General features: G+C 46.4%; 98 protein-coding genes and 1 pseudogene (1 of these 99 running past the window's edge). 59 read left to right on the plus strand and 40 right to left on the minus strand.

What is annotated here, in order from left to right:
- The 7 genes from C3V36_06200 to nagB form a co-directional block, all read left to right on the plus strand.
- Nucleotides 1-1,059, plus strand: the 3' portion of a protein-coding gene (locus tag C3V36_06200; protein AVM68862.1) for a haloacid dehalogenase. The gene continues 75 nt to the left of window position 1, outside the view; the window shows 1,059 of its 1,134 coding nt (coding positions 76-1,134); its start codon lies off the left edge, out of view; the stop codon is at nt 1,057-1,059.
- 206 nt (nt 1,060-1,265) lie between these two features.
- On the plus strand, nt 1,266-2,156 hold the full coding sequence (locus tag C3V36_06205) for a hypothetical protein (protein AVM68863.1): 891 nt from the start codon (nt 1,266-1,268) through the stop codon (nt 2,154-2,156).
- Between the two features lie 86 nt (nt 2,157-2,242).
- Nucleotides 2,243-2,650, plus strand: coding sequence for a DtxR family transcriptional regulator (locus C3V36_06210; protein ID AVM68864.1), 408 nt, complete (start codon nt 2,243-2,245; stop codon nt 2,648-2,650).
- A gap of 104 nt (nt 2,651-2,754) precedes the next feature.
- The gene (locus tag C3V36_06215; GenBank protein AVM68865.1) at nt 2,755-4,308 is read left to right on the plus strand and encodes a heme ABC transporter ATP-binding protein; all 1,554 of its coding nucleotides are present in this window, start codon (nt 2,755-2,757) and stop codon (nt 4,306-4,308) included.
- 347 nt (nt 4,309-4,655) lie between these two features.
- The gene (locus C3V36_06220; GenBank protein ID AVM68866.1) at nt 4,656-4,865 is read left to right on the plus strand and encodes a heavy metal transport/detoxification protein; all 210 of its coding nucleotides are present in this window, start codon (nt 4,656-4,658) and stop codon (nt 4,863-4,865) included.
- A gap of 98 nt (nt 4,866-4,963) precedes the next feature.
- Nucleotides 4,964-6,106 (plus strand): N-acetylglucosamine-6-phosphate deacetylase, encoded by a 1,143-nt coding sequence (nagA, locus tag C3V36_06225; GenBank protein AVM68867.1) that lies wholly within the window; start codon nt 4,964-4,966, stop codon nt 6,104-6,106.
- Nucleotides 6,107-6,116: 10 nt separating this feature from the next.
- The gene (nagB, locus tag C3V36_06230) at nt 6,117-6,860 is read left to right on the plus strand and encodes a glucosamine-6-phosphate deaminase (GenBank protein AVM70461.1); all 744 of its coding nucleotides are present in this window, start codon (nt 6,117-6,119) and stop codon (nt 6,858-6,860) included.
- A gap of 860 nt (nt 6,861-7,720) precedes the next feature.
- Here the strand turns inward: nagB and C3V36_06235 are convergent.
- From C3V36_06235 to C3V36_06270, 8 genes are all read right to left on the minus strand, one after another.
- Nucleotides 7,721-9,055, minus strand: a complete 1,335-nt coding sequence (locus tag C3V36_06235; protein ID AVM68868.1) for a glucosylceramidase — start codon at nt 9,053-9,055, stop codon at nt 7,721-7,723.
- Nucleotides 9,056-9,073: 18 nt separating this feature from the next.
- The gene (locus C3V36_06240; protein AVM68869.1) at nt 9,074-10,426 is read right to left on the minus strand and encodes a glycosyl hydrolase; all 1,353 of its coding nucleotides are present in this window, start codon (nt 10,424-10,426) and stop codon (nt 9,074-9,076) included.
- Between the two features lie 9 nt (nt 10,427-10,435).
- Complete coding sequence (locus C3V36_06245) at nt 10,436-11,263, minus strand: sugar ABC transporter permease (protein ID AVM68870.1); 828 nt, start codon at nt 11,261-11,263, stop codon at nt 10,436-10,438.
- Nucleotides 11,260-12,096 carry a sugar ABC transporter permease gene (locus C3V36_06250; protein ID AVM68871.1) on the minus strand — a complete coding sequence of 279 codons (837 nt, stop codon included), beginning with the start codon at nt 12,094-12,096 and terminating at the stop codon, nt 11,260-11,262. The genes C3V36_06245 and C3V36_06250 overlap by 4 nt, the downstream gene beginning before the upstream one ends.
- 171 nt (nt 12,097-12,267) lie before the next feature.
- Nucleotides 12,268-13,605: a sugar ABC transporter substrate-binding protein gene (locus C3V36_06255; protein ID AVM68872.1), complete on the minus strand. Its 1,338-nt coding sequence runs from the start codon at nt 13,603-13,605 to the stop codon at nt 12,268-12,270.
- Between the two features lie 12 nt (nt 13,606-13,617).
- The gene (locus tag C3V36_06260) at nt 13,618-14,598 is read right to left on the minus strand and encodes a LacI family transcriptional regulator (GenBank protein AVM68873.1); all 981 of its coding nucleotides are present in this window, start codon (nt 14,596-14,598) and stop codon (nt 13,618-13,620) included.
- Between the two features lie 236 nt (nt 14,599-14,834).
- The gene (locus tag C3V36_06265) at nt 14,835-16,025 is read right to left on the minus strand and encodes a hypothetical protein (protein ID AVM68874.1); all 1,191 of its coding nucleotides are present in this window, start codon (nt 16,023-16,025) and stop codon (nt 14,835-14,837) included.
- 78 nt (nt 16,026-16,103) lie between these two features.
- Complete coding sequence (locus C3V36_06270; GenBank protein ID AVM68875.1) at nt 16,104-17,576, minus strand: bifunctional metallophosphatase/5'-nucleotidase; 1,473 nt, start codon at nt 17,574-17,576, stop codon at nt 16,104-16,106.
- Between the two features lie 501 nt (nt 17,577-18,077).
- Between C3V36_06270 and C3V36_06275 the strand changes: the two genes are divergently transcribed.
- The 16 genes from C3V36_06275 to C3V36_06350 all read left to right on the plus strand — a co-directional run bounded on the left by C3V36_06275 (nt 18,078) and on the right by C3V36_06350 (nt 38,167).
- A complete protein-coding gene (locus C3V36_06275) occupies nt 18,078-18,458 on the plus strand; it encodes a GntR family transcriptional regulator (GenBank protein AVM68876.1) in 381 nt (126 codons plus the stop codon).
- Nucleotides 18,455-21,046, plus strand: coding sequence for a hypothetical protein (locus tag C3V36_06280; GenBank protein ID AVM68877.1), 2,592 nt, complete (start codon nt 18,455-18,457; stop codon nt 21,044-21,046). The genes C3V36_06275 and C3V36_06280 overlap by 4 nt, the downstream gene beginning before the upstream one ends.
- Nucleotides 21,047-21,196: 150 nt before the next feature.
- Entirely contained in the window at nt 21,197-21,868 is a 672-nt protein-coding gene (locus tag C3V36_06285) for a CPBP family intramembrane metalloprotease (protein AVM68878.1), read from the plus strand.
- Nucleotides 21,869-22,252: 384 nt separating this feature from the next.
- Nucleotides 22,253-24,103 (plus strand): hypothetical protein, encoded by a 1,851-nt coding sequence (locus C3V36_06290; GenBank protein AVM68879.1) that lies wholly within the window; start codon nt 22,253-22,255, stop codon nt 24,101-24,103.
- 641 nt (nt 24,104-24,744) lie between these two features.
- A complete protein-coding gene (locus tag C3V36_06295; GenBank protein ID AVM68880.1) occupies nt 24,745-25,956 on the plus strand; it encodes an aspartate kinase in 1,212 nt (403 codons plus the stop codon).
- Nucleotide 25,957: 1 nt separating this feature from the next.
- Nucleotides 25,958-26,800, plus strand: a complete 843-nt coding sequence (locus C3V36_06300) for an undecaprenyl-diphosphate phosphatase (GenBank protein ID AVM68881.1) — start codon at nt 25,958-25,960, stop codon at nt 26,798-26,800.
- A gap of 662 nt (nt 26,801-27,462) precedes the next feature.
- Complete coding sequence (locus C3V36_06305; GenBank protein AVM70462.1) at nt 27,463-30,126, plus strand: cell division protein FtsK; 2,664 nt, start codon at nt 27,463-27,465, stop codon at nt 30,124-30,126.
- Between the two features lie 221 nt (nt 30,127-30,347).
- Entirely contained in the window at nt 30,348-31,208 is an 861-nt protein-coding gene (locus tag C3V36_06310) for a hypothetical protein (GenBank protein AVM68882.1), read from the plus strand.
- A gap of 36 nt (nt 31,209-31,244) precedes the next feature.
- Entirely contained in the window at nt 31,245-32,912 is a 1,668-nt protein-coding gene (locus C3V36_06315) for a formate--tetrahydrofolate ligase (GenBank protein ID AVM68883.1), read from the plus strand.
- 249 nt (nt 32,913-33,161) lie between these two features.
- Nucleotides 33,162-34,022, plus strand: a complete 861-nt coding sequence (locus C3V36_06320; GenBank protein ID AVM68884.1) for a bifunctional methylenetetrahydrofolate dehydrogenase/methenyltetrahydrofolate cyclohydrolase FolD — start codon at nt 33,162-33,164, stop codon at nt 34,020-34,022.
- Between the two features lie 257 nt (nt 34,023-34,279).
- A complete protein-coding gene (gene rimO / locus C3V36_06325) occupies nt 34,280-35,608 on the plus strand; it encodes a 30S ribosomal protein S12 methylthiotransferase RimO (GenBank protein AVM70463.1) in 1,329 nt (442 codons plus the stop codon).
- Nucleotides 35,592-36,131: a CDP-diacylglycerol--glycerol-3-phosphate 3-phosphatidyltransferase gene (pgsA, locus tag C3V36_06330; GenBank protein ID AVM68885.1), complete on the plus strand. Its 540-nt coding sequence runs from the start codon at nt 35,592-35,594 to the stop codon at nt 36,129-36,131. Before rimO ends, pgsA begins: the two co-directional genes overlap by 17 nt.
- A 132-nt stretch (nt 36,132-36,263) precedes the next feature.
- Nucleotides 36,264-36,614, plus strand: a complete 351-nt coding sequence (locus C3V36_06335) for a hypothetical protein (GenBank protein ID AVM68886.1) — start codon at nt 36,264-36,266, stop codon at nt 36,612-36,614.
- Nucleotides 36,484-36,750: a hypothetical protein gene (locus C3V36_06340; GenBank protein AVM68887.1), complete on the plus strand. Its 267-nt coding sequence runs from the start codon at nt 36,484-36,486 to the stop codon at nt 36,748-36,750. The genes C3V36_06335 and C3V36_06340 overlap by 131 nt, the downstream gene beginning before the upstream one ends.
- A gap of 683 nt (nt 36,751-37,433) precedes the next feature.
- Nucleotides 37,434-37,760 (plus strand): nucleotide pyrophosphohydrolase, encoded by a 327-nt coding sequence (locus C3V36_06345; GenBank protein AVM68888.1) that lies wholly within the window; start codon nt 37,434-37,436, stop codon nt 37,758-37,760.
- A gap of 227 nt (nt 37,761-37,987) precedes the next feature.
- Nucleotides 37,988-38,167, plus strand: a complete 180-nt coding sequence (locus tag C3V36_06350; GenBank protein ID AVM68889.1) for a hypothetical protein — start codon at nt 37,988-37,990, stop codon at nt 38,165-38,167.
- On the opposite strand, the gene C3V36_06355 is transcribed toward C3V36_06350, so the two are convergent.
- Entirely contained in the window at nt 38,136-38,387 is a 252-nt protein-coding gene (locus tag C3V36_06355; protein ID AVM68890.1) for a type II toxin-antitoxin system RelE/ParE family toxin, read from the minus strand. The two genes, C3V36_06350 and C3V36_06355, sit on opposite strands and share 32 nt — an antisense overlap.
- 400 nt (nt 38,388-38,787) lie before the next feature.
- On the opposite strand from C3V36_06355, the gene C3V36_06360 reads away from it, so the two are divergent.
- The 6 genes from C3V36_06360 to C3V36_06385 all read left to right on the plus strand — a co-directional run bounded on the left by C3V36_06360 (nt 38,788) and on the right by C3V36_06385 (nt 47,167).
- Entirely contained in the window at nt 38,788-41,502 is a 2,715-nt protein-coding gene (locus C3V36_06360; GenBank protein ID AVM68891.1) for a glycosyl transferase, read from the plus strand.
- A 254-nt stretch (nt 41,503-41,756) separates the two neighbouring features.
- Complete coding sequence (locus tag C3V36_06365; protein AVM70464.1) at nt 41,757-43,853, plus strand: glutamine synthetase type III; 2,097 nt, start codon at nt 41,757-41,759, stop codon at nt 43,851-43,853.
- A gap of 38 nt (nt 43,854-43,891) precedes the next feature.
- Complete coding sequence (locus C3V36_06370) at nt 43,892-44,842, plus strand: hypothetical protein (GenBank protein ID AVM68892.1); 951 nt, start codon at nt 43,892-43,894, stop codon at nt 44,840-44,842.
- An 11-nt stretch (nt 44,843-44,853) separates the two neighbouring features.
- Nucleotides 44,854-45,501 (plus strand): YigZ family protein, encoded by a 648-nt coding sequence (locus C3V36_06375; protein ID AVM68893.1) that lies wholly within the window; start codon nt 44,854-44,856, stop codon nt 45,499-45,501.
- A 153-nt stretch (nt 45,502-45,654) separates the two neighbouring features.
- Nucleotides 45,655-45,849 carry a hypothetical protein gene (locus tag C3V36_06380; GenBank protein ID AVM68894.1) on the plus strand — a complete coding sequence of 65 codons (195 nt, stop codon included), beginning with the start codon at nt 45,655-45,657 and terminating at the stop codon, nt 45,847-45,849.
- Nucleotides 45,842-47,167 carry a hypothetical protein gene (locus tag C3V36_06385; protein ID AVM68895.1) on the plus strand — a complete coding sequence of 442 codons (1,326 nt, stop codon included), beginning with the start codon at nt 45,842-45,844 and terminating at the stop codon, nt 47,165-47,167. Before C3V36_06380 ends, C3V36_06385 begins: the two co-directional genes overlap by 8 nt.
- A 333-nt stretch (nt 47,168-47,500) precedes the next feature.
- Here C3V36_06385 and lysA read toward each other — a convergent pair whose 3' ends face one another.
- Nucleotides 47,501-48,778 (minus strand): diaminopimelate decarboxylase, encoded by a 1,278-nt coding sequence (gene lysA, locus C3V36_06390; protein ID AVM68896.1) that lies wholly within the window; start codon nt 48,776-48,778, stop codon nt 47,501-47,503.
- A 643-nt stretch (nt 48,779-49,421) separates the two neighbouring features.
- On the opposite strand from lysA, the gene C3V36_06395 reads away from it, so the two are divergent.
- Entirely contained in the window at nt 49,422-49,811 is a 390-nt protein-coding gene (locus tag C3V36_06395; protein ID AVM70465.1) for a DUF454 domain-containing protein, read from the plus strand.
- Between the two features lies 1 nt (nt 49,812).
- Here the strand turns inward: C3V36_06395 and C3V36_06400 are convergent, their stop codons facing one another.
- The 8 genes from C3V36_06400 to C3V36_06435 form a co-directional block, all read right to left on the minus strand.
- Nucleotides 49,813-52,494 carry a hypothetical protein gene (locus C3V36_06400; protein AVM68897.1) on the minus strand — a complete coding sequence of 894 codons (2,682 nt, stop codon included), beginning with the start codon at nt 52,492-52,494 and terminating at the stop codon, nt 49,813-49,815.
- Nucleotides 52,495-52,518: 24 nt separating this feature from the next.
- Nucleotides 52,519-53,019, minus strand: coding sequence for a PTS mannose/fructose/sorbose transporter subunit IIB (locus C3V36_06405; protein ID AVM68898.1), 501 nt, complete (start codon nt 53,017-53,019; stop codon nt 52,519-52,521).
- 23 nt (nt 53,020-53,042) lie between these two features.
- The gene (pfkB, locus tag C3V36_06410) at nt 53,043-53,945 is read right to left on the minus strand and encodes a 1-phosphofructokinase (protein AVM68899.1); all 903 of its coding nucleotides are present in this window, start codon (nt 53,943-53,945) and stop codon (nt 53,043-53,045) included.
- A 20-nt stretch (nt 53,946-53,965) separates the two neighbouring features.
- Entirely contained in the window at nt 53,966-54,376 is a 411-nt protein-coding gene (locus tag C3V36_06415) for a PTS sorbitol transporter subunit IIB (protein AVM68900.1), read from the minus strand.
- Nucleotides 54,377-54,463: 87 nt separating this feature from the next.
- Nucleotides 54,464-55,264 (minus strand): PTS fructose transporter subunit IID, encoded by an 801-nt coding sequence (locus tag C3V36_06420; protein ID AVM68901.1) that lies wholly within the window; start codon nt 55,262-55,264, stop codon nt 54,464-54,466.
- A complete protein-coding gene (locus C3V36_06425) occupies nt 55,257-56,027 on the minus strand; it encodes a PTS sugar transporter subunit IIC (protein ID AVM68902.1) in 771 nt (256 codons plus the stop codon). The genes C3V36_06420 and C3V36_06425 overlap by 8 nt, the downstream gene beginning before the upstream one ends.
- 26 nt (nt 56,028-56,053) lie before the next feature.
- Complete coding sequence (locus tag C3V36_06430) at nt 56,054-56,524, minus strand: PTS mannose/fructose/sorbose transporter subunit IIB (GenBank protein ID AVM68903.1); 471 nt, start codon at nt 56,522-56,524, stop codon at nt 56,054-56,056.
- Between the two features lie 35 nt (nt 56,525-56,559).
- On the minus strand, nt 56,560-57,483 hold the full coding sequence (locus C3V36_06435) for a hypothetical protein (GenBank protein AVM68904.1): 924 nt from the start codon (nt 57,481-57,483) through the stop codon (nt 56,560-56,562).
- A 749-nt stretch (nt 57,484-58,232) separates the two neighbouring features.
- On the opposite strand from C3V36_06435, the gene C3V36_06440 reads away from it, so the two are divergent.
- The 16 genes and pseudogenes from C3V36_06440 to C3V36_06515 all read left to right on the plus strand — a co-directional run bounded on the left by C3V36_06440 (nt 58,233) and on the right by C3V36_06515 (nt 75,102).
- Nucleotides 58,233-60,275 (plus strand): hypothetical protein, encoded by a 2,043-nt coding sequence (locus C3V36_06440; GenBank protein ID AVM68905.1) that lies wholly within the window; start codon nt 58,233-58,235, stop codon nt 60,273-60,275.
- Entirely contained in the window at nt 60,268-60,549 is a 282-nt protein-coding gene (locus C3V36_06445) for a PTS lactose transporter subunit IIB (GenBank protein AVM68906.1), read from the plus strand. The genes C3V36_06440 and C3V36_06445 overlap by 8 nt, the downstream gene beginning before the upstream one ends.
- A gap of 3 nt (nt 60,550-60,552) precedes the next feature.
- Nucleotides 60,553-61,830, plus strand: coding sequence for an SgaT protein (locus C3V36_06450; GenBank protein AVM68907.1), 1,278 nt, complete (start codon nt 60,553-60,555; stop codon nt 61,828-61,830).
- Between the two features lie 12 nt (nt 61,831-61,842).
- Entirely contained in the window at nt 61,843-62,544 is a 702-nt protein-coding gene (locus C3V36_06455) for a hypothetical protein (protein ID AVM68908.1), read from the plus strand.
- Nucleotides 62,517-62,840, plus strand: coding sequence for a hypothetical protein (locus C3V36_06460; GenBank protein ID AVM68909.1), 324 nt, complete (start codon nt 62,517-62,519; stop codon nt 62,838-62,840). Before C3V36_06455 ends, C3V36_06460 begins: the two co-directional genes overlap by 28 nt.
- Nucleotide 62,841: 1 nt before the next feature.
- Nucleotides 62,842-63,393, plus strand: a complete 552-nt coding sequence (locus C3V36_06465) for an FUSC family protein (GenBank protein AVM68910.1) — start codon at nt 62,842-62,844, stop codon at nt 63,391-63,393.
- Between the two features lie 131 nt (nt 63,394-63,524).
- Nucleotides 63,525-67,128: pseudogene (locus C3V36_06470) on the plus strand (DNA polymerase III subunit alpha).
- A gap of 92 nt (nt 67,129-67,220) precedes the next feature.
- On the plus strand, nt 67,221-67,490 hold the full coding sequence (locus tag C3V36_06475) for a hypothetical protein (protein AVM68911.1): 270 nt from the start codon (nt 67,221-67,223) through the stop codon (nt 67,488-67,490).
- Nucleotides 67,491-67,494: 4 nt separating this feature from the next.
- A complete protein-coding gene (locus tag C3V36_06480; GenBank protein ID AVM68912.1) occupies nt 67,495-68,397 on the plus strand; it encodes a protein kinase in 903 nt (300 codons plus the stop codon).
- Nucleotides 68,398-68,420: 23 nt separating this feature from the next.
- Nucleotides 68,421-68,930, plus strand: coding sequence for a hypothetical protein (locus tag C3V36_06485; GenBank protein AVM68913.1), 510 nt, complete (start codon nt 68,421-68,423; stop codon nt 68,928-68,930).
- Between the two features lie 247 nt (nt 68,931-69,177).
- Nucleotides 69,178-70,155 (plus strand): 6-phosphofructokinase, encoded by a 978-nt coding sequence (gene pfkA, locus C3V36_06490; protein ID AVM70466.1) that lies wholly within the window; start codon nt 69,178-69,180, stop codon nt 70,153-70,155.
- Nucleotides 70,156-70,173: 18 nt separating this feature from the next.
- Nucleotides 70,174-71,115 (plus strand): hypothetical protein, encoded by a 942-nt coding sequence (locus C3V36_06495; protein ID AVM68914.1) that lies wholly within the window; start codon nt 70,174-70,176, stop codon nt 71,113-71,115.
- 149 nt (nt 71,116-71,264) lie between these two features.
- On the plus strand, nt 71,265-71,879 hold the full coding sequence (locus tag C3V36_06500; protein ID AVM68915.1) for a hypothetical protein: 615 nt from the start codon (nt 71,265-71,267) through the stop codon (nt 71,877-71,879).
- Nucleotides 71,880-71,904: 25 nt separating this feature from the next.
- Nucleotides 71,905-73,275: a Trk family potassium uptake protein gene (locus tag C3V36_06505; GenBank protein ID AVM68916.1), complete on the plus strand. Its 1,371-nt coding sequence runs from the start codon at nt 71,905-71,907 to the stop codon at nt 73,273-73,275.
- Nucleotides 73,276-73,460: 185 nt separating this feature from the next.
- Nucleotides 73,461-74,135, plus strand: a complete 675-nt coding sequence (locus C3V36_06510; GenBank protein ID AVM70467.1) for a potassium transporter Trk — start codon at nt 73,461-73,463, stop codon at nt 74,133-74,135.
- A 193-nt stretch (nt 74,136-74,328) separates the two neighbouring features.
- Entirely contained in the window at nt 74,329-75,102 is a 774-nt protein-coding gene (locus C3V36_06515) for a 23S rRNA (guanosine(2251)-2'-O)-methyltransferase RlmB (GenBank protein ID AVM68917.1), read from the plus strand.
- Between the two features lie 139 nt (nt 75,103-75,241).
- On the opposite strand, the gene C3V36_06520 is transcribed toward C3V36_06515, so the two are convergent.
- A complete protein-coding gene (locus C3V36_06520; protein AVM68918.1) occupies nt 75,242-76,147 on the minus strand; it encodes a hypothetical protein in 906 nt (301 codons plus the stop codon).
- A gap of 188 nt (nt 76,148-76,335) precedes the next feature.
- On the opposite strand from C3V36_06520, the gene C3V36_06525 reads away from it, so the two are divergent.
- On the plus strand, nt 76,336-77,358 hold the full coding sequence (locus tag C3V36_06525; GenBank protein AVM68919.1) for a hypothetical protein: 1,023 nt from the start codon (nt 76,336-76,338) through the stop codon (nt 77,356-77,358).
- Between the two features lie 186 nt (nt 77,359-77,544).
- Here C3V36_06525 and C3V36_06530 read toward each other — a convergent pair whose 3' ends face one another.
- On the minus strand, nt 77,545-79,749 hold the full coding sequence (locus C3V36_06530) for an alpha-galactosidase (protein ID AVM68920.1): 2,205 nt from the start codon (nt 79,747-79,749) through the stop codon (nt 77,545-77,547).
- A gap of 398 nt (nt 79,750-80,147) precedes the next feature.
- Between C3V36_06530 and C3V36_06535 the strand changes: the two genes are divergently transcribed.
- Nucleotides 80,148-81,125 carry a hypothetical protein gene (locus tag C3V36_06535; protein AVM68921.1) on the plus strand — a complete coding sequence of 326 codons (978 nt, stop codon included), beginning with the start codon at nt 80,148-80,150 and terminating at the stop codon, nt 81,123-81,125.
- Between the two features lie 174 nt (nt 81,126-81,299).
- On the opposite strand, the gene C3V36_06540 is transcribed toward C3V36_06535, so the two are convergent.
- From C3V36_06540 to C3V36_06625, 18 genes are all read right to left on the minus strand, one after another.
- Nucleotides 81,300-82,517 (minus strand): site-specific integrase, encoded by a 1,218-nt coding sequence (locus C3V36_06540; protein ID AVM68922.1) that lies wholly within the window; start codon nt 82,515-82,517, stop codon nt 81,300-81,302.
- Between the two features lie 82 nt (nt 82,518-82,599).
- Nucleotides 82,600-82,803 carry a helix-turn-helix domain-containing protein gene (locus tag C3V36_06545; protein AVM68923.1) on the minus strand — a complete coding sequence of 68 codons (204 nt, stop codon included), beginning with the start codon at nt 82,801-82,803 and terminating at the stop codon, nt 82,600-82,602.
- A 454-nt stretch (nt 82,804-83,257) separates the two neighbouring features.
- A complete protein-coding gene (locus C3V36_06550; GenBank protein AVM68924.1) occupies nt 83,258-83,488 on the minus strand; it encodes a helix-turn-helix domain-containing protein in 231 nt (76 codons plus the stop codon).
- Complete coding sequence (locus tag C3V36_06555) at nt 83,485-83,907, minus strand: sigma-70 family RNA polymerase sigma factor (GenBank protein AVM68925.1); 423 nt, start codon at nt 83,905-83,907, stop codon at nt 83,485-83,487. The genes C3V36_06550 and C3V36_06555 overlap by 4 nt, the downstream gene beginning before the upstream one ends.
- 338 nt (nt 83,908-84,245) lie before the next feature.
- Entirely contained in the window at nt 84,246-84,434 is a 189-nt protein-coding gene (locus tag C3V36_06560) for a conjugal transfer protein (protein ID AVM70468.1), read from the minus strand.
- Nucleotides 84,435-84,439: 5 nt separating this feature from the next.
- Nucleotides 84,440-85,474, minus strand: a complete 1,035-nt coding sequence (locus tag C3V36_06565; protein AVM68926.1) for an alpha/beta hydrolase — start codon at nt 85,472-85,474, stop codon at nt 84,440-84,442.
- A 34-nt stretch (nt 85,475-85,508) separates the two neighbouring features.
- Nucleotides 85,509-86,147, minus strand: coding sequence for a TetR/AcrR family transcriptional regulator (locus tag C3V36_06570; protein ID AVM68927.1), 639 nt, complete (start codon nt 86,145-86,147; stop codon nt 85,509-85,511).
- Nucleotides 86,148-86,266: 119 nt separating this feature from the next.
- The gene (locus tag C3V36_06575; GenBank protein AVM68928.1) at nt 86,267-87,178 is read right to left on the minus strand and encodes a conjugal transfer protein; all 912 of its coding nucleotides are present in this window, start codon (nt 87,176-87,178) and stop codon (nt 86,267-86,269) included.
- A gap of 14 nt (nt 87,179-87,192) precedes the next feature.
- Nucleotides 87,193-88,194, minus strand: coding sequence for a peptidase P60 (locus C3V36_06580; GenBank protein ID AVM68929.1), 1,002 nt, complete (start codon nt 88,192-88,194; stop codon nt 87,193-87,195).
- Nucleotides 88,191-90,266 carry a hypothetical protein gene (locus C3V36_06585; GenBank protein ID AVM68930.1) on the minus strand — a complete coding sequence of 692 codons (2,076 nt, stop codon included), beginning with the start codon at nt 90,264-90,266 and terminating at the stop codon, nt 88,191-88,193. Before C3V36_06585 ends, C3V36_06580 begins: the two co-directional genes overlap by 4 nt.
- A 2-nt stretch (nt 90,267-90,268) precedes the next feature.
- Nucleotides 90,269-92,716: an ATP/GTP-binding protein gene (locus C3V36_06590; GenBank protein AVM68931.1), complete on the minus strand. Its 2,448-nt coding sequence runs from the start codon at nt 92,714-92,716 to the stop codon at nt 90,269-90,271.
- Entirely contained in the window at nt 92,700-93,092 is a 393-nt protein-coding gene (locus C3V36_06595) for a conjugal transfer protein (GenBank protein AVM68932.1), read from the minus strand. Before C3V36_06595 ends, C3V36_06590 begins: the two co-directional genes overlap by 17 nt.
- An 84-nt stretch (nt 93,093-93,176) precedes the next feature.
- Complete coding sequence (locus C3V36_06600) at nt 93,177-93,674, minus strand: antirestriction protein ArdA (GenBank protein ID AVM68933.1); 498 nt, start codon at nt 93,672-93,674, stop codon at nt 93,177-93,179.
- Between the two features lie 15 nt (nt 93,675-93,689).
- On the minus strand, nt 93,690-93,911 hold the full coding sequence (locus C3V36_06605) for a hypothetical protein (GenBank protein ID AVM68934.1): 222 nt from the start codon (nt 93,909-93,911) through the stop codon (nt 93,690-93,692).
- 38 nt (nt 93,912-93,949) lie between these two features.
- Nucleotides 93,950-95,137, minus strand: a complete 1,188-nt coding sequence (locus C3V36_06610; GenBank protein ID AVM68935.1) for an XRE family transcriptional regulator — start codon at nt 95,135-95,137, stop codon at nt 93,950-93,952.
- A 204-nt stretch (nt 95,138-95,341) separates the two neighbouring features.
- Nucleotides 95,342-96,718 (minus strand): DNA translocase FtsK, encoded by a 1,377-nt coding sequence (locus C3V36_06615; GenBank protein ID AVM68936.1) that lies wholly within the window; start codon nt 96,716-96,718, stop codon nt 95,342-95,344.
- Nucleotides 96,719-96,753: 35 nt separating this feature from the next.
- Nucleotides 96,754-97,134 carry a DUF961 domain-containing protein gene (locus tag C3V36_06620; GenBank protein AVM68937.1) on the minus strand — a complete coding sequence of 127 codons (381 nt, stop codon included), beginning with the start codon at nt 97,132-97,134 and terminating at the stop codon, nt 96,754-96,756.
- A 16-nt stretch (nt 97,135-97,150) separates the two neighbouring features.
- Nucleotides 97,151-97,465 (minus strand): DUF961 domain-containing protein, encoded by a 315-nt coding sequence (locus tag C3V36_06625; protein AVM70469.1) that lies wholly within the window; start codon nt 97,463-97,465, stop codon nt 97,151-97,153.
- Between the two features lie 323 nt (nt 97,466-97,788).
- Here C3V36_06625 and C3V36_06630 point away from each other — a divergent pair, with 323 nt between their 5' ends.
- The 7 genes from C3V36_06630 to groL all read left to right on the plus strand — a co-directional run bounded on the left by C3V36_06630 (nt 97,789) and on the right by groL (nt 106,827).
- The gene (locus C3V36_06630; GenBank protein ID AVM68938.1) at nt 97,789-98,904 is read left to right on the plus strand and encodes a hypothetical protein; all 1,116 of its coding nucleotides are present in this window, start codon (nt 97,789-97,791) and stop codon (nt 98,902-98,904) included.
- 483 nt (nt 98,905-99,387) lie between these two features.
- A complete protein-coding gene (locus C3V36_06635; protein ID AVM68939.1) occupies nt 99,388-101,478 on the plus strand; it encodes a methyl-accepting chemotaxis protein in 2,091 nt (696 codons plus the stop codon).
- Nucleotides 101,479-101,746: 268 nt separating this feature from the next.
- Nucleotides 101,747-103,381: a glutamine--tRNA ligase gene (locus tag C3V36_06640; protein AVM68940.1), complete on the plus strand. Its 1,635-nt coding sequence runs from the start codon at nt 101,747-101,749 to the stop codon at nt 103,379-103,381.
- A gap of 339 nt (nt 103,382-103,720) precedes the next feature.
- Nucleotides 103,721-104,488, plus strand: coding sequence for a hypothetical protein (locus C3V36_06645; protein AVM68941.1), 768 nt, complete (start codon nt 103,721-103,723; stop codon nt 104,486-104,488).
- A 30-nt stretch (nt 104,489-104,518) separates the two neighbouring features.
- Nucleotides 104,519-104,701, plus strand: a complete 183-nt coding sequence (locus C3V36_06650) for a hypothetical protein (GenBank protein AVM68942.1) — start codon at nt 104,519-104,521, stop codon at nt 104,699-104,701.
- 68 nt (nt 104,702-104,769) lie between these two features.
- Nucleotides 104,770-105,057, plus strand: coding sequence for a co-chaperone GroES (locus C3V36_06655; protein ID AVM68943.1), 288 nt, complete (start codon nt 104,770-104,772; stop codon nt 105,055-105,057).
- Between the two features lie 141 nt (nt 105,058-105,198).
- On the plus strand, nt 105,199-106,827 hold the full coding sequence (groL, locus tag C3V36_06660; GenBank protein ID AVM68944.1) for a chaperonin GroEL: 1,629 nt from the start codon (nt 105,199-105,201) through the stop codon (nt 106,825-106,827).
- Between the two features lie 96 nt (nt 106,828-106,923).
- Here groL and cadA read toward each other — a convergent pair whose 3' ends face one another.
- Nucleotides 106,924-108,825, minus strand: a complete 1,902-nt coding sequence (gene cadA, locus C3V36_06665) for a cadmium-translocating P-type ATPase (GenBank protein ID AVM68945.1) — start codon at nt 108,823-108,825, stop codon at nt 106,924-106,926.
- Between the two features lie 19 nt (nt 108,826-108,844).
- Nucleotides 108,845-109,066, minus strand: coding sequence for a hypothetical protein (locus tag C3V36_06670; protein ID AVM68946.1), 222 nt, complete (start codon nt 109,064-109,066; stop codon nt 108,845-108,847).
- A gap of 418 nt (nt 109,067-109,484) precedes the next feature.
- Here C3V36_06670 and C3V36_06675 point away from each other — a divergent pair, with 418 nt between their 5' ends.
- From C3V36_06675 to C3V36_06690, 4 genes are all read left to right on the plus strand, one after another.
- On the plus strand, nt 109,485-109,853 hold the full coding sequence (locus C3V36_06675) for an ArsR family transcriptional regulator (GenBank protein ID AVM68947.1): 369 nt from the start codon (nt 109,485-109,487) through the stop codon (nt 109,851-109,853).
- Between the two features lie 16 nt (nt 109,854-109,869).
- Entirely contained in the window at nt 109,870-110,967 is a 1,098-nt protein-coding gene (locus C3V36_06680) for a hypothetical protein (GenBank protein AVM68948.1), read from the plus strand.
- A gap of 397 nt (nt 110,968-111,364) precedes the next feature.
- Nucleotides 111,365-113,833 (plus strand): glycogen phosphorylase, encoded by a 2,469-nt coding sequence (locus C3V36_06685; GenBank protein AVM68949.1) that lies wholly within the window; start codon nt 111,365-111,367, stop codon nt 113,831-113,833.
- 85 nt (nt 113,834-113,918) lie between these two features.
- Entirely contained in the window at nt 113,919-114,905 is a 987-nt protein-coding gene (locus C3V36_06690) for a rod shape-determining protein (GenBank protein ID AVM68950.1), read from the plus strand.
- Nucleotides 114,906-115,343: the final 438 nt, after the last annotated feature.

Raw genomic sequence — 115,343 nt, forward strand, 5'->3', positions numbered from 1 at the left:
GGATATATACAATCGATAGATTACGAGGTGGCGGATTTTTGGAAAGAGTCAAATGAGTTGGCTTCAGGTAATGATATGGATCAAAATCTTGCCTATATGTATATGATGGCAAGTAAGTCGAGAGGAAAGGTATTATTCACAAGGGATACGTTACATAAAGACGGAAGTAAGGTAAAGCTCTTTCCGGGAGTTGATACATGGTTTGACAGAATTAATAAATATGGTGAAAGCAAAAGTGTAGAGGTTGAGCATTATATTATTTCCTCTGGTTTAAAAGAGATGATTGAGGGGACGGAAGTAGCGGATAAGTTTAAAAAGATATATGCCAGTTCATTTTATTTTGACAAGGACGGCGTAGCGGTTTGGCCGGCCCAGGTTGTAAACTATACAAATAAAACACAGTTTTTATTCAGAATTGAAAAGGGTGTTCTTGATGTAAATGACCAAGGCGTTAATTCTTATTTTGAACAGAGCCAATACAGAGTTCCATTTAGAAATATGGTATATATAGGTGATAGCGATACGGATATCCCCTGTATGAAGTTGGTTAATATAAATGGCGGACATTCAATAGGAGTATATAATTCTGAAACAAAGGACAAGTCAAAGGTTTTCAGAATGCTTGAGGAGAACAGAATAAAATATTTTGTGCCGGCAGATTATACGGAGGGGTCAAAACTTGAAAATTTAGTGAAACATATAATAGATAAAACAATTTCCAACGAAGTGTTGGAAGAGGTTCATTTTGAATGTATTGCTGAAAAAGCTGAAGAAACCAAAGGTCGGAGCGAAGAGGAACTTAGGAAAGAGGAATTGATAAATAAGCTTGAGGATAGCACAAGTTTTGCGAATACACATAGTATAATTGAACAACTTGCTAAAATTAACGTTTGGTCAGAAAGCCAAAAAAGTAAATTAATTAAAATTGCACTTAAAAATAACCAGGTAAAATTTATATTGAATGATAAAGATGTGAAAGATTTTTATAATTCAATATGTGAGGGAATCTCTAATGAAGATATCGATAAGATAAGATATATTTTTACTCATAACTGTTAAGAGTAAGGAGAAATACTCATGGATATCTCAAAAAAGATTGGAAAATATTTAGAGAAAAGCTGCCAGATTGGCAGGAAATTATATATGATAATTTGGCTGATTTTAGTGATGAGTTTAAACAGGAAGTAAAAAGAATACTTGAATTAAAGAAAGGTTTCGATTGTTAAGAGGGCAAGATAAAAGAGCTGAGAAAGGGGGGAACGGATATGCCGGAGCCATTTTTTGTGCAGGGAGCATTTCGAATTCATAAGACAGCAGAGCAGCCTAAAATTCGCTATCAAAAAGAGCGAAGCCGTTCCAAGGGAGAGCAGGGCGAGGAAGAAAAAAGTTCTTTTCAAAAGCTGATGCAGCAGGATCGGCCGCGGCCGGGGGCGCCGGCTTTAACAGCCGAGAAAATTTGGGAAAGGATTTTGCCGAAGTGCCGGCGTTTCCTTATTGATTATGAGGAAATTGTGGGGCTGCGCTGGCGCAATTATCCGATCGATCTTTTTTTTCAAAGCGGGGTCAAAGCGCAGGACTTAAAGGAGCCGGCGTATTTGGCGCTGGAAGATGCGGAGGAGAGCGCGCCTGTCTGGCAGGCGATGTTGCGTCGCTGCCTAGGCAATGTGGTTTTGATTCATCCCCAAGAGTGGGAGAAAATGAATGCAGATTTGGAATACGCTGTCATGCTGGCGGCGGAAACGCGCTCCATTTTAGCCAGACAGTATGCGGAAAACGAAGCTTATCCGAATCATGTCTGTATCAGCTGCGTGGTTGGAATTGACGAAGTGGGGCTGGTGGTGCGTCTGTTTTCCACCGGCGAGAATTATAAACGGGAGATGATGCCGGCGGAAAAATTGAGAAGGCTTCGGGCGGCCAGAGCCAGACGCACCGATCAGGAACTGAAGCAGGCTTTTTTAGAAAAGTTAAGACAGCAGAAGCAGGCACTGGAAAAGTACCGGTATGATACGGCGATGGCGCAGCGGCTGAAAGTAACGTCCGCTCTTTTTGACAAAAGGGAAGTCAAGCCGGCGGCTAAGACGTCCGGCCAAAACTTGGATTTTCAGGAAAATGAGGCGGCAATTTCTCTGATGGAACTGCTGACCGGCGGGTTATAGGGAGCTGGATTGGCTTTTGAGTTTTCCTATGAAGAAAAAATGAGGGCTGCGGAGAAGGCAGGGGTAAGGTAAAATAAGGAGGTTATATGGTAATTCATGAGGCGTCTGAAAATTATTTGGAAGCAATCTTAATGCTGCGGGAAAAGCAGGAGCAGGTTCGTTCCGTTGATGTCTGTAATCTTTTGGGTTTTGCGAAATCGACCATCAGCGTTGCCATGAAAAAATTGAAAGAAAACGGATATGTGCGGATTGACCAAAGCGGTTATATTACTTTGACTGAAATCGGCGAAGCCATCGCCGCTAAGATTTATGAAAGACATGTGCTGATTGCCAAGCTGTTTGTCCTTTTGGGGGTGGATGAGGAAACGGCGCTGACGGATGCCTGCCGGATTGAGCATGACATCAGCGAGGAAAGCTTTCAGGCTTTAAAGGGGCTGTATTTCGATTTAGCCAAGCAGGAAAAAGAGGAAAAAGCCGCCGAAAAAGCAAATTAAAAGCGAGTTTTCCCATATTTGCCGTTTTTAGGCAGGCACCTGCCGAGCAGACCCGAAGCATTTGGCAGGGAAAAAGTTGAATTAGAGAGGAATAACGGAAGTTAATGAGTATTTTAACAGTAAGTAACTTAAACCACAGCTATGGCGGCCGGGAAATTTTGCAGAATGTCAATTTTCGGCTGCTGAAAGGCGAGCATGTCGGTTTGGTCGGGCCGAACGGCGAAGGCAAATCTTCTTTTATGAACATCGTAACCGGGCGGCTTACGCCGGATGAGGGCAAAATTGAGTGGGCTAGGCGCGTCCGGATTGGTTATTTGGATCAGCATGCCAGCCTGTCACCGGATCAGACGGTGCGGGAAGTGCTGCGGGATGCCTTTGCCTATTTATATGAAATGGAAGCGGAAGTGACGGCCCTTTACGGCCGAATGGGAGAGGCGGCCGAGGACGAACTGCCGGAACTGTTAGAGGACGCGGCCGAACTGCAAAGCATTTTGGAGCATAATGATTTTTATATGATTGATGCCAAGGTCGAGGAAACGGCCGGCGGCATGGGGCTAAAGGCGCTGGGGCTTGACACTTTGGTCAGTGAGCTCAGCGGTGGACAGCGGTCAAAGGTGCTTCTAGCCAAGCTTTTGCTGCAAAAGCCGGATATTTTGCTGCTGGACGAGCCGACCAATTATTTAGATGAAGAAAATATTGAATGGCTCCGCCGCTATTTACAGAATTATGAAAATGCGTTTTTGCTGATTTCCCATGATATTCCGTTTCTGAACTCGGTAATCAATTTGATTTACCACATTGAAAATAAGGAAATGAACCGCTATGTTGGGGATTACAGCGAGTTTGAAAGAATGCGGGACATCAAAAAGAGCCAAATCGAAGCAGCCTACAAAAAGCAGCAGCAGGAAATTGCCGATTTAGAGGACTTTGTTGCCCGCAATAAGGCGCGGGTAGCAACCCGAAATATGGCGATGAGCCGGCAGAAAAAGTTGGATAAAATGGAGCGGATTGAACTGGTGCGGGAAAAACCGAAGCCGGAGTTTTATTTTAAGACCGCTCCGGCCACCAGCAAGCTGATTTTTGAAACGGAAGGACTGGTTATCGGCTATGATACGCCTTTGACCAGGCCGTTAAAGCTGCGAATGGAAAGGGGCGACCGAATTGCCGTCACCGGGCCGAACGGTCTGGGCAAATCCACCCTGCTGAAAACGATTTTGGGGGAGCTGTCTCCCCTTGGCGGTGCCGTGCGGCATGGCGAAAACTTAAAGATCGGCTATTTTCAGCAGGAAGAAAGCGCCGGCAATATGCGAACCGCTTTTGCGGAGCTGTGGGAGGAGTTTCCGGCCTGGCAGCAATATGAAATTCGGGCGGCGCTGGCCAAATGCGGTTTAACGACCGACCATATCGAGTCAAAGATTATGGTCTTAAGCGGCGGCGAACAGGCCAAGGTGCGGCTGTGCAAGATATTGAACAAGGAAACCAATATTTTGGTATTGGACGAGCCGACCAATCACTTGGATGCGGATGCCAAGGAAGAGTTAAAGCGGGCGCTGCGGGAATATAAGGGCGGAATCTTTTTGGTTTCGCACGAAAAGGAGTTTTATCAGGAGATCGCAACCGAAGTTTGGAATATGGAAGACTTTGCTGCGGCCCGATAGTAGTAAACTACTCAACTTTCCCCTGATCGAAGCGCTGCGCACTTCTGCCCGGGCGGGCAGCCTGCCATAGTCTTTTTGGGCTCTATCCCGCTCAGAGAGCGGGTGCATGGACCCACTCTCGCGATTTTCTTCGCAAATCGCATTCCGTTCCTGCCCATGCGACGAGCCTAAAAAAGACTGTTCTGACGAACATGGGAAAGTTGAGTAAACTATAAACTAATATACCAGTTCAGGCGTTAAGCAAGTAGATAGTTATGTCTGCTGTGCCGATTGAGAGCAAGCTCTCCCCGGCATAGCGAACATCACTACCGGCTTGCCTGAGCTGGTTAGCAAGAAAGGAGCTAATCATGACGAAAGAATTAAAGATCAAAGGAATGTCCTGCCAGCACTGCGTGATGCATGCGAAAAACGCCTTGCAGGAGGTAGCCGGAGTAACGGCGGTTCAGGTTGACTTGGATAAGGCCAACGCCATTGTGGAAATGGACGGACAGGTCAGTGAGCAGGCCTTAAAGGATGCGATTGCCGAAGTGGGTTATGAGGTAACGGAGATCCTTTAAATGGCAAGCCCTGCTTTTGCGGTGGCAGAGAAAATGGGAAGATAGGGCTTTTACGGAGGCATCTGGGGTAAGACGAATTATCAGAAAGGGAAGAAGAAATGAAAGCAGTCATTAACGGAAAAGTTTATCTTGACTCGCATTTTGCGGAAGATAAGGTCATTCTTTTTGAGGAAACGATTCAGCAAATTATCGACCGGGCGGACTGGGACGGCAAGGCGGATCAGATTATTGATGCGGGCGGTGCATATGTCACGCCGGGCTTTGTCGATGTCCATATTCACGGCTTTAACGGCGCGGACGTAATGGACGGGAAAACAGAATCGCTGAGCGTCATGGCCAAGGGGCTGACGGCCAACGGCGTGACTTCTTTTTTGGCGACGACCATGACCATGGGCGTGCCGCTGATTCGCAGTGCTTTGGCGGCGGTCAGAAAATATACTGAGGACGCCGCTTTGTCCCGGCAGGGAGCGGAGATTGTGGGCGTGCATTTGGAAGGGCCATTTATCAACCCTAAGAAAAAAGGCGCGCAGCGGGGCGAGGACATTATTCCGGCGGATATTCGGGTAATTGAGGGTTATGAGGATTTGGTCAAGGTCATTACCATTGCGCCGGAAATGCCGGATAATATGGCTTTTATTGAAAAATACGCCGATCGGTTCTGCTTTTCGATCGGTCATACCGATGCCGATTATGATACTGCCAAAACAGCCGTGCAAAAGGGCGCGAAAGGGATGACGCATTTATTTAACGCTATGACTCCGCTCCAGCACCGTGCACCCGGCGTGGTGACGGCAGGGCTGACGGAAGACATTTATACGGAACTGATTGCCGATACGATTCATGTTCATAAGGGAATTTTTGAACTGATTTATAAGCAAAAGGGCGTAAGCCGCCTGATTTTGATTACCGATGCCATGCGCGGTGCGGGGATGGCCGAGGGCAATTATGATTTGGGCGGACAAGAGGTTATTATTAAGGACGGGCGCTGCCTTTTGATTGATGGTACTTTGGCCGGCAGCGTGCTGAAGCTGAATGATGCAGTTCGCAATTTCAGTGAAAGTACGACCATCGGTTTAGAAAAAGTGATTCCGCTGGCGACGTTGACACCGGCCACTTATATCGGTGTGCAGGATCGCAAGGGGAGTTTGGAAGTCGGGAAAGACGCCGATATCGTGCTGCTAGATGATAAAATCAAAGTATTAAAGACAATTGCCAGAGGAGAAGTGAAGTATGAAGCTTAATTATAGGGGAATGACAGTCTATGTGGAAAAAGATTACGCGGCCATGAGCCGAGCAGCGGCCGGACTTGTGCTGCAAACGGTGAAAGCCAAACCGGCGGCCGTTTTGGGCTTAGCCACCGGCAGCACGCCAATCGGCATGTATCAGGAGCTGGTCAAGGCTTATCAGCGGGGCGAGGTTGATTTTGCCCAGACCGTCAGCTATAACTTGGACGAATATTATCCGATCAACCATGATAATGACCAAAGCTATCATTATTTCATGCGGGAAAACTTGTTCCGGCATATCAATATCCGACCGGAAAACACCCATGTGCCGAGCGGCGAAGCAAAAGATGTCGAGAAATCAGCGGCTGAGTATGACGACCGGCTCTATGAGCTGGGCGGCGTCGATTTGCAGGTGCTGGGTATCGGCAACAATGGGCATATTGGCTTTAATGAACCGGCGGATGTCTTTGCCAAGGGAACGGGTCTGGTTGACCTGACCGCCAGCACGATCGAGGCTAATTCCCGGTTTTTCGCTTCGATTGATGATGTACCGAAAAAAGCGGTGTCAATGGGGATTGCTACTATCATGCAGGCGAAGCAAATTATGCTCTTAGCCAGCGGACAGGGTAAGGCCGGAATTATTGCGCAGACGATTCTGGGTGAAATTACGCCGCAGGTGCCGGCATCGGCCTTGCAGCTTCACCGCAATGTTACCTTCTTTTTAGATGAGGCCGCGGCGGCGGAACTTTTGGCCGGGCTGGGGAAATAGGTTTACAGGGATAACAGTTCAGACAAGCCGCTGATAATTCACTGTAAGGGAATTATCAGTATGTCCCGCAAATGGATAGTTATGCTTGATATACTTTTGGAGAGCAAGCTCTCCGGCATATCAAGCATAAACATAGTCTTGTTCCTAAATTTCAACAGTTCAGACAAGCAGCACGGATAATTCGCTTGCAGCGAATTATCCGTGTATTTGCTCACGCAAATAGGCATTTAAGCTTAATATGCCTTTGGCGAGCAAGCTCTCCCGGCATATCAAGCATAACTTTTTGCTGTAATATCAGTTCAGACAAGCCATTCGCAATTCACCTGCGGCGAATTGCTCATGTTTGCGTCCCGCAAATGGATAGTTATATAGGATACTGCCAGTGAAAGCAAGCTTTCCCGAGCAGTATCCTATATAACTATCCGCTTGTCTGAACTTATCCACAACATATGGTTGGGGGGCGAAATAGAAAGAAAATACAGAAAACAAGAAAAAGAGAAGAAAGCTTTAAAATTAAAGGTTTTCTTCTCTTCTTTTGTAGACTGAATTTAGAAAAATCAGTTTGTGGATAAATGGGGAGTTATCCACAGTTTACACATCAGAGTTCAGGCAACCCGGTTGTAATGCTTCGAAATGTCGAAGAATTACAAGTGCTGCGTTAAACAAATAGATATTTCTGATTGATATTTCCGGTTAAAACAAGTTTTCCGGTCGTATCAGTCAGAAATATCTGCGGCCTGAACTATAGAGAAAATTAAGAAACAGAGTTTAAAATTTTTATATTTTTCTGAAAAAGCAATATAAAAAATGAATAGCGGTTGTCTTACCCAAAACAAAGTTATGTTTGCCAAAAGATGAAGCTACGCTAATGCAACTGTCGTTATAGATTCGGCCAAAATAGAAACGGAAAGAAGCTGGCCGTTGATGCGGATGGTTAGAGGAAGAGCTTCTTTGCTTTGATTTTGGATCACAATAACGATGCTTTGGTCGGGGTTTTGAAAAGCAACTTGTTCTAACACATCCGTGTAAACTGTTGAGGCAATTCGCCGGGCAAAAGGCTGAATAAAGCGGCTAAAATGCGAAATATAATGAAAGGAGAGCTGATAAGATAAGCGTTGCTCCTGAACATGACAAATTACAGGGGCATGGCAGTAGTTACCGACATAATTTGGTCCACCGTGTTCGTCAAGACAAATATTCCAATCTAAAAACATATTCATTCCGGCTGCAAGGTTCCCAATCATGTCATGACCGTAGAGCTGAGCATGTTTTAACTGATTGGCATCAAAACGGCTGTATTCAATGCAACTTTCTGAAGATATCAGCTTAATGCCGGGAAAATGTTCCCGAACCAAGCGCAAAGCATCAAAATGGTCGCCGCTGTACCAGTGGAAGGCGGCGCCGGTCACAATTGGCAGCGCTTGCTCGGTTAAGACAGCTTCTGCCCGATCAAAAAGCCGTTCTTTATTGTGATCCCAAATATAAATCTCAATATGTTCCAAATGATTTTTAATCAGGCAGGGATATAGGTAGTCCAGAAGAAAAAGTCTTTCTTCTTCGGCACTGAATAAACAACTGTCCCAAGTTTGGACGGCATTTGGCTCGTTTTGGATAGTAAGAGCCTGTACTTGAATTTCCTGCTCCTGATAGGACTGAATATAACGGCACAAGTAATGAGCCCAAGCGGCATAATATTCTTTTTTTAAGTGTCCACCGCCTATGCGGCTGTGGTTAGTTTTCATAAATGCCGGTGGTGACCAAGGCGTTAAAATAACCGGCAATGGTTTTCCGGCGGAACGATAGGCCTCTTTAATCCAGCGGATATTTCGCCGGAGATCATGTTCCAGAGAAAAGTGCCGGAAATCATGGTCGAGGGGATCATTGACAGCAGCGTATTGTTCGGTAGAAAAATCGCAGCTGTCAATATGAGTCCGGATGCTCTGGTAACCAATTCCATCTGGGCCAAAGTAAGCATCCATCACCTCCCGAGCTAGTTGCTTTGGCATTTTTTCCAGAGTGGCGGCAACGGCATCGGTGATGGCTCCGCCAAAGGAGTCAATACTCTGGTACTGGATATGGGGGTAGAGGTTAAGCAGATTTCGTTCTTGACCGGTATCGGGCTGAACGGGGATATGCTTACTATTGAGAAAAACAGCCGTATTGTTGAATAAAGTACTAATTTGCGTTGCTTTCATAGGATTACCTGCTTTGCTTTAATAGGGTAAAAGGATACTGTTTATGGATTGAGGTTCCAAGTCAAATACATAGGATTCTGTTCCGTGCTGGAACTTTACCGAAAATATCTTAGAAAAGGGATTATATAACTCTAAAATTAAGCTTTTATCAGGGTTTTCAAAGACCAAAGCGTTTCCGGAGAAATTCCCGTTAATACCCAGCCGGATAGCGCCCCGCTGGATATAAGCGGAAAAATGTTTCATAACATAGTAGTCTGGATTGAAAATCACTTTTTTTGTCGAGGGTTCAATGGTAATCATAGCATTTTGGGGGTCGCCCCAAGTACTGACACCTCCCGGTTTAAGCACAAGGTTCCAGTAAAGGTAGCTTTCTGCTCCGTTGCCGATATAATGCTTGAGCATAGTCCAAACATAACGGGCATATTCCCAAGTATTGTCACCGAATCCGCATTCATTCTCGGACTGCATCAGCCGGATTTGAGGATACCAGCTTTCAAAGGTGCGTTGGATGGCAATTTTTCCTCCCCATTGGTAACTAACACCGGAAATATAAGAAAGGGCTTTGGGATCGGACAGAACGGTATGTGCAAAAAAGTCATAATCTTCAGTTGCCCATTTATCAAAGATTAACCGATTAAAATCACAGCCGGGAGCATTAATCGTCCCCAACCAAAGCTCAACCTCCGGGCAGGAACTTCTTAAAGCAGGGCCCAGATAATCCCGAATAAAATCTCGCAGTTCTTCGCCGGTCCACATACAGGAAGGAAACTTTTGGTTAGCGACGGGTTCATTTTGAACATGAAGCTGAGTAACAAAGATATGATTTTGAGCATAGCATTTTAAAAACTGAATTAAATAGTCGGCATAGGAAGTTAAAATTTCCGGTTGCCAGATTAATTTACCCCAATTATATACAGGTGGATACTTCATCCAAGTGGGAGGGCTCCAAGGAGAGGCCATCAGCTTTAGATCAGGATTTTGAGTCAGTGCCGATTGAATATAAGGGATTAATGCCTGTTGGTCTTGTTTAATTGAAAAATGGCTTAAATCATAATCATTTGGAGTTTCGTCCAGACTATACCAATTAAAAGAATAGTCATTGGCACCGATTGGCAGACGGCAAATATTGAGCTTAGCGCCGTTGCCGTCGGGGGCAAAAAGTTCGGAAAATAATGCTTTCTTTGAGCTTTCGGATAAATAACTGAGAGCCTGCCAGCCCAGTTCGTTAAAACATGCGCCGAAACCATACATTTTTTGGTAGGTTTGGCTGGTGACGGATAATTCGGCATCACAGCGGCCAGTAGTACATCCCGGTTGCTTCGTGCCCCAGTGAGTGGATGAATTTGACCATTTCCAGATGATTTCTTTCATAAATGCTCCTTATTTGTCAGAACCAACGGTCAGTCCATTGATGATATAATTAGAAAAGAAACAGAACAAAACAATAACAGGAAAAATACTAATAGCAATTGCCAGATACATTGCTCCGTAATTGCTGAGATAAAGGCCCTTGATCATAGCAATCATGACCGGAAGAGGGTAAAGAGCTTTATTAGTCATAATAATCAAAGGGCCGATATAGTTGTTCCAGCAGGAAACAAAATTAAAAATACACATGGCGGCAACACCTGGGGTAATGCAGGGCAAGACAATATGATTAAAAATGTAAAACTCAGAGCAGCCTTCCATTCGAGCAGATTCCAGCAGGGAATCGGGAATGCTTTGTTCAATGATTCCCCGCAGAAAAAAGACCGTGACGGCACTGGCCATACCCGGTAAGATAAACGGCAGATAAGAGTTTAAAAGACCAAGTGTTAAGTTCAGCTGATAAAAACCAATGACAGTTACTTGAACAGGAATCATCATTGAAATCAGGACAATCGCAAATAAAAAACGTTTGCCGGAAAAACGGTATTTAGCAAAGGCCAGAGCGGTTAAAGACCCAAAGTAAGCGGTAAATAAGGTATAGGGGACGGTAATAAGAATACTGTTGGCAAAACCCTGCCAAATATTGACAAGGGACTGCATGGTTCGGTAATTTTCAAGTGAAAAAACTCCGGGTAAAAGATTTAACTTTGTGACAATATCAAAACTAGAATGGGTGGCGTTGATCATTACCAGATAAAAAGGAATTGCGGAAATTAGCAGCAGGATCAGTAAAAGACTATAAATGAAAATTGTGGAAAAAGAAAATACTTTTTGTCTCATGGTTTAAGCGTTCCTCGCTTTCGCATAACTTGAAAAGAAAAGAAACTAAGCAGAGCAATAATGATAAATAAACCGACGGAAATGACCGCGGCGTAACCATAGTTATGATTTTTAAAGCCTTGGTTATATAAGTACATCGAAGTAGTCAGTACTGCTTTGCGCGGGTCACCGCTGCCGTTGGAGAGGGTTGCGGGTACGTCAAACAACTGCATGCCGCCGATAACGGAGGTAACTGTCAAATACAAAAGTGTTGGCTGAATCAAAGGGAGAGTAATATAAAAATAAGTTTGCAGACGACTGGAACCATCAACCATAGCGGCATCATAGATACGGGGATCAATGGTCGTGATGCCGGCCATAACGAGGATAGTGGTGTAGCCGAACCACATCCACCACTGGATATAAGAAACCAAACCGGAGGTAAAAAGCTCACTGCGAAAAAAAGGGAAGGGTGCTCCGGGTATTTTCAGGGAAACTAAAATATAGTTTACAACGGATTTATTGCCGTCAAACAAGAGATTGAATAAAAGTCCGACCGAAGCGGCGGTAATTAAATTAGGCAAATAAAAAGCGGCTCGGAAAAAGCGCATACCCTTTACTTTATAAAAAGTAAAAATTGCCGAAAGAATTAAAGCGGTCAGCATTTGCGGAATAAAATTAAAAATCCAAATTCGAAAAGAGTTCCAAAGGGAAAGATAGAAAATTTCGTCACCAATCAAGCGCTCAAAATTTTTCCAGCCAAGTTGCCGGGCTGGTGATAAACCGTCCCATTTGTAAAAACTTAAAATAAATGTATATAAAATCGGATACAGGCTGAAAACAAGAAAAACCAGAAAAAAGGCGCAATAAAGAAATAAGCATTTCGATTAATCTTTCGTTGATAACTTATTTTTTTTGTCTTTTTCATGTTATACCTCTGGAATGAAAATGATAGGTTTGCCAGTTGCTTGATTTTAGAAACAAGAAACTGGCAAACACTAGCTATTGCAAGGGATAAAACCAAGCTATTGGATGATTACATCAGGGTAGGCATTGGCAACATCCTTTTTAAACTGAGAAATCGCCTCTTCTTTACTCAAGACTCCGGTAGCATAGTCTTTTGTTGCCGACAAAAAAGCATTATTAATTGTTCCGTCATAGCCGGTCATCAAATCGGCGGGTAGTTTTTGCATTTGTTCGTTATAAAAAGCAAAGGGATTTTGTCCGCCTAAAACTTCCTCGCCGTCACCGGCAGCCAGAGCGCTGTCAGCCGATTTAGAGGAAATATATTCTCCGGATTTGGCACCATAAGCTTGAAGAACGTCGCTGTCCAAGCAGCAATATTTTAAAAATGCCCAAGCCAAATCTTTATTCGGGCTGTCTTTATAGATTCCAAGCCAAGTACCTCCTTTTACATAGGGAACCGGACCTTGGCACATTGCCCATTTTCCTTTGGTAGTATCGGCTCCTGGTTTTATGACGAATTGATATCCCCAAGAGGGCAGAACATAGCAGAAAGTATCGGTGCTTTCTACAGCGGCAATCCATTCCGGCGACCAAGGATCAACGCCCAAATCATACCCTTTTTTAGTGATTGTTTTAGCCATATCCATAAAATTCAGCATGGATTCATCGAGCACCAGCTTGTTATCTTTGATCCAAGGCTGTTTGCGGTTGGAAAACTGCATATTCATGATATCTTGCCAACTGGCAAACATTTTGATGTTCTTTTCTTTCAATTTAGCAGCAATTTCCAGCATGGCTGCGTTACTGGATAACATAGCTCCTACTTTTTCCGGATCATCCGTTCCCAAAACTTCTTCAGCCATATCTCGGCGATACATAATTGAGCCGGGGCTGGCTTGCCAGCTGAGAGCTCGCAGGGTATTACCGCTGTCGGTACCGACGCTGATGATATAATCCCATACGTCGGCGGTTTCGGCCTGATAAGGCGCTGCGCGAAGATTATCCCAAAAACCGGATTCTACCAAGTACTTAACATAATCAGATTCCCCTGTAAAAATATCAGGTGCTCCTTGGCCGTTGGCCAAGGTAGGAGTTAATTTAGCAATAAAGTCAGAGTTAGGAACGACAGTAATATTTACAGTGATGTTGGGATAGATTTTATTGAATCCTTCCACGAAACGATTTAATTCCTCACCGGATGACCAAACTTCTAAGTTACCGGATAAAGCGGCAGAGTTTTCTTCGGCAGTCGGAGAAACGGCAGGATTATTGTCAGGTGCCGTTTTTTCGGTGTTCTTTGAGTCTGGGGCGGCGGGCGGAGTATTAGTGGTGGTACAGGAAGTCAAAGAGAAGCCAATAATCAGTGCCAGAACGCTTGCCAATAATTTTTCACTCATTGTTTTACCTCCTTAGATTTGCTTTTTGATAAACTGAACCGAATTACCCAAAAGCAATTTGGGCGGAACGGTTTTTTTGATGATTTTTGTTCGGCCGTTAAGCCGCTCAAGCAGAGATTCCGCCAGCATCATACCAAGATTGTAAATTGGTTGATGAATAGTGGTTAACTGCGGCTTAGCCAACATTTGATGACCCAAACCGTCATAGCCGACTAAGGAAAAGTCTTTCGGAATGGAATAGCCCAACATCTTTAATTTAGAAGCAACACCGATAGCAATGGTATCAGTTGCACAGAAAACAGCGGAAATATCCCGATTTTGAATCAATTCGGCAGCGATGCTTTCTCCGCCTTCAACACTGTTGACGGTGTAAAAAACCAAACTTGGATCATAAGCTAGGCCGGACTGCTGTAAAGCTTGTTTATAACCATCCAAACGGTCGGCAGTATAATCCTTATTCTCTAAAACATTAATCATAGCAATTTTTTTATGCCCCTGGTCAATTAAATGCTGGGTTCCGGACTGCCCTCCGGCGATATTATCAACGTCGATGCAATCAATATCCGGCAGAGACGTGTGGCCGAAAAGGACAACCGGACGGCAGCGCTCTTGGGCGTATTGCGCAAATTCTTTAATTTCATTTTTTAGCAGACCTGTGACGATGTATCCGTCACAGAGATGCTCTTTTTTTCTATTCCGCAAAATTAAAAACGAATAATAATGTTCACTTAATACTTTGCTTACACCGGCAATTAGGTGCATAACAAAAGGATTAGACAAGTCAATGCTTTCTGGAATGAAAACGTCAATAATTCCGGAACGGCTGGCAGCTAAGTTTTTGGCGGCTAAATGAGGAGAATAGCGTAACTGAGCCATGGCTGTTTCAATGCGCAGCCGGGTTTTTTCTTTGACAAGATTCGGATTATTGATCACTCTTGATACGGTAATAGGAGAAACTCCGGCTAAATCGGCAACCGCCTTTAAAGTTGACACTGAATCACTTCCTTTCCCAAAATGATAGCGCTATCATTTCTTTCTAAAAATAAAATAACACGTTTCAACCCGGAATTCAATAGCAAATAGGATTTTTCATCTAATTTTAGAAAAAATTACCAAGAATGCATTTAAAATTTCAGAACAAATTACAATAAGTTAATTTTCAATCAAAAACCGCGGTCACCAGTTAGGCATGACCGCGGTTTTTTGGAATGATATAAGTTTAGATTCTGTTATCTCTGCATTGCTCCGCCGCAGGAGGGGCAGACCAGAGAACCGGTGGAATTAACGGCGCCGCAGAAAGGACAAGCGGCTGCCATTCCGGCTTGTTGATAGCCCATTCCGGCTTGCTGATAGCCCATACCGGGCTGCACCATGCCGGGCTGAACCATACCGGGCTGAACCATACCGGGCTGAACCATACCGGGCTGGACCATACCGGGCTGGACCATGCCGGGCTGGACCATACCGGGCTGGACCATACCGGGTTGAACCATACCGGGCTGAACCATGCCGGGTTGAACCATACCGGGTTGAACCATACCGGGCTGAACCATACCGGGCTGGACCATACCGGGCTGAACCATACCGGGCTGGACCATACCGGTCTGATAAGCCATGCCGGGTTGAACCATGCCGGCCTGATAAGCCATACCGGGCTGAACCATACCCGCTTGCATGCCCATTTGTCCCATCGCCGGATTGCCGCCGCGAATTTGTTCGCACAACTGCATGACCTGTGCGGCTTGCTGATAAGTCTGCATCAGGTTATAGTCAGAGGTATTGACATCAATTCTAATCTCATCAATATAGGGGTGATTTACCTTAAAATAAAGGTTTAATCCGCTAATCGGTTTTAACTGGCCGGTATTGCTGTCATAGGCGTTGGACTCCCGCCGGACATACATCTGCAGCTGCGGCGATAAATTAAGAGCATTGGCGTTAAGGGTCTGTTGAGCGATTTGCCGGGCACGGGCTTGATTAACCTGTCCGGTCCGGTTGTCAACAGCGTCTTTGCTGTCAGGTACACCATCGCCGTCGGAATCACGGGAACTGACAAATTCATAGTCTTCCGTGATATAAAAATCAACCAGTTGGTCAAAGTTGAAAACTTCCGGGTTCTGTTCCCGATAATCTGCGCCGTAGGCAAAGTAAAACCAGCGATGATTGGCATCCACTACCAATTCGGAATTGGGGCCGGCGCCGGCAGTTCTTTGAAATTGAGCAAACTTTTGCCGGTTTTGTTCCCGGGCAGCTAAGTGTTGTTTCACGTCGTCAATGGTACGTCTTCCCCAATTAGAAGAGAAGGAACTTAATTTTTTGCGGCAGGCCGAGCAAAGAAAGCCATCGGACAGCTTTAACCTGGTTAATAAATTTACACTGTTGTTACATAGCTCGCAGTATTTTTTTTCAAATAATCCCATAATTCTCTCCTCCTAAAATAATTGCTTATTACCTCAGCTGGTGCAGGAAAATCCGTGTCAAAGCTGATTAGAAACGATTTAATCCAAAATAGTTACCCGGCCTTCAACATCCTGACGGATCGCTTTGTGAGAGCTTAAATATTCCTCCAGGATATCCAGACAGGAAGTGGAAATTACCTTGGGGATAGCAAAAGTTTTGATATGATCAAAACTGACGCCAAAAAAGCTTTCCAAATTGCAATAATGATAATTTTGCAGACCAACCGTGAAAATGTCATCATTAGCCATTTCCTTGCCCTGATAAGTCAGGCTGACTATTTCCTTGCGGGAACGGGAATAGGTGAGCTTTAATTCATGCGATAACTGATAAAACTCAGTCTTGTCCAAAAAAGCATCGTCGCGCAGCATATAAAGCATCATTTGGCGGAAGGTTCGGCCGTCCACTTTCAGCATATAAACACCGTCGTCATAGGGGAAAATCTCGGCTAAACCGCCGTATTCAACAATCGGACCTAACTTTGTGCCGCGGATGCTGCCGGAACCGAGCAGCATAATGTCTACGCCCAGGCTGTTTTTAAAAATATCGGCAAACAGATTTCCCAGCGCCGTTTCGGTATTGCGCTGCGGATGCGTTAAAGGACGGCTGAAACGGGTGACAATGCGGGCGTATTTCTGGTCGGTTACATCCTTGTATTTGCGAATCAGGTGTTCCATCTGTTCGTCTACCGGACAGTGCCGGTTGTCAATCGGAATGCACTGCCACTGGTAGCTTTCAATGCTGTTGGTATCGGTGTTGACAATGATGTCAAACCGCCCGATTTGGTCGGTACCGACCCCGGCCTGGGCAATCGGGATACCGGCAACAGTATAGGGCTGATCCATTAAGGTATGGGAGTGGCCGCCGATAATCAAATCAACGCCCCATTCCGGCCGCAGTAGTGCAGCCAGCTCCTTATCGGCCTCAAAGCCGATATGAGTTAAGAGAACGGTAAAATCAATGTCGATTCGATTATAGGTGTTGCAGATTCGGCCGACTTCCTGTGCCGCTTCTTCAATTCCGATAAAGGAGCCGATCAGGTGATCCTGTTTGGCCTGTGCTAAAACGGCGTTAGTGATGATGCCGATAAAAAGGATTTTCATGCCGTCGATTTCCATGATGTAATAAGGCGAAAACAGGCGGGCATGATTGGTTTTGATAAACAGATTGGCGTTGATAATCGGAAACTGGGCACATTTTTCAATAAAAAGCAAATGCGGGATGCCGTAATCCAGTTCATGGTTGCCGATGGTAACAATGTCGGGTGCTAAGGCGTTCATAATTTCAATGGTAGAAATTCCTTTGTATTCGGAGTCAATGATTGAGCCGCGGAACATATCCCCGGCAATGGCATAGATTACATTTTGCTCCGATTGCCGGACTTGATTGATATAGCCGGACAGCATAGAAACACCGCCAACCAGTTTGTCATCAACCTGTTCGGCTAAAAAATCACCATGCAAATCATTGGAATGAAGCAGTGTTAATTTTTTTAAATGCGGTGCGGAGCTCATGCGATTACCTCCCCGGCGGGAAAGCAGCAAGAACGAGAAGAATATTTGGATACCAAAATAGAATGATTTAAAATCATAGCGTACTCTCCTTATTTGAATTTTTTATAGTTCCCTATCCTTTATCGGTTGAAATTTTTTATCTCTTTTACACAGCTTGTCTAAGCGGTAACGGTTTTTGACAACAGAGCCAAAAGCTGTATATTCAACTGTAAATATTATAGCATATTTTTATATAAAATGCGAGAGTTTTATAAAAAAAATTAGCAAAGTACCGACTAGCTCATTGCTGTCCAGGCAAGTTGTTCGTGGAATTGTAAAAGTATGCTTGACTTTGTATTATTTGTATTATATAATGTAATACAAATAATACAAAGCGGCAGCGGAATATGTCCTGATTGCGAAACAAAAAATAAAAGCGGCAGACCAAAGAGCTAATGAAGGCAGGCGGAATAAAGTAGCCGAAGCAGCCGAAACACCAGAGCAGCCAGAAAGGAGAATGGGATGATTGCTTTAAACTTAAACAGTGAAATTCCGATTTATACCCAGCTGCGCAATCAAATCGTGGAAGCCCTTGCCCGGGGCGAGGTGGCACCGGGCGAGCCGCTGCCGACGGTACGACAGCTGGCGGAGGATTTGGGCATTAACCCGATGACAGTTAATAAGGCCTATGGCGAACTAAAGCACCAGGGGTATCTGGAAACAAACTTAAAAAAAGGAACGCTGGTTAAGCAGCGGGAAGCGGCAGATCCTGATTTTTTGAAAAAAATAGAGCCGCAGCTGCGCCTTTTGATTGCAGAAACTGTTTTGCATGGCGTACCGCGGGCTGATTTTATGGCGGCGGCAGAGCGGATTTATTCACAGTTTTCGGAGGTGGCATTATGATTATTGCATTTATTTGTTTGATTTTTTGCATACTGACCAGTGTGGGCGTGTTCCATTATACTTATGCTATGGCGGCGGATAGAAACCGCCAGGGGATGCGGCTGCTGGTGACGATACCGGCCGAGGTTGACAAGGACGGGGATGTGCAGCAGATCATTCAGATGTATCGACGGGACTTAAAAAGCCTGACTTTAAAGCTGCTGCTGGTCGGGGGGCTCCTCAGCGCCGGTTTCCTTTGGCCGAGACCGTCAGATTATGTTATATTATTTATGCTGCTGGCCTATGCCTCCTTTTTAGCGCCGATGGCTTTATACGCAAGTCTGCTGCAGCGCTGCCGGCAAAAGCTGCTGCGGCTAAAGGCCGAACGGGGCTGGAGCTGTCCGGCGGCGACAGAGCCGGTAGTTTACGCGGATTTGATGACCAGCCGACTGAAAAACAAAAAAACGCCGTCGAATATCCTGTTTGCTTTGCCGGCGTTGGGGAGTGCTGCAATTTTTTGGGCTTTTCCGCAGGCAAGGCAGGGCAATATGCTGCTGGTTCTCTTGGGTGTTAATTTGCTGATTCATGGGCTATGCTTCGGGATTCATTATTTTATCGCGCACGCGCCGGCCAAGGTGTACACTGCCGACAGCCGCGTTAATTTGGCGCTCAATCAGGAATATCGCCGCTGGTGGTCGGTCGCGTATTTGCTGCTGTCATTTTTGCAGACGGTACAGATGTTTTTGCTTGTCATTTTTCATTTTCGCTTTATCGAAGAACCGAGCCGGTTGGGCACGGACTTTTTGGTGATTTGCATGGTCATGGCTCTGGTGCCGGTACTGGTGGTTTTGGCGGCACATCGCCGGATTCAGGCGCAGGAAAAGGAACTGCTCAGTCAGGTCAGCTTACCGGCGGCCGATGAGGATAATTATTATGAGTTTTGCGGCATATACGGCTTTTATTACAGCAATCCTCATAATCCGGCATTGATGGTGGAAAAACCCTTCGGCATCGGCAGTACGCTCAATATTGGTCTGGCCAAAGGACGACGAATTTTTACATTAACGAAAATTTTGTTTACTGCGCTATTGGCCGGGATTTTTCTGATTGTGGTGTTTGAGGACTTTATTCCGCCGGTGATGCAGGTGAGTGCGGGCAAGGTCAGCGTTGCCCGAACGCTCTATCCAGTTGAATTGACGGCCCAGCAGATAGAAAATATCCGGCTGATAGAGGACAAATTTGCCGGTAATAGGCTGTATAAGAATGTCGGCAGCGCTACCAGCCGCTATTTGCGGGGTAATTTTCTGCAAAAAGGAAGTCCGGTGCGGCTGTATCTATTTCCAAACAGCAGTCCGTATTTATGCTTTCAACTAAAAGATGCAGACAGCCGGCAGTTGTACTTTAACTACCAAGATCCGGATCAGACGCGGGCGCTGTGGCAAAAGCTGAAGGCTAACTTACCGGCGGCGCTCTTTACTGATGGACAGATGGTCGAAAATGCTACCGACTTAACCGATAACGAAAAAAATAACAATCCGGAAGCGGCGCCAAACGCAGTCGGGGAGCAGACAACGGAAAACCCGGCCTCAGAAGCCGAAAATTCGACAGAGTCAAACGATAACCAGCCGAAAGCGGAAAATACATCAGCTAACGCCGAGCGAGCAGCGGAATTGGCGGCCAAACGTCAAGCAGTGACCGAGGCGGAGCTTGATTATTCCATTCCGGCGGGGCAGGGGAGTTTACATGCGGTTTTGAATCTGCCGGAGGGTGCGGCTCCGGTGCCGGCCCTGCTTTTTATCGGCGGCTCCGGCCCTGCGACCAAGGAAGGCATTGCCAATATTTATTTGGATACGGCGATGCATTTACTGGAGCATGGCATTGCCTGCGTCCGCTATGATAAGCGGGGGATTGCCCGATCTGCTTCGGTCGTTGATGCCGTCAAAGACGAGGATAAAATGGTGATTGAGGATTTTGTCGGCGATGCGGCAGCTTTGCTTCAAAAAATGAAAGCCGATCAGCGTTTTTCCAAAGTTTATGTGCTGGGGCATTCCGAAGGGGCGCTGGTGGGAACGCTGGCTTTGCAAAAGGCGGCGGCGGACGGGCTGATTTGTTTGGCCGGAGCCGGCCGCAACATTGCTGAAGTCACCCTGGAGCAGATTACGGCCAATCCGAATAATCCAGCGGAACTGGTGGAAAACAGCCGCCGGATTATAGCGGAATTAAAGGCGGGGCGCACAGTCAGCGAAGTACCGCTGCTTTTGAACTCATTGTTCCGGCCGTCCGTTCAGCCATATTTGATTAGCTGGATGCGGTATGAGCCGGCCGAAGAGATAGCCAAGCTCAAAGAAGCCCCGATTTTGATCGTGCAGGGCGGTAATGATATGCAGGTGCAGGTGATTGACGCCGAAAATCTGCACCGGGCGGTGCCGGAAAGCCGTTTGGCGGTGCTGCCGGAAATGACGCATATGCTCAAAAACAGTGCGGTTTCTAAAGATGAAGTGTATCGGAACATGGTTCTTTCGCGGAAATATTTGGCGGTTTACCAAGACGACAGCCTGCCGATCGCACCGGAACTGATTGAGGAAATTACCGGATTTATTGGGGAGTAGCAGGAGTTATAGAATTAAGGAGAACACTTAACCACTATTGAGTGCAAGGTGTTTTGCTTAATTCTTTTTTATTATGGAAAGAATTAGCAATTTATGATATACTAAAAAACTGAAAATTCCGGTTAGAGTTTTATTGGGAGGACCGATTAGATGAATAATGAAATATCTATTGGAAAAGGCATTCTATGGGTGCTTGTTTGGGTCGGGTTTATGATTATTTATACGGCTCTTGATGTTTTGATATGGAGAAAGATTGCCCCTAAATATAGCGGGGTTTTAAACTTAATGACTGTTGTTTTATGTGCAGCGATATTTCTTAATCTGTTAATGACAAGAACAAATTTCAAGCTTCATTTATTTTCAAATATCTCTCTTCAAGGAATTATATTAGCGTTAGGGTGTTCTGTATTATTTTATTTTCTTTTAGATAAGGGATTAGATCCCATATTTGAAGATTTATTTCCATCAAGTAAAGAAAATTATCAACAAGTCATTGGCTTAATAAAGGGCTCGCCGATTGTCAGTTTTCTCGATTTTTGCATACTCGGACCTATTATTGAGGAAGTTTTAATGAGAGGATTCTTGCTTGACGGTTTATCCACAAATCACGGAAAAATTATTGCCTTACTAATATCTGCTGCATTTTTTTCAATACTCCATTTTAATATCGCTCAAATAGTACCTTCATTTATATGCGGCATAATTTTAGGGTTACTTTATTATCATACCGATTCCATATTTTCTTGTATCCTTGCGCATATAGGATATAATACGATTTCGTATATGGTGATAATGTTGCCGATTATAAATCATCATAAATAGCTTAATTTTAGTGCAATCGAACTATTAAGATACTCAACTTTCCCCTGTCGAAAGGCTCCGCCTTTCTGCCTGTGCGGGCGGTCTACCCTGTCGAAGCACTGCGTGCTTCTGCCCGGGCGGGCAACCTGCCTAAAAAAGACTGTTCTGGCAAACATGGGAAAGTTGAGTTAAGATATAAATGTTTTGTTTATAATTTTATTCAAAAGGGGACGAAATTGAAAAATATGCTTTGTGCCAAATCTTGACACAGGGTTATTTTTGGTATAATATCATTTTTGATGGGGATTGCCGGAAGAAAAAAATCAGGATGGCTTTACCCCAAAACAGAAAATCCGGGTTTCCGGTGGTAAAATACAGAAAACAAGAGAGACAGATGTTGCTTAAATGAGCGAAAAGGAGGTAGAGTGTATGAAAAAAAGGTTAAGTATAATTTTCGGATTATGCATTATCTGGTTGGCCGCAACGACGGTGCAAGCCGCAACCATTCCTGATTCCGTTAAAAATCAGAAAATGTCGGGTCAGATTTTGCAGGATCTGAATATTATCAAAGGTACGGAAAGTGGACTGGAAGAAGACAAGCCTTTAAACAGAGAGCAGGCGATTGTGATATTGATCAGACTGCTCGGGCTGGAAAAGGAGGCGCAGGCCTTTGAAGCCTACGGCCAATTCAGCGATGTTCCGAAAACACATTGGGCTGCCAAATATGTGGATTTTGCCTATCAAAAAGGATTGACCAATGGCATTGGTAATAATCTGTTTGGGGTGGGCCAACCGGTCAATCGCAAGATTATGGCGACTTATATGCTTAGGGCGTTGGACTATACGGCCGATTGGAGCAAGGAAGATATTATGGCCAAAGCCAGAACTCAGGGCATTACTCTGGATACGGGCGATGGTCAGGAGGGAATTATCCGGGGGCAAGCCTTTATTTATATGATGAACGCGGTTGCCATCCCCAAAAATGGGAGTACCGCTATGATTTTGGGAACGGAAGATTTAAAGACCTACCAGGACAAGGTCAGTCAAACTCAGTTTGAAAATTGGAATAATCCTGCTCCCAAGCCTAATCCCACTCCCGATCAGCCAAAACCGATCGCGGTCAGCAGTACGTTCAAACCGGTTCAGCTGCCGCCGGCTTTAAAACCGATCGCGGCTCAAACATACCTTTATGATGAGCTGAATGTTCAGTTTAATACTTTGGTTGCGTTTCCGAGTAAAAGTAATTTTGAGTTTACGGTGGACGGCAGGAGAATTGAAGACGCCAACTATAATATTTCGCCGGGCGGCAATAGTATTCGTTTTAAGTTCTCCAATCAAAATTTACATGGGAAAACCATTATCTGTAAAATAAAAGGACTAAAGGCGTCCGACGGCAGATCGGCAATTTCCGATGCAACGATTAAAGCCGAATTTAAAGACTTTACCCCGATTAAATTTGTGCAGGCGGAAGTGTTAAATAATAAGAGCTTTAAAGGAACTTTGAGTGTTAATGTCATGCCGCCGGATGGTCACAGAAAAGGCACGGAAGGACATGAGGTTTACAGCGACGGCAGGCTGATGCAGGACAAGGTGGATTATGATTTAAGCTGGGGCGGCAAGGAATTTAAAGTCACCTTTAAGAACCCCGACGTTTATCCGACCAGACAAGCCAGCTTAAAGATTTGGGGTTATATGACTTCGCCCTATCATAAGTTTATGGATGATCCGGATACGATAGAGCTTGATTTCAGCGCATTTGAAAAGAAGGAGATCCCGCTGCCCGAGGTGAAAGAACCGGAACCGGCCGAGATCGTGGTTGAAAACCCGCCGATTGATAAAGAAGTGGTGTGGAAGGGTGTTCAGGTGGTAGAGCAGCCGAAAAATGAGCCGGAACCGGTTCAGCCGGTGCAAAGCTATGAAGAAATCAGGAGAGGCGTTAGGATTAAAGCGCAGCCGATTGTGGTGATCGGTCAATCCTACAGCGACAAGAGCATTTGGCTTACGACGGATGGTAAAGTAGGATCGGTCGAGGGGCTGAGATTGGTTGATTATAAAGGAAATGAAATTCCCGTCACTTATAAACCGTTTGAAGGCGGGGAAGGCGAATACAAGTATTATGGCTTTGAGGTTATTCCGACAAGTGGAAGAATGATGGATTTTGGCGGATTTGAAGTCTTTGTAGAAAGACTGTATGAATCTACCAATCAGGTTTATACCGGACCTTTCTCCATTTATATTTATCAGATTATTAATTAAAATTCAGCTTTCCCATGTTCGTCAGAACAGTCTTTTTTAGGCTCGTTGCATGGGCAGGAACGGAATGCGATTTGCGAAGCAAATTGCGAGAGTGAGTCCATGCAGACCGCCCGCCCGGGCAGAAACGCAAAGCGTTTCGATCAGGGCACCCGCTCTCTGAGCGGGATAGAGCCAAAAAAGACTATGGCAGAATGCCCGCCCGGGCAGAAGTGCGCAGCACTTCGATCAGGGGAAAGTTGAGTTAGAAACTAAACGACAAAAGATAATTTCATTTAAAACAAAGGGTTGCTGCATTATTTCAATTTCAACCGTTATTGTTATAGACAATAGTTTGGCTGGAAATAAATGCAGCAGCCCCTTTTTTTGCTGAGCGGCATTGTTTTTAGCTTGTATATTTAACCATCTCCGAGGGCGGTTTAACAGAAAGACATTTTCTGAAGCAAGTCATTTTCCGAAAGGAAAAACAAGAAGAAATTTAAGTTTTTATTGTAAAGGCGGGTGTTTTTCTGTATAATATTATCGGAAAGGCTGGTTCTCTCCTGTTTTTAGCCATAGGTTTCAAAAAGCAGGATAACAGGCAGTTAAGATGATGTGGTTGACCTAAGTTAAGAAAATAAACGGGAAAAGAGTTTAAAGTAGTTATGAGAATTATCATTCAAAAGTTTGGCGGCACCAGTATGGCTGATGAAAACGGCCGGAGTTTTGTGCTGGAAAAGATAAAAAAAGCAAAAGAATTATTTGATGGTGTGGTGGTGGTGGTTTCGGCTATGGGTCGGCTGAACTCGCCCTATGCGACGGATACCTTGCTGTCTTTGCTGGGCGGCAATCAAGGCAGCTTAAGTAAAAGGGAACTGGATTTGCTGATGGGTACCGGTGAGATTATTTCGGCGGTGGTTTTATCAGGTGAGCTGCAAAAGGCCGGCATTGCCTCGGAAGCATACAGCGGCGGCCGGGCGGGTATTATTACGGATAATAATTATACCGGGGCGGAGGTGCTGTCGGTTGACGCCGTCCCTTTGCGGGCGGCACTGCGGGAAGGTCTGGTGCCGGTAGTGGCTGGCTTTCAGGGACGCTCTTTGGAAGGGGAACTGGCCACCCTCGGCCGAGGCGGTTCGGATTTGACGGCGGCGTTGCTGGGGGAAGCGCTGGACGCGGAAAAAGTAGAGATTTATACCGATGTCGACGGGATTATGACGACCGACCCGAAGCTGTGCGGTCAGGCTGTAACCTTAGAGGGAATCAGCTATAATGAAGTCTTTCAGATGGCGGACAGCGGCGCCAAGGTTATTCATAAAAAAGCGGTTGAGGTTGCCCGGCGTGCGGGGATTCCGCTGATTATCAAAAATACTTTCAGTGAACACAAGGGCACGGCGATTACCGAGTACCGTTATTTAAACCAGACGGGTAAGCACCGGCCGATTACGGCGATTGCCTGCCGGACGGAACGGGTGCAGTACCGGATTGAGGGCAAGCTGGCGGACGAGGACTTTTTTCGGGAACTGGCGGCAGCGGGAGTGTCGATTGATATCATCAATATTTTTCCCGATTTGCGGGCATTCACCATTGATGCCGATAAAACCGGTGCGGCTGAAGCGGTGCTGCAAAAATATGATGCCTGCTACCGGCGGACGGATGGCTGTACCAAAATCAGCCTGATTGGCGAAGGCATGACCGGTGTGCCGGGTGTGATGGCCAGAATCCTGTCGGCTTTGATGAAGCGGGGAATTGAAATTTTACAGACGGCGGATTCGCTGTCAACCATTGCCTGTCTGATTTCCAGTCCGCAGACGGCGGCTGCGGTGGCAGCTTTGCATCAGGAATTCGGCTTGGGAGAAAAGGCAGGGGAGAATTAAAATGGAAGTTTTAAAGGCGATTATTATGGGGCTGATTCAGGGGCTGACCGAGTTTCTGCCGGTCAGCAGTTCCGGCCATTTGGCAATTTTCGGCAATATGCTGGGCTGGCAGGGCAGCGGCATTTTGTTTGAGGTGCTGCTTCATGTCGGCACATTGGCAGCGGTTTTTGCTGCTTTTTATAAAGAAATTTTGGATTTAATCAAGGAAGGCTTGTTATTGGTCGGGCGCTTTGTTTTGGCGCTGACCGGCAAAATAAAATGGCGGCAGGTTTTAAATAATGACAAAAAATACTTTGTCTGCTATATTTTGTTGTCGATGATTCCAACGGCGGTTTTGGGTCTGCTGCTCAAAAAGACGATTGAAGAGGCATACACCGGTACGTTGATTCCGGGGCTGGGACTAATTCTGACCGGTGCAGTTTTGCTGTATACGATTAAGGTGCCGGCGGGTAAAAAAGCCGAAAAGGAGATGAGCTTTTGGGATGCGCTGCTGATTGGCATAGCGCAGGGATTTGCTACGCTGCCGGGCGTGTCCCGGTCGGGCTCAACCATTGTGACGGCCAGAGTTCGGGGGCTGACACCGGAGCTGGCGGTGCGGTTTTCTTTTATTATGTCGATTCCGGCAATTTTGGGAGCGGCAGTGCTGCAAATCCATGACGGCGCAGCCGAGAGTTTAAGTGCCGGGACGTTGGGGCTTTATCTTTTGGGAGCAGTGGTAGCGGCGATTTCCGGTTTTCTTTGTATTAAATGGCTGTTGGGGATTATCCGTAAGGGAAAATTATATTACTTTGCGTATTATTGCTTCGGCATGGGTATCCTGGCGATTATCCTGAGCCTGATCTAAGGGTTAAAGTTCGGACCGGTTTACCGGTAAAAGGCGTTTACCCTATGGCACATACGGGTATTATGCAGACGCGGGCAGAAGCGCGGAGTAAATACAAAGTAAAGGGTAAAAAGCATTTTAGCTGGAACATGATTTGAGTTAAAAAAGTTTAAGGTGGGAAGACAATGGCAAATCAGCGGAAAAATAGTGGAAGTAGGGAAGAACGGCCAAAGACGGTAACTCTGCCGCGGAAAAATGCCGGAAAAACAGCGGCTAAACGGACACCGGCCGCCAAACGGCGGACGCGGCAAATGCCGGTCAAGCAGTATGAGGCAATTATGCTGGCGCTGATGGGGCTGGCGGTATTGCTGGCGATTGCTGTTTATTTTAAAAGCAGCGGTCGGCTGCTGAGTGCATTTGCTTATTTTTTATTCGGTTTGACCGGAGTTACGGCGTATTTGCTGCCGGTGGTTATTTTTGTGGCGGCGCTGTTTAAAGCCTTTAATCAGGGCAATCAAAGATTGGACGATAAAATTAAGCTGGTCAGTTCGGCCCTCTTGATTTTGTCTGCTTTTGTGCATATTTTGTCCGTCCGGCAACCGCAAATCAACCTGACGATTGGCGGTGAATACTTGTTTTTTCCTGCACTGGCCAATTATTTTCGGGTGTCGGGGCGCTACCGAATGAGCGGCGGCTTTATCGGCGGTCTGTTTGGCGACTGCCTTTTGCTGCTGCTGGGCCGGTGGGGCGGAATTGTTTTTTTGCTGGTGCTGTTCGGCCTGACTTTATTGGTTTTGACCGAAGTCAGTCTGGTTCAGGTTTTGACGTTGATCAAGCGGCTAGTGCAGGCGGTTTATGCCCGGATTAAGCGGGGAATCGCAGAGCGCCGGCAGGCGGCTCAGGCCAGGGCCGAGGGTAGTCAGGACTGGGAGCAAAGTATTATTGAGGCGGAGCTGGCGGAACGCCGGGCAGCGGGGCAAGAAGAAACTGCCGGCTCTCTTGACGTTCCGGCGGATAAGAAAAAGAAGAAAAAACGCTCCTTTATTGATGTAAGACTTTTTGACCGGGAGGAAGCGCTGGAGGATGCGCCGGATGAGTTTTCATCGGCAGCCGGTCAGGCGGCTAAAGCGGATGAAGCGGACAGTGCTTTGCCGGAAAACCAGGATTTAGAGGCGGGCAGCGGCCAAAACCGGCCGGAGTCGGAAAGACCGGAATATGTCGAAGAAATTGCCGCCCAATTAGCGGCGGAAACGGTAGCTGGGGCGGCGGAAACCGTGCAGCCGCCAGATAAGCAAGAGGTACCGAAAACAGAAGAAGCATCGGATATGCCAAAAACGCAGGAAATCCAGGCGGCGGCGGGGGCAGCGGAGCAAAACCGCAATGCAGGGAGTAGCCGGTCAGCCGGTCAAGCGCAGGAAGCGGGAGAAACAGCAGACAACCGAGCGCAGACGGGAAATAGCCAAAAACCGGTGAAAACCTCCGCTGAAAACAGTTCCAAGGCAGGGGAAATTGCCGGTTCAGAGCAGGCGGAGGGCAATGCGCAGCAGGCGATTCAGGCGGAATTGGAGTTAAGTCAACCGACGCGAAGTTATTTCTTCCCGCCGCTGGAGATGTTAAAGGAACCAAAGCCGGCCGCGACCGGAGAAAGCGGCTTGATCGAAAACAATGTCCGCAAGCTGGAGGAAACTCTGCATAGCTTTGGTGTCAGTGCCAAGGTGATTAATGTCAGTCAGGGTCCAACGGTGACGCGCTATGAGATTCAGCCGGCGCAGGGAGTTAAGGTCAGCCGGATTGTCAATTTGGCGGACGATATTGCCTTAAACTTGGCGGCTGCCGGAATCCGAATGGAAGCGCCGATTCCGGGCAAATCCGCCATCGGGATTGAAGTGCCGAACCGGGAAGCGGGCTCGGTTATGCTGCGGGAAGTCATTGATTCGCCCGAATTTCAAAGGTCAAGCACCAAGCTGTCCTTTGGTCTGGGTAAGGACATTACCGGCCGGGTACTGGTCACGGATATCGGTAAAATGCCGCATTTACTGATTGCCGGCGCAACCGGCTCGGGCAAATCGGTGTGTATCAATACTTTGATTGTGTCGCTCCTTTATAAAGCCAAGCCCGAGGAAGTCAGGCTTCTAATGATTGACCCGAAAGTGGTGGAACTGTCGATTTACAACGGGATTCCGCATTTGCTGATTCCGGTGGTAACGGATGCGAAAAAAGCGGCCGGAGCGTTAAACTGGGCTGTTCAGGAAATGAATGACCGCTATAAATTATTTGCTGCCGCCGGAGTGCGCGATTTAAAGGGCTACAATCAGGCAGTGGAGGAAAAAGGCGACACGCCCAAGCTCCCGCAGATTGTGATTATTGTTGATGAGTTGGCGGATTTGATGATGGTGGCCTCCAATGAAGTTGAGGATGCGATTTGCCGGCTGGCGCAAATGGCCAGAGCGGCCGGTCTGCATTTGATTATTGCGACCCAAAGACCGTCGGTTGATGTTATCACCGGTTTGATTAAAGCCAATGTACCGAGCCGGATTGCCTTTAATGTGTCGTCCGGTACTGATTCTCGAACAATTATTGATATGAACGGAGCGGAAAAGCTTCTGGGCAAGGGCGATATGCTCTTTTATCCGGTCGGCTATCCGAAGCCCGTGCGGATTCAGGGGGCGTTTATTTCCGACCATGAGGTGGAAAATATCGTTGAATATTTAAAAACGCAGCAGCAGACGCAATACAACCAAAAAGTGATGAATCATTTAAACCGGGCGGACGATACGGCGGCCGGAAGTGATAATAAAGATGATTTGGATGAATTGTTTGCCGATGCCTTGGAATTGGTGGTCGATAAGGAAAGAGCATCGGCTTCGATGCTGCAAAGATATTTCCGGATTGGTTTTAACCGGGCGGCTCGGCTGCTTGACCAACTGACCGAAGCGGGTTATGTCGGCGAGGAGCAGGGCTCCAAGCCCAGAGAGGTGCTGCTCACCCGGCGGGAATGGCAGCAGCTAAAGGATAAGGCCGATGCAGCTGACAGCCAGACAAGAGATGCCGGCTTATCAGAGGATAATTTTCATTCGGTGTCGGCGGAAACGCCAAAATTATCGCCATTGGCCGGCGACGGGGTAGCGGAGCAAAGTTCCGGCTCGGTGGTGACGGAAGAAATGCCGCTGACCGCCACAGGGATGGGAGCGGCGGAAGCAGGTGCAGCGGCCGAAGAGGCGTCAGCTATGCCTGCTGCCGGAGAGCGGCCGGAAGCGGAATTTGCCTCGGAATATCAGGAGCAGGAGCCGGAAGAGGTCAATGATGCGATTAACGATATTTGGGAAGAACTGCGCAACAGGGATTAATCTGGTTTTATTCATAACTCAACTTTTCCCTGATTGAAGTGCTGCGCGCTTGGGCGGACGGCCTACCCCTTGTCGGAAGCGCCGCTTTCTGCCCGGGCGGTCTGGCTAAAAAAGACGGTTCTGACGAGCATGGGAAAGCTGAGTTCATAAAATCATGGCATAGAGCGTGAAAATTACGAAAAAATTAGAGTTTCGGTTAGAGGGGAGGATGGCGAAAGGTTATGAGTGGTTTATTAAAAAGACCGTTTGATAAAACAAGCGAAGATTTTGACAAAGAATTTTGCGGAGAAATTGTCGAACTTTTGATTGTTACTTTAAAAGGAGTAAATGGAGCGGCAGTCCTAAAGGATGGATACAACCTGCCGTCGGTTCATTTTGCGGCATCTGTGAATGTGGAAACAAAGGAATTTTCTGACGTTGAGGGACGGCTTGAATGGCTGGTAAGTCCGGAGGAAAAGGAAGAAAAAGGTTGGATTTATCGATTTGAGCCTTATAAAATACACCATATAAAATGCAGGAAAAGACCGGCTATGACATTGGAGCCTTATATGGCAGAAGTAGCGAATAACTGTTATCGCCTGCTGGAATATATGGGGGAGGGTCAATCAGACAGCAGATTGGAGGCGCTGATTGCGGAATACTTAAAGCCGGTTGTAATCAAAGACGCAATAGGTGAATTTACATTAAACAGAGCTTATTCATGGTTTGAGGGAAGCGTTGATTTCAACGGGAACAAAGTTAGTGTGATGCTGGATGCAAATAAAAATGATAAGCTGCCGCCGAAATCTTTTTCTCATTTGAAAAAGTTTATTGAGGATATCGAAAACCGAGATTCTAAAATACGGGAATTTATCGTAAAAGAATTATGGGAAACGGCCGAAGATTGGATAGACTCGGAGGAAGCGGACAGTTTAACAGAAGAGTACTTTTATAATTCCTTATATCTTGGGGAGTTGTCCATCAGCGAGGCAGGAGGATTAACATTATATTATGGGGATGAAAAGGAAATTTTTGCAGGCCATGCGATAGAAATTAGTGCTAAGATAAACGGCGAGATAGAGGGCGCAACATTGGTAGGGTAGTGATAAAAACAGGCTGTAACGCAGAAAGGATAAAACATGCTGAGTGATATTGAAATTGCCGGTCAGGCGAAAAAAGAGGACATTCGGAAAGTGGCGGCAGGACTCGGGATTCAGGAAAGCGAGTTGATTCCCTATGGCTATGATAAGGCCAAACTGTCCGATGAACTGTGGGATAGAGTGAAAGATAATCCGGATGGCAAGCTGATTTTGGTGACAGCAATCAATCCGACTCCGGCCGGAGAGGGCAAGACCACGGTGACGGTCGGTTTGGGACAGGCTTTTCACCGTTTGGGGCAAAAGGCAGTGATTGCGCTGCGTGAGCCATCAATGGGGCCGTGTATGGGCATGAAGGGCGGCGCAGCCGGCGGCGGCTGGTCGCAGGTTATTCCGATGGAGGATATCAATCTGCATTTTACCGGCGATATTCATGCTGTGACCAGCGCCCACAATTTGCTGGCGGCGATGCTGGATAATCATTTGCAGCAGGGAAATGCTCTGCGGATTGACGTCAAGCGGATTGTCTGGAAGCGGGTCATGGATATGAATGACCGGGTGCTGCGCCATATTGCGGTTGGTTTGGGCAGCAAGGGCAATGGCGTTATGCGTGAGGACAGTTTTCAAATCAGCGTTGCCTCCGAGGTGATGGCGATTTTGTGTTTGGCATTGGATATAGACGATTTGAAAGAGCGCCTGCGCCGGATTATTGTGGCATATAGTGTTGACGGCGAGCCGGTCAGAGCCGGCGACCTGAAAGCGGAGGGCGCTATGGCGGCTTTGCTTAAAGATGCGATTAAGCCCAATTTAGTACAGACTTTGGAGAATTCTCCCTGCATTATTCATGGCGGACCGTTTGCCAATATTGCTCACGGCTGCAACAGCGTTCGGGCGACTAAGTATGCCTTGAAGCTGGCCGATTATGTGATTACCGAGGCTGGTTTCGGTGCGGATTTGGGGGCGGAAAAGTTCTTGGATATTAAGTGCCGGGCAGTCGGCTTAAAACCGGCGGCGGTGGTGCTGGTGGCCACGGTCAGAGCCTTGAAATACAATGGCGGCGTCAGCCGGGAAAGCTTGGCTGAGCCGAATGTCGAGGCGCTGCACCGGGGGATTGTTAATTTGGAAAAGCATATCGAAAATATTGGCAAATACGGCGTGCCGGTGGTAGTGACGGTCAATCGCTTTGTAACTGACAGTGAAGAGGAAATTGCCGTGATTGAAAAGGCTTGCCAAAGGCTGGGGGCGGATTTTTGTCCGGCCGAGGTCTGGGCGAAGGGCGGCGCCGGCGGAACGGCGCTGGCCGAAACGCTGATGCGCGTGATGGACAACAAGGCCAGTCACTATCAGCCGCTCTATCCTTTGCTGATGCCGATTGAGGAAAAAGTGGAGCGGATTGCCCGGGAAATTTACGGAGCGGCGGCAGTGTCCTTTTCACCGGCGGCCCAAAATACAATCAAGCAAATCCGGGCGCTGGGCATGGAAGAACTGCCGGTTTGTATTGCCAAAACGCAATACTCTTTGTCGGACGACCCCAAGCAGTTGGGCCGGCCGGAGGGCTTTACCATTACAGTCCGGGAAATCAGTCTTTCTGCCGGGGCGGGTTTTATCGTTTGCCTGACCGGCGATATCATGACTATGCCGGGGTTGCCCAAGCAGCCGGCGGCCGAGCAGATTGATGTAGTGGATGGTCGGATTGTGGGGCTATTCTAAGCGGGAAATTGAAAAAAATTGACTAAAAAGAAACGAATCGGAGCACTCGGCTGATTGGGGATTGCTGGAATGGGATTTTAAGCAGTAAGTCAACTTCCCGTGTTCGTCAAAACAGTCTTTTCGGGCAGATTGCCCGCCTGGACAGAAGTGTGCAGCACTGTGAACAGGGGGAAGCTGGGACAGTAAGCAAGAACGGCAAAAGATCAAGCGCAGCGAAGGAATGAAGCAGAATGCTTGGAAGGAGCGGACATGCAGATTATAGATGGAAAAGCGGTTTCAGAAAAAATACTGACCGAGCTGAAAGCGGAGGTGGAGCAGTGCCTGGCCGCCGGGATTCAGCCGGCTTTGGCGGTGGTTTGGGTGGATGATGACCCGGCCAGCGCGATTTATGTCAGAAACAAGGAAAGAGCCTGCGCCAAGGTTGGGATTCGAGCGGAAACCTATCATTTGCCGGCGGACAGCCGGGAAGATGAGGTATTGGCACTGTTGGAGCGCCTAGATGCGGATCCGGCGATTCATGCGATTTTATTGCAGCTGCCGGTGCCGGAGCATTTAAATAGCGAGCGGCTGTTAGCGGCTATTTCAGCGGAGAAAGATGTGGATGGCTTTCATCCGCAGAATATGGGGAAATTGGCTTTGCAAAAAGCAGCGCTTTCCCCTTGTACGCCGACCGGGGTAATGGAACTTCTGAAGCATTATCAAATACCGGTCGCCGGTCAGGAATGTGTGGTCGTCGGGCGCAGCAATATTGTCGGCAAGCCAATGGCATTGTTGCTTCTAAATGCCCACGGCACGGTTACGATTTGCCATTCTAAAACTCAAAACTTAAAAGAGATTTGCCGGCGGGCGGATATCCTGGTGGCGGCGGTGGGAAAAGCCAAGATGATTACCAGCGACTATATTAAACCGGGGGCAGCAGTGATTGACGTAGGGATTCATCGTTTGCCGGACGGCAAGCTGTGCGGCGATGTGGATGACAGTCTTGGCCACGCGGCGTATTTGACGCCGGTGCCGGGCGGTGTTGGGCCGATGACGATTGCCATGCTGATGAAAAACTGTCTGACCGCAGCACGAGCGCAAAGCGCAAAAAATAGAGCGGATGATAGGTGAAAAGACATTAGATTTGCTTGCTAAAAAATGGGTTCGTCTGCAAAAAAAGACGGTGCCGTTCTGCTTGGCTTTTGGCTGCTGCGGAAATGGAGAATTTTGTTTGAAGCGGAGCTTTCGATCAGGCAGGTTGCCCGCCCGTGCAGAAACGCATAGCGTTTCGACCAGGGGCAGACCACCCGCCCGGGAAGAAAAGTACGTAGTGTTTTGGTAGGGGAAATTGGGTTAATAAAGTAATAGGAGAAAATGTGGAATATAAAATATATGTAGAATCACTGGGCTGTGATAAGAACTTGGTTGATACTGAGGTGATGCTGGGGCGGCTGAGCAAAAAGGGCTGCCGGATTGTGCTTTCGCCCGAGGAAGCGGATATTGCAATCATTAATACCTGCAGTTTTATTCACGACGCAAAAAAGGAAAGTGTCGACTCGATCTTGGCGTTGGCGGAAGAAAAAAAGGCCGGCCGCCTGCCTAAAATTATTGTCACCGGTTGTTTATCGGAACTTTACCGGGAGCAAATCCGCCGGGAGATTCCAGAGGTGGACGGGGTATTGGGTGCGACCAATACCGACCGGATTGAGGAACTGGTTGAGAGCATTATGGCCGGGCAGAGCCGGGAAATTTTTGACAGTCCCGACTATGACGCTGCGGTTTTTTTGGAAAGAATTTCGGAAAGCGGCAAATACTATGGCTTTTTAAAGATTGCCGAGGGCTGCGACAATCACTGCACCTATTGCATTATTCCCAAATTAAGAGGGAAGTTTCGCAGCCGGGAAATGGACAGTTTGGTGGAGGAAACCAAGTATTTAGCAGCGCAGGGCAAGCGGGAGCTGATTTTGGTGGCGCAGGACGTGGGCAAATACGGCGTGGATTTGTATGGCCGGCGGGCGCTGCCCGAACTGCTGGAAAAGCTGGCGGCGGTGGAGGGCATTGACTGGATTCGGCTGCTCTATGTTTACCCGGAAGACGTAACGGACGAGCTGATTGCCGCTATAAAAAAGGGCTATGCCCTGCCGTATTTGGATATGCCTTTGCAGCATGCCGACGATGAGATTTTAAGGAAAATGGCGCGTAAGTCAACAGCGGCTCAGCTGCGGGCACTCGTTGCCAAACTGCGCCGGGAAATTCCGGATATTTGTCTGCGAACTACTTTTATTACCGGTTTTCCGGGAGAAAGCGAAGAAAACTTTGCTAATTTACTGGCGTTTTTGCAGGAAATGAAGTTTGACCGGGTAGGGGTCTTCCCTTATTCCAAGGAAGAGAATACGCCGGCGGCTCGGATGAAGGAGCAGGTACCGGCCCGGCTCAAGAAAAAGCGGCAAAAGGAACTGATGCTGGCTCAACAGGTGATTACCTTTGCCAAAAACGAGGAGCTAATTGGCCGTGAGTTTCGGGTGATGATTGACGCATATTTGCCGCAGGATGGGGTTTATATCGGCCGCACTTACCGGGATGCGCCGGAGGTGGATGGTTATGTGTTTGTCGAAAGCAGACGGGAGCTTTTATCCGGCGATATGGTCAGGGTCAGGATTACCGCGGTCAATGAGTATGACTTGATAGGAGAAGAAATAGATGAACTTAGCGAATAAATTAACGATGTTTCGAATCATTCTGATTCCGTTTTTCCTGTTGGCTTTGTATTTGCTGCCCTTTCCCTGGGGGCGGTATATCGGCGTGGGTCTGTTTATTGTGGCGGCGCTGACCGATTTTGCCGATGGCTATATTGCTCGCAAATATAAGATGATTACTAATTTCGGTAAGTTCATGGATCCGCTGGCCGACAAGATGCTGGTCGGGGCGGCGCTGATTTATTTAACCGAAAGCCAGATTGTGCCGGCCTGGGCAACGGTGGTGATTATCAGCCGGGAATTTTTAATCAGCGGCTTTCGCCTGATTGCCGCAGAAAAGGGGCAGGTCATTGCCGCCGGATTTTGGGGCAAGGTCAAGACTGCTTTTACTTTGGTGGCATTGCCGGTCTTACTCCTGCCGCTGCCGCTGGATCACGCATTTATGCCGACCGTTAATTTGATTTTGATCTTTTTCATGGTGCTGCTGACAGTGCTTTCAGCCGCCGATTATCTGGCTAAGAATAAGGGGGTACTGAAGGAGTAAAAGCGCCGAGCTTGGAGGGGGATTTATGATTAATCTTAGAAAAATTACCTCTCCATTTCCCTTTTTGCTAAAATATTTATAGGAACGTATTATCGGGGATAAAATATTTTAGTATAATGAAAGGAGAAAGCAATGTCCAAAGATAAAAAGCTTAAAACACCCAAAACACAGAAATTAGCGGAAGCGGCGGAAAACCAGAAAAACATTGAACCGGTTGACAATATGTGTTTTACTGTCCGCAATGATTATGCTTTTAAAAAATTATTCGGACGGCCGGAAAATATTATTATTTTGCAGGACTTCTTGTCAGTAGTGCTGGAACTGGATAAGGATGCGTTTAAGAATATCGTGATTGAAAATCCGGCAGTGGGTAGCCTGTTGTGTCAGTATCCATATCTTAGGCGAGGAATTTCCGCTGACAGAAGAACTTCATTCGATTTATCGGGTAATGAATGTAAAAACTTTTCAGCCGTTTTCGGATGATTTGGAGTTTCATTTTTTGGATTTGACCAAGCTAAAAACCACAGAAGATACAGATTTAGAGCGCTGGCTGCGGTTTATTCAAACCGAAGACCAAGCAGTTCGGGAAGAATTGGGAAGGAGGAACGCAGTTATGTAATATGTCAATACGGTTATGAATCAGTTTTACGCGGACAAAAAAGAACGATTGCGATACGAAACGGCGCTTCGCTATGAATCTGACTGAGCGACGCTGCTGGAGGCGGGTATTGATAAGGGGATTCGGATTAGCGAGAAACGGGGCGAATAATGCGGCATCCAACTCGGTGAGAAGCGTGGTCTCCAGTGCGGCGAGAAGCAAGGCCGCCGCAGCGAAAAGCTGCAAACCGCCCGAAATATGAAAGCGGACGGTCTGCTCATTCCGGCGATTATGAAGTACACTGGCTTGACCGCCGAGCAGATTGCAGAGTTATAAGCATTTGAATTAAGGAGCGGAAAAACTGAACCATTATAAAAATAAATAGAAACTAGAATAAAATAGAGCTTGGTCAGACAGCCCATCCTCAAGCAGGCTGTATAATTCATAGCGCCTAATTAGTTGTTCATAGGTTTCAATACTCATTACCGCCAAGTCGCCTTTGCCGTTTTTGGTAATGAAAACAGATAAAGCAAAAACCGAAAAAGAATAACCTGCACCTCAAAGGCCAAATGGTACTATGATAAAAAGATTATAGGAAGATTTGAATGCTGGCAGGAAATCTGACAGTAGGAAAAATACCTTAAAGATGGTATAATATAACAAAAATAGCGAGAAAAATTTGAATTTGGCGGAGGGAACATACGATGTCTGGTTTTAATATGAGTGAGATGCAAGAAATGCAGAAAGCCTTGCAAGATAAATACAAACACAAATGGGAGCCCATTTGCCCTGAAATAGGACAAAACAAACTGCTTTGGATGATCGGAGAAATCGGAGAGGTTATTGATATTGTTAAGAAAAATAGCGGTTTAAAAGCCTCTACTGACGAAGAATTGAGAAAAGACCTCATCGAGGAAATGGCAGATGTTTTGATGTACTACAATGATGTAATGCTTTGCTATGGCATTACCGCAGATGAATTAAAGCAAGCTTATACAGAGAAGTTTGATAAAAATATGAAACGTTGGTAAATCTCGGTTTTCTAACATAAACAATTAAATACAAAGCTATAGCCAGAATAAAACTGCAAATAAAACCATTAAATTCATCAAGCAAGACTTCCTAATTATTTTCAGATTTGGTATAATAAAGGCATTATCCGGCGGGGGAAGTGGGTATTAAGCAAAATCAGCATTGCGCAAATAGAGATGAAAATAAATGGAAACTAGAATAAAACAGAGCTTGGAGGGAAAATATAATGTTTATTTTGGTGCCAATCATTATGATGTTTGTCGGCATTTTACTTTTCCTTAAGGCGAGAAAAATGCCGAAAGAACAAGGACTTAATATCGTTGTGGGGATATGTGCGATTATGCTTGTCATCTTGGGTGCTGTACTATTAAATGCTATCCTCTCGAAAAATCACCTTTCAGGATAGCACTCCAATTGCTTTTGATATATAAAAACCTGATGATACAAATCCGCTCTTCGGAAATAATATAAAAAGCAAGGTAATTATTTACTTTAGCAAAACAGATTCCCCAAGAGGCAAGCAGAGGATCTTTAGCCAAGGGGAACTTTTCTGGAAAATGCGCCAAGGCATTGATTTGGCGCTCCGCTTCGTCCAGCAAATGGTCGGCGGCCTGAGGATTTTTCAGGACAAATACACAGGCTCAATACCAAAAAATATTTTGATATTCTCAAAGCCTGAAAGAGCGGCAAATGCGCAGCATTTGATCTGACGGTGAAAACCGGATGATAAGTCCCAGTTTGTTTAATTGAAAATAGCAGCTTGCGAAACAGTAAATCAAAAAAGGTTTACTGTTTTTTTCTTTGCTTAAAATGGAAATTAGCAAGATTATAAAACCATTAAATTCATCAAGAAAGACTTCCTAATTATTTTTAGATTTGGTATAATAAAAACATTGTCTGGGAGAAAGAGCTTTTCGCCGGATAGAGGGCCATGCGGCCGAGGATTTCACCAAGCGAAAGAGCAAGCCGGGCGGCTTGATTTTACGATAGAAGCCTGAAAAAATCGCGGGCATCAGGAGGTTAAAAATGAACTTTGGGAAACAGGGAAGAAAAAAACAAAAAGAGCAGCTTCATTCAAAAGCGAAAAAAACGACCAATTTAATTAATTCCGTGGTTTTGAAGGTAATTGTTTTTGCGGTGGTTATTGTCGGCGTGCTGGGCGGCGCGGCGGCAATCGGTGTTTATAAGGCAATCATTGATAAAGCGCCGAGTATTGACAATATTTTGGAAACGGTGGTGCCGGTTGGCTATGCCTCGATTATTTATGATCAGAACGGCAATGAAATTCAAAAGCTGTCGGCGGCCAATGCCAATCGGATTTATCTGGAATATGAACAGATTCCGCAATGCATGATTGATGCCGTGGTAGCGGTTGAGGATGAAAGATTCTGGCGGCATAACGGCTTTGATATGTATGCCTTTATGCGGGCAATCGTAGCCAATATCAAGAGCCGAAGCTTTTCTGAGGGCGGTTCGACCCTGACGCAGCAGGTCGTTAAGATGAATGTCTTAAAAGACCCGGGTAAAAAAATTGAGCGTAAACTGCAGGAGCAGTATTTGGCGGTGCAGCTGGAAAAAAAGTTAGCCGAGGACGGCCGGGGCAAGGAATATGCCAAGAAGAAGATTTTGGAACTGTATTTAAATTCCGCGCCTTTCGGCAAGAACAGCAACGGTGTGCAGACTGCGGCGCAGACGTATTTTAACAAAAACGCCTGGGAACTGACCATTGCGGAAGCGGCTTGTATTGCCGGCGTCGCGAATGCACCCAGCCGGTACGATCCGATCAGCAAGCCGGAAAACAACCGGGAGCGGCAGCAGCGGATTTTAAAGAAAATGCTGGAGCAAAAATATATTACTCAGGCCGAGTATGATCAGGCCATCAATGAGGACGTGTACGGCAATATCCGCAGCATTAATCAGCAGCTGGCCGGTAATATGTCCAATTACACCTATTTTGTGGACGAGGTCATCCTGCGGCTGGCCGAGGACTTGCAAATTCAAAAAAATTATACCGAAGCGCAGGCCTATCGCTTGATTCACAGCGGCGGATTAAGCATTTATGTAACGCAGGACCTCAGCATTCAAAAAAAGCTGGACGATGTTTATGCCGACGATAAGAACTTTTTCCCGAACGGCAATCACAACGAAGTCAAGTTGATGTATTCGCTCTCGACCAAACGAGGGGAGGAAGTAACCCATCACTATAAAGAAGGGGAGTTTAAGGATAAAGCCGCGGCCGAAGCCTTTATTGTCCAATATAAGCAGGAACTGGGCTTTGCCGAAAGTGAGATTTTAGCGGAAAAAGCGGTTTATGTGCCGCAGCCGCAGTCGGCCATGGTGATTATGGATTATCATACCGGCGAGGTCAAGGCGCTGACCGGCGGCCGGGGAGATAAGTCCGGCAACCTGACCTTTAACCGGGCAACGCAGGCGCAGCGTCAGCCGGGCTCGACTTTTAAACCGGTAGCTGCCTATGCGGCTGCTTTGGATGCCAAGGGCTATACGCTGGCAACGACGATCAACGATGCGCCGGTGGCGATTAAGCTGCCGAATGGTCAAAGCTATACGCCGAAGAACTGGAACAAAGTATATAAAGGCCTGACTACCGTGCGGGAAGCAATTGCCCAGTCGATGAACATCATTGCGGTTCGGACGATTGCCGATATTACGCCGGAGCTGGGTTTTGAATATTTGAAAAAACTGGGCTTCAGTAAGCTGCAGGCCGAAGGCGATGCGGTTTACGCCATGCCGCTGGGCGGTATCCGGACGGGTGTGACACCGCTGGAAATGACGGCTGCCTACGGGGCGATTGCCAATAAAGGCGTGTATATTGAACCGATTTTTTATACCAAAGTGTTAGATGATAAGGGAAATGTGCTGATTGACAAAACGCCGGAAAGCCATCAGGCAATTAAGGAAACAACCGCTTTCCTGCTGACAGATGCAATGCTGGATGTTGTCCGCAAGGGAACCGGTACGACGGCAGCGGTCAAGGGCATGACCATCTCCGGTAAGACCGGAACTACGCAGGACTCGAATGACCTGTGGTTTGTCGGATATAGCCCCTATTATGCAGCGGCGATTTGGCTGGGCTATGACCAGCCAAAGAGTATGAACCATATTTCGCAGAGCACGCATAATTTGATTTGGGCCAAAGTAATGGCGGCGGTACATGAAGGACTGCCAAATAAGAGCTTTGAAGTGCCGGCCGGTATTGTTCGCCGCCCGGTTTGCGCCGAGTCGGGTTTGATGCCGGTCGAGGACCTTTGCAATTTGGACGAGCGGGGCTCGACGGTGATTGAGGAATATTTTGCGGTCGGAACGGAACCGACCGAGCCGTGTGACGTACATAAGGCGGTGGAAATTTGTAGCGTATCGGGACTTTTTGCTACCGAGTTTTGTCCGCCGGAACTGGTTCAGAAAAAGGTGATGATTCAAAGACGGGAAAAGGATATGCCCAGTGGTTGGGATCCGTCGGTGCCGCTGCCGGTAGCCGATGCCGCTTATGAAATTCCGTTTTCCATGATTGGTGAATACTGTACGGTGCATGGTCCGCATACCAATGAGCAGCCGGATAACGGCTTTTTTGACCCGGATTCTTCCGGTGATAACAACAGAAATAACGAGAGAAATCATTCGGAGCCGAATCCAAAGGAGCCCAATTCCTCGGAAACCAATCCGAATACATCCGGTCAGGAGAAACCGAAAAATCCAAAACCGGACAGCGGATTTTTTGATTAAACAGTCAGCTTCCGCATCATTAATTAAGCAGCCCGTGCCGGCTCTTTGAGCAGCAGGCTCTGCGATGAAAAAGGAGTGGTCGGTGGTTGAGATAGCGGAAACGGGCGAGCTGGGACAGAGCGAAAAAAGACTATGCGGACTGCTCGTCCGAGCAGAAGTGCGCAGCGCTTCGAGCAGGGGAAAGTTGAGTATATAAGATAAGGCTGTCAGCAGACAGGAAAGGAATAGCAATGAACGCGGAATATAGCGGCGAAATGCAGAATCACTTAAAGGTAACAGATTTTTTCGGTCAAAATGTGTTTGACGATTTGACCATGCGGCGGCGGCTGCCCAAGGATGTTTATAAAAAACTGAAAAAAATGATCGATAACGGCGAGGAGCTGGACGCGGGCGTGGCCAATGTAGTCGCCAGCGCCATTAAAGACTGGGCGATTGAAAAGGGGGCGACCCATTACTGTCATTGGTTTCAGCCGATGACGGGCCGGACGGCGGAAAAGCATGAGTCCTTTATTGAACCCTTTATCGGCGGCGGGATTTCGATGGAGTTTTCCGGCAAACAGCTGATTAAGGGCGAACCGGATGCTTCCTCCTTTCCCAACGGCGGCCTTAGAGCGACGTTTGAGGCCAGGGGCTATACGGCCTGGGACGCGACCAGTCCGGCCTTTATCAAGGATAAAACACTGTATATTCCAACCGCCTTTTGCTCCTACTGGGGCGAAGCGCTCGATGAAAAAACTCCGCTGCTGCGCTCCATGCAGGCAGTCAGTCGGGAGTGTCTGCGGGTGCTGCGGGCGATTGGCGATAACGAAACCGAAAAAGTCACCCCTTCGGTCGGGGCCGAGCAGGAATACTTTTTAATTGATAAGCGCCTGTACCAAAAGCGCAAGGATTTGATTTTGACCGGCCGGACGCTGTTTGGGGCCAATCCGCCCAAGGGGCAGGAAATGGAAGACCATTATTTCGGCAGCATTAAGGAAAATATTGCTGCGTTTATGAAAGAGTTGGACATTGAGCTGTGGAAAATGGGCGTGTATGCCAAGATCAAGCACAATGAGGTTGCTCCGGCTCAGCATGAGATCGTGCCGGTTTTTTCGGTGGCCAATATTGCAGCTGACCATAATCAGCTGGTAATGGACACTTTGGTTAAGGTGGCCAATCATCATGGCCTGGTCTGCCTTTTGCATCCGAAACCATTTGAAGGGGTTAATGGCTCGGGCAAGCACTGCAACTGGTCGCTGGGCACGGAAAGACGGAATCTTTTGGAGCCGGGCGAAACGCCGCATCAAAACACCAAGTTCCTTTTGATTTTATCGGCGGTGATGGCGGCTGTTGACGAATATGCGCCGCTCCTGAGGGCATCGATTTCCAGTGCTGCCAACGACCGGCGGCTGGGCGGGCATGAAGCGCCGCCGGCGATTATTTCCATTTATTTGGGCGATCAGCTGTCCGATATTATCCGCCAGATTTTAGAGGGTGATTTGCGGGCGTCAAAGGTGAAAGATGTGCTGGAGCTGCATGTGGATAGTATTCCCACGATTTTTCAGGACGTGACCGACCGCAACCGCACTTCGCCGTTTGCCTTTACCGGCAATAAGTTTGAGTTTCGGATGTGCTCGTCATCGGCTTCGATTGCCGGGCCTAACATTACACTCAATACCATTGTCGCCGAACATTTGCGGCGGATTGCCGATCGGCTGGAAAAAGCGGAGGATGTGGCGGCCGAGCTGAAAGCAGTCATTACCGAGAACATCCGTGAACATCAGCGTATTATTTTTGACGGCGACGGTTATTCCAAAGAGTGGACGGAAGAAGCGAAACGGCGCGGTCTGCCGGTGCTGCGGACGTCGGTTGATGCTTTTCTGGAAATGTGCCGGCCGGAATTCATTGAAGTGTTTGACCGCAACGGCGTGATGTCGCCTAAGGAAACGCTGGCCAGAGCGGAAATTATGCTGGAGGATTACTGCAAGGTCATCAATATTGAGGCCAAGACGATGATTGAAATGGCGCGCAAGGAGATTTTGCCGGCCTGTTATGTTTATGCCCGGCAGGTAGCGGAAAATCTGCGGCGTTTAGCGGACTTTACGCCGGAAGAGTTTTTGGCGGAGGAAAAAAATAATTTGCTGCGCATCCTGCGTTACTGCGGTGAAACGCAAAAGCATACGGCCGGGGTCGAGGCCAATCTGGCCAAAGCCTACAATATCAAGGAAACCGGTGACCGGGCGCTTTATTTTCGGGATACCATTCTGCCGGAAATGGAAGAAATCCGTTTGGACTGCGATGCCCTGGAGGAATTGGTTGAGGAGAAGCAGTGGCCATTTCCGACATATTTTGATTTATTGTTCCGGATATAAGTGTCTTACGGTTGAGAGAATAATGAGGAGGAAGGGCTTTGATTTTAACGGTGTTAATCAATCCTTATCTAATCAGGCAGATTAAGGTATCGGGCTGGAAAGCGGACGGCCAGAATAAGATCTTGGAAGAAAGCCTGATGATTGGCGACAGCGGAGTGTATTCGGCTCATATCATGAAGATTTTGCAGGGCGAGCCTTTTGTGATTGGTTTTTCTGGCGGGATTGGCGGCCGTTTTATTAAAAACTTCCTAGACAAGCGGCGGATTGTGTCGGATTTTATCGGCATCAGCGGTGAGCCGAAAATGCTGACCACGATGACGGATGTCGCTAAAACCAAGGAATACAGCTTTATGTCTAATGGCTATGAACCGGCCGAAAGCGATTTAAAGGCGTTGAAACATAAATTTCATAATCATATCCGGGAATGTGACACCATTGTTTTTGCCGGACAGACCTTTTCGCCTCGGGCACTGGAAAAAGCCGAGGAGGTGCTGGCGATGGTGGAAGAAGGCCAAAAGGCGGTGGTTCAGGCCGGTGCCGATAACATTGAGCTGCTGTCCAAATATCATCCCTATGCGGTGGTAACGGATGTGGAAGCACTGCGCCGGCTGGGATTAGACGGTATTTGGCGGCCGACGGAAACGGAAAAGCTGCAAAAATGGATGCGGACGTACCGGATTAAATATTTTTTTGTGCAAACGCCGGAAACGATTTACGGCCTGTCCCGTTCCAAGATTGCCTATGTGTCCTATCCACCCAAAGATAAGACTGAGGATATCATTCAGTCCTCGATTTTGGGCGGGCTGGCAATCGGCGTGCAGCGGGGTTATTTGCTGGAGAAAAACTTGCAGATTGCCGGAGCGATTGCCAGACAAGTTAATGTTCGAAGCTTTCCTGATATTATTCGCCGGCGGGAGATTGATCAGGCGATGAATCAGGTCAGACTGAAGGAAGTATATAATGAAAAGCGAGGCTACTTAGAAACTTAGCGGAGGAAGCAATGCAAAATTATTATACTCTGGCCAAGGAAACCAGCGTGGAAATAGAAATCAAAAAATCCAAATTTATTGGCTATCTCAAGGGAACGGCCAGTGAAGCAGAGGCTGTGGAATATATTGCCGCCATTAAAAAACAGCACCGGGAAGCAACCCATCACTGCTCGGCCTTTCGGATTGCCGGAGCGATTGCTTTGGAGCGCTATGATGATGACGGCGAACCGTCCAAAACAGCGGGGCTGCCGATGCTTAGTGTTTTGCAGGGGCGGGAGCTGTGGAATGTGACGGCGGTAGTGGTTCGCTATTTCGGTGGTACGCTTTTGGGGACGGGTGGTCTGACTAGGGCGTATTCCGAAGCGGTGCGGGAGAGCTTGGCTGATAATCCGCCGGTGTACCGGCAGCTTTTTGCTGTTTTGGCGCTGGAATGCCCCTATAACTGGAACGATAAGGTCAGCTATGAACTGGAGCGGCAGAGCATTTCCACCGGGCAAATTGATTACAGTGATAAGGTGGAGTATGAGTTATTTGTGGAAAAAGAGAAAGCTGCCGACTTTATCCGCCGGTTTCAGGAACTGACCGAGGCGCAGGCCCGGATTACCCAAATTGGCGAGCAGTATGGCTATTATTTTGCCGGGAAATTGATTACCGGCTGACTTCCCCTTCCCCCCCCTGGTCGAAAGCTTCGCTTTCTGCCCGGGCGGGCAACCAGCTTGGTCGAAAGCTTTGCTTTCCGCCGGGCGGGTAGTCTGCCCTCAAAAGGCTTTCTGGGCATGGGAAAGTTGAGTTGCTAACGGAAATATTTTTTCGTGAAAATCATATTTGTATTTGCGGGAAAGCGATACCTTTTTGCTCGTTTCCGTCATTGCGGAAACAGGGAACATTCTTGTATTTGCAGGAAAGAGAGACATGCTTGGCTGTTTGCGGCCGGCAGAGAAGTGACAGCTTTTCGCCAGATGAGGAAAGTTGAGTTAAGAGGAAAAGAAAGGAAAAAGATTGAATAAGAAGAAGTGGATTGCCTGCCTGCTGGCACTGTGCCTTGGTCTCAGTGCCTGCGGCGGGGAAAGTCAAAAAAAGGAAGAAAATACAGGTCAAAAGACAGAAGAGACGGTTGGGGTGATTGACCGCCAGTTTGCCGGGCAAACTTTGAAACTGACCAGTTTTACCAAGGATATGGAATATGCGGCCAAGGCATTTGAAAAGGCCTATGCCTGCAAGGTTGAGTTAACGGTCAAAGACAGTACCGAGTTTGCGGCTGAACGGGAACGTTTGTTGGCGGGCAGCGAGGGAGCGGATATCTATACGATTGAAGCGGCGGAAATGCAGGACTGGCTGACCGCTGAGGCATTGCTGCCTTTAACTGACGTGGATGCTGAGCATTATGCGCCGTATGCGATTGCTTATGCGACCGACAGTACCGGAGCGCTGCGGGCCTTGACCTGGACGGCCACACCGGTTAATTTGTATTACCGTCGTTCGGCGGCTCAGGCGGCGCTGGGGAATGATTCGCCGGAAGCGGTCACCGAGGCACTGGCGACGCCGGAGGGCTTGATTGATTTAGCGGGTAAGCTGCAGGCGGCAGGCTATAAGATTTTCTCCAATGTCGGGGATATGAGAGCCTTTTATGAGGTCAGTGATAAAACCGAAACCGCTGTGCTTTCGCCTCAGGAGCAGGTTTTTTTGACCAATGGGCGGCAAATGGAAACCAATTATCAGCTGGCCGGACTGGAGCCGTGGTCGGCTGACTGGTTTAAGGGCATGTACGGCGAGGCGGTTAATTCGATTACCGGTAAAAAAATTGAAGTTTTCGGTTATGTGATGCCTTCCTGGGGAAAAAGCTATGTTTTAGAAAAGGCGGGCAATAAGAAAGAAGCAAGCGATACCGAGAAAAATCCGACCTGGGGTGATTGGGCGGCGGCGGCTTGTCCGGCTGCGTCTTTTTCCGACGGGATTTGGCTGGGGATTGCGGCTAACAGTCAGCGGGCAGAGATGGCCAAGGCATTTTTGGTCTATGTCACCCAAAATCAGGAGCTGTTGCAGGAATGGCTGGAGAAAACCCAGGAACTGCCGGCTTTTCTGCCGGTTTTGGAAAGCTATCAGCTGGAGTCGGAGGATTCTTTCCTTGGCGGGCAAAAGGTAATGCCGCTCTATATTGAAACCATCAAAGCCATTCCGGCGAAATCGGCGGAGCAGCTTCGGCAGGAAAAGGAATATTACCAAAAGCTGGAAGCTTATTTAAAGGGTGAGATTGCTACGTTTGAAGAATTGCAGGCCGCGCTTGTACCAGCGGCGGTTGAGCCGACTACTCCGGCCGCGCAGTAGAGGGCATCGCTGAATCGGAGAGGATGGCGATAGAAAAATGGCGTTTTTGCCGGACAGGGACGCATGAGATGGCGAGGCTGCGGCGGCTCATACAGAGCGGAAACAGATTGGCTTTTCGATAGGCAGAAGTGCGGGCACTTCAATCAGGGCAAAGTTGAGTTAAATACAAAAAAACAGCCGGAAAAGCGTTTGCTTAAACCGGCTGTTTAAAATTGAAATGAAAGTTAGTTACTCAACTTTCCCATGTTCTGCAAAACTAGAACAGTCTTTTTAGGCAGACTGCCCGTCCGAGCAGAAGTACGAAGCACTTCGATTAGGGGAAAGTTGAGTTAGTTATTGCCCAGCACCCGGAAAGGCCTGTACCAAATCGGCCAGAGTTTCCCGGCGCCGAATCAGGATATCCTCGCCGCCATTGGTAATCAAGACCTCAGCCGGCCGCAGTCGGTTATTATAAGAAGAAGCCATGCAATAGCCGTAAGCACCGGCGTCCAAAACAGTTAAAATATCACCGATTTGTGCTTCCGGCAGCGCCCGGTCGGCTGCTAAGATATCACCGGATTCGCAGATATTGCCGGTTACCTGATAAACAATGGTTTTTTCGGCAGTGTTTTGGTCATAGCTTTTGCCGGTTTCCGGCCGGTAAACTTCCATGTCATGATGGCTGCCGTAAAGAAGCGGCCTTTGCAGAACGTTAAAGCCGATATCCGTGCCCAGATAATTTTTGCCGAAGTTGGATTTGAGGGCGGTGACGGTGCCCAGCAGTACGCCGCACTCGGCGACAATATAGCGGCCCGGCTCAAGTTTAAAGGTCAGCTCCTTGCCGTACTCGGCGGCAAAGCGCCGGAAGATCGAATGCAGCTTTTGACCCAAAGCGGTCAAATCCAGTCTTTTTTCACCGTCCTGCTTGCGGTAGGGAATGCCGAAGCCGCCGCCGAAATCAATAAATTCCAGATCGGCAAACTGACGAGCCACCGCCAGCGCTGATTCCATGCCCTGAATGTATTGGTCGTCTTCCATAAACAGCGAGCCGATATGTTGATTGATGCCGACCAAACGGAGCTGATAGCGGGCCAAAATGGCTTTTACTTCCGGAACCATGTTCGGGTCAACACCGAACTTGGTGTTTTTGCCGCCGGTAACAACTTTGTCACTGTGGCCGGCGCCAACCATCGGATTAAAGCGGATGCAGACCCGACCGCCGGGATTGAGGAGTCCGTATTGTGTCAGCTGCGAAAGCGAGTCAACGCTGACCAAGATTTGGCGGTCAATGGCAAAGCGCATTTCTTCCGGGCTGACATTATTGCTGATGAACAGAATTTGCTCCGGCTGAAAACCGGCCATTTCCTCAACATAGATTTCACCGGGGCTCATGGCGTCGGCATAAAAGCCTTCCTCTCGGATAATCCGCAGCAAATGCAGGTTGCCATTGGCTTTGACCGAGTAATTAGCGTGAAAGTGAGGATAATCGCTTAATCCGGCAATTTCCCGGCAGCGAGTGCGCAGGATGGATTCATTATAAACATAAAGCGGACTGCCGTATTTTTGCAGGAGCTTTTGCGGGTCGGTTTGTCCGAAAAAATGCGTTTGTTCGGTATAGGTTTGGTTTAACATAGGTTCTCCTTGTTTTTTTGATCATAAATTCGTTGGCTTTCCCCTGGCCGAAAGGCTGCATTTTTGCGCGAGCGGGCAGCCGGCCCCAAACTGTTCTGATGAACAGGGAAAGTAGAGAAAATTCATAAAAAATTTAAAATAAGATTGGTTTATCGCTTAAACTTGTGGTATAGTAATAAATAATGTCAGCCATGGATCAGACAGGGCTTTCATAGTAAAACACTATAAAGGATAACTGCCGGAAAGTCAAGAAAAAGCAGAAAAAAGCTGAGAATGAGGGGCTTATCAGATTTTGTTGAGATAGTAACTCAACTTTCTCATGTTCGTCAGAACAGTCTTTTTTAGGCTCGTTGCTTCCAGAAAGGCTACGCCTTTCGGCGGCGGGCGGGAACGATAGGCAAATTGCAAAGCAAATTGCCGAAAGTGGAGTCCATGCACCCGCTCTTTGAGCGGGATAGAGCCAAAAAAGACTATGGGAAAGTTGAGATAGTAACAAACACAAGAAACATTTTGCCGGAAAATCAAAGCATGGTGCAGCAGGAAATGGTGTGCTGAACAAAATGGATAAAAAATAAGTTTTAAATTATGTGTTTTCCGGGCATAGATAAAGAATGGAGGAAAAATGGAAGCACCAAACAAGAAGATGACAATTAAAAAATGGATTTATATTATTGTCGGCTGTATTGGCTTAGCACTGGGCGCAGTCGGAGCAGTTATGCCGCTGATGCCGGCCTTTCCTTTTTTGCTTCTGGCGGCGTTTTGCTTCGGCAGAAGCTCGGAGCGGCTGGACGCTTGGTTTAAGAACTCTAAGCTGTACCGGGATAACTTAGCGGATTATGTGAAAGGCCAGGGTATGCCGAAGGCGGCTAAGATTAGAGTAATGCTGCTGGTTACAGCTCTTTTTACCTTTGGCTTTATCATGATGCGGGCGGTGCCGGTGGGCCGGATCGTTCTGCTGATCATATGGGCCTTTCATATTTGGTATTTTGCTCTGCGGGTCAAAACCAAAGTGGCAGCGCCGGAGGAAAGTTAGGTCAGTTCGGATCAGATTTGCTCATTTCGATATAATCATAAATATAAGCGATCTCGCTCATCGGGATCTCCACATGGTAGTGAGTGGTGATTTTTTCAAAGGACCGGATGAAGGCATGGATGAACTCTTTTTTTTCCTGCTGGAACCGCTCCAAATCATGATAGGTTCTGATCGGTGTTCTGGTTACCATACGTTCAATAAAGCAGCATACATGAACATACAGACTGATCAGGGTTTTTTCCGGTATTTGATAACCGATCGACTGCATCAGGCGGTGTATGGTTTCTTCGACCAGATTTAACAGCGGGCTGGGATTTAGGATGGTGAGCGACTCCATCAAGTTTTCCAAAGAAAAGTTTTTCAAAAGATTTCGGCGGAATATGTCCATTTCCTCGGCGTTTAAAAATTCACCGAGAAACTGATGAATCCTGTCCATTGCCTGAAAACTGACAATTTCTCCCAGATTGATAAACTCCACTCCGGGGATTTCCGGATCGACGATGCCCTCGACAAAAAGAATATCGTATTTATTCAGCAGATTTTTTCTTTCCGCGCCGGCTAAATGCGGAAAGTCGACCGAAATTAATTTTAACTCCGTTTTGACCGGAATACTGGCTTCAAATAAGAGCCTCATTTTATCCGCCACATTTATGCCGTTTTCACTGCTGAATAAAATCGCTTTTTCTTTTCCGCTCTTGGGAATAAGCTGACATTCGATTTTTACATTATCCAGATGATCCCGGATCTCTTCTGGTGCGCATTTCCGCAGGATCATGCTGCCAACGTGAAGAGCCAGGGGCGTAGAAGCATTACTGATCAGGATAATGTTTGCATCCTCAAAAGCAGTCAGTTCTTTCGCGATTCCCGTGAGTGAACCCATATCGACAATCAGGACAAGATTTTCAAAAAACTTTTTGGGACGCAGGTAGTTTTTTACTTGTAATAGCATTCCCGCCGCGTCACTGGTCATCGGCATATCGAAGGCGTCAAACACATGAGAAGATAGGAGAGTATTGACTACATTGGCAATAGAAGTCGCCGTGGCGTTGCCGTGGCACATGATCAAGGCCAGCGTTTGTTTCTTTGTCATGTCATTGCTATATAGCAGCTGGTTTAGCAAAAAAGCTGTTTGATGGATAAGGTTAAGGGAAATGCCGAAGTTTCGTTCCAAAATATCAGTAAATTCTTGGGTGAACGCGTATTCTTCCGGGTGATGCTCCTGAAAAAACAGCAGAATTTGATCACAGCTGTCGGTCTGCTCGTCGGCTTCCGGATTATAGGACTGCATGTGCAGATATTTTGCCAACAAACCGCGGATAAATTCCGATATATGGATATTGGCGTTATTTTCTGTTAATTTGCAGACGCTTTCAATGTATTTCTCATATCTTTTTAACGGCAGCGCCAAATAATCTTTATGGAAAATAACGGCGTCGTTAAACTTGGCCAGTGCCTGAAACAGTTTTTCATAGAACTGGGTTGTGCTCAGTTCTTCCGCTTGATATTGCTTGAGCAGCTCGGGGAAATCCCGGCTGAAATCCCGGTACGCTTCCAGCTTTTTAGGGATGTAATATTCTAGGTTATAATAAGCTTCATCATCGGAGGTATCCATCGGATACGCGTCATCGGAGATATAGCGCATGCCGACACAAATCTGCTTTTCCCCGGTCTGATAGGCTTTGGCGAAAATAAGAAGAATATGCTGTTTTAAGGACAGGATTTCATATCGGCTGCATTGATTAATCAGGTAATCCATTACCTTGTTGCTTAACAAGATCTCACAGGAGGAGATCAGTGCCTGTCGCTTAAAAAACGACAGGATCAATGCCATTTTTTCCCGTATTGTCCGGTCTTTCAGGGAGGGCAGTTCGATCATAAACGGAAAGTGACTGAGAAAATGTTGGCTGAATACTTTTCCCGGCACTTCATCGGCGATTAAAATAATACGGGCTTCACTGGAAAGGAGGGCGGCATTGGAGTTCGCGTAATGGTAGGTTCCTGTTTCCAGATATTGCAGGAGATTTTCCTGTGTTTCCGCGCTCATCGAAGCAATATCATCGATAACGATCATCCCGTCTTTGGCCTTTTCCAGCGCGCCCGGACATACTTGGGCCTTGGTATCAAGATATCCGAAAAGCGTGTATTTTAATCGGACATCATCAAGCTTATTGCAATTTATGTAGATATATTGTTCTTCCCGTTGCAGAAGACCATGATCAAAGAAATAGTCGCGAATCCGTTCGGCCATAAATGTTTTTCCGCTGCCATGGTTCCCATAGATTAAGATCGGCAAACCGCCGTGGGGATATTGAATTGCCGTTTTTATTTTTTCAATGCAATCTTTCAGCGCATACTCATGACCGATCGCTTTCATGAAATTTTGCTGTTTCCCGTGCAGGAAGCGAATGAGTTCTTCATAAGACAGAAAACCATCCTGTTTGATCGGTTTACCGCTGTCTTTTTCTAATTGATATCTGGAGAGAAAAGCCACCGGTCTGGTTTTGAGCTTGATCAGATAACCTTCGCGCGCCATATCATTCAGATATTGGGAGGCCAGACTTCTGGAAATCAGAAATTGCCGGCTGATCTGATTGGCGGTACAATGCTGCAGCGCCGGCTCTTTTAGATTTTTTGATTTTTCCTGAATGTACTCGAAAATCTGCTGGCGAATTGTCTTTGCCATTGTTTGGCCTCCCTTTTCTAAACGTTACAGCGCTTTTAGTTGCGGATTCAGTTCGATGACCGTGTCACTGGGAACATATTGTGTTTCAAAATCGCAGCCGGCACGGAGCAGCGTATGAATGACGGCTACCTCCCGGCGGCTTAACATAATTCGTTTGGTCAGAGCGTACTCGCCCTCTTTGCAAAAATGCATACCGATATTTATTTTGGGGAGCTCATAACCCAGTGCCGTTAAGCCGGATAATATATTAAAATCACGAATCAGGATAAACACTTTTTGTTCCCGATATTTCCCGTTTTTAAAATTCGTGAGCGCCGTGTTGGAATCAAGAATGGATAGGGCCTTGTTCACCGGCTTGGAAAGCCTCATGACTTCTGTTTTTAGAGGATCCTTGGCGACTGCGTCGTCAATTACCATAACTCTGTCGCAGGAAATACGGGAAAGCCATTGCGTCATGATAATTCCGTGCAGCAGGCGGTCATCCATCCGGATCGCGGTTATTATATTTTTTTTCTGGCTGCTCATTTTTATCCATCCTCCGTCTGATATTAGAACTTTTCTAACAAGGCCTCGACTTCCGCTCGGGTGGCCAGCTCGGTTGAAAACGCGCTGGCCGATCCGGCCGCCACGCCCATTCGGAAGGCGTGATGATAATTTTGGGTTTCCAGCCAGCCGGCCACGAAACCGGCTACCATCGAGTCGCCCGCACCGACGGAATTAACTAACACTCCTTTGGGAGCGTTGCTGCAAAGCACCTCGCCGTTTTGGGAGATAAAAACAGCCCCTGCTTCGGCCATGGAAACTAACACATTCTGCGCGCCGGCGGCTTGCAGTTTTTGGGCATAAGGAATAACGTCCTCCTTTTTTGGCAAGTTGACCTGATAGATCGCGCCCAATTCATGGTTATTGGGCTTTACCAGAAAGGGATGATACTTTAACACTTTGGTCATCAGCTCTTTTTCCGCGTCGACAATAACGCGGATCGGTTTTGCTTTTATCCTTTCTAGGATCTGTTCATAAATATCCCCGGGCAATGTCTGGGGAATGCTGCCTGAAATGATCAGGATATCATCCTCTTGCAGATTGCTTAATTTTCGGTAAAGCTTTTCAATATCCTGCTTTCCGATATGCGGTCCCTGCCCGTTGATCTCGGTTTCCGTATCCGATTTCATTTTTAAATTAATGCGTGAAAAGCCCGGCTCTACATGGATAAAATCGGTATTACAGCCGGATTGCTCCATTAATTTTTCAATCGCCTCACCGGTAAAGCCGGCGACAAAACCAAGAGCGGCGCTGTCGTATCCCAGATTATTCAGGACGATGGAAACGTTGATTCCCTTACCGCCGGGCAAAATCTTTTCCGAACTGGTCCGGTTGATGGTTCCCGCCCGAAAATCTTTGACCGCAACAATATAATCCAGCGCCGGGTTAAAGGTTAAAGTATAAATCATGTTACCAAAACCTCCCTGCTTTATTCGTCATTTTCATCTTTGTCCGGCTGCTTTTCATTGACAAAAACAATCATTTGCTTTGACTCTTCTATGGTTTGCCGGATGTAAGGCGGGGTGATCTCCTCCTCGTTGGCTAACAGCACAGACAGAGCAAGCGGGACATTTACCCCGGTGATTACAAAAGTATGATCATTGATATAGGGAAAAAACTTCTGATTAACACTTCCGGACAGGACGTCGGTCATTACGATTACCTTATCCTCTGGAGAAAAGGTCGCAAACAGTTTGGCGATGGTTTCCTCCAAGGGCTCGCTGTCATCTTCCGCATAAGCGGGAATGTCATAGATGTTATCCAGTGTCGTAATGAACTTTAAGGTTTCTTTCAGGCCGGTAGCAAATTTTCCGTGTGACGCGATAACAACTCGTTTCATTTTGTATCCTCCGGGCAGTTTTTTGTGGATAGCTCTGGTGGGGCCGCCGTCCGGCCAAACCGGACGGCTTAGTCCCTTTTGGCGACATTAAATCGTAAAAATACCAAGCGCGGCGCCGATCATGGAGATAATCAGCGTACCGAGAATAAGATAATTCATCTTGACCTTTTTGACCTTCATCAGATAGTACATGATTCCCACGGCGGCGACGGGCAGGAGCGAGGGCATGATACTGTCAATTTGTTCCTGTACACTCAGTATAACATCACCGCTGGTGAAATTCAATCCGCAACGCAGTTTTACCACGCTGGGAATCAGGCAGCCGACAACGGTTAGGCCCAGAATCGAAGCGGCTTCGGTGAAGACATTAATTTTTTCGCCAAATCGGGTGATGAACTTTACACCTTGAAAATATCCGACTTCGACCAGACGCACGCGGATAAACCATAAAGCAGCGCTGAACAGCAGCCAGATCGCCAGACCGGCCACGCTGCCTTTTAGGGCCATATACGCGGCGATCGAACCAAAGATGGTGGGGATCATGATCCAACCGATCGTGTCGCCGATACCGCTTAACGGTCCCATCAGTCCGACTTTTAAATCCTGAACGGCGTCCAGTCCCTCCAGGCCTTGGGTATCCTCAATCGCTAAACTCGCGCCTAATAAGAGTTTGGCCAGCCAGGGCATACAGTTAAAATATTTAAAGTGGTTGTTGAGAGATTTTTTATAGTCCTCATCGTTGGAATAAATCTTACGTAAAGACGGCGCCAGAGCATAAACGACCGACGGCGCTAACTGCAGTTCATATCCGTAAGTCGAGATACATGTACTGATCCAGCGATAGGCGGCATTTCTTAAATCTTTCTTTTCCAGAACCTGTTTATTCATCTTCCAGCCCTCCTTCTACTGTGACAACGGTTTTCATTTCCTTGATTTTCTGTTGATAAAACAAAAGCGCGCCGGCGATCCCGATCAGGGCGACGCCTAAGACCGGCACCCGCAGATAAGCAGTTAGTACAAAGCCGATCAGCAGATAAGCAAAATACTTGGATGTCGGCATATAGGTCAGCAGCATGGTAAGACCGACCGCCGGCAGTAAGCGGCCGGCAATGGCAAGACCGGTCGTGAACCAGGTGGGCAGAGTATCGACGATCAGGGATACGACCGCAGTTCCTAAGGTAACCGCCAAAAATGTGGGGATGGCGCTGGTCAGCATCATCATAATCAGGGAAAGCCGGATGGTCCGGTTCATGGCCTTAAAGTTTCCGGCGTTACAATAAGCTTGCGCCCGGCGGCCGATTACACCGTTAATCAGCTTGGCGGTAATATCCAACTGCACAAACAGCAGCCCGACGGCAATTCCGGCAGTGAGCCCGATTTCAACACCGGCGCCGGTGGAAATAGAGATGGCCGTGGCGATGATAGCGGCCAGCGGATAATCAGGTGTGCTTGAACCACCGAGAGCGGCTACGCCCAGTGACATCAGCTGAAGCGTTCCGCCTACGAATAATCCGGTCTGCAAATCGCCCATGACAAGCCCGGCCAGCGCTCCCCAAAAAACACTGTTATGATTGACCAGCTGCGTACTCTGCCGATCAAGCGCTCTAAGCGCGGCCAGCAAGGTGATTAAAATAATTTGAATTGTATTCATACAAATCCCTCCTTGTAGTCAGAGTTTTATTTTTCCGTAAAAACTTCCTTTTTGTCGGCCGGTGTATACTGGATATAGATCGGTACGCCTTGTTTGGCGATGGCGGACAGAACCGGCTCGTCTTCCGGGGTCACAGCGTATCGGGACGACAATTTCCTTCCGGCGGAGGTATTTCTGGACATGCCCAAAACCAGCTCACCAATGGTTTCGCCTATATCCAGCAGTTTTTGGAGCAATTTCGGATCCTCCGTAATCAAAAAGACCGTTTGGCCATCATATTTATGCGCTTTAAAGTTGGCCAAGGCCGTTTCTTCGGAAATAATCGAGCAGGCGACTCCGGCCGGCTTGCCCAGACGCATACTGTCCTTTAATAAGGGATCATCGGCTGTCTTTGTGTCCACAACCATAATCCTTTGGGGATTATAATGCGGAGCCCATTGTGTTGCCACGATCCCATGCAGCAACCGGTAATCTAAACGTGCGCCAACAATACTCATGATAATACCTCCTTTTTTACACTCAACTTTCTGCTTTATACAGTTTCTTTTGTCAGATAGTGGTAATGATCGCCCGCCGGAATAAATGTGCAGGGAATATCCGCTTCAATCGCTTGGGGGAGGTAGGTCGTCATATATTCCATGCCCGGCTCTTCGACATTAAAATGCCCCATGCCGATAATGGCCGTGCTGTCATCCGTCAGACTGGCGTCCCTAACATATTCAGCCAGAGTAAAATCGACGATTTCCATGGTCAAAAAGCAGTCTGCTTTGCCGGCGGCTGCCAGTCCGATCGCGAACTTCGCATCTCCGAGGACATGGGGAGGAATGGAGAGGCGGGAGACTTTTTTGGCCGGATTTCCCATGATTTTGACTCCGTTCAGCTTTAACCGCTTGGTCAGAAACTTTGCCAGTTCCTCCACCGATATCGCGGGAATGGTATAGGATAAAGGCTTTACCTTTTTCGGATCGGGAAAATTATTTTCACCCGCTGACAGAGTAATCTCTTCCGAGACGGCCTCATCAATATACGGGAGCCAGCCCAGTACGCTGGCCAAGCCGTAAAAGATGCCGTCGGCATATCGGCCGCCGCTGATCGGAATACCGGAATGGACATAGTCGTGGTTGCGCCAGACGACGATACCATGTTGCTTAAGCAATGCTGCCTTATGGCGATAAACTAGGTTATTCTGTTCTTCCAGCCAGTCGGTATGATCGCCGTGATTCCAGAATAACGCTTCATGGCAGATGATCAGGTTTGCCCCTTGCCGGATTGCTTCTTTTATCACATTGACATGTGCCCAGCAGGTAGTAACGATGCCGGTGCATTCCACTTCCGGATTGCCGAAGAGGATTTTATCCCTAGTGATTTCCTCATTAATCGGCTCCGGTCCTTCTGGCCCGTTCCAATATCCGTAATGATATTTTTTTACTTTTTGGATTACTTCCGATATTTTCATCCCTATCCTCCTTCCGGTAATTTTGTCATGTTGACAAGAACTGTTTTTGGTGCTCCTGTATCTTGTAGTTATAATATACAAAAGTCGGCTAGTAAAAACAAGCGTTACGCAGCATTTTCGTCACTCGCCCACTGCTTTTCAAACATTATTTAGCGTTTTTCAACACTAAGCAGGGAACAGTTTACAGTGATCCGGCAGAAAGGGATCGGCCTTTCCTTTTGTGTTTGTGCGTCCGCAACTTTCTGCTGCTAAAAGGCAAAGCGTTTTTATCCCAAGCGCGGCGCGATGACAGGTAATCGGCCAAAAAAGCGATTCGGGCGAATAGGGGAAAGTGCAGATAGTAGATGGCAATATTTATTTGATTTGCCATCTGCTCTCGGTATAATATAACTGTCACGCCGGGGAGCGACCGGTCAAGCAGAACGCGGCAAGCGTTCTGCGAACAACAAATATCGAAGCGCTGCGTGCTTTTGCCCGGGCGGGCAACCTGCCCAAAGGTTTCGCCTTTCTGTCACAACTGCGAGAAGCGTTTCATGTTTCCGCGCCGGTGGGCGACTGGCCAAGTAGAATGTGAGTAAATAAAAGAACACTCTATCGGATAGCGAATAGACGAAAGGTGAATAATAAATAGAAAGCAAAAAAATATGCCGTGAAAATCAAAGTTTGTATTATTCCTTCAAAAAAAATTGACGCAACAATATTTTGGCAAAATCGGGGAAATATGGGATAATAAAAAAGGAGGAAGTGAAATGACGGAAAAAAGCCTTGAATTATTGTTCTTTTTGATCAGTGTTCCGGCCGGAGCGGAGTTGCCGAGGTTGGCGGCGCAGTTTCAATTATCAGAAAGAAGAATTTATACCTTGATTGAGGAAATAAAAGAATTTATCAAGGCCAGCGATTATGGCCGATTGGATAAGCAGGGCAATAAATATCAGGTGCAGCTAAAAAGTAAAGAAAAATTAAAAGAAATTCTGCTCGACCGGGCAGTGATTTGTCGCCTGTCAAGTCTCCGTCAGTTGGAAATGCTGATTACGATTATCGGAAGTGACAGCGAGGCAGCCGTCCGAGACTTAGAAGCCCAATTTGCCGTTTCCCGAACGGTAATCAAATCCGATTTGGATGAACTGCGCCGGCAGGCGGAAGCTTATCAGGCTGAGTTGCAGCTGCTGCCGTTTAAGGGGATTCGGCTGGAAGCGCCGGAAGGAAACTTGCGCAAAGTTTTAATCTCATTATTTGGAGCGGCAATTAAAGACTGCTGTTTAAGCGGGATGGATATTTTAGCTATGATTTTAACAGAATTGGAAATGTGCCGGCTCAAGGACATTATTCTTTCGGGGGAAGAAAGTATTTTAAAGTTTATTCCCGATCAGCTGCTTAGCTATTTTGCGGTGTGTTTGGGCGTGACGATGGCGCGGATTCGGGACAATCATCTGATCCCACCCGGATTTTCCGGAGAGGCGGAAATGCATGAAACCCGCTTTGCGGAACAACTGCTGTTTAAGATTACCGGCTTAAAAAAAGAATGGAGCAGCAAACGGGCGGAGACGCTTTTTTTGGCGGAGCTGATTGCCGGGATTCCCAAAGTTGATTATCCGCTGGAGGACAGCCATAAAACGGATTGGATTTTTTTCCAGATTTTGCTGAAAAAGTTTATCAAAGCGATGGCGGATTATCTGCATTTTCCTTTTTTACGGGATGGAAAGCTGTTTCGGGGGCTGTTGCAGCATTTATATCCGGCGTATATCCGGATGCGCAACGGGCAGATGATTGAAAATCCGATTTTTTCAGAAACTTTGCAGGCATATTCTCTGGAATATCATGCCGTTAAACAGCAAGTTTATCTGTTGGAAGAAGGCCTGAAGGTGAGCTTTACCGATGAGGAATGTGCCTACTTAACGCTGTTTTTTGCAGCGTCCAGAAAGCGGGAGGAAAAAAACGAAAGAAAATTGCTGAAGGTTCGGATTGTATGCTCGGCGGGAGTCAGTACCTCGTATCTTTTGACCGCGCAATTAGAGAACCTGTTTTCGGTGGAAGTGGTGGGTGTCAGTTCACAAAGAACGGCAGCCGAGGATATACACAAAGAAAGAGCTGATTTTATTGTATCGACGGTTGATTTAACGATTGATCAGGATTATATCAAGGTCAGCCCGATTTTAAGCGAAGCGGATATTCAGCTTCTGGCGGCTTACTTTAATGGCTTTCGGGAAAAAATCAAAATTAAGCCGCTATTGCAGATGATTGAAAAATATGCCGTCATCATTGATCAGGAAAGTTTGACGGAAGAATTAAATGATTATTTAAATCAGGAAAAAACAGGAAAGGAAAAAGAAGAAATTATGCTGAAAGAAATATTAACCGAAAGCTTAATTGAGCTGAACTCACCGGCAAGCAGCAGAGAAGAGGCAATTATCGCAGCCGGCAATCTTTTGCTGGCAAGCGGGCTGATTGAAGAGCGATACATTAAGGCTATGCTCGAAAATGTGGAGAAAAACGGAAATTATATCGTAATTGCTCCGGGAATTGCTATGCCGCATGCCAGACCGGAAGAAGGTGCTAGGCAAATCGGTATGAGCATTGTTACTTTGGCACAGCCCGTAGTATTCGGGCATAAAACCAATGATCCGGTTCGGTTGGTCATTGGCCTGTGCGCGGTTGATCATGAGTCGCATTTAAAAGCCTTGGCGGAGCTGATTGAGTTACTGATGCAGCCGCAGGCGGTAGAAAATATTTTAAAAGCAAAAAGTAAAACGGAAGTGCTTCATTATTTAGTGGGAGGTGAAAACAATGATTAAAATTGTAGCGGTTTGCGGCGCGGGAGTTGGCAGCAGTGTTATGCTGCGGTATTTTATTCAAAATATTTGCGAAAGCAGGGATATTGACGCGCTGGTAGAGACCTCGGATATTGGTTCGGTTAATCCGGAGGCGTATGATATTTTGGTGACAACGTCGGATTTTGCCGATTTGCTGCGCAGCAGCGGAAAATGTCAAATCATCAGGCTGGACAACTTGATGGATAAGGCTTATTTAGAAAGCGAACTAATGAAAGCAATCAGTCAGGAGGGATAAGATATGGGAATTTTGTTGTATATCATTAATAATATTTTATCACAGGCAGCATTTGTAATTGGCCTCGTAGTAGTAGTCGGAATGCTGGCTCAGAAAAAAAGCGGAGAAAAAATCATAGCCAGTGCGTTTAAAGCCATGATCGGCTTTACGTTGATTAATACCGCCGGTCAATCTCTGGGCATGGCACTGCTGCCGCTGCAAACCATGTATACCAAGATTTTCGGTTTAACAATGGATAAGGTTGATATCAACAGCGCTATTCCGGAAGGCTTAGCGGGGATCGGCATGGAAATGGCGATTATTTTTGCCTTGGGATTTTTGATGAATATAGTCATTGCCCGGTTGACGAAGTTTAAATATGTTCATTTATCGCCGCATGTTTCTTTCTTTTACGCGGGCCTGATTGCGGCGCTGCTTAAATACGGAACGGGCTTTAATACGATTATGATTATTGTGGTTGGCTCGATTATTTTAGGCATTTATTTGACGGCTTCCTGCGCTTATGTGGCGCCGTGGATGAAAACGGTCAAAGGCGGAGAAGGCTTTACGCTGGGTCATTCCAGTTCTGTCGGCATCCTGATTTCTTCCTTGCTGGCCAGAGCGCTGGGCAATAAAGACAAGGATTTGGAGGCCACCAATTTCCCCAAACGGTTGAACTTCCTGCGGGAAATGACGATTGCGCTGAGTATTGTCATGACCTTGCTGTTTATGGTTTCCTGCTTGCTGGCCGGGCCGGCCTGGATCAGTGAAAATGTCAGCGGCGGCCGGGATTTTGTAACCTATTCGCTGCAAAACGGAATTGTTTTCGGAATGTGGATCACGGTCATTATTACCGGTGTGCGGATGATGGTTGGGGAAATTATTCCGGCCTTTCACGGCTTTGCGGACAAGATTATTCCAAACGCGATGCCGGGTTTGGATATCCCGCTGCTGTTTCCCAATTATCCGGTATCGGTAATTGTCGGATTCTTAAGTAGTTTGGTTGCCGGCTTTTTGGGAATGTGGATTCTGGCGGCGCTTAAATATCCGATTATCGTTTTCCCGGCGTTGATTCCGACTTTCTTTACCGGAGCGATTACCGCAATTTTTGGCAATGCCAATGGCGGCCGGCGCGGAGCGGTGATTGGTTCCTTCGTCAATGGATTGATTTTGATTTTCGGTCAGGCCTTTTTGTTGCCGATGGTGGGAAGTTATCAGGCTATCATGCGGATTCTGGCGGAAACGGACTATGCTTTTTATGGACCGCTTCTGGGCTATTTGCTTAAATTGGCCGGATTATAGGTTTAGTGTAAAATGAAAAAGATTGTATTTTATATACCGTTTTTTTATCCGGATGAAAACAGGTTTTATCAGATTTTGGATTTGTTTGCCGACCGCGGAGTAGACTATGTTGAGATTGGGCTGCCGGCAGAGGATCCCTATATGGACGGAGAAGCGATCGCACGGGCACATGCGGCGGTTTTGCGGGAAAAATACGGGAAAGAGAAATATTTGGCGGCGCTGGCGGAGATAAAAAAGCGTTATCCTTTTCGGGTGGTGTTAATGGGATATTATCGGGATTTTAAGCGGTTTCCGGATTTTTGGTCGGCGCCGGACACTTATTTTGACGCCACGCTGTGTGTCGATTTGCCTCCGGAGAAAGAGGCTGGCGGCAATATTCCGATTTTTAACGAAGAAAGCAGCCGCGCAGAAATCAGGGAAAAGCTGAAAAATAAGCCTTTATTTGCCTATGTTATGAGCAGCGTGGGTAAAACGGGCAGCGGTCAGCTCCGGGATCATTATGTGGAAACCATAAAAAGAGTAAAAGCAGAGCAGGAAGTGGAGTGCTGCGTTGGTTTTCAAATCCGGACAGCGGCCGATGTTCGTCGGGTTTTAGCCGGCGGAGCAGACGGAGCGATTATTGGCTCGGAATTGCTGAAGCAGGTTGAAAAGGGCTTGGATGCGGCAGAAGATTATGTGTCGGACATTTGTCGGGCAAGGGAAGAAATACAGTAAAATTAAAAGGCGGAAAGGCGCTTAATTCGTGTCTTTCCGCCTTTGTTATTCGTTTTTTTCTTTCGGTTTATGCTTTGGATATGGCCGGTGTCCGACCGGTTTTTTGGCCCGGCGGTTTGGCATGGCGGTATAGAAAAGAGTATACAGAGTATTTGATAAAAACCATAAAACAGCCAAGCGAAGATAGCATTGAAAAACCGGCGGAATTTGGGTATAATAAAAGCAAGAGCAAAAACATAGGGAAACTTTGCCGCCTTGGCGAGACGCCCGTCAGAAGAAGGAATCAGAGGAAATAAATTGGAAAGAAAAAGAAAGACAACAGAAACGGGAAGCAGACCGAAGCAACCGCAGCCGGCCGCCAAAGAGCGGCTTCCGTTTTGGGGCATGCGGACGATTAAGACTTTAATTGCTGTTTATCTTTGCTTTGCGATTGGCATTTTGCGCGGCGTGCTGCCGTTTTATTCGGCGATTGCCGCAATTTTATGCATGAAAAAGGATGTTGATGAAGGGAAAAGAGCCGGAATTCACCGCAGTATCGGCACGCTGATTGGCGGCAGTATTGGTCTGTTGTGCCTTTTGCTGTTCCGGCGGCTGGACATGACGGAGTTTGGCTGGCTGCATTTTTTGCTGATTACGCTGGGTCTGGTGCCGGTGATTTACAGCATTGTTGCGTTAAAGGCCAAAGAAGCGGTTTATATCGGCTGTGTCGTATTTTTAAGCGTCACGGTTTCCCACGGCGGCGATGAAAAGCCGTATTTATTCGCGGCTAACCGGATACTGGATACTTTTATCGGCATTGTCACCGCACAGGCCGTCAACCGTATTTTGCCCAGAGGCCGGGAGGAATAATTTGGTTGAGCGGGCGGGTTGGCGGATAGCCGCGCCGCCAATTAAGCAATGTATTACGCGTGGCACGGCTAAGCCGCAGAAAGGAGCACGAAGTGACAGCAGAAATGAATCAGGAAAAAGAAGCGCAGGCGTTGGCGTTCGCGCATCTGCATTTACACTCGGAATACAGCCTGCTGGACGGCTCCGGTCGGATTAGCGAGATTATCAGCCGGGTCAGGGAACTGGGCATGAAAAGCGTGGCGCTGACCGACCACGGCGTCATGCATGGAGTGATTGACTTTTATAAAGAAGCGAAAGCGGCGGGGATCCATCCGGTGCTGGGCTGCGAAACCTATGTCGCCCCCCGCAGCTATTTAAAAAAAGAAGGCAAGCCCGATGCCGCCAATTATCATTTGGTGCTGCTGGCGGAAAATCAGCAGGGTTATCAGAACCTGATGAAATTGGTATCCTTTGCCTATATGGACGGCTTTTACTACCGGCCGCGGATTGATTTAGCGCTGCTGGAGCAGTATCACGAGGGTTTGATCGGCCTGAGCGCATGTTTGGGCGGGCATATCTCCCAGTTGATTTTGCAGGGTGATATGGCCGGAGCGGAAAAAATGGCGCTGGAATATCAGCGGATTTTTGGCCGGGGCAATTATTTTTTGGAAATTCAAAATCACGGCTATGAGGAACAAAAGCAGGTCAATGCCGCGCTGCTAAACATTGCCCGTAAATACGATATTCCGATGGTGGCTACTAATGACGCCCACTATATTTACCGGGAGGACGCAGCGGCGCATGATGTGCTGCTTTGTATTCAAACCGGCAAGAAGCTGGCCGATGAGGATCGGATGCGCTATACCGGCGGCCAGTTTTATATTAAATCGGCTGAGGAAATGTACGCCAATTTTGATTTAAATATACCGGAGTTTCGGGCAGCACTGGAAAATACCGAAAAGATCGCTGACCGCTGCCGGGTGGAAATTGAGTTCGGCCGGCTCAAGCTCCCCCGTTTTGCCGTCCCGCCGGCCTATACGGCGGCCGGTTATTTGCGGGAGCTGTGCGAGCGGGGCTTAGCCGAGCGCTACGGGCAGGAGCAGGAGAAACACCGGCCAAGGCTGGAATATGAATTGAATGTCATTGAAACAATGGGCTATGCCGATTATTTTTTGATCGTGGCTGATTTTATCCGCTTTGCCAGAGAAAAGGGAATTATGGTCGGGCCGGGGCGAGGCTCGGCGGCCGGAAGTTTAGCGGCTTATGTTCTGAAAATTACCAATATTGACCCGATTCGCTATCAGTTGATTTTTGAGCGTTTTTTAAATCCGGAGCGGGTCAGCATGCCGGATATTGATATTGATTTCTGCTATGAGCGGCGGCAGGAAGTGATTGACTATGTGATTGAAAAGTACGGTACCTTGCAGGTTACACAGATTATCACGTTTGGAACGATGGCGGCGCGGGCGGTGATTCGCGACGTCGGCCGGGTGATGGATATTCCCTATGCCGAGGTCGATAAGGTTGCCAAAATGGTGCCGATGGAACTGAAAATGACCATTGACAAGGCACTCAGTATGAGCCATGAATTAAGCGAGCTGTATGCCTCGGATATGACCATCCGCCGGCTGATTGACACTTCTAAGCGGCTGGAGGGGCTTCCCCGGCATGCTTCGACCCATGCCGCCGGCGTGGTTATCTGCGACCGGCCGGTCTACGAATATGTGCCGCTGTACGCCAATGACGGCGTTTTGACGACGCAATTCCCGATGGGGACGCTGGAGGAGCTGGGGCTTTTAAAAATGGACTTTCTGGGGCTGCGCACGCTGACAGTGATTCAGGACGCGGTGAAGGAGATTGAAAAGAGAGGGATTTCGCTGGATATCGACCGGATTGATTTTGCCGATCCCAAGGTATTTGCCCTGATTTCCGCGGCCAAGACCGACGGTGTGTTTCAGCTGGAAAGCGCCGGCATGAAAAACTTTATGCGGGATTTAAAACCCCAGAACTTAGAGGATATCATTGCCGGGATTTCGCTTTTCCGGCCGGGGCCGATGAGCTCGATCCCGACCTATGTCAAGGCGCGGCACCACACCCAGGCGGCGAGCTATATCACGCCGGAGCTGGAGCCGATTTTGCAGCCGACCTACGGCTGTATCGTTTATCAGGAGCAGGTTATGCAGATCGTCCGGGAGTTGGCCGGGTATACCTACGGGCGCTCGGATTTGGTGCGCCGGGCGATGTCCAAGAAAAAAGACGACGTTATGCTGAAAGAAAGGCAGAACTTTATTTACGGCAACGCCGAAGAGGGGATTGAGGGCTGTTTGGCCAGGGGCATATCCGAGCAGGCGGCCAATCAGATTTATGACGATATGGCTGATTTTGCCCGGTACGCCTTTAATAAGTCTCATGCGGCGGCCTATGCCGTGGTGGCCTATCAAACCGCTTATTTAAAGGAATACTATCCGGTTGAGTTTATGGCGGCGCTCCTGACTTCGGTCAGTGCCAATCCCGGTAAAACAATCGACTATATTTTGAGCTTAAAAGATTTGGGCGTTGAAATGCTGCCGCCCAATATCAATCAGGGTTACGCCAGATTTACCGCCAAGGACGGAAAAATTGTCTTTGGACTGGCAGCCGTTAAAAATGTGGGCAAGGCGATGATTGAAAGCATGGAAGCGGAGCGGGCGGCCAGGGGGCCGTTCCGCTCGCTGACCGATTACTGTAGCCGGATGGAGGGGAAAGATGTCAACAAACGGGCGCTGGAAAACCTGATTAAAGCCGGGGCATTTGACTGTTTCGGCGGCAAGCGGCGTCAGTATTTGGAGATTTACGCCAATGTCTTAAAGTCGGTGCAAAATGAGAAGAAGGAAAAAATCAGCGGCCAGATTGGCATGTTTGAATTAGATGAGACGGAAGATGTCGGTCTGATTGACATTTTGCCGGAAATGGACGAGTTTACCAGCAGCGAGCTGTTGGCCATGGAAAAAGAGGTCATCGGGCTGTATGTCAGCGGTCACCCGCTGATGGATGACCGGGATTTATGGGAAAAAACGGTGACGCTTTCCGCCCGGAGCTTTCAGCCGGAGGAGGAAGAGGGCGAAGCCGAAGCGCCGGTGCTGCCGGCCGAGGGACGGACGGAAGTCGTGGGCGGGCTGGTCACGCATTTATCCAAGACTTTTACTCGTAATAATGAAGCAATGGCATTTGTGGAGATTGAGGATTTTTTCGGAACGATTGAGGTTGTTTTTTTTTCCGCGCGATTATGCCAAAGCGCAGGCACTGCTGGAAAAAGAAAATAAAGTTTTTGTCAAAGGCCGAATCAGCTATCAGGGCGATAAGGAAATTAAGCTGATAGCCGCGCGAGTCTGGAGCTTTGAGGAAGAAAGCAAAAATCCGCACCGGCGATCGGCGATATCGGCGCCGGTAGAAAGCCTTGACCGGTCAGGGGAAAGCCGGAAAAATCAGTCCGGCCGCCGGAGGGAAACAGCAGCCGGAAGCGGCAGGCAGAACGAGGAAGAGTCCGGAAAAGCCATCCCAAAGCTGTGGCTGGCGTTTGAAACCGAAGCCGATTATCAGGAGCGGGTCAGGGAAATCGGTGAATTGGTGCGGGAATATGCCGGTCAGACGCCGGTGATTTTATACATTAAAGAAAGCGGACAAAAAAAGAAAGCCCGCGCCGGAGCGGAGCTTTCCGACCTGCTTTTGGTGCAGCTTTACAGCCTTTGCGGGATGGATAATGTGAAGATTCAGTAAAGGCTGGAGAGGCGGACGACAGCCATTTAATAGGCGAAGTTTGGCTGCCGTTGTGTACCTCTGTTGGTGGCAGACGGGAAATGGAGGGAGTTATGGCGATGTTATCAGAATATGATTTAAAAACAGGCTTGCCAAAGGATAAGGGTTATTTGGAATGCGGTCTGCCGGATTTTTTGCGGCAGTCCATCCGTATCATGGAGGAAGCGTGGGAAAAACTGGATAACGGTGTGGAGTATCTGCATTGGGACGGCGATTATTGCAGCCTGCAAACCGACATCAATAACGCCGAGGTTAATCAAATCATCAGTCCAGAGCAGGCGTGGTATCTTAGAGAAAAGTATTTAAGAATGGAAAGGGAGTGAGGGGATGCCGGCGATTGATTTTACCCAGATGCTAAGGCGCAATAAGCTTTATGCCGGCGCGAATGGGAATAAGATTTCGGTTATTTATAATGATGAGCAGTATATGCTGAAATTTCCGGCGACAGCCAAACAAAACAAGAATTTGAGTTACAGCAATGGTTGTTTTTCCGAATATTTGGGCTGCCATATTTATGAAGTGATAGGGATTCCTGTGCAAAAAACAGTATTGGGAACTTTTACGGTAAAAGGAAAAGAAAAAATAGTTGTGGCCTGCCGTGATTTTACGAGGCCGGGGGTAATACTGCAAGATTTTGCTTCCTTAAAAAATCAAATGATTGATTCGGAAAAAAATGGATATGGCACGGAACTTGCGGATATTTTGCTTACCTTTGATGAGCAGACAGCGTTAGATAGAACAGAGTTGAAAGAGCGATTTTGGAATATGTTTATTGTTGATGCGCTGATTGGGAATTGGGATAGGCATAACGGAAACTGGGGATTTCTTTATGATACCGTAACAGATAAAATGAAATTTGCTCCGGTATATGACTGCGGCAGCAGCCTTTTTCCGCAGGCGGATGAGAAAATTATGGAAATAGTACTGCAAAATGTGCAAGAATTAAATTATAGGATTTTTGAGATTCCAACTTCGGCGATTTTGCTTGAGGGCAAAAAAATTAAATATTTTGATTTTATATCATCTTTGCAAAATATGGAATGTAATCAGGCACTGGTGCGGATAGTTCCGCAGATTAATATGGAGCGGATTAAAAAAATAATAGAGGAAACGCCTTTTCTCAACGATTTGCAAAAAAACTTTTATTTTACGGTATTGCAGGAAAGAAAAAAAAGAATTCTTGATTTTTCGCTGGAATTGCTGAAAGGAAAAACCGTTGGTTTGGGTTGAAATTGGGAACGGGAGGTATTGATATGGAAAAACTTATATTGATTTTGCTGATGTTGACATTGATAATACCTGATGCAACCGCAAAGGTGGAGGAAGAAAGAAAAAAATACGACTTAACTTTTGATGAAATAGAAAAAGGAGAACTTTCTGCCGGCGACGGGGAAAAAACAATTGATATTGGTGAGCCGGAGATTAAAGGAAAGGAAGAAACAAGCACGAAAAAAAGAAAGAATGAAAAGTATAGTTTAGCGGTCAAAGAAATATTAGAAAATGAACAATATAAAGAGAACGGACAGGAATATGAAATTGTAGTTTATGCTCAATTTGATAAGAGAGTTCAGGATTTAATTCCGGTCATACAAGAGCAATTGCCGGACCGAATGGTAAGCTTGCAGGCCAGAACCTTTGACAGCTGTTGCTTAAAAACGGATATCGAAGCCATGGAAAGGCTGTGCCAGCTGCCGGAAGTAAGAAAGATATGCCTTTTGTCTGAAGTAAAAGGCGAAACGGATTTTATGGTAGAGGGAGAATAAGCAAATTCCCTTTCACCCTGCCTTACCCGTCCTTACCCGCCGCTTGGCGCTGAAAAATCAGTTGCTTTTTTTAACAAAATAAGCTATGATAAAAGATAGCAAAAAGGAACAGCCGGAAGGAAAAATACCCATGTTTCCTGAGAAAAGCATAGGATAGCTTATAATCAGAAAGCTTAGAACTTTTAAGCGGCGGTTAAGGGAAACCGGGAAAATAAGCAGGAAGCAAAGATTAGTAATGGAGGACAATATGTCAAAAAAGGTGGAAACAATTGGCGTTTTAACCAGCGGCGGCGATGCGCCCGGTATGAACGCGGCAATTCGGTCGGTAGTAAGAACCGCTTTGAGCAACGGCAAAAGAGTGTTTGGCGTCAGAAAGGGCTATAACGGCTTGATTTCCGGCGATATTTTTGAAATGGATGCTCGCAGCGTTTCCAATATCATTCACAGCGGCGGTACGGTGCTGTATACTGCCCGTTGTAAGGAGTTTTATACTGATGCCGGTCCGCGCAAGGCAGCCGATATGTGCCGGGTATTCGGTATTGACGGCCTGGTGGTAATCGGCGGTGACGGTTCCTTTAAAGGAGCGGAAAGACTGTCGGAGTTGGGCATTAACACGATTGGCATCCCGGGTACGATTGACCTGGATATTGCCTGCACTGATTATACGATTGGCTTTGATACAGCGGTTAATACGGCGATGGATGCGATTGACAAGATTCGCGATACCTCGACTTCGCACGAGCGCTGCTCGATTGTGGAGGTTATGGGCCGGCATGCCGGATATATTGCACTGTGGTGCGGGATTATTAATGGTGCAGAGCAGATTTTGCTGCCGGAAATGGAAAATGTGACCGAAGAAGAAATGATTCGCGGCATTTTAAATAACCGGGAAAAAGGCAAGAAGCACAATTTAATCATTGTGGCTGAGGGCGTTGGCGGCTCGGCCGAGCTGGCTAAGAGAATTGAAGCGATTACCGGGATTGAAACTAGGGCGTCAATTTTGGGACATCTGCAAAGAGGCGGTGTGCCGACGGCGACTGACCGCTTTCACGCGGCGATGATGGGCGCTTATGCGGTTGACCTTCTCCTGGCGGGCAAGTCCAATCGGGTCGTGGCTTACCGGGACGGAAAATACTGCGACTTTGATATTACCGAAGCGTTGAAAATGAAGAAAAGTTTGAATGATTTTCAAATTCGGGTCAGCGGTATGTTGGAAAGTAAGTAAACAGTTGAGGAGAGTTTTATGAAATGTCCGAATTGCAACACAGTGCTCGATAATGAGGCCTTGGTTTGCTTTGCCTGCGGTCAGGAAATTCCGGAAGAGCTCCGGCGTCAAGGCCGGGGTGACCAGGACCGGGAGTTTGATGAAGCGATTCAAAGTCTGCTCCCGGATGAAGAGGCCGAGGCAGAAAAAGAGTTTCAGCAGAAATTAAAGCGCAAAAAAAAGGAAGCCCAAAAAAGAGAAGGGCTGCGCCGCCAGTACCGCTATGTTTCTTTGGCGGCACTGGGAGTTTTGGGCCTTTTTTTCCTGAGCCTGTTTTTAAAATGGTATTCAATCAGCGGCACGGCGGCGTTTCGCGGTTATTTTTATACGGCTAAAACCGGCCGGTATTTAACAGAAAGCGTGCGGCTTTATTCGCGGGACGAGTTGACTGACCGGACCGATAAAGTGGCGGCTTTTACGCCGAATCAGCTTTTAACCTATGTTCAGGAATACGAAGCGGGTACGGAGATTCAAGGGCTGCTGAGTCATTTGCAGATTTATTATGCCAAGGGCCTGATTCTGCTTTATTTTCTAATCGCAGCCTGTGCGGCGGTGTTGTTGCTTGATAAAAACGGCCGTTGGTCGGAACTGATTCGAACTTCTTCTATTTTAGCGGTTATTTTTATACTGCTCAATACATTGGCGATCAAGCTGCCCTATATCAATCTGCTGGTGCTCAATGCCAAGCGGGTGCTGAGTGCAGGCGGGATTTCCAGCCGGATTGCGGCGAAAGGGCTGCTTTTACTGGGAGGATCCCACTCTTTGGCGGAGGGGGCGGAGCAGACTACCCTGACTTATCAGGCCGGGCTGGAAGCCGGTTGGATGTTGGCGGCGGTATTGGCGGCACTGTGGTTTGTGCTGGGGACGGTCCTAAATGAGATGAACCGGGCAATGAACGACACAGCCGATACTGAGGCTTAAAAAAGACCGGAAGATTTGCTTTTCAGGCAGCGACGTCGTTTTTTCGGAAAGCGGCACCATGAATTGACGTAAATAAGCAAGCATATCAAACGGGAACATTCGCATGCCTGAACGGCAACAAAAAATATGGAGAATGAAAGGAGCAGGCAATGTATATCAAAACAGTGATTAAACCGGCGGCGGAGTTGGAACTGATTCGGATTGATGATACCGTCGGCAGCGCACTTAAGATTATTGATGAAAAGGATTTGCTGTCCCTGCCGGTGATTTCCGGCAAAAAGTTTATCGGTATGCTGTCTAAGCGCTATGTATACCAGACCTTTTTTGAGATGGATGAGCCGAAGGAGGTCTTTTTGCAGCGGCCGGTCAGTGATTTTATGCGGACGAAGATACCGAGCCTGGGCGATACCAACATGGTTGAGGATGCCATTGGCTTTTTCATTCGGTCGCCCTATCCTTTTATTCCGGTGGTTGATGAAAATGAGGACTTTGTGGGAATTATTACCCGCAAGGCGGTAATGGAGCGGTATGAGCAGATTTTTAAAAGCGAATATCCCCGCTTTTTCATTTATTCCTATGATTATAAGGGCAAATTGGGCAAGATTGTGGATATTATCAACCGCTACGGCGGCAACATCAAAAACTTAGCTTTGATGGATACCGGTGTTTTGGGTCTGAAGGAGATTTTTTTAAGCGTGGAAAGCGACCAGCTGGATAAGATTATCGAAAGTCTGAAGTCGCATCATTTTGATGTCAAGATGTAATAAGGAATGATTTTGGGAAAAAATGATGAAAGAAGTATTGAGTAAATTAAAGCCGACGCAGATTTTAATGCTCGGCTTTGCCTTGCTGATCGGGCTGGGGACGCTGCTTTTGGCTTTGCCGGCGGCCAGCCGGAGCGGACAAAGCGCGGGGCTGGTTAACGCCCTGTTTACGGCAACCAGTGCGGTTTGCGTGACGGGTTTAGTGGTAGTTAATACTTTAGCGCAATGGTCAGTATTTGGCAAAATTGTGATTATCAGTTTGATTCAAGTCGGCGGTCTGGGTTTTATGACTTTGACCGCTGTCTTATTTATTATCATTGGCCGAAAAATTGGCCTCAGGCAAAGGCTTTTGATTCAGGAATCGCTGAATCAATCTACGATTGCCGGGTTGGTGCGGCTGACTAAAAATATTTTTTGGGGGACACTGATTGTTGAGGGAACCGGAGCGGCAGCGCTTTCGTTTTGCTTTGTTCCGATGTATGGGCTGAAAAAAGGAATTGCCTACGGTATCTTTCACGCGGTCAGTGCTTTTTGTAATGCCGGTTTTGATTTAATCGGCGAGAACAGTCTGTCGCCGCTGGTGGGGCATTGGGGTGTTAATTTGGTGTTGATGCTGCTGATTGTAGCGGGCAGCATTGGCTTTGGAGTGTGGTTTGACGTGATTGGGGCCGGGCGCAAGGTTTTTCGCCAAAAACGGAGTAATCACAGCTGGTTTTGGCATATGCAGCTGCATACTAAGTTAGCGCTGATCATTACCGCCGGGCTTTTATTTAGCGGCTGGCTGCTGATTTTTCTGCTGGAAGCAGGCAATCCCAAAACTTTGGGCAGTATGCCTTTCGCTGATGGGGCGCTGGCGGCGATGTTTCAGTCGGTGACGCTGCGGACGGCCGGCTTTTTTACGGTTGATTTTGCTGACATGCGGCAGGGCAGCCAGTTTATTTCGGTTCTGCTGATGATTATCGGCGGTTCGCCCGGAGGAACAGCCGGCGGCATCAAAACGGTAACGGTTGGGATTTTGATTTTGCAGATGCTGGCGACAGTGAAAGGCCGGCAGGAGTTGGAGGTATTTGACCGCCATATTGCGGATGATATCGTCAAGCGGGCGCTGGCGGTGATTATCATTGCTTTAGGAGTGGTGGCCGGCGTAACGCTGCTGCTGACCGTAACCGAGCAGGCGGAGTTTATGCGGATTGTGTTTGAAGCGGTATCGGCTTTTGCCACAGTGGGGCTGAGTTTGGGACTTAGCCCGAATTTGTCGCTGGCCGGTAAGCTGATTATTTGTGTGACTATGTTTATCGGCCGCTTAGGACCGGTCACGATTGCTTTTGCGTTGGCGGATAAGGCCGGTAAAAGCAGTAAGGTAAAAAAACCGGAAGGGAAGCTGATGGTAGGCTAATGGGCGTGGAGTTTTCTGCGCAGCGGCCATACTTGCTGCCGGCGGTGGAGAGCAGGCAGGAAAAAGCCGGGAAAATGCAAATTGGCCGCAGCAGGAACATCGGCTCTATGGTTTGCTGCCCCGAAAGAGGGATGGCCGCAGCTGACAGGCATGGCGGCAGCGTGTATCGGCAGGAAAGGATAGAAATGAGTAAGAAAAGTAAATTTAGCGGTGAAAAAAAGGAATTCGTAGTCTTCGGCCTGGGGCGCTTCGGTCGAAGTGTGGCTTATTCGCTGGCGGCGGACGGCTATGACGTGATGGCGGTCGACAGCAATCCCGATTTGGTGCAGGACGCTTGTGAGGTGGTGGCGCACGCCGTGGTGGCGGATGTGACCGATATGGAGGCACTGGAAGAATTGGGACTGGGCAATTTTGACGTGGCGATTATAGCCATGTCCAATAATTTGCAGGCCAGTATTTTAGCGACTATTGTCGCCAAGGAAAAGGGTGTGCCGTATATTCTGGCTAATGCCAAAGACGCTGTGCATGAAAAGGTACTGCTCAAAGTGGGTGCGGATAAGGTAATTTTTCCGGAAAAGGAAATCGGCGAAAAGGTGGCGAATAATTTAACGAACAAGACCTTTATGGATTTTATCGAATTAAGCCCGGATTTTAGCATCGCCGAGGTGGAAGTGCTGGATGAGTGGATTGGCGATACTTTGCGCAAGCTGAACTTGCGGGGAAAGTATAAGTTAAATGTCATCGGTAAAAAAGCGAACGGAGAAACGTCCATCGTCCTTGATCCGGACGCACCGCTGGAGCGGGGTGAGGTGCTGATTATGATTGGCTCTTATGATTCCTTTAAAGAAATCGGGCATTAGAGTTTTTTCTGCGAGAAATTCGCCTTTGGCGTGCGTCTGGTTAAGCGGCAGAGCATATCAGCGGAAAGCTTGGCGGTTAACCGACAGGAAAATTGAGTGCGGGCGGGAAATGGTACCGGACAGGCAATTTATCCGGTTAGCGTGGGCGCAAGGAATAGTTTCGCAGAGGGAAAACGGATAGAATGGGGAAGTTATGAAAGAAATCACATCGGCGGACAATCCGCAATATAAACTTTTTGTTAAATTATTATCAGGAAGAAAATATCGGCAAAGAGAAGGCTCTTATTTGGCGGAGGGGCTAAACGGACTGGATATTCCGGCGGAACAGGTCAAGGCCTATTTGCTGCCGCTGAGCCGAAAAGAGGAAGCCCATAGGTGGCAGCTGCCGGAAAACAAGGTTATTTTACTGGCGGATTCCTTATTTGCCAAACTGTCGGCTGATCCGGCCAGTCAGGGCTTGATTTTGTGGCTGCCCGTCAAGGCGGCGCTGTGGCAGCCGGAATGGCAGCCGGAAGCGGGCGGTCTTTATCTGGCGGTCGAAGCGATTCAAGACCCCGGTAATTTGGGGACAATGATTCGCAGCGCCGAAGCGGCCGGAGTACGGGCGCTTTTTTGCTCGGCCGGAACGGTTGATCTTTATCATCCCAAGACGATCAAAGCAGCCGCTTCTTCGCTCAGTCGCCTGCCAGTCATAGTGGAGACGGATTTACCGGAATTACTGGCAGTGATGAATAAATGCGGAATTCCCGGCTTTGCCGCCGCACCGCTGAACGCCATGCTGTATACCGAGGCCGATTACAGCGGCGGCGCGCTGTTTTTCATCGGCAATGAGGGCCAAGGCTTAAGTTCCTCTGTTTTAGAGGCGGCTAAGCGCGTCGCTATTCCGATGAGCGGCGGGGTGGAATCGCTGAATGCGGCCGTTTCGGCCGCGGTTTTGCTGTTTGAAGCCAAACGTCAGCGGGGATAATTTTTCTTGAAACCGGCACCTGATTTAGCGCTTAAGCTGGCCGGTTTCATTTTTTTAGGTCAGAAAACAGTGCGTCAAGTTCAGTTTACCGCTGAATCTTGCGCGTCCCTTTCTGCTTTGGGCATAGCGGCAGTTTTCGTTATTCGGCGAATAGAGAAATTTTATTTGCCAGTACCTTTAAATCCTCGGCGGAAACGGTGTTCAGGGCGTTAAAGCTTTGGCTTTCGGCTTTGGCTAAATATTCTTTGGCCAGCGGGATATCCTTTTCGCTAAGGGCAATAACCGCCATATAATAAAGCGAGTCCATTAAGCCCGGTTTTAGCTCCAAGGCTTTGGTGAAGTTTTGTTTGGCTTTTTCGGTGTCGCCTTGGCGGAAATAAATTTGTCCCAGATTATCATAGGCGGCGGCATATTGGGGCTCCTTTAACAGGGCAACCTCGGAAAAATAGCGGGCGGCGGCCAGTTCATCGCAAAGCAGTGCCAAAAAGCCCATAGTAACAAAGTCCTGTTCGGTGAAAGTGGTATTCTTTTCCAAGCCTGCTTCCAGTTCGTTTAAATCATAGCCGGGGAGTTTATCCTTATCAGGAAAATAATAAAGCTCCAAATAGTCGGCATAGGCTTTTTCCGGCTGCCCCAGCTTCCACTGGCAAATCGCCAGATTGGCCTTGAGCGTGCGGGTGTAAAAAACATTGCGGTTGGAGGCCAGCGCCGCTTCAAAGATTTCCCGCGCGTTTTGCGCATCGCCCCGGCGCAGCAAAATCAAGCCATAAGCGGCCAGCAGCTGTGAGCTTTTGCAGCCCAGCTTATAGGCAGCCCGGTAAAAGGGCAAAGCCTTGTCCTCGCGGTGAAAAAAGGCATGCAGAACCAAGCCCGGAAAGCCGACGATATTGCCCAAAAACAAAATGGCGGTAATGCCGACATACAGGGAAATTAGAATCAAATAAAGCGACTGCTGCGTTCCCTTTAAATGAATAATAAAAATATAGTAAATGATAAACACATAAGCTAAACTGATAAAAAACCATTTCTTTTTAATTGCTTCCATAAACTCTCCTTTTGCTGAAATTTATCAAGACAGGCGCGGCGGCAAGCGACGCGCTGGTATGGCTTGCCGGAACTGTAATCCTTATTGTACTAATTTTTGGGGGTGATGTCAATATCCGGCGGCTTAGGGGTTGCGGTAAGAAATGAAGAAGTAAACTTTAACTAAAACTAAGAAAAAAGGAAAAAAAGATGTGCGTGAAGAAAGTGAACAATAAAATTGATAGTGTACAGGCAATGCGCGGTATCGCCGCTTTATCAGTGGTGGTATTTCATATTGGTTTATTCCATTTTGGGCAATATGGGGTAGATTTGTTTTTTTGTATTTCTGGTTTTATTATGATTTATATATCAGAAAAAGGTATGAATCAGTTTTTTTTAAAACGAGCGGTTAGGATTGTGCCTTTGTATTGGCTGATGACTTTGGTATATGTTCCGTTGCGGCTGCTGGTTCCTCACGGCGAGGTGGATTTGACGGATGTTTCGCAAGTGTTTCAGTCGCTGTTTTTTATCCCCTATGAAAGCTTTGGTTATAGGGCGCAGAATATGGTTGTTTTTCCACTGGTTGTTCAGGGCTGGACACTGAATTATGAAGTTTTCTTCTATATCATTTTTGGGATTGCAGCTAAAATTTCACATAAATATAGGGCGATGGTTGCAAGTGCTGTTATTTTTGCTTTGGTAGCTGCCAGTAAGATTTCAGAGTCTAATATGTTTCTGTTAAATTGGAGTGGAAATCCTATAATGCTGGAGTTTTGTTTAGGGATGTTATCCTATTATCTTTTGTTTCGAGTGGAAGGTTTGAAAAAAATGACAGATGAAAAATCAATAGCACATAAAGTATTGGTTTTTATAGCGATTTCAATTTGGGTGCTGGTTTTGATGCTTGATACTTTCAGTGTAAATATAGGACGTTTTTCCAGTGCTGGGATTCTTTCTTTTCTGTTCTTTTTGCTGTTTTTTAAAGCTTTTGAAAAAAAGCGTCCGCCGAGAGCGTTAATTTTTATAGGCAATATTAGTTATTCGGTGTACCTTGTTCATGGGTTGTTGATATCGCTGCAAAATAAAATTTATTCCGTAGCCGAGTATTCACAACAGGGCGTTATAATTGTTTTATTTATTCTGTTTCCGGTCATTATTGCGGCTTCTTATATAAGCTGGATTGTCGTTGAGGAGTGGTTTACGAATTATTTATATAAAAAATTTGGTATTTAAGAACGTAACTGGGGATTTACGGAAAGACATAATTCCCCAAAACTCAAAAAGGGCTGCTGCACTTTAAGGCCATTATACAAGATATTGAAAAGATTTATCTATCAGCATAATATCTTGATATAAGTCCTTATTATGCAGCAGCCCTTTTTAAATGCGCTTAGCTCTCCGGTGAAAGCACCGCCTATTTTAGCACGCTTTGATTTCAAACAAAATCGACGAAAAATCTCCGCCTAAGTGCTGCAAGACTCGGCGATCAATCAGGAGCCCTGCGTTCATCAGTTCGTCGCCGAAATGCTCTCTATCATAGTATGGGGCGAGCACCCGGTATTTTTGAGCGGGACAAAGTCCGGCCAGGCGCAGGCGGAAGCCGCGCTGATAGACCTCGCCTAAAGTCTGATAATAGCCGGCGTAAGCGGTTTTTTGATCCGGTGCCACGCTGATCCATGCCGTATGTCCGCCTCCGGCGAAGGGCGAAAGCAGACGGTAAAAAGTGCCGTACTGGAAAACAGGGCGGGCTTCTTTATAAAAGGCAATTTGCTTTTTCACTTCGTTAAAGTCCGCTTCGGAAATCTCATTTAAATCCAGTTCATAACCAAACGCTCCGTAATAGGCGACATTGGCTCTGGTAGACAGCGGTACGCTCCGGCCGGTTTGATGGTTCGGCACTGCCGAAACATGAGCGCCCATGCTGCTGACCGGATAAAACAGACTGGTGCCGTATTGGATCCGGCAGCGGTCAATAGCATCGGTGTTGTCGCTGCACCAGGCTTGCGGAGCAAAGGCCAAAATCCCGGCATCAAAGCGGGCGCCGCCGCTGGCACAGGATTCAAACAGGATATCCGGGTATTTTTCGGTCAGGCGCCGGTACAGGTCATAAACGCCCAAAATATAGCGGTGCATGACCTTGCCCTGATCGGCCGCCGGGGTATGATTGGAGTAGCACTCGGTGATATAGCGGTTCATATCCCATTTAATGTAAGCGATATTGGCGTTGCCGATGATGTCGTCGAGCATGGCAAAAACAGCATTAACCACTTCCGCCCGGGAAAAATCCAAGACAAACTGATGCCGGGACGGGCTGGCCGGGCGCTCCGGGTCAACCATCAGCCAGTCCGGGTGCGCGGCGCACAGCCGGCTGTTTTTATTGACCATTTCCGGCTCAATCCACAGACCGAAAGATAAGCCCATAGCGTTTATTTTTTCGGATAAGCCTTTGATTCCGTCGGGGAGCTTCTCGGTATTGACAAACCAGTCGCCTAAACCTTGTTTGTCGTCATTGCGTGTGCCGAACCAGCCGTCATCTAAGACGAAAAGTTCGACACCGGCTGCTTTGGCTTTGGCGGCAATTTTTAAGATTTTAGCCTCGTCAAAGTTCATTTCGGTAGCTTCCCAGTTATTGAGCAGAATCGGCCGGGGTCGATTTCGCCAACAGCTGCGGGTTAAATGATTTTGAAACAAAGCATGAAAGCTTTGGCTTAAAGCGTTCATTCCCTGCGCCGAGTAGACCAGCACGGCTTCCGGTGTGGTAAAACTCTCGCCGGTGTTCAGCTGCCAGTCAAAGTTTTCCGGGTGGATGCCCAGCAGTACCCGGCTTTCCTCATAGGAAGAAACCTCTGCCTGTCCCAGAAAAGAGCCGCTGTAAATCAGGGCAAAGCCAATGGCTTCCCCGGCAAACTCAGTCGTATGACTTCTTTTTAACAAAAAGGCCGGATTATGTTCGGCACTGCTGGCGCCCCGCAGACTGGCAATTGACTGCGTGCCGATAGCCAAATCTCTTTGCCGCAGCTGGCGCTCCCGTCCCCATGCTCCGGTTAAATGCAGCATCTGCCAGTCCATATCCGGCAGATCCAGACAGAGGCTCATGGCAATAGGCAGAGAAACGGGTGTTTGTCCAACTTGGGTAAAGGTGGTGTGGCGGGCAATGACCGGCAGGTGCCGAAAGAGCGTATAGCTTAGCATCATCCGGGTTTGCGTGACCGCGTCAAACAGCGTGATTTCAAGGCTGTCGGCGTCCTCCGTTTCCGCGTAAGTGGAGGGAAGCGGCAGAATCTCTTTTTTTCCGGAGAAAATCTGATGGCTTTCGTAGACGAAACCGGAGATCAGGCTGCCTTTTTCCTGCCGGATGCGGTAGGCCGGATAGCGGAAATCGCCGGTGCCGTAAGCAGGATATTCCTGCCGGGTAAATTGCAGGGTCAGGAGCGAAGTTGGGGCTGTTCCGGCATCCAGGTGCTGCCCGAAGCGTTCCCGCAGATAGGTAAAGGACTGGCGGTCGCGGATGGCCGAGCCATAGTAAAGATTGGCCAGCTGGCCATTGTCCATTACTTCTATAATATAGCTGATTTGGTCGTTAAATAAGTGAAACTGGCGGCTGCTTTCATGAAATAAAATCATGGAAAACTCCTTTCGGATGAGTTGTCGGCGGATGATATGGAATTTTATGCTGCGATTGTGCAGACATATTGTTATTATACGTTGTCGGTTTTGAAAATACAACTGCTTTTCACGGATAGAAAGCAATATTTTAGCAACAGTTTAGGCAAGCGGATTTTTACCTGTGTTGCCGGAACGGTTACATATTTTTATTTAAAAAGATATTGTACTTAAGCGCATTTTGTCATATAATTAACATGGTTCTTATAGGTGCTCTAATATCTTATTTAGCGGCAAGGTGTTTGTCGATAAAACAGCCGTGCCGCGACCGGACAGGGGATACAATTACAGAAATAGGAATCACCGTAGCAGCGTCGGAGACGGCGGCACAGGCCAGCAGATGAAAGGGGAAAAGCGGAATGAAAAAAGGGAAAAGCGGTTCCATCGGGTTAAAGCTAAGCATAATAGTTGCGGCGGTATTAATGGGTATTTTGGGCATCAAAACCGGATATGACGCAGTCAATTTATATAACATGGAAATGAAATTCAATGAAAAGGTCGAACTGGAAAAAACCAGAAAGCTGGCCCGAGAAGCAGAAGCCATTTTTACCAGTATGTATCAGAGCATGAACGATGTCAGGGCTTTGGCAGAAGAGTATTTAAACCTGCCGGTGCAGGACAGAAAACGAGATCTGGTGATAAGTTGTCTGGCTGAAATTACCAGAAAAAACACGGAAATTGACGGTTTGGGAGTGGCTTTTGAAAAAGACAGGTTTGACGGCCGGGACGACATCGACGGCCGGTTTACGGTTTACGCTGAGCTGTTTAACGGCGAAATCGAGTTGGCTGATCCCGACCCGACCGGAGAAGAATGGTATGATCGGCCGCTGCAAGAGAAAAAGATGCTGGTATTACCGCTATATGAAGATGAAGGGGAACTGCTGGCCACGTTAGCGCTGCCGATTATGCACGGGGGAGAAGCGGTCGGCGTGGTTAACGCCGATATCAATTTGAAAAACTTTCAGCACAGAATTGAAGCGATTGAGGGCAATTCTGCCGACAGCATCAAGCTGATTATTACAAATGACGGCACAATTGTCGCCAATTCCATAGATGCCGACCAAAATATGCAGGCTCTGTCCGGGGTTCAGGAAGATATTCGTCAGATTCTGAATTCGCAAGAAGTTATTGCGGAAAAAGTTTCGACGGCAACAGGAATTTACTCCAAGATTATTGCCGTCCCGATTCATATTCCGGGTGTAGCCGACAGTTGGATGTATCAATCGGTCAACACCATGAGCAGCTTTACCCGAAATGCCAAAAACAGCCTGTGGATGGCAACCACTGTCAATCTGGGCGTGATTGTGTTGATGATTGCTTTGATATACTTTTTATAGTATAAACATATCACAAATTTCCAATTATCATTTTGAATATTCTTAAATGCTCGTAAAGCCTTGTTATGTAGGTTTTCGGGCATTTTTTCTTTAGGAAGATACTTCACGTTTCTTTGTGTAATTTGTTATGAATTGATTGTTAAAAGTGGTAAAAGGGTAGTAAATTCATTTCTTTTAAAGGACTAAACATCTTGCTTGTTGTTCTTTTTCCAAGCGTTTCATTTCCTCCATAGCCGAATTACAGGTCGCATGTGCATAATAGTTCAGTGTCATGGTTATGTTTGCGTGTCCCATAATATATTGCAGGGCTTTGGGATTCATACCGGCATTGGCACAGTTGGTGCAGAATGTATGCCTAAGTGTATGCGGTGTGATATGTGGCAATTTTTCCTCATGGCATTTGTTGTACTTTTTAATGAGGTTTCTTAGTATGCTGTTAAAATCACATGCCGTTTTAGGATAGCCATTTCTGTTGAGAAAAAGAAAGTTGCTATATCCATCAATCTCAACACATTCGTTTTGGTTTTGCACTGCCAATACTCTTTTCAATGCCTGACATGTAACTTCAACCATTGGTACTTGCCGCTCACTGCTTTTGGTTTTAGGTGTTTCAATGTAATACCCAAGCTCAGTGTTTCTTAGTAGCTGATGATTAACCAAGATAAGATGATTTTCAAAATCCAAATCTGTAACAGTCATACCGCATAGCTCTGAAATACGAAGTCCGGTTTTTAACAGTATCAGAATTTCGTCATAATTCTTGTGATAGACCGTATCAGACTTTGCGAAATCAAGCAGTCTTGCTTCCTGTTCCAGTGTCAATATCGTTTTAGGAACGGTATCATCATCAATAACGGTATTAAGCTGAAAATCAAATGGATTCTTTCTTACATAATCATCCTGTATCGCAATGTAAAAGGAAGCTCGCAGTGACCGCTTATAGTTATTGATGGTGGAATAGGCAAATCCGTTTTCACTCATTCTAATAGCCCATTCCTTAGCGTCAGACGGTTTAATGCTGTCTATGCTTCTTGCGCCCAGCTTATCGTTCTTCAAAATTTCCATCAGATATTTACGTCCGGTCTTTGTGTTTGCTTTTACATTAGGACGCTGAGCATTTTGCTTGGCGTAAAGCTGGCAAAGTGTCATCTTCTTGCCGATAACATCAATCCCATCTTGAACATCTTTTTGTATCTCTGCAATTTTTTCACGCAGTGCGATACAATCCCGCTTGCCTGCCGGTACTCTGTCCGTAGATACCAGCTTCCATGAGTAGATAAACCGTGTTTCTCCGAATGAATCTATATATTTGTATAAGTATCTTCCGTCTTTTCTCTGGCTCTCTCCAGTCCTCAAAATCCGACCTTTACGGTCACGTCTTTTTTCTGACATGGTATCTGCTCCTTTCCTGTATGGAAAGAGCCTTGATACGACTTGATACGATTATACCATATCTATTCAAGACCCTTATACCCTATATGACATCTAATGTATCTATCACTTTTTCAAATTGCTTTCGCTTGATCTGAATCCTGTTCCCGTTCATAATCAGCCAGCCTGCATTCTTGTTTTCTTCTGCTAAACGACGCAGCTTATTTTCACCGATACGGAAATATTTAGCAGCTTCTTCAATCGTCAGCGTGTAGCGTTCCCAGATAGGAACATAAGCCTGATTCATGTCATCAATCCTCCTTTCAAATTTTTGGCTTTACAAGCAGTCAGACAGCCTTGGCAAGGCTCACGGGAATCTCACCCCTGCATGGTTCTCATGCAGCCGTACTCATTGCCTGCGACGGCTCACACAGGTTCTCTGTGCTTCAACGCTCGGACTGTGACTGTACGGGAGTATCATTATGTCGATAAAAAAGTCATGGCAATCATCTTGCTGATGATGACTTATGGAGTTCCGGTATCAATCGCTCACTGTCATTTCTGACAGGTCATGGCGTACCAGTCCATCAGCTCGTTTCTTATCGCAACGTATCTGACCGCTTTATTCAGTTTTCAAAGAACATAGGGGCTTATTCGCCTGCAAAAACACATATGGGAATATATGCTTTTGCAGAATAACAAGCCTCTCCAATCGGGAAGCGTGGAAACGTCATCACGCTTCCACGAAAAGAGAGCGTGTGTCACTTGATTTCAAATGACAGAATCTTTGTAATCAGCCTTGTTTCCATTCGTCCACGCAAAACCTCATCAACAACCATGCTTTGGTTTCCGTATTCGTCTTTCATCAGACGCAGGGAGCGTTTTGTCATATATCCCCGATAGTGCCGGATAATCTGATTGATTGCTTCTGAATTGCCGTCAGCAGCTTTGACAATGAGAGGAAAGGGAACAAGAGGATAATTCTTCTTCATTCTTCAAATTCCTCCATAAACTTCTTCATCATGGCAAGTCCGCCGGTTCTGTGCCGGTAAACAGTGGAACGGTTTACTTTCAACATGTCTGCAATCTCCGAATCGCTCATATTCATAAAATAGAACAGAAGCAGAATCTCACGCTTGTTGCTCGGCAAGTTCCGCAGTGCTTCGCTTAGCAGGTCATTTTCAATGCTGATGGATATGCCGTTCAGCATAAAAATCTGAAAGTCCGTTACATAGCTGTCTGTTGTGGCAAACTGACTGACAAGATAATCGCCGATTTCCGAAAAGGACACTTCATGTTTTGCCAGTCTGGAAAGCTGTTTGAAATAGTCCTTTCGTTCATCTTCCATAGCCTGCTTGCAGATGTAGTCAAACTGGTTTTCTATCGTTGTCTGAAAAGATGACGGTTTCATGTTCTCACCCCCTTTCTCTGGATTGAAAGGAAGTGAGCCTTGCTCCTTTACCTCCTTTCACTCTTAGTCCCGACGTGAAAGGGGGATTTGTTGCATTACCAGTCAAAAAAATTTCGGATAAATAAAAAACACACAAACAGACCGTTCTCTGTTTATGTGTCCATGCAGTGTTGCTTATATTATTTGTGGAAGTGAAAAACCACGGAGGATTCTTTTGTATAGATAACTGTGTTTTATGTTTGTAAGCAAATGCCGTATAAAATCGGCTTGTAGTATATATTTTTCATGATAATTCTCCTAATAAAAATAGCCGATAACATAAGATTTTATATCTTACATCATCGGCTCTGCGTCTTTGCGTCCGGCTCTTTAATGATTGTGGTTTTAAACTCTTTTATACTAACTAAAGTTTCTAATTTACACTTAGGACAGTAAAGAGGAAAATTCCTTAATTCGGTATCTTTTCGTAGTTTTATCCTCGTTTTACTTTTACATATAGGACATAACAACCATTCTGTTAGCAACATCGTCATCACTCACCATTACATATAGAATTATCAGATACAATTTCTCTAAATTCTGATAATAGTTTAATATACTCTTTTGGCTTGAAAGTATGAATAACATGATTAGCGGAAACTTTTTTATATATTATTTGCGGAGCCAAGGAAATAGCATGATGAGCGTCATCATCATCAAATGCTCCTATAAGTCCGTAATTTTCGTAGCGTTTCCAATCGGCTTGAATAAGCAGTACGGGGCATTTGGTTTTTTCAAAAGCTTCTGCATGGTCAATACCATCATAAAACCTGCCATCTACAAAGGCTCTGGCAAAATCCGGGTCAAACATAGACAATGATTTAATTAGCAAACGTAAGCTATCTGGGAAGCCAATTTCAACCGGACTATCAGGGTATTTATCCTGAAACTTCTTTATCTTTCGTGATAACCAACTAACAAACCAATTTGGAATTCTTTTGATTCTCTTATCAGAAGCTGGTACTTCCATATTTTGAAAATAATTTGCTAAATCTCTATCTGGTATATTTCCGATTTGATTAACAAGGTGCTTTAGCCCGTTATATACGAATTTATCTTGTTCTTTAAATCGTGGCATTTCAGCAGAAAAAATGGGTGCGTCCTCAAGAATAATTCCGGAAATATATTCAGGAATATTAGCAGCACACCAAAGAGCGATAATGCCACCTGATGAATTTCCGCTAATAATAACTTTTTGTTTTATTACATTTTCTATAAATATTTTTATGTCCTCACCAATAATTTTCCATGAATAATGCCCCGGTGTCCAAGAAGACTTTCCATGACCTCTCACATCTATGGCATATACTTGGAAAATTTTTGATAGTGGCAAAAGTACTTTCTTATAACTTTCCCACATACCCATTTGAGCAGGAATCAATAATAAACTCGGTCCATTTTTAGGACCAACCACATAGTTCAGCTTAACGCTCCCTGTATCATAAGTTTTTTCTGAAAAACCAGCATTTACCAGTTTTCGATTATTTAGTTTTCCAGACAATTTTTCGTATGGATTTTTATAGTTCATTCAACATTCCTCCTAACTATAATTCTTGAATGTTTTACTCGATAACAATTCCGTAAATCATTAAATCAAGATATTCTTTAACATCTTTTTTAAATTCATGAAAATTATCAAATAACTCCATTGGCTTGTCTTGATACAAATGTAGATATTTCATTACAATTGCATCAATATACAAACTTAAACTCTCTATAATTTTTTGAGTATCTATGTCTTGTCTTAGTTTCAATTTTTTAACAGCACTTAAAATAATCTTACTTGATTTTTCTTTTGATTTTTTATGATATATGCTTAAAATATTTCTAATATCTTTACTAACTTCTTTGTGTGTTTCCTTTGAAACCATATTTAAAAATTTTGTTTCATTTGGATATTTTGTGATTAAATTATATTTCATATCCATCATATAAAAAATTATTTCATAAAAATTATCATAAGTTCCTTCGTATTCTAAATCTTGTGTCAATAGGTCGACTGTATGTTTAAACAGGTATAAGTAAAAATTCTTTTTATTGCCAAAATAATAAAATAATAAACCTTTAGAAATACCAGCTTCATGAGTGATTAAATCAGTCCGTGCTTCTACAAAGGAAAACTTTGAGAAAATTTCAATTCCCTTGGTTATTATTTGCTCCTTTTTTTCATCTGAAATTTTTTCAAAATTCTTAGTAACCATTAGACACCTCACTAAATTGACCAATCAGTCAGTACTCTTGATTAGAGTATATCATATTTTGACTGATTGGTCAATTTCGGATGGTAAAGAGTGAAATGGTAATATTTTCTTTGATTAGATTACTTCACAATCTTCCAATTCCCATCATTCTTTTCAAGTGTCAGACTGAACTGTGATACCTGCGTTGCTTTGGTCTGTGGGTCAAGATATTTAACCGATAAAGACACTGTAACCTGATTTTCTTTACGATTATAAATCGGATTGACCAGCTCCTGAAAAACATACTCTTTTCCAACCGGTTTTAGGATTCCATCTGTCACATAGTAGGACAGTTCCTTTTGCGTGGCAGTCGGGTAGAGCTTGAAGAAGGTGGTTAAAAAGTCATTGATTTCATTTGCAGTAACAGAATCCACCGTGCCGTCATTTTCTATTATCTTAGGCTGATAGGAAGACTTTGACGGTATGCTTGTAATGGTCGGATTCTTAATGATGACCATGTTTCCGGCACTGTCCACATAGACACTGACAGAATAAGCAGACTGCACGTTTTTCTTGCTTTCTCCCTCTGTAATAAGCTGTTCTACACTGTAGGTCATATCAAAGGTGTGATTCCCAGTATTTTTGACGCTCCATATCTGAAAGTTTTGAAGCGAGGAGGACACCGGTATATCCTTTCGTACCGTGTCGTTATTAAGAGCTTGAAGCTCCTCTGTCAGATAGTTTTTCAGTGCTTTGGTTCGGTTGTCAATCGAGGTGCTGTTTTGCTCCCATGTGTAATAGACTTTCGAAAATTTCTCTACAAAATTTTCTATATTATGCGTATCCATATATTCTTTTTCGATGACCTTCGTTTCATGAATGGTATGGGTATCTATTGCCGTAAAATGCTTAAATACCGCAAAGCTGAAGCTGACTGCTAAGAGTATCCACAGGGCAATCACTATCTTTCTTCGAGGATTTATCTTATGAATACGGGGTTTCTTCTCTTTTGGAAGCTGTTTTTTATTGTTGTTATGATTGATGAATTTCATATTTTATTCCTTTCTTATCGTTTGATTCGTCCTGCTCCTGCCAAATGCTGCTGCCAGTAGGAGCTTGTCAAGTCGGTATAACCGATCGGGTCGCCTGCATGGTACATACGGTTATTGCCGACATAGATTCCGACATGGGTAATGTATGTTCCGGAATTGTAAGTAGAATGGAAGAATATCAAATCTCCAGCCTTGGCTTCGGATAGAGAGATGTGTTGGGTAGCGTCATACTGTGCCTGTGCGGTTCTTGGCAAAGAGATACCGGCTTTCCCATAGCACCACTGCACCAGTCCCGAACAGTCAAAAGAGGTAGTGGGAGAAGAACCGCCAAATACATATTTCCAGCCCTCATATTTAAGCGCTTCATTCATAATTGCCTGTGCGGTTTCATCATCAAACTGCGATGTCACAAGATACTGTTTAACCAGAGCTACATAAAACATATTTCCATAGCTGTATCGCCAGCCCCCGTTCATAGAGATGGCAATAGAGTTGGGGTAGTCCACCTTTACACCGCCGGAATGCTCCTTTGCAAAGCTCTGCGCCAGTTCAAAGCTGTATTTTTTGCCATGACGGGCGACATAATCTAAAAATCCACCGCCATAGTTATAGGACTGTATGACACAATCGAAATCTACTTCCAGACGCTTACTGCCTGCCAGAAGCTCACTGAAATACTTTACGCCCTGTTTGATAGAGCTTTCCGTATCCAATGAGTTCGGAGGAAGCCCCAGCGATTCCGAAGACTGCATGACATCTTTTGCCGTACCGCCGGATTCCACCTGCATGATGGCAAGCAATACATTTACATATTCACTCACACCATATTCCTTGGCGTATTTTTCTACCATAGGCTTGTGTGCCAGAACCTCCATGGAAACGGTCGCACCGCCAAATTGACTGTTCCCAAATCCGCCATCCTGTTCATCAGAAGATAAAATTGTGATAAACAAAAGTAGCGAGAATACAACTACGAAAAAACAGGAAAAGCCGATGAGAAGATGTTTTAATTTCATGACGGCTTACCTTGGTCTTTTTTTATTCTGGCGGTTTGTAACGGTCTGCTTTTTGTGTTTACAGTCTGTGTTCTTGAAATAACAGGAGCTTGTCTTTTCGCTTTAAGCGGTGTTGAATTTTCTTTTAATCGGCTTGCTCTCTGGACAGACCATTCCTGTATATTTGCTGATTGAAATTCTCTTATCGTTTTTTGTGGTTCTTGTTTCTGAGCCGTTCGTTCCTGCCTAATTATCGGTCTTTCATGGACAGATGAAGCTACGCTGTTCTCTGATTTTGCCATTTCCATCCTCAAACGGCGTTCCGCAATCGTCTGTCGTCTTGCTTCCTGCTCCTGATTGCGTCTGTCTGCTCTGTGTGTTCTTGCCTGAGTGATACCGCCGGTAAAATCATTCATATTTTCTCTGATTTTGTTTTTACCTTGAAAGACGGCATATCTTGCGTTTGTCGGCAGGTCAGTGACCTGTTCCCTGAATTGATTGACAGATGCTGCTATCGTGTCTTTTGTATCGGCTATCGTTCCGACACCTTGTCCGAGCTTTGCTCCCAGTGAAGCCGAATGCTCACTTTGTGGTCGGCTATGGTCGGCTTGTGTTTTCGGAGAATGTGTTAAGCCATCTCTTTTCTGATTTCTTTTTCCGGCAATCGCAGAACCTACTCCATAAGCAGTCATGGAACGACCTAATGTTCTTTGTAGGCGGTGCATTTGTGCGTGCATAAGCATACGGGGTCTTCTCATCATACGGCTTCCGACACCTTGTGAATCATTGCTTTGCAGAGAAAACAGGCTCATCAAGTCACCAAGCTTAAAATAAATGCCTGCAAAGGTCACGATCTGCAAGAAAGCAACCATAAAGAACGGATAACCGGCAGACAGACTGTAAAGCATGGTGGAAATGCTAAAGGCAACAGTAATAATCAATGTAATGCCTGCACGGGTCAGGATGGTATTAAAGAGCTTTGTAATGGCTCTTTTGCTCATGCCCTCAAAGGTCGGCAGCATGCTGAGCAGGAAGCTGACCGGCAGGAACATGGCATAGATGATAAAGAGTATCTGTGAGAAAATCATAATGCCGGTCAGAAGAAAGACAAAGATGGAAATACCAATATTAAAGAAGAACAGGAAAAATACCGTTCCTAACCTGCTGATTGTCTTTGTGATGGTCATATTGGCATTATCTTTATCCTCAATTTCCTCTTTGATGATGTTTTCCCTGTCTTCACCGTTATTGGAATCGGGACTTGTGGACAAAAGATTTTCCACACGGTCGGTGCCAAGACTGTCTATGTCGGTTGTTCCGTACTGGAGCAGCAGCCAGGGCTGTTTCACCTGTATGGAAAACAGGCTGTCCCGGATTAAATCCACACTGTCTTTTCCTTTGGCTTCGGAATCCGGCAAGGTGATTTTTGTGCCAAGCGATAAGCTGGCATTGCTGATGTCCGACGAAAAATCATTGATTTTCGCAATGTAATCCGGCGCATAGGCAATGAAGGAAGCGGACAGGATAAATACCAGTACGAAATTGACAATCGCATGAACCGCCTTTGTCGTTTCTCTTTTGATAAGTCCTGTATAGCTGACATAGATACCGAGTACCAGAATAAAAATCAAAAGAAAACCGACATAAAAGCCCTCTGATGACAGACCGTATGAAGTAACACCGGCTAAGGTCTGCATGTTTTTTCCGATGGCATTCGCCGTGGAAGAAATGAAATCCAAGGAATACGCTTCTTTTACCAAGTAACCTGTGGCGTTTGAGATATACAGACTGATTGTCCAGATGAAATTGGTAATCGCATAAAGTCCATACATGACCTGCTTTCCAATGCCATCTGTCCAGTTCCACGGCAGCCAGTCCCAAGAATTATCGACATAAAAATCAAGCTGGTAGTTTGACAGCGGATATTTGCTGTATTCATTGGCAGTATTGACCGTATCGTCAACCAGTCCTGCGGCGTGTACTACGGTTCCGACCACAGACAGAAATACTAAGGTGGCAATAAGAATCGCACCTGCTATCAGTATGACTTTCCCAATTCGCTTGACTACTTTTGCTATATTTTGCTGTTTCATGCTTACACCTCAATTCTTACCGGCGGTCTGGTATCAAAGGCATGGAGCAGTTCCTCAAACACAGGGTGAAACTGTATCACGCCGACACGCCCATATAAATCACTGATTAGACACTGCCCGTTTTCCAAGTTACGCAGACGCTTTTGGTTGTACTCATCTTCGGGGTCAACCCCAAAGAACGCCAAAGTCTTTTTTATCTCATTGATGTCCGTGGAGCGGAAAGCAAATTTCAGCCCCAGATTATTTTTGAGCTTTTCATCTAAGAGGTCGTCCGTATTTTGTGTCACGAAATAGACACCGGCATTCATGGCACGACCGGCACGCACTAATTTCATGGATAGGGTCTTGCCCTGCGCCACCTGTAAAAAGCTCCATGCTTCGTCCAAGTCCACAATCTTGAAAATGCTTCTGTCCGTATGGATAAAATCCAATGCAAAGGTGCTGATAACAATGAGCATTGCCACAGACAGCAGTTCCATAGTAGTATATTCTTCAAAATCGGTTTCCTTGTCCGGAAGCACCAAATCGGCAACCTGTATGATGTTTAGCTGTTTTTCCAAGCTGATGGACTGTTTTACCTCACCGTCACTAAAGAGAAGATGAGCAAAATCATAGTCGGTAAAACTTTCAATATGCTCTGCAATGCTTGTGGCGGTATCCGTTCCCTCAATTCTCAATTCTTCAATAACCTTTAATAAGCCCCTTACTTCACTGTTTGTTACGGCACGAATGGCTTTTCTAAGGACGGGGAAACGGTCGGAATCACGGGAAGAAATCCCTGTCAAAAAGGTCAATATATCAATCGCAAGAGATTCTGAATCCTTTGGATTTTTCATAATTACATAAGGGTCAAGTAATCCCATGTTTTTCTTTTCAGAGGTCAGATTGACAATATTTATTTCATGAGCGATTTCAGGCAGGGTTTCTTTCCAACTTCCACGTTCCGCTTTCGGGTCAACAATAAGAGCCTGTGCCCCGAAAAGCACCGCATAATAGACAATCAGATTATTGGCAAAGGATTTTCCACCGCCAAGAGAGCCGACAAAAGCGGAAGCCAAGGCATTCGTCACAGAGCCTTTTACTCCCTGTGAAGCAAGAGCCGGTTTCAGATAAACATTTCTTCCCGTATCCAGATTGTAACCGACATAGATTCCGTCTTTTTCCCCAAGCATTTGTGTTGCCCCAAAGCCAAGTCCGGCAAGAAAATCCGAAGTCACATACTGGATATAGTCATTCATATAGCGTTTGCTGGCTGGCAGAAATTCTCCCTGCAAGCCCAACATGTCGCCAAACGGTCGCACCAGCTTTACGCTTAAATCATCGTAAAAATCCTTCACCTCATCACAACGTCGTTTCAGCTCATCCATATCATTAGCGGATACACGCACTACATAGGAGAGCTTATACATGGATTCCTTGCTCTGGTCTAAACTGCTTTCCAGCTCACTGACACTTTCTAAAGCGTCGGCGACATTGGTGCTGGTTTCATTGTCATTCTGCCAAGCGTGGTTATCCAAATCTTTCAGTTCCTTTTTCTTATTTCTGACTGTCCCCAAAGCCTTTTTATTGGCTACAATTTCTACATTCATGGATGTATCAATCGGAAACGTGAATTGCTGTTGCTGATAGTAGAAAATTTCACTTGATGGGAAATCCAGTTCTCCGACAACGCTGTTAATCGTAAAGTAAGCAACGTACACGGTTCTATCTTCCTGTTCCAGTTTCAAATATCGCTGCTTTTCTTCAATCAGGCAACGGGTCGGCTTAATCAGGTCATAGTATTTTACCAGTGTTTCTCCATCCGTCTTTTTCTTTGAAAGATGGTAGGTATAATCTTCATAGGCTGTGCCGGTCTGTCCATAGATGTGTTCAATGAGATAACCGAAATCATCTTTATTTAATGGTCGGATTTTAAATCTTCTTGAAATCTTGTTCGAGAGCAGCTTTTCCATCTTTGAATAGCGTAAAATCTCATCATTGCTCATGCTGACAAAATCGCCCATCAGCTTATGGTTGACATCATAGATAAAATCCAAAGCCGCATTTTTGGCTTCTTTTGTAAATTCCCTGACGGATACATCCTGTTCGCCAAAAAGGAGCTTAAAGCCGATATAAAAGCGGTAATCGACCTGATTTTCTCCAATCATGGAAATCAAAGCCTCTGTCTGCTCATCAATTCTTTTTTCGGCAACTTCTTTTAATTTCCCGACGATTCCCTTTTTGGAATTTTCCTGAATGGAACGTATGCTGGATTCCGTACTGATTTGCAGAGCATGAATTTTCCCGTTACGGTTTTGTGCGATAAGCTGTCTGAAAGAATCATGCACCTGTAATTTTTGCTCAGGGCTTAGAAAAGAATAGTTATAGGGAAGAAGTTCATAGTAGGCAAAGCATTCCCCGTCATTGTTCCAGACCAGATTGTTTTCAATATATTTAATGGGATATTTCATCGTATTCACTCCTGACTGCTGTAATTGCTTCCTGCATATTGTTTTTTCTTAAATGTATGGTTTTGCCTGCATAAGTCAGCTTCGGTCTGAACCAAAAGGAAATTACCGACTTCAAAAATCCGTAAGGCTTTTTTCCGTCGAATGTTTTCTGGCTCATAAACCAAGTCAGGACGACCGGGATTCCAAAATATTTCAGGAATGCCCCATCAATAAAAGACAGTGGCGGAAGATTCCCAAGAAGTATGACTGCAAATACAGACACCACAAACCATGTCATTTGCGTAAAGGTGATAGGGAAAGGCAGCTTAAAGTCATTGATAGAGTAAAGCACCTTTTCCACCGACCAGATATTGGTATAGCTTCGTATTTTTTTCATTTTTATTTCTTTATCCTTTCATAAAAAGGGATAGTTTTTGGACTATCCCCTTAAGTCAAACCAATCTGTCTGTGTCATCAGACATCAGTAGATAATTTCAAAAATCCCACGGCTTGCATGGATAAAAGTTCCTGAAAGCTCTAAGTCACGCCCAAAGGATTCATAATCAATATAGTTTTGCAGACTTGCCGGAACTTCACCAAGCATACCCGTTTCCTCAATGTAGTAGCGTGCCACATCTGCCATATCATCACAGCCGGAATGCAGAATAATATCGTCCTGATGTTCGCTTAATTCTTCAATGCTGGGAAAGTGCGTAAGCAAGGCGGAAAGCTCTGACTGTAATTCTTCGGGCAGATCACATACCAGCTCATAAAGATGGTTCAGTTCTGCAAGGGAGGTGTATTCGTCAATGTCAAAGGGCAGCTCGTAATCATGAATGGCGTATTCCTCATACTCATCATTCAAGCCGATTTTTTCTTTGACTTCTTCAAAATCTACGGGGAGCTTAAACCAAGCTCCCACGAGTTCCCCCTCGTTATATTTGCCGAGGTTGGCAATATATACCTGCATATCGTCCATTCATTTTCCTCCTCTCTAAGCTCCAATAATTTTATTGAACAGCTCCAGTAAAATGTCCTTGACACCGGCTGCGTTGAATACCAGTCCTACTGCAATAATCGCAATGATAAGAAAGCCGATAAGTTTGGAAAATTCACGCTTAAAGCCAAGATATAAGCCAATCACAACAATAGCTAAAAGCACCAGTGATTGTGCGTTCGATAAAAACCAGTTATAAAGATTTTGTCCAAAGTTCATTGAAAAATATTCTCCTCTCTGTTAAAAATGAATTTGTGTCATACAATGACATTTTTGATATTTGCTGACTGTTGTTTGAGAATCTGCTTATGCTTGTCCGTCAGCTTTGCATGTGCAAGCAGAGTATTTACCGTCTGTGTCTGATTGATTTCGTCCAGCTTTAGTGCCACCTTTAAGGTAGGAGCGACCTGACGAGCCAGCCAGTTTAGCGTTCGCTCATAGGTATAGGGTTCCGGTTTTGTCGTGAGTTTTAAGCGGTCACGGTGATTGCCGATAAACCAAGCCCATTCATCATTCAATTTCCAGTCACAGCGAGGTCTGTTATCATCCCTGTCTACAAAACGGATATAGCGGTTGATAATCTTAAAGGCGGTCTGCTCCGGATTGTCAAAGATAAGCAGGTCACGAACGGCATAATAGGCACGCTCATTTTTCAGACGGATTTCAAAGCGGTTTTTCACTTCCGCTTCACGGATGGGAATATGATTCTTCCTGTACTGCTCATAGTCCTTTTCATAAATGCAAAAGTAAACTTCGCTTTGAAGAGAACCAATATAGAGAGTATTTCCCATACATTCCTTTTCATCTTTGCGTACCAGTTCACCGCTTCGGTAGCTTTTGAAACTGCGAAAGACGGAGATACATTCCTCATTCCTGCATTTTTCGGTAAGCATGGGAATATTCAAAATGCCGGTTCTGTCATTGATGGCTAAATCCAGTCGCTTCATCACACCGCCAGCCGATAAGGCGTCCATGAAAAATTCATACCAGCTTCGCTCCTGTGCCAGAAGATAGGCTTCAAACTGTCTGCACCCACGTCCCTTTAGTTCTACCAGCACACCCTTACTAAGCTCCGATGAACAGAGAACAAATATATCTCCTAAAGCGTAATGCTCCGAATAGGAGTAGAAGCCGTAATCCTCATGAAGAAAATAGGACAGCTTTAATCGCAGGATTTGTTCTACCACATATCTGACATCTGTTGTCGGAAAGCGAATCCTTACATAGTCAAAAATAAGCTCAAGCGGAGAGTTAGGATTGAACCGTTCCAAGGTTTCAAAGAGTACATGTTCCAGTTCCTTTGACGGTATGACTTTCCCTGTTTCAATATCACTTAAATACTGCCTTGTAATACCTGCTCCGGTTGCCAGACGGCTCTGTGAAATACCATAAGCCAATCGTGTTTCTTTTATCTTTTCGATATGATTTTCTTTCTCCAGTAAAATCCCTCCTGTCTAAAAAGGCAGATGTCAACTTTGAAAGCTCACTTGACACCTGCCGTAATTTCTATAATCCCTTGTCCTGTAAAGAATAAGAGATGATAAATAAATTGTTTTTTGTCGATTTGTACCCCCCTGTTAGATACGGGGGGTTGAATGGTTGGCGTGGCTGCCGCCACACCAACCGGCAAACCGTCCGCACGGCAAGGCTTACGCTTCGCACGCCTTTTGTGCGTCCTGCCTGCCGTCTGTGAGTTTCCGTATCTCCTCTAAAAAATCATGTCCTTTGGGAACAAGGGGCGTATAAAATTCAGATATGACGCTTGTTCCCACATCAACATAGCCACGCCCTTTGATTTGTTTTGAGAAGAAATCCTTTTGCACATCACTTCCAAACATCATGCCGTATCCCATTTCAGACATACGACCTAAAGCTACTCTGAAATGAAACTGGTCACGGATTCCGTCGCCAAGGTATTTTGCGTCCGGTCTTTGACAGGCTAATATTAGGAAAAATCCTGCCTGACGACCTAACATGACAATCTGCTTTAATTTATTTAAGACGGCAGTATTCTCCTTTGTTCCCAGCATTTCCATAAAAGCGACATATTCATCAAAAATCAGGAAATGAGCCGGAAGCCCCAAGTAGGAATAATTTTCGCCTGTTTTATAGTTTTCCATTTCTTTCATGGCGAGGCTTCGCTTCACCATTTCTTCATAGAATCTGTCAATGCAGGAAAGGATATCTTCCTTTTGAAAATACACCTCTTTCATAACAGAGCCTAAGTCGGCAAGATCGGCATTTTTCGGGTCAAGGATATACAGCTTTGCATTTGTACGGAGCAGGGCTTCAATCAGTGTCAGGATAAAATAGGTTTTACCGCCGCCTGTACCACCGGCAATTAACATATGAGGGAGCTTGTCATATTCCCACCATATATTTTTCATAAGGCGTAGCTTTCCGCTTTTTGCCTGTACCTCGTCAATGGAAATACGATTGGCAATCATGTCATAAAGCAGGGTATATTCCACATAGGAATCTTTCAGCTCCTTTTCGGTCAGCTCACAATATAAGCCGCTCTCCAGCTTTTTCTCCAAATGCAGGAGCTGTTCCTGATACTTGCCCAGCGTAATTTCTACACGTATCTGAATCAGACCGTTTTTCATGCGGTAATAGACTTTCGGGAAGTAGCTTATCTTTTCTCTTGTCCGGCTGGAAGAATCTTTAAAAATCCCCTCTGATTTTACCTGCTTTGCTTCATACCATTTGTTTTCCAGTATCATTCTGGCTAATTTCTGACGATGATAGAGCTGTTTTATCCAGTCATAGCGATAGCGTTTAATCACCAAAACAAGCAGCAGGCAGATAACACCGGAGCTAATACAGCTTATGGAAAGATAGGGAACATTGATTTCACCTGCTTTTGGTAAATGAAAATCCTGCCAGTTTATCTCTGAGATTGTCTTTGCATGAAACAGGGCAACAACAAGAATAAAAACCGGCAGGAATATTGATACGGCTGTATGAAAGACCAAATCCTTATCGCTTGGTCGAATCCGTTTACCGGAAAGAAGCCACTGTTTCATGTGCCTGTTTCTCCTTTCGATTTGCGTTCTTTACCTTACTTTTCAGATATGGGTTCTTTTTTAGGAGCTTCCCTCTTGAAATTTCCTGAATCCTTCGCCGGCACAATATCATCTGCCTTGATATACCAGTCCACCTCTGCTCCCTGAAAGGTTGCGGTCGCTACCGTATCGGCTACCGGATTGATAAGCTCTACATGTGCGTTATAGTCAAATTCTTTCAGCGGAACGCTTGCAGGAATGCTCACCTGAATCATTCGTCCCTGTCCTTTGGATTTGAGGTCATAGGTACGCTCCTTAATTTCTTCCGAAAGCGTGCCATCTTCCTTTTGAATGCGTACCTCACGGCGAAGTGCGGAGAATTTCAACTCTCCAAATGTCGCTTCCTTTTCTAAGACGATACCGTTTGCTAATCTCATTTCTTTTCCTCGCTTTCTATGCCTTTATCATGTCGTCGGCTTCCAGAATGTAATTGGTAAATCCTCGTGTGCCGATTTTATATCCCTCTGCTCTGATACGGGGATGGATGAGTTTTACTTTTTCCTCAAAGGCAAAGTTCTTTTCGCCTGCTTCTGCCGGAAGTATCACGATAATATCGTCTGCTCTCTGCACATCGGAATAGAGGTTGTAGCTTCTTGATAAGACCGTAAGCTGTCCGTTGATTCTTCTTTGTATGACTTTATCCTCACCGGCAAATTCTAAGTTTCCAAAAGTCTTTTCCATGTTGGGAATAACAAATTTTAGTTCCATATTTTTTCGTCCTTTCTGTGATCTATTGATTTTTATGTTTTCAGCGTATCTTTCGTAGGAGAACGACATTTCCTTTCCAAAGTTTTTCTTTCCATCATTATCACGACCTTTCAAATTAAATACAAAAATAGACACCTCATTGTTGAAGTGTCTACCTTTATGAATATTCAATTTGTGCTGGAGGTATCTATTAAATCTTCACCTTTCAAGGAAAATCGTCGTACCAAAGCTCATTCATACGTAGTAAATCAGTAGTAATTTAATTGGTTTTATCCTTGATAAGGTGCAGTGTCTCCAGTGTTTATGCAGATAATTGGGATTTTATGATGTTTTTAATTAAAAAAATGATCGGAATTCCGGTCGGGCTGACACAAAAGGCGATGGGGAAAATGGCGGAATACAATTTTGACCTGTCGGCCGAGCATGAGCTGGCGACGAAGTATCGCGGCAGCAACGATGAAATCGGTGCGATGCTGCGCAGTATAGAAATGATGACGAAAAATGTCAGGACATTAGTTGAGTCGATTTTTGCTAACACCCAAAATGTGGCGGCAACATCGGAAGAATTGACGGTCACAGCCGAAAATACTGCCGGCTCGGCCGGGGAAGTGGCAACGGCAGTCAACAATATCGCGCAGGGGGCAACGGCACAGGCCGAGGATACGCAAAGCGCATCTCAAAGCGTAGAAACATCCGGGCATTTGCTGACGGACATGATTCGGGTTTTACAGGAACTGGTGGCGGTGACCGACACGATTGACCGGAAAAAAGAGGAAGGGAATAAGAGTTTGGCCGAATTGGCGCAGGCTTCCGAGGAAAATAAGCGGGTATCGCATCAAATCGGCGATGTCATTATGGAAAACAGCAAGAGTGCTGAAAAAATCTCAACAGCCAGCGAGATGATTCAGGCGATTTCCGATCAGACTAATTTGCTGGCGCTAAATGCGGCAATTGAAGCGGCCAGAGCCGGAGAAGCCGGTAAGGGTTTTGCCGTGGTAGCCGATGAGATTCGAAAGTTAGCTGAGCAGTCGGCCGGCTTTGCCGAGGAGATCCGCCAGGTGATTGAGGAGCTGAAGAGTAAATCCGAAACAGCGGTGGAAATCATGAAGACGGTCGAAAACGTGATTGCTAATCAGGATAAGAAAATGGAGGAGGCCAGCGATAAGTTTGGTGAGATTTCGCAGGCAGTTGAAAGCAGTAAGCAGATTGTAGCCAATATCAACGCTTCTTCGCAGCAGCTGGAGGCGGAAAACAAAAACGTGGTCAGAGTGCTGGAAAACTTGTCGGCAATTGCCGAAGAAAATGCGGCAACGACCGAAGAAGCGGCGGCCGCGGTTGATTCGCAGACAGAATCTATCCGCAATATTTCCAGTGCCAGCGAGAACCTGTCTGCGATTGCAGTGGAACTTCAGGATGAGGTTTCTAAGTTTAGGTTCTAAAAGAGTTTCCGGGAAAAGTAAATTTATAGGCTGATAGACGCATCAATTTCAGTATAATCATAGGCATAAAACAGCAGGACTTTAGTTGCACAAAAAGAAATTAAACTTTCTTTTTGGATAATAAGTCAGATAAAGATTGTTTTTAATCTTTTTTCATGTTATCATTAATCAGATTTTAATAATCCGCTGGGAACAGCGGATTCACTTTCTTGTGTTTGTCTAAATGTTTAAGTTTGTTTCTTTATCGCTTTTGTTTGGCATTTGATGCCAGTTGATAAAGCAAAAGGTTCACCGGCAGAAAGTGAAAAGGCTGATTTGACAAAGAAAGCTTTTGCAGGCAGATAAGGAGGCGACGGACAATGAAGGCAATCGGTGGACATTCGTGAGGCCGTGTTAGAAACGTAGTCAAAGAGAAATATGCCAAATGAAAATCGGTATCAGGGGGAATTGGTGAAAATCAAGGCATGAAGAAAGGAAAAGGATATGAAAAAAGGAAAAAATGGTTCGATTGGTGTAAGATTAAGCATTATAGTAGCGGTGGCGTTGACGGTTATTTTGGGCTTAAAGACGGTATATGATGCCGTCAATTCCTACAGGACGGAAATGAGCGCCAATGAAAAGATTGAGATGGAGAAGACCAGAAAGCTGGCGCGGGAGGCGGAGGCAGTTTTTGCGTCCATGTATCAAAGTATGAGCGATGTTTATATTATGGTAGATGAATGCTTGAATTTGCCGGTTCAGGATAGAAAGCGAGATTTTATTATCAGCTGTCTGTCGGAGATTACCCAAAAAAATGCGGAAGTCGATGGCTTGGGCGTGATGTTTGAACCGAATAAGTTTGACGGCAAGGATAATACCTACGGCCGGTTTACGGTATATGCTGAATTAGCTGACGGCAACATCAAACTGTTGGACCTTCAACCGGACGGACGTGATTGGTACAATCGGCCGATGAGGGAGAAGAAGGTTATTATTTTGCCGCCGTATGATTACGAGGGACAGCTGCTGACGAGCATGGCTACGCCGATTATCCGCAACGGCGAGGCCATTGGCGTAGTTAGTGTTATTATTAATTTAAACAATTTGCAAAACAGAATCAATGCAATTGAAGGCAATTCGGCCGACAGCGCCAAGCTGATTATTGCCAATGACGGCACGATGGTAGCCAATTCCGTAGATGCCGGTATGAACGCGCAAAACCTGTTGGTCAAATCACCGGAGATCAGAGAATATATCCAGCAGATATCGAATTATCAGGAAGTGAATACGGAAAAGGAATCAACGGTGACGGGAGTTTACTCTAAGATTATTGCCGTGCCGATCAATATTCAGGGGGTGGCTGATAATTGGATGTATCAATCCGTCAACACCATGAGCAGCTTTACCAAGAATGCCAAACACAGTCTGTGGGTGGCGATTGGCGTCAATCTGGGCGTGATTGTGCTGATGATTGTGTTGATATACTTTTTAATTAGAAAAATGATTGGGATTCCGGTTGGGCTGACACAAAAAGCGATGGGAAAAATGGCGGAATATGATTTTGACCTGTCGGCCGAGCATGATTTGGCGGCTAAGTATCGCAGCAACAATGATGAAATTGGTGCGATGCTGCGCAGTATAGAAACGATGACGACAAACCTTAGGACGTTAATTGGATCCATTTCTGCCAATACGCAAAACGTAGCGGCGACAGCGGAAGAATTGACGGCCACAGCCGAAAATACTGCCGGCTCGGCCGGTGAAGTGGCGACGGCGGTTAACAATATCGCTCAGGGGGCAACAGCACAGGCCGAGGATACGCAAAGTGCCTCCCAAAGCGTGGAAACATCAAATCATCTGCTGACGGAAATGATTCAGATTTTGCAGGAATTATCGGCGGCGACCGACACGATTGACCGGAAAAAAGAAGAGGGAAATAAGAGTTTAGCTGAATTGGCGCAGGCTTCCGAGGAAAATAAAAAGGTATCGCATCAAATCAGCGATGTCATTATGGAAAACAGCAAGAGTGCTGAAAAAATCTCGGCAGCCAGCGATATGATTCAGGCAATTTCCGATCAGACCAATTTACTGGCGCTAAATGCGGCAATTGAAGCAGCCAGAGCCGGAGAGGCCGGCAAGGGCTTTGCCGTGGTAGCTGAGGAGATTCGGAAGTTAGCTGAGCAGTCAGCCGGATTTACCGAAGAGATCCGCAAGGTGATTGAGGAGCTAAAGAGTAAATCCGAAAGTGCGGTGGGGATTATGAAGTCAGTTGAAAATGTGATTGCCAATCAGGACGAGAAAATGGCGGAAACCGGCGATAGGTTCAGCGAGATTTCGCAGGCGGTCGAAAGCAGCAAGCAGATTGTGGCTAATATCAATGCTTCTTCGCAGCGGATGGAAGCGGAAAATCAAAACGTAGTCAGAGTAGTCGAAAGCCTGTCGGCGATTGCCGAGGAAAACGCGGCGACGACCGAGGAAGCGGCGGCGGCGGTGGATTCACAGACTCAGTCGATTCACAATATTTCCAGCGCCAGCGAAAATCTGTCTACGATTGCGGTCGAGCTTCAGGACGAGGTTTCCAAGTTTAAGTTCTAAAAGCTTCTGGTTTTTATGAAAAGCAAAAACCCGTTCTTATCAGCCATAGGGCTGAAAGAGCGGGTTTTGTGATGATAGGAATGTTTTATAAATCTTCTGGCTATTTTTTGGGGCTTGTGCTATAATGATTTCAGATTTGACTGATAATAAAACGTTCCAGTTCAGGCAAGCCAGACAAGCCGCTTGTAATTCGCTGAAAGCAAGCTTTCCCGTCGTATCAAGTATCGTGCTTGCCTGAACTGGAAAACAAACTGGGAGGTTTGAGCAAATGGAAGAATCCAAAAACTTTATCGAGCATATTATTGACGCCGATTTGGCGAGCGGCAGGGTGAAAGAGGTGGTTACCCGCTTTCCGCCGGAGCCGAACGGCTTTCTGCATATCGGCCACTGCAAAGCAATCATCACCAATTACAATATGGCCAAAAAGTATAACGGCAAGTTTAATCTGCGCTTTGACGATACGGATCCTTCCAAGGAAAAGATGGAATATGTCGAAAGCATCAAAGAAGATCTGCACTGGCTGGGAGCCGATTACGGCGACCGGGAGTACAAGGCATCATCGTATTTTGATGCGCTGTACGAGGCGGCGCTGCGCCTGATAAAAAAAGGCGTTGCCTATGTCGATGACCTTTCGCCGGAGCAGATTAAGGAATACCGGGGCACATTGACCGAGCCCGGTAAAAACAGTCCCTGCCGCAATCGGTCGATTGAGGAAAACTTAGAATTATTTGAAAGAATGCGTCAGGGCGAGTTCCCGGATGGGGCAAAAGTGCTGCGGGCCAAAGTTGATATGGCTTCGCCCAATATGAATATGCGTGACCCGGCAATTTACCGGATTTTGCACAAAGACCATTATGCTACCGGCGATAAATGGAAGATTTATCCGCTGTATGACTTTGCCCATCCGATTGAGGACGCGGTTGAGGGGGTTACCCATTCCCTGTGTGGCTTGGAATTTGAAGATCACCGGCCGATTTACAACTGGTTCTTAGAGCAGCTGGAGTGGCCGAATGCGCCGCAGCAAATTGAGTTTGCGGAGTTGGCGCTGACCAATACGGTTCTGGGCAAGCGCCGGATTCGGCCTTTGGTGGAGGCCGGTGTCATTGACGGCTGGGATGATCCGCGTCTGGCAACGATTAAGGGTCTGCGCCGCCGGGGTTATACCAAAGAATCGCTGTACAGCTTTTTTGAAATGACCGGACTTTCTAAGAGCAAGAGCTTAGTTGATATTTCCATGCTTGAGCATGCTCTGCGGGAAGATTTGAAGTTAAAAACACCGCGTCTGATGGCAGTGCTTGACCCGATTAAGGTAGTGATTACCAACTGGGAAAAGGGCCGGGTGGAATGGCTGGATGCGCCGAATAATTTGGAAAATGAAGCGCTGGGGCAAAGAAAAGTTCCGTTTACCGGTGAACTTTACATTGAAGCCGAGGACTTTATGGAAGAAGCGCCCAATAAGAAATACAAGCGCTTGGTCAAAGGCGATGAGGTCCGGCTGATGTATGCTTATTTTATTCGCTGTAATGAAGTGGTGCGTGATGAAGCCGGCAATATTGTTGAGCTGCGCTGTACCTATGATCCGGAAACCAAAAGCGGAAGCGGCTTTGAGGGACGAAAGCCGCGTGGTACGATTCATTGGGTTTCGATGACGGAGGGCGTGGAGGTAGAAATCCGGCAGTACGGTTACTTATTTGAAACAACTGAAGAAGGCGAGCCGAAAATCAATGAAAATTCATTGACCGTTTTCCCGCATGCCAAGATGGAGCCGTATATTAAGCAGTTGAAAAAAGAAGATAAGATGCAGTTGATTCGCTTGGGCTATTATAATGTCGATCCTAAGGACAGCAGCCAGGAGCGAATGATATTAAATGAAGCGGTTTCTTTAAAATCATCTTATAAATAAGGGGCTTTCCCATGTTCTGCAAAACTAGAACAGTCTTTTTTAGGCAGACCGCCCGCCCGGGCAGAAGTGCGTAGCACTTCGATCAGGGGAAATTGAGTAAATAAGGGAGCTTTCTCCGGCGGACTGGGCAGCTTGGTGCGCCTGTGCCGAAAGCAAAGTTTCGGTAAAGAAAAGCTGAGTAAATAACAAGAGGCCGCTGGTTTTAAGACGATGAATCAGCGGCTTTTCGACTGTCGGAAGCATAAGTGATAAAAAGCAAGAATTTCGGTCGTATCAAGCCTAAATATCTTTGCCAGAGTTGTAACAGAAAACGAGTGCGACTGAAAAAGGGAGAAAAAAATGAAAGTAATTGAAGTACGCTATAAGGAAAAAGACGAAAAACTGCCGGAATGGCTGTATCGTAAGCAAATGACCTGTCCAGTCTGTAAGCGTACCTTTCTTGACAGTTATCCCCGCTATACGAGACTGCGGGTGGAATATGTGGAACCGGATTTACGGCCGCATTATGTGTCGGATATTTTGCCGTTTGGCTATGATGTAACCGTTTGTTTTAACTGCGGTTACAGTATGCTGACAGACCGTTATGAAGAGGTCGGTGAAAAACAGAGACAATCGTTGCGGGAAAAGATTTTGCCTAAGTTTCAACCCCGGAATTATCCGCTGCTTTTGACTCGCGAGCAGTCGGAGGAGCGCTATAAGCTGGCGCAGCTGTCCGGTCAGGTTATGGACTTAAAGGCTTCCGAATGGGCCTATCTGATGCTGCACATTGCCTGGTTTTATAAAAAGACCGCTGAGGGCGAATGGATGGAGGCGAATGATAAGGTCGATTTGGGGGAGGAAACCCTGAAATATTATAAAGCAGCGGCTAAGAGCTTTGCTGAGGCCTATATCGGCGAAGATTTCCCAATCCGAGGAATGAATGATTTAACCTTGGCTTATTTGGAAGCCGTACTCTTTTACCGGATCGGCAATATGGAAGAAAGCGAAAAATGGCTGCGGGAATGTATGACCAAACGGGAGTTCAGTGCTTATGAAAATAGAAGGGTAAAAGAAAAAGTGCTGGCGCTGAAAGAAATTTTAAGTGCCGAAAGAAAAGCATCAGAATAAAGCTTTTTTAAATAGAGGCAGCGGCAGACTTTGACCGGAAAGCGGCAGGAAGGTGCTGCCCGAAAAAAGAGAATAAATAAAGAAAATATAAAACTGCTTAAAACTTTGAAAATAGAGAAAAAAAGAGAAAAACAAAGAAAAATAAAGAAAAACGGAGATTTCATATATTTTTTGACGTTTTTTGAACTTGCCAATTTCATTGATTTTATATAAACTAAAGACACTTAGCACTCGATGGAAATGAGTGCTAACAAAAAAGAAAAAGCTTAGGAGGAGTTATCATGAATTTAAAGCCACTTACAGACAGAGTTGTATTAAAGCAAGTTGAAGCCGAAGAAACTACGGCATCCGGTATTATTTTAACAGGCGATGCCAAAGAAAAACCGCAGGAAGCGATTGTTTTGGCAGTCGGCCCCGGCGGAATCGTTGACGGCAAGGAAGTAAAAATGGAAGTGAAAGTCAATGACCGGGTTATTTATTCCAAATATGCCGGAACGGATGTCAAGATCAAAGGCGAGGAATTAAAAATTGTTCGGCAGTCCGATATTTTAGCGATTGTGGAAGGCTAAGCCTTTAAAATAAAACAGAACCAAGGCTTTGGAAAGCTGAAGATAACATATCTACTTTTCCCGCATGACCCGGCTGCAGCCGGGAAAAAAGGACGATAAGTCCGGGAAAACGGAATCACATAAAAGCAGGAGGAAAGCAAAATGGCAAAGGAAATTAAGTTTGGAGCAGAAGCAAGAACGGCGCTGGAAGCCGGTGTCAATAAATTAGCCGATACCGTTAAGGTAACACTTGGCCCTAAGGGCAGAAATGTAGTTTTGGACAAAAAGTTCGGTACGCCGCTGATTACCAATGACGGTGTTACGATTGCCAAGGAGATTGAATTGGAAGATTCCTTTGAAAATCTGGGTGCACAGCTGGTTAAGGAAGTAGCCACCAAGACCAATGACGTAGCCGGTGACGGTACGACCACGGCAACGGTGCTGGCGCAGGCCATGATTCGGGAAGGTCTGAAAAATGTAGCTGCCGGTGCAAATCCGATTATTTTAAGAAACGGCATGAATAAGGCTACCAAGTTAGCAGTTGAAGAAATCCAAGGTATGAGCCGGGAACTGGAAGGCAAGGCACAAATCGCCGAGGTAGCCGCTATTTCGGCCGGTGATAAGGCTGTCGGCAGTATGATTGCCGATGCCATGGAAAAGGCATCCAAGGACGGAGTTATCACGATTGAAGAATCCAAGACCATGGAAACCACTTTGGAAGTAGTAGAAGGAATGCAGTTTGATCGGGGTTACTTGTCTTCGTACATGGCTACCAATATGGATAAGATGGTAGCGGAACTGGATAATCCCTATATCCTGATTACCGATAAGAAAATCAGCAACATTCAGGAAATCCTGCCGGTATTGGAAGAAGTAGTGCAGACCGGTGCGAAACTTTTGATTATTGCCGAAGATGTTGAGGGTGAAGCCTTGGCTACCTTGATTGTCAATAAGCTGCGCGGTACTTTCAATGTCGTAGCGGTGAAAGCACCGGGCTTTGGCGACCGGAGAAAGGCAATGCTGGAAGATATTGCCATCCTGACCGGCGGCGAAGTGATTTCCAGTGAGCTTGGCCGTGAACTGAAGGATGCTAAACTGGATATGCTGGGTCAGGCGAAGTCGGTTAAGGTGGAAAAGGAAAATACCATTATCATTGACGGCGCCGGTGATTCGGCTAAGATCAAAGCCAGAGTGGCTCAAATTAAAGCGCAGATTGAAGAAACCACTTCCGAGTTTGATACGGAAAAATTACAGGAAAGATTGGCGAAACTGGCTGGCGGCGTAGCCGTAATTAAGGTCGGTGCAGCCACCGAAACCGAAATGCAGGAGAAAAAGCTGCGGATGGAAGATGCTTTGGCAGCAACCCGGGCGGCAGTGGAAGAAGGTATCGTCGCCGGCGGCGGTTCGGCTTATGTAGCAGCTTCTAAGGCGCTGGCCAAGCTGGTTTCGGAACTGGACGGCGATGAGAGAACCGGTGCTCAGATCGTAGCTAAGGCTTTGGAAGAGCCGCTGCGGCAGATTGTTTCCAACGCCGGTTTAGAAGGTTCGGTGGTGGTCAATAAAGTCAAGGAAGAAAAACCGGGAATTGGTTTTAATGCTTTGACCGAAGAATATGTCGATATGGTTAAAAACGGCATTATCGACCCGACCAAGGTAACCCGGTCGGCACTGCAAAACGCCAATTCCGTGGCTTCTACCTTGCTGACGACCGAAGCGATTGTGGCTGATATCAAAGAACCGGAAGCTGCTCCGATGGGCGGAATGCCTGGCGGCGGCATGGGTATGATGTAAGAAAAGTGTAAGAAAAAGCAAGAAAAAAGAATAAAACCAAAGCACGCAGAGCCTTTCGGCAAAGCGTGCTTTTTGCTGCGGTTCAGGTCAGAAATGCTATCCGTTTTGCGGCTGGCGGAAGTTGAAATACATGCTTCGGGTTGCGTTCAGAACGGCGAGGATGGTTACGCCGACATCCGCAAAAACGGCGGCCCACATATTGGCGAATCCGAGAGCACCCAAAATTAGAACCAGACTCTTGACACCGATAGCGAGCCAAATATTCTCTTTGACAATGCGGAGGCATTTTCTGGAGATGCGGATGGCCATTGGGATTTTATAAGGGTCATCATCCATCAGGACAACGTCTGCCGCTTCGATTGCGGCATCGCTGCCTACACCGCCCATTGCAATGCCGATATCAGCCCGGGACAGAACCGGCGCATCATTCATTCCGTCGCCGACGAAAGCCAGCCTTTCTCTTTTATTTTTTCTGGCTGCAAGCAGCGTTTCCACCTTGCTGACCTTATCCTGCGGCAGAAGTTCGCTGTGGATTTCATCAACTCCCAGCTGCCGGCCGACACCCTCGGCCACATCTTTGGTATCGCCGGTCAGCATAATGGTTTTGCGTACGCCATGCTTTTTCAGTTCCTTGATGGCGGCCCGGCTGTGTTCTTTGAGCGCATCGGCAATCACGATATGTCCGACATAGGTACCGTTGATGGCGACATGAATAATCGTGCCGATATGGTCGCAGGGCTTCCATGCCGCACCGATGGAATCCATCATTTTGGAATTACCAACGCAGACCGTATCGCCGTTGACCGCCGCCCGGATGCCGTGTCCGACAATTTCCTCTACATTTTCCACGCTGCAGCTGTCTTGTTCATTCGGATAGGCATCGCGCAGCGATTGGGCAATCGGATGAGTTGAGAAGCGTTCAACATGAGCGGCTAAATGGAGCAGCTTTTCCTGATCAATGATTTCGGGGTGGATGACGGTGACACGGAATGTTCCCTTTGTCAGGGTGCCGGTTTTGTCAAACACAATGGTTCTGACCTCCGACAGTGTCTCCATATAATTGGAGCCTTTGACCAGAATGCCCTGTTTGCTGGCGCCGCCAAGTCCGGCAAAAAAGGACAGCGGGATGGAAACGACCAGTGCGCAGGGACAGCTGATAATCAGAAAGGTAAGTGCCCGGTAAAGCCACTCGCCCCACAGCGGCCGGCCGCCGGTCAGTGTCAGAAATACCGGAGGAAGAATGGCAAGCGCCGCGGCAGCATACACTACGATCGGGGTGTAAACCCGGGCAAACTTGGTAATAAAATCTTCCGACTTGGATTTGCGGGAACTGGCATCCTCAATCAGTTCCAGAATCTTAGATGCGGTTGATTCGCCGAACTCTTTGGTTGTCCTGACCTTGAGCAGTCCGTTTAAATTGATGCTGCCGGAAAGAATCTCGGAGCCTTTTTCCACGTCTCGGGGCAGAGATTCGCCGGTCAGCGCGGCTGTATTCAGGGAGGAACGCCCGGTCAGTACGATACCGTCCAGCGGCACTTTTTCACCGGGTTTAATGACAATGACGGAACCGATTTCGACATCATCTGGGTCGACCTGCGTGAGTGTTCCGCCAGCGTCCTCGATATTAGCATAATCCGGTGCAATATCCATCAGATCGGAAATGCTCTTGCGGCTTTTGCCGACCGCATAACTCTGGAACCATTCGCCCACCTGATAAAAAAGCATAACAGCAATCGCTTCCACATAGTCGCCGCTCCGATAAAGAGCAAGAACAATGGCGCCGACAGTCGCGATTGCCATCAGCAGGCTTTCGTCAAAGGGCTGCCGATTGACGATCCCTTTCCCGGCCTTGATTAAGATGTCATATCCGATCAGCAGATACGGAATCAGATACAGGCCGAACTTTACCGTTCCCTGCGCCGGTACAAAATGCAGGATAAGCATTAGGGCTGTCGTGCTGCCGATCCGGATCAGATTTTTCTTTTGTTTTTTATTCACGCTGGTTCACCCCTTATGATTATTCATAAAAAACCTCGCAGTCAGCTTCTACTTTCTTGCAGTTGTTTCTGACATTTTTCATAACTTCCGTTTCATTTGCTCCGTCTTCAAACTCGACTTTCATTTTCAAGGTCATAAAGTTTACGGCCACGTCCTTAACACCGGCTGTTTTCTTAGCTGCTAATTCCATCTTGTCGGCGCAGGCGGCGCAGTCAACATCAATTTTATAGCTTTTCTTCATGATAATCTCTCCTTTCGGCGGCGGATTATATTTTATAATTAAGCAATCATTTAATTGTTATCTATATATTAACCTACATTGTAATGATTGTCAATATCATTTTAAAATTTGATGATACAGAGATCATACAGTTTTAAGATAGATGCTCGTAGTTTACTTTCAGCAAATTATGAGTACAGGCGTTAAACCACTATGTATTGATATTTCCTATGAAAGTAAACTTTATGTTTGGATTACCTGTTAATACCTGCTTGCCGGAACGGTAACAAAGTATTTGACACCGATAACATTTGATGTATAATCAAGCTATTAACTCAGTTTCCCATCTTTGTCAAAGTCAGGTCATGTGCCTGTATAAAAAAGGGAGTTTTTGATAGGGAAAGTTGAGCGATCAATTTTAAATGCAGGAGTATTTATAATGAAAGAAATAAAATTACCTCACCAGCATCATTCCGAAGAAGAAAATAGGGCAATTCTTGAAAAGATACCTGACGAAAAGACTATTTCCGCGGTAGCGGACGCAATGAAGCATCTCGGTGACCCGACGCGGCTTCGCATTTTCTGGCTGCTTTGTCATACGGAGGAATGCGTGATTGATATTGCGGCGCTGGTTTCCATGTCATCGCCGGCGGTATCGCATCATCTCCGCATTTTAAAGACAGCCGGGCTGGCATCCGTCCGCCGTGACGGCAAAGAAGTATATTACAAAGCGGTTGATTCTCCGATGGTTCGTCAGCTTCATGATACCATTGAAGAAATTGCCGAAATTCATTGCCCCGGGAAATAATGGTTGATTTTAAGGAATGGAACGAAGAAACGAGGGAAAAATGTCGATTTTAACTGCACCGAATTATGCACCGGCCGTGCGCCGGACGTTTGAAAACTTAATAGAAAAAAACCAGAGCCGGCCAACCGGACAGCACGGTAAGCCTTATATTGTGACGGATTGGGACAATACCGCCATTATTTTTGACTCGCAGCAGAGCTTGTTTTTGTATCAGGCGGAAAACTTATGTTACCGTCTGACGCCGGAGCGCTTGGCCGAGGTGATTGCCATGGAGCTGACCGCAGTACAGAAAGCAGAAACAGAAGAACTGCGCCGCGATATCGCCGTTTTTTACCGGGAACTGTACAGCCGCTGCGAAGGACTGGGCGGCAGCGAGCCGTTGGCGGCGGTACAAAAAAGTCCGGCGCATGCGGCCTTTGTCCAGGCGATGGCTTGTCTTTATAAATATCCGTTTGGTTATGTCGCCGAGTGCTGCCGGATTGTTTATTTGTTCGCGGGCTATTCCCTGGCGGAAGTGAAGCGCCTGACGGAAGAAAGCATTGCTCGGGAGCAGAAGATTCGGCCGGAGCGCCGGGTCTATCGTTACACGGCAGACGGGCAGGCGCTGGAAGCGGTTTATTATGTGGGGCTGCGTTTTGTGCCGGAGCAGGCTGAGTTTTTTCATAAGTGCATGGAGAACGGGATTGACGTTTATGTGTGCAGCGCTTCGCATGAAGCCGTTGTTCAGGTGCATGCCGCTCACTATGGGATTTCGCCGGAAAATGTGCTGGCGCTGAAAATAGATGTTGATGACAGTGAAAAAATCATGACCCGTGTAAAAGCGGGGGTACCAATGCCGATTAAAGAAGGTAAGGCCGAGGCGATTCGCCGCTGTCTTTTGCCGAAGCATGGTCGGGAGCCGCTTTTGGTGATGGGCGACAGCATAGGCGATGTGGCGATGCTGACCGCCTTTTCGGCGCAGGGGCTGGCAACAAATACCCAACATTTGCCGTCGGTTTTAGCGGCGTGGCGGGAGGCGGGACGAAAGCCGGAAGAACTCCTGATTCAAGGCCGGGATGAAATCCGGGGTGAGTTTAGGGACAGCAGTGAAAGCGTGTTTTTACCATCCGTGTAATTTGTAAGCCGGAGTTGGCTTTGCTGCCCCGCAATCTAAAACTTTAGATGTTTCCGTGCCAAATGGATAAATAGCCGAAGACAGGAAAGCTGAACTACAGGAATGTCAGAAAAAGTTCTCCGGTGAAAGCTCAAGCAGGCATTAAGAAATTTTAAAAGCGCAGCGAGCAAAGAAATTATTTCAACTTTCCTATAGTCTTTTTAGGCTCTATCCCGTTCAAAGAACGGGTGCATGGACTTCACTTTCGGCAATTTGCCTATCGTTCCCGCCATGCAGTCTGCCTTAAAAAGACTGTTTGGAAGAACATAGGAAAGTTGAAATTATGCTTGCTAATTTTTGGAGCGTTGTGATATACTGTGCTTAGAATATATTGATAAGATTCTTACGGAGGAAAAGAATGGATCGATTAACCGTAACCAAGGAAAGTTTTAAACAGGCAATATTCGAGAATATCAAGAACCTTTTCAGAACGACGATCGACGATGTGACGGAACAGCAGCTGTTTCAGGCGGTGGCTTATTCGGTCAGAGACATTATTGTAGACGAATGGATTGCGACCCACAGAACATACGAGGCAGAAGACGCTAAAATAGTATACTATATGTCAATGGAATTTTTAATGGGACGGGCACTGGGCAACAATATCATCAATCTGCGCTGCGACAAGGTCGTGCGCGAGGTCTTGGATGAGTTGGGCTTTGATTTGAATGTGCTGGAAGACCAGGAACCGGATGCGGGCCTTGGTAACGGTGGCTTGGGGCGACTGGCTGCCTGCTTTTTGGACTCGTTGGCCAGCCTGGAATATCCGGCTTATGGCTGCGGTATCCGCTATCGCTACGGTATTTTTGAACAGAAAATTATTGACGGCTATCAGGTAGAAAAGCCGGACGAATGGCTCAAAAACGGCAATCCCTTTGAAATTCGCCGGCCGGAATACGGTGTTGAAGTCAAGTTCGGCGGCAATGTCCGCATGGCCAAGCAGGAAAACGGCAAGGAAAAGTTTGTTCAGGAAAACTATCAGTCGGTCATGGCCATTCCCTATGACGTGCCGATTGTCGGTTATAACAACAGTACGATTAATACGCTCCGGCTGTGGGATGCCGAAGCGGTACACAGCTTTGATTTGGAAATGTTTGATCGGGGCGAATACAATAAGGCCAGAGAAGCGCAAAACCTGGCCAGAACGATTGTCGAAGTGCTTTATCCGAACGACAACCACGTTCAGGGTAAGGAACTGCGCCTGAAACAGCAGTATTTCTTTATTTCCGCAACTTTGCAGACGGCGGTCAATAAGTTTAAGAAAAAGTACAAAGATTTTAAAAAGCTGCCGAGCAAGGTGACCTTCCATATCAACGATACTCACCCGTCACTGGCTGTGCCGGAATTGATGCGGATTTTGGTTGATGATGAGGGTTTGGAATGGGCAGAGGCTTGGGCAATCGTTACCCAGTGCTGCGCCTATACCAACCATACCATTATGAGCGAAGCCTTGGAAAAATGGCCGATTGAGATTTTCAGCCGCCTGCTGCCGCGCATTTATCAGATCGTGGAAGAAATTAACCGCCGCTTCTGCGCGCAGGTGATTGACAAGTTCGGTGATGACAGTCAGCTGCTCAGAAGAATGGCAATCGTCGCGGACGGTCAGGTTAAGATGGCGCATTTGGCCATTGTCGGCAGTTATTCGGTCAACGGCGTGGCCAGACTTCATACCGAGATTTTGAAAAAAGAAGCGCTCAAAGATTTTTATGCCATGTATCCGGAAAAGTTTAACAACAAGACCAACGGCATTACGCAAAGACGTTTCCTGCTGCACGGCAATCCGAAGCTGGCCGAATGGATTACCGACAAGATCGGCGATGGCTGGGTCATGGATTTACCGCATTTGAAAAAGCTGATGGATTACGTCGATGATGAAAAGGCGCTCAAGGATTTCAGCCGGATTAAATACGAAAACAAGGAAAGATTGGCCAAATATATTAAAGAGCATAATAATGTCGAGGTTGATCCCCGCTCCATTTTTGATGTTCAGGTTAAGCGTCTGCACGAGTACAAAAGACAGTTGATGCTGGCGCTGTACATTATGCATTTGTATAACTGCTTGCGCGATAATCCGCATCTGGATATTATGCCGCGTACCTTTATTATGGGTGCGAAAGCGGCGCCGGGCTATCATCGGGCCAAGAAGATTATTAAGCTGATTAACAGTATCGGCGATGTGATTAATAATGATCCGAGCATCAACAACAAGCTGAAGGTTGTTTTTATTGAAAACTATAATGTGTCCAATGCTGAAATCATTTTTGCGGCGGCTGATGTGTCGGAGCAGATTTCAACGGCATCCAAGGAAGCGTCCGGTACCGGCAACATGAAGTTTATGCTTAATGGTGCGGTAACGCTGGGCACGATGGATGGAGCTAATATTGAGATTGTTGAGGAAGCCGGAGCGGAAAATGCGTTTATTTTCGGTATGAGCAGCGATGAGGTCATTCGTTTGCAGCATGAGGGCAGCTATGATCCGTGGGAGATTTATAACTCCAATCAGGAAATTCGGCGGGTGGTTATGCAGCTGATTAATGGCTTCTATTCGCCGGAAAATCCGGAGCTGTTCCGGGAAATTTATGACTCGCTCCTCAACGGCGGCGGCGAACCGGCAGATCAATACTTTATTTTAAGAGATTTGCCCAGCTATATTGAAGCGCAGGCCAGAGTGGATAAGGAGTTCCGCAACGCCGGTGAATGGGCGAAGAAAACCTTAATCAATACGGCGAACGCCGGTAAGTTTTCTTCGGACAGAACGATTGAAGAATACGCTCAGGAAATTTGGCATTTGAAAAAGGTGAAGGTTAGAATTCCGGGCGAGGAATAGTCCAGGTGTAAGGTTTTTGACAGCAGGATAAAAGGAAAGACGAAAGCGGCTCCGGCAGGGGCCGCTGTGGTAAAGAGAGGTAAAAATGTTTAATTCAGATTTGGGAATTGATTTGGGTACGGCCAATGTGATCGTATATATCAGCGGCAAAGGGGTTGTTTTAAGAGAACCTTCGGTCGTTGCCTTTGATAAAAATACCAATAAGATTTTGGCGGTCGGCAGCGAAGCCCGGCATATGCTGGGGCGGACACCGGGACATATCGTAGCGGTGCGGCCGCTGCGGGAAGGTGTGATTTCTGATTACACGGTCACGGAAAAAATGCTGAAATATTTTATTAATAAGGCGTTGGGACGCCGGCTGCGCAAGCCGCATATCACTGTCTGTGTACCCAGCGGTGTAACCGAAGTGGAAAAGAAAGCGGTTGAGGATGCTACTTATGATGCCGGTGCCCGCAAGGTCAGAATCATTGAAGAGCCAATCGCTGCGGCCATTGGTGCGGGCATTGATATCAGTAAGCCCTATGGCAGTATGGTGGTGGATATCGGCGGCGGTACAACCGATGTGGCCGTGATTTCGCTGGGCGGCGCGGTGGTATCAACTTCGCTTAAGATTGCCGGCGATAACTTTGATGAGGCGCTTATCCGGTATATGCGTAAAAAGCATAATTTGCTGATCGGCGAAAGAACAGCCGAGGATATCAAAATCAATATCGGTACGGCTTTTGAGCGGCCGGAGCCGCTGGAGATGGATGTCAAGGGTCGGAATCTGGTCACGGGTCTGCCCAAGACGGTGGTGGTCAACAGCGAAGAAACCGCCGAAGCGCTCAAAGAAACGACGTCTTCGATTGTGGATATTGTTCATTCAGTATTGGAAAAAACGCCGCCGGAATTGGCGGCCGATATTGCCGAGCGCGGCATTGTCCTGACCGGTGGCGGCAGTATGCTGCATGGTTTGGATTCGCTGATTCAGTCCAAGACGAATATTAATGTCGTTTCGGCTGATGATCCGTTGAGCTGCGTAGCGATCGGCACCGGAAAATATGTGGATTATTTGGCCAAGCATCCGTATTGATGCTGAGCTTGGGAAGGCTTGAATATTGGCTGCAGTTCAGGCAAGCCATTCGCAATTCGCCGAAATGACTTTACCGTTCAGGCAAGACACTCGACATTCGTTGAAATCAACGAATGTCGAGTGTGGCGTTAAGCAAATGGATGTTGACACTTGATACTTCCCTTGAAAGCAAGCTTTTCGGTTGTATCAAGCATCAACATCCACTTGCCTGAACTATAAGCAAATTGCTCATGTATTGCGTTAAGCAAATAGGTATTAACAATGGATATGCCTTTTGAAAGCAAGCTTTCCGGCATATCCATTGCTAATACCTGCTTGCCTGAACTATGAACACAATTTTAAGAAAAGGCTAAATTTTTATTAGAAAATACCGATATAAATTTAAGTTGAGTTATAAATTTGTTTTTCAGGTCGGGCGGAGTGATTGCTGCGGCGGAA

This window comes from Lachnospiraceae bacterium oral taxon 500 (assembly GCA_002999035.1).
Lineage (GTDB): Bacteria > Bacillota > Clostridia > Lachnospirales > Vallitaleaceae > W11650.

Bases quoted from the DNA above. Each gene is read 5' to 3' on its own strand.
- C3V36_06205 (AVM68863.1), top strand. From the start codon at position 1,266: ATGCCGGAGCCATTTTTTGTGCAGGGAGCATTTCGAATTCATAAGACA.
- C3V36_06210 (AVM68864.1), top strand. From the start codon at position 2,243: ATGGTAATTCATGAGGCGTCTGAAAATTATTTGGAAGCAATCTTAATG.
- C3V36_06215 (AVM68865.1), top strand. From the start codon at position 2,755: ATGAGTATTTTAACAGTAAGTAACTTAAACCACAGCTATGGCGGCCGG.
- C3V36_06220 (AVM68866.1), top strand. From the start codon at position 4,656: ATGACGAAAGAATTAAAGATCAAAGGAATGTCCTGCCAGCACTGCGTG.
- nagA (AVM68867.1), top strand. From the start codon at position 4,964: ATGAAAGCAGTCATTAACGGAAAAGTTTATCTTGACTCGCATTTTGCG.
- nagB (AVM70461.1), top strand. From the start codon at position 6,117: ATGACAGTCTATGTGGAAAAAGATTACGCGGCCATGAGCCGAGCAGCG.
- C3V36_06235 (AVM68868.1), bottom strand. From the start codon at position 9,055: ATGAAAGCAACGCAAATTAGTACTTTATTCAACAATACGGCTGTTTTT.
- C3V36_06240 (AVM68869.1), bottom strand. From the start codon at position 10,426: ATGAAAGAAATCATCTGGAAATGGTCAAATTCATCCACTCACTGGGGC.
- C3V36_06245 (AVM68870.1), bottom strand. From the start codon at position 11,263: ATGAGACAAAAAGTATTTTCTTTTTCCACAATTTTCATTTATAGTCTT.
- C3V36_06255 (AVM68872.1), bottom strand. From the start codon at position 13,605: ATGAGTGAAAAATTATTGGCAAGCGTTCTGGCACTGATTATTGGCTTC.
- C3V36_06265 (AVM68874.1), bottom strand. From the start codon at position 16,025: ATGGGATTATTTGAAAAAAAATACTGCGAGCTATGTAACAACAGTGTA.
- C3V36_06270 (AVM68875.1), bottom strand. From the start codon at position 17,576: ATGAGCTCCGCACCGCATTTAAAAAAATTAACACTGCTTCATTCCAAT.
- C3V36_06275 (AVM68876.1), top strand. From the start codon at position 18,078: ATGATTGCTTTAAACTTAAACAGTGAAATTCCGATTTATACCCAGCTG.
- C3V36_06280 (AVM68877.1), top strand. From the start codon at position 18,455: ATGATTATTGCATTTATTTGTTTGATTTTTTGCATACTGACCAGTGTG.
- C3V36_06285 (AVM68878.1), top strand. From the start codon at position 21,197: ATGAATAATGAAATATCTATTGGAAAAGGCATTCTATGGGTGCTTGTT.
- C3V36_06290 (AVM68879.1), top strand. From the start codon at position 22,253: ATGAGCGAAAAGGAGGTAGAGTGTATGAAAAAAAGGTTAAGTATAATT.
- C3V36_06295 (AVM68880.1), top strand. From the start codon at position 24,745: ATGAGAATTATCATTCAAAAGTTTGGCGGCACCAGTATGGCTGATGAA.
- C3V36_06300 (AVM68881.1), top strand. From the start codon at position 25,958: ATGGAAGTTTTAAAGGCGATTATTATGGGGCTGATTCAGGGGCTGACC.
- C3V36_06305 (AVM70462.1), top strand. From the start codon at position 27,463: ATGAGCGGCGGCTTTATCGGCGGTCTGTTTGGCGACTGCCTTTTGCTG.
- C3V36_06310 (AVM68882.1), top strand. From the start codon at position 30,348: ATGAGTGGTTTATTAAAAAGACCGTTTGATAAAACAAGCGAAGATTTT.
- C3V36_06315 (AVM68883.1), top strand. From the start codon at position 31,245: ATGCTGAGTGATATTGAAATTGCCGGTCAGGCGAAAAAAGAGGACATT.
- C3V36_06320 (AVM68884.1), top strand. From the start codon at position 33,162: ATGCAGATTATAGATGGAAAAGCGGTTTCAGAAAAAATACTGACCGAG.
- pgsA (AVM68885.1), top strand. From the start codon at position 35,592: ATGAACTTAGCGAATAAATTAACGATGTTTCGAATCATTCTGATTCCG.
- C3V36_06335 (AVM68886.1), top strand. From the start codon at position 36,264: ATGTCCAAAGATAAAAAGCTTAAAACACCCAAAACACAGAAATTAGCG.
- C3V36_06345 (AVM68888.1), top strand. From the start codon at position 37,434: ATGTCTGGTTTTAATATGAGTGAGATGCAAGAAATGCAGAAAGCCTTG.
- C3V36_06350 (AVM68889.1), top strand. From the start codon at position 37,988: ATGTTTATTTTGGTGCCAATCATTATGATGTTTGTCGGCATTTTACTT.
- C3V36_06360 (AVM68891.1), top strand. From the start codon at position 38,788: ATGAACTTTGGGAAACAGGGAAGAAAAAAACAAAAAGAGCAGCTTCAT.
- C3V36_06365 (AVM70464.1), top strand. From the start codon at position 41,757: ATGCAGAATCACTTAAAGGTAACAGATTTTTTCGGTCAAAATGTGTTT.
- C3V36_06375 (AVM68893.1), top strand. From the start codon at position 44,854: ATGCAAAATTATTATACTCTGGCCAAGGAAACCAGCGTGGAAATAGAA.
- lysA (AVM68896.1), bottom strand. From the start codon at position 48,778: ATGTTAAACCAAACCTATACCGAACAAACGCATTTTTTCGGACAAACC.
- C3V36_06395 (AVM70465.1), top strand. From the start codon at position 49,422: ATGACAATTAAAAAATGGATTTATATTATTGTCGGCTGTATTGGCTTA.
- C3V36_06400 (AVM68897.1), bottom strand. From the start codon at position 52,494: ATGGCAAAGACAATTCGCCAGCAGATTTTCGAGTACATTCAGGAAAAA.
- C3V36_06405 (AVM68898.1), bottom strand. From the start codon at position 53,019: ATGAGCAGCCAGAAAAAAAATATAATAACCGCGATCCGGATGGATGAC.
- pfkB (AVM68899.1), bottom strand. From the start codon at position 53,945: ATGATTTATACTTTAACCTTTAACCCGGCGCTGGATTATATTGTTGCG.
- C3V36_06415 (AVM68900.1), bottom strand. From the start codon at position 54,376: ATGAAACGAGTTGTTATCGCGTCACACGGAAAATTTGCTACCGGCCTG.
- C3V36_06420 (AVM68901.1), bottom strand. From the start codon at position 55,264: ATGAATAAACAGGTTCTGGAAAAGAAAGATTTAAGAAATGCCGCCTAT.
- C3V36_06425 (AVM68902.1), bottom strand. From the start codon at position 56,027: ATGAATACAATTCAAATTATTTTAATCACCTTGCTGGCCGCGCTTAGA.
- C3V36_06430 (AVM68903.1), bottom strand. From the start codon at position 56,524: ATGAGTATTGTTGGCGCACGTTTAGATTACCGGTTGCTGCATGGGATC.
- C3V36_06435 (AVM68904.1), bottom strand. From the start codon at position 57,483: ATGAAAATATCGGAAGTAATCCAAAAAGTAAAAAAATATCATTACGGA.
- C3V36_06440 (AVM68905.1), top strand. From the start codon at position 58,233: ATGACGGAAAAAAGCCTTGAATTATTGTTCTTTTTGATCAGTGTTCCG.
- C3V36_06445 (AVM68906.1), top strand. From the start codon at position 60,268: ATGATTAAAATTGTAGCGGTTTGCGGCGCGGGAGTTGGCAGCAGTGTT.
- C3V36_06450 (AVM68907.1), top strand. From the start codon at position 60,553: ATGGGAATTTTGTTGTATATCATTAATAATATTTTATCACAGGCAGCA.
- C3V36_06455 (AVM68908.1), top strand. From the start codon at position 61,843: ATGAAAAAGATTGTATTTTATATACCGTTTTTTTATCCGGATGAAAAC.
- C3V36_06475 (AVM68911.1), top strand. From the start codon at position 67,221: ATGGCGATGTTATCAGAATATGATTTAAAAACAGGCTTGCCAAAGGAT.
- C3V36_06480 (AVM68912.1), top strand. From the start codon at position 67,495: ATGCCGGCGATTGATTTTACCCAGATGCTAAGGCGCAATAAGCTTTAT.
- C3V36_06485 (AVM68913.1), top strand. From the start codon at position 68,421: ATGGAAAAACTTATATTGATTTTGCTGATGTTGACATTGATAATACCT.
- pfkA (AVM70466.1), top strand. From the start codon at position 69,178: ATGTCAAAAAAGGTGGAAACAATTGGCGTTTTAACCAGCGGCGGCGAT.
- C3V36_06495 (AVM68914.1), top strand. From the start codon at position 70,174: ATGAAATGTCCGAATTGCAACACAGTGCTCGATAATGAGGCCTTGGTT.
- C3V36_06500 (AVM68915.1), top strand. From the start codon at position 71,265: ATGTATATCAAAACAGTGATTAAACCGGCGGCGGAGTTGGAACTGATT.
- C3V36_06505 (AVM68916.1), top strand. From the start codon at position 71,905: ATGAAAGAAGTATTGAGTAAATTAAAGCCGACGCAGATTTTAATGCTC.
- C3V36_06510 (AVM70467.1), top strand. From the start codon at position 73,461: ATGAGTAAGAAAAGTAAATTTAGCGGTGAAAAAAAGGAATTCGTAGTC.
- C3V36_06515 (AVM68917.1), top strand. From the start codon at position 74,329: ATGAAAGAAATCACATCGGCGGACAATCCGCAATATAAACTTTTTGTT.
- C3V36_06520 (AVM68918.1), bottom strand. From the start codon at position 76,147: ATGGAAGCAATTAAAAAGAAATGGTTTTTTATCAGTTTAGCTTATGTG.
- C3V36_06525 (AVM68919.1), top strand. From the start codon at position 76,336: ATGTGCGTGAAGAAAGTGAACAATAAAATTGATAGTGTACAGGCAATG.
- C3V36_06530 (AVM68920.1), bottom strand. From the start codon at position 79,749: ATGATTTTATTTCATGAAAGCAGCCGCCAGTTTCACTTATTTAACGAC.
- C3V36_06535 (AVM68921.1), top strand. From the start codon at position 80,148: ATGAAAAAAGGGAAAAGCGGTTCCATCGGGTTAAAGCTAAGCATAATA.
- C3V36_06540 (AVM68922.1), bottom strand. From the start codon at position 82,517: ATGTCAGAAAAAAGACGTGACCGTAAAGGTCGGATTTTGAGGACTGGA.
- C3V36_06545 (AVM68923.1), bottom strand. From the start codon at position 82,803: ATGAATCAGGCTTATGTTCCTATCTGGGAACGCTACACGCTGACGATT.
- C3V36_06550 (AVM68924.1), bottom strand. From the start codon at position 83,488: ATGAAGAAGAATTATCCTCTTGTTCCCTTTCCTCTCATTGTCAAAGCT.
- C3V36_06555 (AVM68925.1), bottom strand. From the start codon at position 83,907: ATGAAACCGTCATCTTTTCAGACAACGATAGAAAACCAGTTTGACTAC.
- C3V36_06560 (AVM70468.1), bottom strand. From the start codon at position 84,434: ATGTTGCTAACAGAATGGTTGTTATGTCCTATATGTAAAAGTAAAACG.
- C3V36_06565 (AVM68926.1), bottom strand. From the start codon at position 85,474: ATGAACTATAAAAATCCATACGAAAAATTGTCTGGAAAACTAAATAAT.
- C3V36_06570 (AVM68927.1), bottom strand. From the start codon at position 86,147: ATGGTTACTAAGAATTTTGAAAAAATTTCAGATGAAAAAAAGGAGCAA.
- C3V36_06575 (AVM68928.1), bottom strand. From the start codon at position 87,178: ATGAAATTCATCAATCATAACAACAATAAAAAACAGCTTCCAAAAGAG.
- C3V36_06580 (AVM68929.1), bottom strand. From the start codon at position 88,194: ATGAAATTAAAACATCTTCTCATCGGCTTTTCCTGTTTTTTCGTAGTT.
- C3V36_06585 (AVM68930.1), bottom strand. From the start codon at position 90,266: ATGAAACAGCAAAATATAGCAAAAGTAGTCAAGCGAATTGGGAAAGTC.
- C3V36_06590 (AVM68931.1), bottom strand. From the start codon at position 92,716: ATGAAATATCCCATTAAATATATTGAAAACAATCTGGTCTGGAACAAT.
- C3V36_06595 (AVM68932.1), bottom strand. From the start codon at position 93,092: ATGAAAAAAATACGAAGCTATACCAATATCTGGTCGGTGGAAAAGGTG.
- C3V36_06600 (AVM68933.1), bottom strand. From the start codon at position 93,674: ATGGACGATATGCAGGTATATATTGCCAACCTCGGCAAATATAACGAG.
- C3V36_06605 (AVM68934.1), bottom strand. From the start codon at position 93,911: ATGAACTTTGGACAAAATCTTTATAACTGGTTTTTATCGAACGCACAA.
- C3V36_06615 (AVM68936.1), bottom strand. From the start codon at position 96,718: ATGAAACAGTGGCTTCTTTCCGGTAAACGGATTCGACCAAGCGATAAG.
- C3V36_06620 (AVM68937.1), bottom strand. From the start codon at position 97,134: ATGAGATTAGCAAACGGTATCGTCTTAGAAAAGGAAGCGACATTTGGA.
- C3V36_06625 (AVM70469.1), bottom strand. From the start codon at position 97,465: ATGGAACTAAAATTTGTTATTCCCAACATGGAAAAGACTTTTGGAAAC.
- C3V36_06630 (AVM68938.1), top strand. From the start codon at position 97,789: ATGATGTTTTTAATTAAAAAAATGATCGGAATTCCGGTCGGGCTGACA.
- C3V36_06635 (AVM68939.1), top strand. From the start codon at position 99,388: ATGAAAAAAGGAAAAAATGGTTCGATTGGTGTAAGATTAAGCATTATA.
- C3V36_06640 (AVM68940.1), top strand. From the start codon at position 101,747: ATGGAAGAATCCAAAAACTTTATCGAGCATATTATTGACGCCGATTTG.
- C3V36_06645 (AVM68941.1), top strand. From the start codon at position 103,721: ATGAAAGTAATTGAAGTACGCTATAAGGAAAAAGACGAAAAACTGCCG.
- C3V36_06655 (AVM68943.1), top strand. From the start codon at position 104,770: ATGAATTTAAAGCCACTTACAGACAGAGTTGTATTAAAGCAAGTTGAA.
- groL (AVM68944.1), top strand. From the start codon at position 105,199: ATGGCAAAGGAAATTAAGTTTGGAGCAGAAGCAAGAACGGCGCTGGAA.
- C3V36_06670 (AVM68946.1), bottom strand. From the start codon at position 109,066: ATGAAGAAAAGCTATAAAATTGATGTTGACTGCGCCGCCTGCGCCGAC.
- C3V36_06675 (AVM68947.1), top strand. From the start codon at position 109,485: ATGAAAGAAATAAAATTACCTCACCAGCATCATTCCGAAGAAGAAAAT.
- C3V36_06680 (AVM68948.1), top strand. From the start codon at position 109,870: ATGGAACGAAGAAACGAGGGAAAAATGTCGATTTTAACTGCACCGAAT.
- C3V36_06685 (AVM68949.1), top strand. From the start codon at position 111,365: ATGGATCGATTAACCGTAACCAAGGAAAGTTTTAAACAGGCAATATTC.
- C3V36_06690 (AVM68950.1), top strand. From the start codon at position 113,919: ATGTTTAATTCAGATTTGGGAATTGATTTGGGTACGGCCAATGTGATC.